The 115,343-nt window shown below is 61.6% G+C and carries 95 protein-coding genes and 2 pseudogenes (1 of these 97 running past the window's edge); 69 read left to right on the top strand and 28 right to left on the bottom strand.

From position 1 onward, the window contains the following. A protein-coding gene (gene ilvB, locus VMA09_01565; GenBank protein HUA32264.1) for an acetolactate synthase large subunit crosses the window boundary here: on the top strand, positions 1-186 show its final stretch. The gene continues 1,485 nt to the left of window position 1, outside the view; 186 of the gene's 1,671 nt are visible here — the last part of the coding sequence; its start codon lies off the left edge, out of view; its stop codon occupies positions 184-186. A gap of 109 nt (positions 187-295) precedes the next feature. Here the strand turns inward: ilvB and VMA09_01560 are convergent, their stop codons facing one another. Together VMA09_01560 and VMA09_01555 are read right to left on the bottom strand one after the other, a co-directional pair. Then, a complete protein-coding gene (locus VMA09_01560; protein ID HUA32263.1) occupies positions 296-1,462 on the bottom strand; it encodes an ABC transporter permease in 1,167 nt (388 codons plus the stop codon). 2 nt (positions 1,463-1,464) lie between these two features. Continuing rightward, positions 1,465-2,622 (bottom strand): ABC transporter permease, encoded by a 1,158-nt coding sequence (locus VMA09_01555; protein ID HUA32262.1) that lies wholly within the window; start codon positions 2,620-2,622, stop codon positions 1,465-1,467. Positions 2,623-2,834: 212 nt separating this feature from the next. Here VMA09_01555 and VMA09_01550 point away from each other — a divergent pair, with 212 nt between their 5' ends. From VMA09_01550 to VMA09_01530, 5 genes and pseudogenes are all read left to right on the top strand, one after another. Beyond that, entirely contained in the window at positions 2,835-3,677 is an 843-nt protein-coding gene (locus VMA09_01550) for an ion channel (GenBank protein HUA32261.1), read from the top strand. A 94-nt stretch (positions 3,678-3,771) separates the two neighbouring features. After that, a complete protein-coding gene (locus VMA09_01545) occupies positions 3,772-4,803 on the top strand; it encodes an acyl-CoA desaturase (protein HUA32260.1) in 1,032 nt (343 codons plus the stop codon). After that, positions 4,804-6,087, top strand: a complete 1,284-nt coding sequence (locus VMA09_01540; GenBank protein HUA32259.1) for a cyclopropane-fatty-acyl-phospholipid synthase family protein — start codon at positions 4,804-4,806, stop codon at positions 6,085-6,087. 54 nt (positions 6,088-6,141) lie between these two features. After that, complete coding sequence (locus tag VMA09_01535; protein HUA32258.1) at positions 6,142-7,038, top strand: patatin-like phospholipase family protein; 897 nt, start codon at positions 6,142-6,144, stop codon at positions 7,036-7,038. A gap of 478 nt (positions 7,039-7,516) precedes the next feature. Further along, positions 7,517-8,110, top strand: a pseudogene (locus VMA09_01530) (patatin-like phospholipase family protein). 286 nt (positions 8,111-8,396) lie between these two features. Here VMA09_01530 and tenA read toward each other — a convergent pair. The 3 genes from tenA to VMA09_01515 are packed head-to-tail and all read right to left on the bottom strand — an operon-like array spanning position 8,397 to position 11,950. After that, the gene (tenA, locus tag VMA09_01525) at positions 8,397-9,074 is read right to left on the bottom strand and encodes a thiaminase II (protein ID HUA32257.1); all 678 of its coding nucleotides are present in this window, start codon (positions 9,072-9,074) and stop codon (positions 8,397-8,399) included. Beyond that, complete coding sequence (gene thiD / locus VMA09_01520) at positions 9,071-9,880, bottom strand: bifunctional hydroxymethylpyrimidine kinase/phosphomethylpyrimidine kinase (protein HUA32256.1); 810 nt, start codon at positions 9,878-9,880, stop codon at positions 9,071-9,073. The genes tenA and thiD overlap by 4 nt, the downstream gene beginning before the upstream one ends. A gap of 51 nt (positions 9,881-9,931) precedes the next feature. Then, positions 9,932-11,950 (bottom strand): hypothetical protein, encoded by a 2,019-nt coding sequence (locus tag VMA09_01515; protein ID HUA32255.1) that lies wholly within the window; start codon positions 11,948-11,950, stop codon positions 9,932-9,934. A gap of 252 nt (positions 11,951-12,202) precedes the next feature. On the opposite strand from VMA09_01515, the gene VMA09_01510 reads away from it, so the two are divergent. The 4 genes from VMA09_01510 to VMA09_01495 all read left to right on the top strand — a co-directional run bounded on the left by VMA09_01510 (position 12,203) and on the right by VMA09_01495 (position 15,225). Then, positions 12,203-12,703 carry a transcriptional repressor gene (locus tag VMA09_01510; GenBank protein HUA32254.1) on the top strand — a complete coding sequence of 167 codons (501 nt, stop codon included), beginning with the start codon at positions 12,203-12,205 and terminating at the stop codon, positions 12,701-12,703. A 63-nt stretch (positions 12,704-12,766) separates the two neighbouring features. After that, positions 12,767-13,183 (top strand): rubrerythrin family protein, encoded by a 417-nt coding sequence (locus VMA09_01505; GenBank protein HUA32253.1) that lies wholly within the window; start codon positions 12,767-12,769, stop codon positions 13,181-13,183. A gap of 114 nt (positions 13,184-13,297) precedes the next feature. Continuing rightward, positions 13,298-14,647: an anaerobic glycerol-3-phosphate dehydrogenase subunit C gene (locus VMA09_01500; protein HUA32252.1), complete on the top strand. Its 1,350-nt coding sequence runs from the start codon at positions 13,298-13,300 to the stop codon at positions 14,645-14,647. Next, entirely contained in the window at positions 14,644-15,225 is a 582-nt protein-coding gene (locus tag VMA09_01495; GenBank protein HUA32251.1) for a DUF3501 family protein, read from the top strand. The genes VMA09_01500 and VMA09_01495 overlap by 4 nt, the downstream gene beginning before the upstream one ends. An 89-nt stretch (positions 15,226-15,314) precedes the next feature. Here the strand turns inward: VMA09_01495 and VMA09_01490 are convergent, their stop codons facing one another. After that, positions 15,315-16,886, bottom strand: coding sequence for a hypothetical protein (locus VMA09_01490; GenBank protein HUA32250.1), 1,572 nt, complete (start codon positions 16,884-16,886; stop codon positions 15,315-15,317). A 677-nt stretch (positions 16,887-17,563) separates the two neighbouring features. Between VMA09_01490 and VMA09_01485 the strand changes: the two genes are divergently transcribed. The 11 genes from VMA09_01485 (at position 17,564) to VMA09_01435 (ending at position 32,171) form a co-directional block, all read left to right on the top strand. After that, complete coding sequence (locus tag VMA09_01485; GenBank protein ID HUA32249.1) at positions 17,564-19,459, top strand: hypothetical protein; 1,896 nt, start codon at positions 17,564-17,566, stop codon at positions 19,457-19,459. A gap of 118 nt (positions 19,460-19,577) precedes the next feature. Further along, positions 19,578-20,093, top strand: a complete 516-nt coding sequence (locus VMA09_01480) for a transcription termination/antitermination NusG family protein (protein ID HUA32248.1) — start codon at positions 19,578-19,580, stop codon at positions 20,091-20,093. A 4-nt stretch (positions 20,094-20,097) separates the two neighbouring features. Then, on the top strand, positions 20,098-20,682 hold the full coding sequence (locus VMA09_01475; GenBank protein ID HUA32247.1) for a hypothetical protein: 585 nt from the start codon (positions 20,098-20,100) through the stop codon (positions 20,680-20,682). A gap of 435 nt (positions 20,683-21,117) precedes the next feature. Next, positions 21,118-24,243, top strand: coding sequence for an SLBB domain-containing protein (locus VMA09_01470; GenBank protein ID HUA32246.1), 3,126 nt, complete (start codon positions 21,118-21,120; stop codon positions 24,241-24,243). 12 nt (positions 24,244-24,255) lie between these two features. Further along, positions 24,256-24,942, top strand: coding sequence for a lytic transglycosylase domain-containing protein (locus tag VMA09_01465; protein ID HUA32245.1), 687 nt, complete (start codon positions 24,256-24,258; stop codon positions 24,940-24,942). Beyond that, positions 24,929-26,614 carry a capsule assembly Wzi family protein gene (locus VMA09_01460; protein ID HUA32244.1) on the top strand — a complete coding sequence of 562 codons (1,686 nt, stop codon included), beginning with the start codon at positions 24,929-24,931 and terminating at the stop codon, positions 26,612-26,614. The genes VMA09_01465 and VMA09_01460 overlap by 14 nt, the downstream gene beginning before the upstream one ends. Before the next feature lie 7 nt (positions 26,615-26,621). Next, positions 26,622-27,662 carry a hypothetical protein gene (locus VMA09_01455; protein ID HUA32243.1) on the top strand — a complete coding sequence of 347 codons (1,041 nt, stop codon included), beginning with the start codon at positions 26,622-26,624 and terminating at the stop codon, positions 27,660-27,662. 62 nt (positions 27,663-27,724) lie between these two features. Beyond that, positions 27,725-28,915, top strand: coding sequence for a glycosyltransferase family 9 protein (locus VMA09_01450; GenBank protein HUA32242.1), 1,191 nt, complete (start codon positions 27,725-27,727; stop codon positions 28,913-28,915). Further along, entirely contained in the window at positions 28,912-30,132 is a 1,221-nt protein-coding gene (locus VMA09_01445) for a glycosyltransferase family 4 protein (GenBank protein ID HUA32241.1), read from the top strand. Before VMA09_01450 ends, VMA09_01445 begins: the two co-directional genes overlap by 4 nt. A 13-nt stretch (positions 30,133-30,145) precedes the next feature. Next, positions 30,146-30,967: an FkbM family methyltransferase gene (locus tag VMA09_01440; protein HUA32240.1), complete on the top strand. Its 822-nt coding sequence runs from the start codon at positions 30,146-30,148 to the stop codon at positions 30,965-30,967. Continuing rightward, on the top strand, positions 30,939-32,171 hold the full coding sequence (locus VMA09_01435; protein HUA32239.1) for a glycosyltransferase family 4 protein: 1,233 nt from the start codon (positions 30,939-30,941) through the stop codon (positions 32,169-32,171). Before VMA09_01440 ends, VMA09_01435 begins: the two co-directional genes overlap by 29 nt. Before the next feature lie 12 nt (positions 32,172-32,183). On the opposite strand, the gene VMA09_01430 is transcribed toward VMA09_01435, so the two are convergent. Continuing rightward, positions 32,184-33,119 (bottom strand): hypothetical protein, encoded by a 936-nt coding sequence (locus VMA09_01430; protein HUA32238.1) that lies wholly within the window; start codon positions 33,117-33,119, stop codon positions 32,184-32,186. Between the two features lie 76 nt (positions 33,120-33,195). Between VMA09_01430 and VMA09_01425 the strand changes: the two genes are divergently transcribed. The 10 genes from VMA09_01425 (at position 33,196) to VMA09_01380 (ending at position 45,633) form a co-directional block, all read left to right on the top strand. After that, complete coding sequence (locus VMA09_01425; GenBank protein HUA32237.1) at positions 33,196-34,281, top strand: glycosyltransferase; 1,086 nt, start codon at positions 33,196-33,198, stop codon at positions 34,279-34,281. Continuing rightward, positions 34,278-35,798 carry a hypothetical protein gene (locus VMA09_01420; GenBank protein ID HUA32236.1) on the top strand — a complete coding sequence of 507 codons (1,521 nt, stop codon included), beginning with the start codon at positions 34,278-34,280 and terminating at the stop codon, positions 35,796-35,798. Before VMA09_01425 ends, VMA09_01420 begins: the two co-directional genes overlap by 4 nt. A gap of 10 nt (positions 35,799-35,808) precedes the next feature. Beyond that, positions 35,809-36,981: a glycosyltransferase gene (locus VMA09_01415; GenBank protein ID HUA32235.1), complete on the top strand. Its 1,173-nt coding sequence runs from the start codon at positions 35,809-35,811 to the stop codon at positions 36,979-36,981. A 5-nt stretch (positions 36,982-36,986) separates the two neighbouring features. Beyond that, a complete protein-coding gene (locus VMA09_01410; GenBank protein ID HUA32234.1) occupies positions 36,987-38,747 on the top strand; it encodes a carbamoyltransferase C-terminal domain-containing protein in 1,761 nt (586 codons plus the stop codon). Between the two features lie 123 nt (positions 38,748-38,870). Continuing rightward, entirely contained in the window at positions 38,871-40,007 is a 1,137-nt protein-coding gene (locus VMA09_01405; GenBank protein ID HUA32233.1) for a glycosyltransferase family 4 protein, read from the top strand. Between the two features lie 53 nt (positions 40,008-40,060). Next, complete coding sequence (locus VMA09_01400; protein HUA32232.1) at positions 40,061-41,881, top strand: hypothetical protein; 1,821 nt, start codon at positions 40,061-40,063, stop codon at positions 41,879-41,881. A 44-nt stretch (positions 41,882-41,925) separates the two neighbouring features. Then, positions 41,926-43,323: a hypothetical protein gene (locus VMA09_01395; GenBank protein HUA32231.1), complete on the top strand. Its 1,398-nt coding sequence runs from the start codon at positions 41,926-41,928 to the stop codon at positions 43,321-43,323. A 60-nt stretch (positions 43,324-43,383) separates the two neighbouring features. Next, a complete protein-coding gene (locus VMA09_01390; protein HUA32230.1) occupies positions 43,384-43,746 on the top strand; it encodes a hypothetical protein in 363 nt (120 codons plus the stop codon). A 120-nt stretch (positions 43,747-43,866) separates the two neighbouring features. Next, positions 43,867-44,883 carry a GDP-mannose 4,6-dehydratase gene (gene gmd / locus VMA09_01385; protein HUA32229.1) on the top strand — a complete coding sequence of 339 codons (1,017 nt, stop codon included), beginning with the start codon at positions 43,867-43,869 and terminating at the stop codon, positions 44,881-44,883. A gap of 201 nt (positions 44,884-45,084) precedes the next feature. Next, entirely contained in the window at positions 45,085-45,633 is a 549-nt protein-coding gene (locus VMA09_01380; GenBank protein ID HUA32228.1) for a secondary thiamine-phosphate synthase enzyme YjbQ, read from the top strand. 27 nt (positions 45,634-45,660) lie between these two features. Here VMA09_01380 and metH read toward each other — a convergent pair whose 3' ends face one another. Next, positions 45,661-49,182 (bottom strand): methionine synthase, encoded by a 3,522-nt coding sequence (gene metH / locus VMA09_01375; GenBank protein ID HUA32227.1) that lies wholly within the window; start codon positions 49,180-49,182, stop codon positions 45,661-45,663. Between the two features lie 120 nt (positions 49,183-49,302). Here metH and VMA09_01370 point away from each other — a divergent pair, with 120 nt between their 5' ends. The 3 genes from VMA09_01370 (at position 49,303) to VMA09_01360 (ending at position 51,944) form a co-directional block, all read left to right on the top strand. After that, a complete protein-coding gene (locus tag VMA09_01370) occupies positions 49,303-50,226 on the top strand; it encodes an NAD-dependent epimerase/dehydratase family protein (protein ID HUA32226.1) in 924 nt (307 codons plus the stop codon). Between the two features lie 130 nt (positions 50,227-50,356). Then, positions 50,357-51,151: a methyltransferase domain-containing protein gene (locus tag VMA09_01365; GenBank protein HUA32225.1), complete on the top strand. Its 795-nt coding sequence runs from the start codon at positions 50,357-50,359 to the stop codon at positions 51,149-51,151. A 43-nt stretch (positions 51,152-51,194) separates the two neighbouring features. Beyond that, positions 51,195-51,944 (top strand): DUF1499 domain-containing protein, encoded by a 750-nt coding sequence (locus VMA09_01360; protein ID HUA32224.1) that lies wholly within the window; start codon positions 51,195-51,197, stop codon positions 51,942-51,944. A 3-nt stretch (positions 51,945-51,947) separates the two neighbouring features. On the opposite strand, the gene VMA09_01355 is transcribed toward VMA09_01360, so the two are convergent. Then, positions 51,948-52,886 carry an LLM class flavin-dependent oxidoreductase gene (locus tag VMA09_01355; protein HUA32223.1) on the bottom strand — a complete coding sequence of 313 codons (939 nt, stop codon included), beginning with the start codon at positions 52,884-52,886 and terminating at the stop codon, positions 51,948-51,950. Between the two features lie 180 nt (positions 52,887-53,066). Here VMA09_01355 and VMA09_01350 point away from each other — a divergent pair, with 180 nt between their 5' ends. Further along, positions 53,067-53,483 carry a hypothetical protein gene (locus VMA09_01350; protein ID HUA32222.1) on the top strand — a complete coding sequence of 139 codons (417 nt, stop codon included), beginning with the start codon at positions 53,067-53,069 and terminating at the stop codon, positions 53,481-53,483. A gap of 58 nt (positions 53,484-53,541) precedes the next feature. Here VMA09_01350 and VMA09_01345 read toward each other — a convergent pair whose 3' ends face one another. Further along, on the bottom strand, positions 53,542-54,870 hold the full coding sequence (locus tag VMA09_01345; GenBank protein HUA32221.1) for a sigma-54 dependent transcriptional regulator: 1,329 nt from the start codon (positions 54,868-54,870) through the stop codon (positions 53,542-53,544). Then, positions 54,863-56,038: an ATP-binding protein gene (locus VMA09_01340; GenBank protein ID HUA32220.1), complete on the bottom strand. Its 1,176-nt coding sequence runs from the start codon at positions 56,036-56,038 to the stop codon at positions 54,863-54,865. Before VMA09_01340 ends, VMA09_01345 begins: the two co-directional genes overlap by 8 nt. 340 nt (positions 56,039-56,378) lie before the next feature. Here VMA09_01340 and VMA09_01335 point away from each other — a divergent pair, with 340 nt between their 5' ends. From VMA09_01335 to ilvA, 8 genes are all read left to right on the top strand, one after another. Then, entirely contained in the window at positions 56,379-58,325 is a 1,947-nt protein-coding gene (locus VMA09_01335) for an amino acid permease (GenBank protein ID HUA32219.1), read from the top strand. A gap of 127 nt (positions 58,326-58,452) precedes the next feature. Next, entirely contained in the window at positions 58,453-59,073 is a 621-nt protein-coding gene (hisH, locus tag VMA09_01330) for an imidazole glycerol phosphate synthase subunit HisH (GenBank protein ID HUA32218.1), read from the top strand. Between the two features lie 4 nt (positions 59,074-59,077). Continuing rightward, positions 59,078-59,878 (top strand): imidazole glycerol phosphate synthase subunit HisF, encoded by an 801-nt coding sequence (gene hisF / locus VMA09_01325; protein ID HUA32217.1) that lies wholly within the window; start codon positions 59,078-59,080, stop codon positions 59,876-59,878. Continuing rightward, the gene (gene ribH, locus VMA09_01320) at positions 59,875-60,288 is read left to right on the top strand and encodes a 6,7-dimethyl-8-ribityllumazine synthase (protein ID HUA32216.1); all 414 of its coding nucleotides are present in this window, start codon (positions 59,875-59,877) and stop codon (positions 60,286-60,288) included. Before hisF ends, ribH begins: the two co-directional genes overlap by 4 nt. 88 nt (positions 60,289-60,376) lie before the next feature. Beyond that, entirely contained in the window at positions 60,377-61,201 is an 825-nt protein-coding gene (locus VMA09_01315; protein HUA32215.1) for a tetratricopeptide repeat protein, read from the top strand. Positions 61,202-61,328: 127 nt separating this feature from the next. Then, positions 61,329-61,670 carry a hypothetical protein gene (locus VMA09_01310; GenBank protein HUA32214.1) on the top strand — a complete coding sequence of 114 codons (342 nt, stop codon included), beginning with the start codon at positions 61,329-61,331 and terminating at the stop codon, positions 61,668-61,670. Further along, positions 61,667-62,014, top strand: a complete 348-nt coding sequence (locus tag VMA09_01305) for a hypothetical protein (GenBank protein HUA32213.1) — start codon at positions 61,667-61,669, stop codon at positions 62,012-62,014. The genes VMA09_01310 and VMA09_01305 overlap by 4 nt, the downstream gene beginning before the upstream one ends. 176 nt (positions 62,015-62,190) lie before the next feature. Further along, entirely contained in the window at positions 62,191-63,402 is a 1,212-nt protein-coding gene (gene ilvA, locus VMA09_01300) for a threonine ammonia-lyase (protein HUA32212.1), read from the top strand. Between the two features lie 85 nt (positions 63,403-63,487). On the opposite strand, the gene VMA09_01295 is transcribed toward ilvA, so the two are convergent. After that, complete coding sequence (locus VMA09_01295) at positions 63,488-64,327, bottom strand: 4Fe-4S dicluster domain-containing protein (protein HUA32211.1); 840 nt, start codon at positions 64,325-64,327, stop codon at positions 63,488-63,490. Positions 64,328-64,529: 202 nt separating this feature from the next. Here VMA09_01295 and VMA09_01290 point away from each other — a divergent pair, with 202 nt between their 5' ends. From VMA09_01290 to VMA09_01270, 5 genes are read left to right on the top strand one after another with little or no spacing between them, the layout of a single operon-like run. Then, entirely contained in the window at positions 64,530-65,717 is a 1,188-nt protein-coding gene (locus VMA09_01290; protein HUA32210.1) for an acyl-CoA dehydrogenase family protein, read from the top strand. A 19-nt stretch (positions 65,718-65,736) separates the two neighbouring features. Further along, positions 65,737-66,831: an acyl-CoA dehydrogenase family protein gene (locus tag VMA09_01285; GenBank protein ID HUA32209.1), complete on the top strand. Its 1,095-nt coding sequence runs from the start codon at positions 65,737-65,739 to the stop codon at positions 66,829-66,831. 22 nt (positions 66,832-66,853) lie between these two features. After that, on the top strand, positions 66,854-67,900 hold the full coding sequence (locus VMA09_01280) for an LLM class flavin-dependent oxidoreductase (protein HUA32208.1): 1,047 nt from the start codon (positions 66,854-66,856) through the stop codon (positions 67,898-67,900). A gap of 25 nt (positions 67,901-67,925) precedes the next feature. Then, positions 67,926-68,372 (top strand): MaoC family dehydratase N-terminal domain-containing protein, encoded by a 447-nt coding sequence (locus VMA09_01275; GenBank protein ID HUA32207.1) that lies wholly within the window; start codon positions 67,926-67,928, stop codon positions 68,370-68,372. A 32-nt stretch (positions 68,373-68,404) separates the two neighbouring features. After that, positions 68,405-69,262: an SDR family oxidoreductase gene (locus tag VMA09_01270; protein ID HUA32206.1), complete on the top strand. Its 858-nt coding sequence runs from the start codon at positions 68,405-68,407 to the stop codon at positions 69,260-69,262. Positions 69,263-69,341: 79 nt separating this feature from the next. On the opposite strand, the gene VMA09_01265 is transcribed toward VMA09_01270, so the two are convergent. Continuing rightward, positions 69,342-71,102 carry a chloride channel protein gene (locus VMA09_01265; protein ID HUA32205.1) on the bottom strand — a complete coding sequence of 587 codons (1,761 nt, stop codon included), beginning with the start codon at positions 71,100-71,102 and terminating at the stop codon, positions 69,342-69,344. Between the two features lie 385 nt (positions 71,103-71,487). On the opposite strand from VMA09_01265, the gene VMA09_01260 reads away from it, so the two are divergent. Then, the gene (locus VMA09_01260; GenBank protein HUA32204.1) at positions 71,488-71,949 is read left to right on the top strand and encodes a response regulator; all 462 of its coding nucleotides are present in this window, start codon (positions 71,488-71,490) and stop codon (positions 71,947-71,949) included. A 100-nt stretch (positions 71,950-72,049) separates the two neighbouring features. After that, positions 72,050-73,291 carry an aminotransferase class III-fold pyridoxal phosphate-dependent enzyme gene (locus VMA09_01255; GenBank protein HUA32203.1) on the top strand — a complete coding sequence of 414 codons (1,242 nt, stop codon included), beginning with the start codon at positions 72,050-72,052 and terminating at the stop codon, positions 73,289-73,291. Positions 73,292-73,560: 269 nt separating this feature from the next. Here VMA09_01255 and VMA09_01250 read toward each other — a convergent pair whose 3' ends face one another. Beyond that, positions 73,561-74,970 (bottom strand): amidase, encoded by a 1,410-nt coding sequence (locus VMA09_01250; GenBank protein ID HUA32202.1) that lies wholly within the window; start codon positions 74,968-74,970, stop codon positions 73,561-73,563. Between the two features lie 158 nt (positions 74,971-75,128). Here VMA09_01250 and VMA09_01245 point away from each other — a divergent pair, with 158 nt between their 5' ends. Beyond that, a complete protein-coding gene (locus VMA09_01245) occupies positions 75,129-75,803 on the top strand; it encodes a TetR family transcriptional regulator (GenBank protein ID HUA32201.1) in 675 nt (224 codons plus the stop codon). A 45-nt stretch (positions 75,804-75,848) separates the two neighbouring features. Further along, entirely contained in the window at positions 75,849-77,042 is a 1,194-nt protein-coding gene (locus VMA09_01240) for an LLM class flavin-dependent oxidoreductase (GenBank protein HUA32200.1), read from the top strand. 69 nt (positions 77,043-77,111) lie between these two features. Here the strand turns inward: VMA09_01240 and VMA09_01235 are convergent, their stop codons facing one another. The 4 genes from VMA09_01235 to VMA09_01220 all read right to left on the bottom strand — a co-directional run bounded on the left by VMA09_01235 (position 77,112) and on the right by VMA09_01220 (position 80,567). After that, positions 77,112-77,483: a hypothetical protein gene (locus VMA09_01235; protein ID HUA32199.1), complete on the bottom strand. Its 372-nt coding sequence runs from the start codon at positions 77,481-77,483 to the stop codon at positions 77,112-77,114. A 31-nt stretch (positions 77,484-77,514) separates the two neighbouring features. After that, positions 77,515-78,339: an acetolactate decarboxylase gene (gene budA, locus VMA09_01230; GenBank protein HUA32198.1), complete on the bottom strand. Its 825-nt coding sequence runs from the start codon at positions 78,337-78,339 to the stop codon at positions 77,515-77,517. An 11-nt stretch (positions 78,340-78,350) separates the two neighbouring features. Next, positions 78,351-79,826: a hypothetical protein gene (locus VMA09_01225; protein ID HUA32197.1), complete on the bottom strand. Its 1,476-nt coding sequence runs from the start codon at positions 79,824-79,826 to the stop codon at positions 78,351-78,353. A 198-nt stretch (positions 79,827-80,024) separates the two neighbouring features. Further along, positions 80,025-80,567 (bottom strand): hypothetical protein, encoded by a 543-nt coding sequence (locus tag VMA09_01220; GenBank protein ID HUA32196.1) that lies wholly within the window; start codon positions 80,565-80,567, stop codon positions 80,025-80,027. A 188-nt stretch (positions 80,568-80,755) separates the two neighbouring features. Between VMA09_01220 and VMA09_01215 the strand changes: the two genes are divergently transcribed. The 3 genes and pseudogenes from VMA09_01215 to VMA09_01205 all read left to right on the top strand — a co-directional run bounded on the left by VMA09_01215 (position 80,756) and on the right by VMA09_01205 (position 81,847). Further along, positions 80,756-81,049: a hypothetical protein gene (locus VMA09_01215; protein ID HUA32195.1), complete on the top strand. Its 294-nt coding sequence runs from the start codon at positions 80,756-80,758 to the stop codon at positions 81,047-81,049. 12 nt (positions 81,050-81,061) lie between these two features. Next, a pseudogene (locus VMA09_01210) lies at positions 81,062-81,313 on the top strand (redoxin domain-containing protein). A 57-nt stretch (positions 81,314-81,370) separates the two neighbouring features. Next, a complete protein-coding gene (locus VMA09_01205; protein HUA32194.1) occupies positions 81,371-81,847 on the top strand; it encodes a protein-disulfide reductase DsbD domain-containing protein in 477 nt (158 codons plus the stop codon). A 62-nt stretch (positions 81,848-81,909) separates the two neighbouring features. On the opposite strand, the gene VMA09_01200 is transcribed toward VMA09_01205, so the two are convergent. From VMA09_01200 to VMA09_01190, 3 genes are all read right to left on the bottom strand, one after another. Next, positions 81,910-83,184, bottom strand: coding sequence for a hypothetical protein (locus VMA09_01200; GenBank protein ID HUA32193.1), 1,275 nt, complete (start codon positions 83,182-83,184; stop codon positions 81,910-81,912). Between the two features lie 190 nt (positions 83,185-83,374). Then, positions 83,375-84,571 carry an amidohydrolase family protein gene (locus VMA09_01195; protein ID HUA32192.1) on the bottom strand — a complete coding sequence of 399 codons (1,197 nt, stop codon included), beginning with the start codon at positions 84,569-84,571 and terminating at the stop codon, positions 83,375-83,377. A 36-nt stretch (positions 84,572-84,607) separates the two neighbouring features. Beyond that, positions 84,608-85,534: a cyclase family protein gene (locus tag VMA09_01190; GenBank protein ID HUA32191.1), complete on the bottom strand. Its 927-nt coding sequence runs from the start codon at positions 85,532-85,534 to the stop codon at positions 84,608-84,610. 94 nt (positions 85,535-85,628) lie between these two features. Here VMA09_01190 and VMA09_01185 point away from each other — a divergent pair, with 94 nt between their 5' ends. The 11 genes from VMA09_01185 (at position 85,629) to VMA09_01135 (ending at position 102,196) form a co-directional block, all read left to right on the top strand. Beyond that, positions 85,629-87,119, top strand: a complete 1,491-nt coding sequence (locus tag VMA09_01185) for a SagB/ThcOx family dehydrogenase (GenBank protein HUA32190.1) — start codon at positions 85,629-85,631, stop codon at positions 87,117-87,119. A 254-nt stretch (positions 87,120-87,373) separates the two neighbouring features. Continuing rightward, positions 87,374-89,032, top strand: a complete 1,659-nt coding sequence (locus VMA09_01180) for an APC family permease (protein ID HUA32189.1) — start codon at positions 87,374-87,376, stop codon at positions 89,030-89,032. Between the two features lie 75 nt (positions 89,033-89,107). After that, positions 89,108-89,980 (top strand): protein phosphatase 2C domain-containing protein, encoded by an 873-nt coding sequence (locus VMA09_01175; protein ID HUA32188.1) that lies wholly within the window; start codon positions 89,108-89,110, stop codon positions 89,978-89,980. Between the two features lie 80 nt (positions 89,981-90,060). Then, complete coding sequence (locus VMA09_01170; GenBank protein ID HUA32187.1) at positions 90,061-91,080, top strand: serine/threonine-protein kinase; 1,020 nt, start codon at positions 90,061-90,063, stop codon at positions 91,078-91,080. Then, positions 91,077-92,510: an ammonium transporter gene (gene amt, locus VMA09_01165; protein ID HUA32186.1), complete on the top strand. Its 1,434-nt coding sequence runs from the start codon at positions 91,077-91,079 to the stop codon at positions 92,508-92,510. The genes VMA09_01170 and amt overlap by 4 nt, the downstream gene beginning before the upstream one ends. 138 nt (positions 92,511-92,648) lie before the next feature. Then, a complete protein-coding gene (locus VMA09_01160) occupies positions 92,649-93,455 on the top strand; it encodes an enoyl-CoA hydratase-related protein (protein HUA32185.1) in 807 nt (268 codons plus the stop codon). Then, positions 93,452-94,666: a serine hydrolase gene (locus tag VMA09_01155; GenBank protein ID HUA32184.1), complete on the top strand. Its 1,215-nt coding sequence runs from the start codon at positions 93,452-93,454 to the stop codon at positions 94,664-94,666. Before VMA09_01160 ends, VMA09_01155 begins: the two co-directional genes overlap by 4 nt. A 276-nt stretch (positions 94,667-94,942) precedes the next feature. After that, on the top strand, positions 94,943-95,503 hold the full coding sequence (locus tag VMA09_01150) for an Lrp/AsnC family transcriptional regulator (protein HUA32183.1): 561 nt from the start codon (positions 94,943-94,945) through the stop codon (positions 95,501-95,503). Between the two features lie 2 nt (positions 95,504-95,505). Continuing rightward, on the top strand, positions 95,506-100,062 hold the full coding sequence (gene gltB / locus VMA09_01145) for a glutamate synthase large subunit (GenBank protein HUA32182.1): 4,557 nt from the start codon (positions 95,506-95,508) through the stop codon (positions 100,060-100,062). Positions 100,063-100,098: 36 nt separating this feature from the next. Continuing rightward, on the top strand, positions 100,099-101,544 hold the full coding sequence (locus VMA09_01140) for a glutamate synthase subunit beta (protein ID HUA32181.1): 1,446 nt from the start codon (positions 100,099-100,101) through the stop codon (positions 101,542-101,544). A 46-nt stretch (positions 101,545-101,590) separates the two neighbouring features. Then, positions 101,591-102,196: a glutathione S-transferase family protein gene (locus VMA09_01135; protein HUA32180.1), complete on the top strand. Its 606-nt coding sequence runs from the start codon at positions 101,591-101,593 to the stop codon at positions 102,194-102,196. Between the two features lie 3 nt (positions 102,197-102,199). On the opposite strand, the gene VMA09_01130 is transcribed toward VMA09_01135, so the two are convergent. The 4 genes from VMA09_01130 to VMA09_01115 form a co-directional block, all read right to left on the bottom strand. Continuing rightward, on the bottom strand, positions 102,200-102,814 hold the full coding sequence (locus VMA09_01130) for a DsbA family protein (protein HUA32179.1): 615 nt from the start codon (positions 102,812-102,814) through the stop codon (positions 102,200-102,202). Positions 102,815-102,966: 152 nt separating this feature from the next. Beyond that, complete coding sequence (locus VMA09_01125) at positions 102,967-104,271, bottom strand: heterodisulfide reductase-related iron-sulfur binding cluster (protein HUA32178.1); 1,305 nt, start codon at positions 104,269-104,271, stop codon at positions 102,967-102,969. Next, positions 104,271-105,536, bottom strand: a complete 1,266-nt coding sequence (locus VMA09_01120; GenBank protein HUA32177.1) for an FAD-binding oxidoreductase — start codon at positions 105,534-105,536, stop codon at positions 104,271-104,273. Before VMA09_01120 ends, VMA09_01125 begins: the two co-directional genes overlap by 1 nt. Positions 105,537-105,554: 18 nt before the next feature. After that, on the bottom strand, positions 105,555-107,021 hold the full coding sequence (locus VMA09_01115; GenBank protein HUA32176.1) for an FAD-linked oxidase C-terminal domain-containing protein: 1,467 nt from the start codon (positions 107,019-107,021) through the stop codon (positions 105,555-105,557). A 100-nt stretch (positions 107,022-107,121) separates the two neighbouring features. Here VMA09_01115 and VMA09_01110 point away from each other — a divergent pair, with 100 nt between their 5' ends. Continuing rightward, complete coding sequence (locus tag VMA09_01110) at positions 107,122-108,309, top strand: alanine--glyoxylate aminotransferase family protein (protein ID HUA32175.1); 1,188 nt, start codon at positions 107,122-107,124, stop codon at positions 108,307-108,309. A gap of 138 nt (positions 108,310-108,447) precedes the next feature. Here VMA09_01110 and gyrA read toward each other — a convergent pair whose 3' ends face one another. The 3 genes from gyrA to VMA09_01095 all read right to left on the bottom strand — a co-directional run bounded on the left by gyrA (position 108,448) and on the right by VMA09_01095 (position 114,640). Then, entirely contained in the window at positions 108,448-110,982 is a 2,535-nt protein-coding gene (gene gyrA, locus VMA09_01105) for a DNA gyrase subunit A (GenBank protein ID HUA32174.1), read from the bottom strand. 296 nt (positions 110,983-111,278) lie between these two features. Next, positions 111,279-113,696 (bottom strand): DNA topoisomerase (ATP-hydrolyzing) subunit B, encoded by a 2,418-nt coding sequence (gene gyrB, locus VMA09_01100; protein ID HUA32173.1) that lies wholly within the window; start codon positions 113,694-113,696, stop codon positions 111,279-111,281. A gap of 251 nt (positions 113,697-113,947) precedes the next feature. After that, positions 113,948-114,640, bottom strand: coding sequence for an iron-containing redox enzyme family protein (locus tag VMA09_01095; GenBank protein HUA32172.1), 693 nt, complete (start codon positions 114,638-114,640; stop codon positions 113,948-113,950). 143 nt (positions 114,641-114,783) lie between these two features. Between VMA09_01095 and VMA09_01090 the strand changes: the two genes are divergently transcribed. Further along, the gene (locus tag VMA09_01090) at positions 114,784-115,050 is read left to right on the top strand and encodes an AbrB/MazE/SpoVT family DNA-binding domain-containing protein (protein ID HUA32171.1); all 267 of its coding nucleotides are present in this window, start codon (positions 114,784-114,786) and stop codon (positions 115,048-115,050) included. Next, positions 115,031-115,343: type II toxin-antitoxin system VapC family toxin (locus VMA09_01085; GenBank protein ID HUA32170.1), on the top strand; the 313-nt coding region annotated here is incomplete at its 3' end. The genes VMA09_01090 and VMA09_01085, both read left to right, overlap by 20 nt.

Genomic DNA, 115,343 nt, shown 5'->3' with positions numbered 1-115,343 from the left:
CGCGGCTTCGGCGTCCCGGCCTGCGACCTCGGCGCGACTGAGTATCAACTGCAAACGCTGGAGAATGCGCTGACACAGCCCGGCCCGTGCCTGATCAACGTTCCGATCGCGGCAGAGGAAAACGTATATCCGATGGTCCCCCCGGGCGGTGCCAACCACGAAATGATCGACGAGGAACTCGCGTGATGATCGGACAACCTGAGGAAAGCGCTTCGCGCGCTGTTAGGCAGCGGAGGTGCCGGTACCAGTTAGTGCGCGATGCGCTTTCCTTTGTATCACTGGAAGGGATCGCTGATCAGACGACCTTCCTGAATGCGAGCGCGGGTGGGATGCGGGCGGCGTTGATTACTGGCAGCAGCGCGCTCGCGATGCCGACCAGTGTTGCGATCGCTACTGCGTAGATTGCGACGGGCCAGCTTACTGCTATGTAGCCGAGCGAGCCGGTCAGGGCGCCGAGGGTGAAGCCGTGGCCGAAGAAAACGATCGCGAGGCCTGCGCCGACTGATGCGCCGATGAGACCGATCAGCATCGCTTCGACCAGCAGCACCGCGGCTACGTCGAGGCGCGAGAAGCCCAGCGCGCGCATCACCGCGACCTCGCCGATTCGATCGCGCACCATCATCGCCATCGAGTTGGCGGCGATTAGCAACACCGTCACAAGGACGACGATGCAGAGGCCCGCGACTATCGTGCGCAAGTCGCCGATCGCGGTCACGTAATTCGCCACGGTGTCGGACTCCGTGGTTGTTTCGGTCTCGGCATCGGAGTTGCGGAAGCGCTCGTCGATGCCGTCAGCGACGAGCGCCATGTTCTCGGCGCGATCGACCCGCACCGAGATGAAGTTGGCGCGGTCGGCGATATCGGCGCCGTAGGTATTCTTGACCGCTTCGTCGAGGAGCCGCCGGTCGAAGAAGAAGGCACGCGACAGGTAGTCACTGGGCGGGAACTCGACGCGCGGGATGAAGGTCAGCGTGATTTTGCCGCTGATGTTCTTCAGCGTGATCGGTTCGCCGAGTTTCCATCCGTGCTCTTCCATCAGCACGCTGCCGACCGAAACGGAGCGGCGGTCGGCGAACATGCTCTTCAGCACGTCGGGCGGCGGATGATAGTCGCTGTCGGCCATGACCGTGAATAAATCGGCCGTGGTGCCGTAGGCCAAAATCATGTCTTTCGGATCGCGGTAGGTTGCGCCCCAGATAATTTCGGCGGCGCAGCCCAGCACGTGCGGCATCTTGCGAATTGGATCGCAGTAGCGCGCCGGCAACTTGTAGGCGTTGGGCGCCGTGACGATGAGTCTCAAGCCCTTCGACGCGCCTTCAGCAATGCGATCCATCGAAGCCGGTATTGCGGATAGCACCGTGTAGATCAGAATTGCGACCGCGAAGGTGAGCCCGGTCAGGATCGTGCGGCGCAGCTGACGCCGCATATGCCGGATGACGATGACGAATAGTTTGTACGCCATGGTCATGCCTCCCTGAGCGACTCGATGATGCGCACGCGCGAGGCGCGCCACGCCGGCATCAGGCCGCCGGCCACGCCGATGATCGTCGCGACGATGATCGCCGACGTAACTGCCGCCGCATCGAGCCGATAAGTGAAGAAGGTCGAGCCCACGCTCAGCAGGCGATTGTCGAGTCCCGTGGTCTGCGCCAGCGCGACTGCAAGCATGAGCCCGACGCATCCACCGATGAAGGCGATGAAAGCGCTCTCGAGCACGAAGCTCAGCAGGATCGCGAAGCGCGAGAAGCCGAGCACGCGCATCACGCCGATCTCGCGCTGGCGCCGCGCGACCGCCGAGTACATCGTGTTCATGCCGCCGAAGGTGGCGCCGAGCGCGAGCGCCAGGACCACGATCAGTCCGAGCGCCTGCAACTGATCGACGAGCCTGGCCTGCAAGGCGTAGTACTGCTTCTCGGTCATCGCCTGCAGGCTGAGGCGCCCGTCGTTCTTGAGCGTCGCGTTGAACGCGTCTTCCATCCCGGGTTTGAGGATGACGTGGACGGCGTTGGTATCCATCGTGCGCGCCTTCGCGTCGGTCTTGAGATCGTTGAAGTCAGTCCAAACTTCCGATTCGCGCGAGCTGTTCGCGTCGGAGAAGATGCCGACGATGGTCCAGTTGCGGCGGCCGAAATGGAACTTCGATCCGATCGTCATGTACGGCGCGCGCGCCGCGACCGCCTTGCCAATTACCCATTCGCCCTGACCGCGAATCGGCCAACGGCCGGCGACGAGCTTCATATTGCGATGGGTCTGGAAGGCGATCGGATCGACGCCGCGCAGCGTGACAAATTGCTTGACGCGCTTGTCGCGCCCGATGCTCACGCCGCCGACGATTTCAGGCGAGACGAGTCCGACACCCGATGCCGTCAGCACTTCAGGGCGCGCACGCAGGATCTCGACCTGCTCGTGCGTGACGTTGCTCATGTTCTCGTTGGTGACACCGCGGCTCATCACGATCCAGTTCTGAGGACCGCCGGTGTTGATCAGCGTCTGCTTGAGGCCGCCGATAAAGCCGAACAGCAGCACGAACATCATCGCGACGAGACCGACGCCGAGCACTGTCATGAGCGAGGTGGTGCGGCGCTCGAGGATGCTGCGGACATTGTAGCGAAGCGGAACCATGCGCGAACGCGCGGCAGAATCCGGCCTCCCTTCGACGCCAGCTTAGCTTGTTATCCAGTCAACTTAAAGTAGCTCATTGTTGGCAGCGTTTGACTGATACTGAGCCGGACGAATTCGCCGCGATGAGGGCTGCCGCATCGCGGCGGCTTCGTTATATTCACCATGGCATGCCCCGCGCGACAGGCAAATACGGACTTGGCGAAGTCGGTCCTGTGAGCACCAAAGCCCTGCTACCAAGGCGCTCTGACCTCTACTACTACCTGCAGACCGCGTCGTGGCCGATGCTCCTGCTGATCATCGCGGTGGTCTTTTTCGCCGTCAACGCGCTCTTTGCGCTGGGCTATTACTTCGACGGCGGCATCGAGAATGTTCACACCGGCTCCTACGCCGACATGTTCTTTTTCAGCGTCCAGACGATGGCGACGATCGGGTACGGCAAGATGGAGCCGTACACGCTCACGTCGAACATCCTGGTGTCGATCCAGGCTCTGGTCGGATTGCTTGCGCTCGCGATGATGACCGGCCTCGTATTCACGAAGTTCTCGCGGCCCACGGCCCGCGTACGATTCTCGCGCAATGCCGTCGTGTCGGTGCGCAACGGTGTGCAGTCGATGATGTTCCGCATGGCCAACTTGCGCGGCAATCGGATCGTCGAAGCGGAGATTCACGTCCTGCTCGCATGGGACGATAAGACGCTCGAGGGCGAGCGCGTGCGTGCGTTTCGCGATCTCGAGACCACCCGCAGGCGCAGCGCGTTCTTCGCGCTGACGTGGACCGCGGTCCATCCCATAGACGCGGCGAGTCCACTGCTTGGCGCCGAGATGGACGCGCTCGCGATGCGCAATGCCGAGATCGTCGTCTCGATAGTCGGCCTCGACGAGACGCTGTCGCAGACGGTCCACGCGCGGCATTCATACCGCGCCGAGGACATCGCATGGGGCGCGCGCTTCGCCGATGTGCTGACAATTTTTCCCGACGGTTCGCGCGAAATCGATTTCACGCATTTCGACGAAGTCGAGATGCTCGAGCAGCAGCAAGCTGCGGCTGCGGGTTAGGCGATTTTCGATCCCCCCTCAACTGTTCACTCAGGTCTCGAAATCTGGGACAGTTGACCGCCTGTAAGGGGAAGCGAAGGGCGGAGAGGACCGAATGCCTGAGAGTACGTTTAAGCGGGTGTTAGTCGCACTCGCGAGGTGGATAGACTCATACGCGGGGGGCGAACCGAAAGCGAATGCACCTCAGGAGACCGATTGGCTGCGGGTAGTACCGTTCGCCGCGGTGCACCTGATGTGCCTCGCCGTGATCTGGGTCGGCTGGAGTCCGATCGCGGTCGCGGTTGCGATTGCGATGTACTTCATCCGGATGTTCGCGATCACCGGATTCTACCATCGCTATTTTTCGCATCGCAGCTTCAAGACCTCGCGCGCAGCCCAGTTTATCTTCGCGGTGATGGGCAACTCGTCAGTGCAGCGTGGTCCATTGTGGTGGGCGTCGCATCATCGCTTGCACCATCAGCACTCCGACCAACCGGCGGACGTGCACTCGCCGATTCAGCACGGATTCATCTGGAGTCACATCGGCTGGATCACTTCGGACACCAACTTCCTGACGCGGACCCGCGTGGTGCGCGATCTCGCGAAGTATCCCGAGCTGGTGTTCATGGACCGCTTCGACATTATCGTGCCGACGGTGCTGGGCTTTGCGATGTATGGCTTTGGCGCGATGCTCGCGCATTACTTTCCGGGACTTCATACCAGCGGCGGGCAGATGCTGATATGGGGATTCTTCATCTCGACGGTGGTGCTGGCGCACGGCACTTTCACGATCAATTCTCTCGCGCACGTCTTTGGCCGGCGCCGCTATGTCACTGGCGATGACAGCCGAAACAGCTTTGCGCTCGCGATGATCACGATGGGTGAGGGATGGCACAACAACCATCACCATTACCCGGCATCGACGCGGCAGGGTTTCTACTGGTGGGAAGTCGACGTCACGTATTACATTCTAAAGGTGATGTCGTGGCTTGGAATTGTTTGGGACCTTCGCCCCGTCCCCCAGCATCTGCTGGATGAAGGCCGGATCGTACGGCCGGAGCGCGCGCTGACTACAGCGAAGATCACGACTGTGATTCGCGAGGCGATCCCGCAGCCTCCGGTCGCCGATGAGGGAGCCAGCGGATAGGTGGAGCGGCCTGGGTCGATCGTTGATGCGGGGATTGGAGCGTCGCGTCAGCGGCGGCCGGCCATTCTGGAAGGCCTCGCGCGGCGGGCGCTGCTAAGCAAGCTCGCGCTCACCAGGAATGATCGAGTTACGATCGAAGACGGCGGCGACCGAATCGCTTTCGGCGAGCCAGATGAGACCGCCGATCTGCGTGCAACAATCCACGTCATGGATCGCCGTTTCTACGCGGACGTCGCTTTCGGCGGCACGCTCGGCAGCGGCGAGTCTTATATCGCCGGCACCTGGACCTGCGATGACCTGACGGCGCTGATTCGAATCGCGCTGCGCAACGCGCACGTGATGAGCGGCGTTGACAACTGGTTTGCTCGATTCCTGGCCCCGGTCATGCGGCTCATCCACTATCTCAATCGCAACACTGCCGAAGGCAGCCGCCGCAATATCGCCGCGCACTACGACCTTGGCAACGAGTTCTTCGAGCTGGTGCTCGATCCCACGATGATGTACTCGTGCGCGATCTTCGAGCGCCCCGGCGCCACGCTCGAGGAAGCATCGACCGCGAAGATCGATCGTATCTGCCGCCAGCTCGACCTGCGCTCGCACGATCACGTGGTTGAGATCGGCACTGGATGGGGCGGCTTCGCGATTCATGCGGCGCGCAACTATGGATGCCGTGTCACCACCACGACGATCTCGCAGGCGCAACACGACTACGCCGTGCGCCGCATCAGGGACGCGGGCCTCGACGGCCGCATCACGGTCCTGCTCAAGGATTATCGTGAGCTCGACGGCCAATTCGACAAGGCCGTGTCGATCGAGATGATCGAGGCCGTCGGCCATCACTTCCTCGACGCCTATTTCAAAAAGTGCGGCGAGCTGCTCAAGCCCGACGGCATGATGCTCCTGCAGGCGATCGTGATTGCGGATCAGCGCTACCAGGGCGCGCTCCGCACAATCGATTTCATCAAGCGCTACATCTTCCCGGGCAGCTTCATCCCATCGGTCACGGCGATGATGGATTCGGTTACGCGCAGCAGCGATATGCGGCTCTTCCATCTCGAAGACCTCACACCCAATTATGCCGAGACGCTGCGGCAGTGGCGCTTGCGTACCCTGGCCAACGCCGATCGCGTGCGCGCGCTCGGCTATCCCGAGGAATTCCTGCGCATGTGGGAATACTACCTGTGCTACTGCGAAGGCGGCTTCCTCGAACGGAACATCGGCGACGTCCAGATGCTGCTGGTCAAGCCAAGCTGCCGCCGCGCCCCGATCGCCCCGCTTCTCTGAACTTCAAATTTCGCTGCGAACCTACTAGTAGAGAGCCCACCGGAGGTGAGTTCGATGGCGAAGCGAGCGTTAGTGCTTGGTGGCGGCGGCCCGGTCGGGATCGCGTGGGAAGCGGGATTGCTGGCGGGATTGGCCGAGGGCGGCGTCGATCTTTCGGATGCCGACTTTATCGTCGGCACATCGGCGGGATCGTTTGTCGGCGCGCAGATCGCGATGGGCAAGGCGCCTGGCGCGCTTGCCGCGCCGATCCTCGCCGAGAGCGCGCCTGCGCCCGAATCACGCCCGTCGTCGGACCGGCCTGCGGGACCTCCGCCTGATTTGACGATGCTCATCACCAAGATGGCTGAGGCCGCGTCGGGCAAGCGTCCCGCGCGCGAGGTGCGCGCCGAGATAGGCAAGTGGGCGCTCGAAGCGAAGACCATGAGCGAAGAGGCGTTCATCGCGGGCTTCGGCCGCTCATTCAACGAGCTGCCCGACGATACGTGGCCCGAGCGCAACTATGCGTGCACCGCCGTCGATGCGCTCACGGGCGAATTCGTCGTGTGGAACAAGGAAGCAGGCGCGGGTATCAAGCGTGCGGTCGCGTCGAGCTGCAGCGTGCCGGGAGTGTTTCCGCCGATTACGATCAAGGGCCGCAGATATATCGACGGCGGGATGCGCTCGGCGACCAATGCCGACCTCGCCAAGGGCTACGATGTGGCGATCGTCGTCGCCGTAACGGGCGCGGCAACTGACAAAATAAGCGAGCAGTTCCGCAAGCAGCTCGACAAGGAAATCGCCGTCGCGCGCGAGAGTGGAACGAAAGTCGAGCTGATCGTTCCCGATGCAGCAAGCCTTCAGGCGTTCGGCATCAACCTGATGGATCCGAGAAAGCGCCCCGGCGCAGCGAAGGCCGGCCTCGCGCAAGGCAACGCGCAGGCATCGTCGCTACGCGCGGCGTGGAAGGCATAACGCAGCCGCGAACCGGGCGAGGGGGATTCCGCACGCACGCTCGCGACTTTCCGGGCGGGAGAAGAAGAAAGGAAAGCGCTACACGCGCTTACCGGTACCGGTCCCTTCGGGGCGCCCGGAGATCCCTTCGAGATCCCTTCGACTTCGCTCAACGCAGGCTTTTCGACTCCGCAGACTCTGCTCAGAATGACGAACGGGATGGCGGCCAATGATCCAGGACATTTCTTCACAGACCCTTGCGATGACAGAAAAAGAGAACCACTCCGACCCGAAGTAAGTAGCGCTTCGGAAAGATTCACCAACTCTTGGGATGACACCGAAACCGCTCTCCTTTTGGGAGGAAAGGCGGCAAAATAGGCTCTCGATCTAACTGCTTCACGCTCAAGGCAACTGCGTTACGCGATCCTCTTTGCCTCTCGTCTGCGCTTTCTCTAATGTTACAGTTTCATTAAGGATTCGCGAAGGAGACGTTACGCGAATGGCGAAGCGCGCGCTTGTGCTTGGCAGCGGTGGCCCTATTGGGATCGCGTGGCAAGCGGGATTGCTGGCCGGTATGGCCGAAGCGGGGGTCGATCTTGCCGACGCTGACTTTATCGTCGGTACGTCGGCGGGCTCGTTCGTTGGCGCGCAAATCGCCATGGGTAAGGAGCCTCGCGCGCTCGCAGAATCGCTCGCGAGCGTGGCCTTGCCGGTATCGGGACCATCCGCCGATCCCGATTTTTCCATCTTCATCGACAAGATGGCTGAAGCCGTCTCGGGGAAGCGTCCGGCCCGCGACGTGCGCGCCGAGATCGGCAAGTGGGCGCTCCAGAGCCAGACAATCAGCGAGGAAATCTTCATGTCAGTCGTCGGCTATCTGTTCAACGGACTCGCCGACGATTCGTGGCCGGAGCGCAATTTCGCGTGCACCGCCGTCGATGCGCACAATGGCGAGTTTGTTGTTTGGAACAAGGACGCGGGCGCCGGTATCAAGCACGCAGTGGCCGCGAGCTGCAGCGTCCCCGGCATGTTTCCGCCAATCACGATAAACGGCCGCAGGTACATGGATGGCGGCACGCGTTCGGCGACGAATGCGGATCTGGCAAGGGGCTACGATCGGGCAGTTGTGATCGCGGTCAGCGGCGCCGCTGGCGATCCGATGCTGGCAGAGCATTTCCGCATCCGGCTCTACAAGGAAATCGCCGCGCTGCGCGAGAGCGGTACTATCGTCGAACTAATCGTGCCGGATCCATCGAGCATCGCCGCGTTCGGCGACAATCTGATGGATCCGAGCCTCAGCGCGGCGGCGGCGCAGGCCGGACTCGCACAGGGCAACGCACAGGCCGCGGCGTTGCGAACCTCATTCCTCGGTGCCCGATCTAAATCGGCCACCCAGCGCGTTGCCAGGACATCTCCCAGAACAGGTACTCGTAGCGGCTACTCGTCAGGAACAGTTGTTCGAGCGGACCGCGCTCGCGAGCGGGCAGGCCGCGCGTCAGATCGTTGAGCAGGCGCACGATCGTGTCGGCGCCTTCGACGAATTCGCGCGACGAGTACATCTTTACCCACTCGGCGTACATCGTGTCCGCGCCGGTCTTGCCCTCGCGTAGCAGACGCGTCGCGATTTCAGCGTAGCCGAGCTGACAGGGCAGCACCGCGGCAACAATATCGGTGATTGAGCCTTCGTATGCGGCCGTCAGCAGATGCCTGGTGTAGCCGTGCGTGATGGGGGCTGCGGTTGTTTGTTCGAGCTCGGCAGACACGATACCGAATTGCGCGCAGTAATCTCGATGCAACTGCATTTCGACGCTGACTGTCGAGTTCAGCAGGTTGCCGAAGAGCGCGATCGTCTCGAGATCGCGCGCCTTGGCCGCGGCTAGAGCGAAAACCCGGCAATACTCGATCAGAAAGACGTAGTCCTGGGCGAGATAGAAACGAAAGCGTTCCGGCGCGAGGGTGCCGTCGCCGATGCCTTGCACAAACGGATGCGCGTACTCCTTCTCCCAGATCGGCGCGGCGCTGGCGCGCAGCTCCGCCGCGAAGTTTCCGTTGCTCATCGCGAGGTCCTGTCGATGCCCGGCGGAGCGATCAGATGGTTGAGGGGGCGCGCGCCCTGACCGATCTGCGGCGAGGTTTCGATCGCGCGGCGCACGAACGCCTTCGCCGTCTCGACCGCGTAGTCGAGCGATCTGCCGCGCGCGAGCCCGGCTGCGATCGCCGCAGACAGCGTGCATCCTGCCCCGTGCACGCGCTCGACCTCAATCCGAGGGCCGAGCAACTCGCGCACGGTGCGCCCGTCGAAGAAGACATCGATCGCGGCGCCGACCAGCGCTCCGCCCTTGACCAGCGCGGCCCGCGCACCCATCTGCACGATCGCGCGCGCCGCATCAGCCATTTCATCGAGCGTGCGGACGCTGCGGCTCGTGAGCAATTCCGCCTCGCGCAGATTCGGCGTCACGATGACGGCGAGCGGAAGCATCGCGTCGCGCATCTTCGCGATCGCGTCCGGCTCGAGCAGCACGTCGCCGCTCGCCGCCGCCATCACGGGATCCACTACCAGGTTGGTTATCTTGTGCGCGCGGATGCGGTCGGCGACGACTTCGATAATCGCCGCGCGCGAGAGCATCCCGGTTTTGGCCGCGGCGATGTGAAAGTCGCTCGCGACCGCATCGAGCTGCGCGGCAACGAAATCGGGCGCAACGTTTGAGATCGCGGTTACGCCGCGCGTGTTCTGCGCGGTAAGCGCGGTCAGCACCGAGGTGCCGAACACACCGAACGCGGCGAAGGTCTTGAGGTCGGCCTGGATTCCGGCGCCGCCGCCGGAATCCGAGCCCGCGATCGTGAGCGCGACCGGCGTGATCATAAGTCACTCACGAAACGCCCGGAGTGACTGGACCGCCCGCTGCGGACGGCGCTAGTTCGGCAAGTCGGGCGTTATCGTCGCAATAGAATGCCTCATTGCCTGCAAGGAATGTAGCGTCGCCTCGAGTCCGATATTGAGTCTGAAGGCCGCCGACAGATTCATCAATGGCTGGATCTGCTGGGCCTGCCTGGCCACGACCACGTACTGGCTAGGCACTTTAATCTGCGCGCCGTTGATCAGATTGGTCACGTCGTTGAGTTCGCCCGTGCAGAGCTGCGCCTGCAAGGTCACGGGCTGTCCCTGCTGAACCAGGCTGATCGAATCCGACATCAGGCGCTCACAATCCGCGATCGCATAGACGCTGCTGAGCGAGCGCAGGAAGAAGCCCATGGTACCCAGCACATCCTTGGTGTCGGTCGGATCGGAGAAGTAAGTGCTGGCCATGTTCGACAGCGCCACGGCGCCGGTCTCTCCCTTGCGCGGTGCATTGAATGCCTTGATCAGATCGCCCGTCGGCGAGAAGTAGAACGAAAGCGCGCCCTCGAGCGTGGTGAACGCGCCGTTGTGGAAGAACGACTTCTTGCGCGCGGCTTCGATCAGCGGCTGGAGGTTCATGGCGCCGGCTTTCATGCCGGAGCCTTTGATGCATCCAGTGTTGCCGCCATTATTGATGCCGCTGTTGCAATCGCTCCCTGCCAGGGAAAGCGCGGTAGCTCCGTTGGCGACATGGTCACCCGGATCCTGCGGGAAGACGATCGGCGCGACGAGCGCGTTGAGTCCGTGCGCGGTCGCAGTCGCGCCATTCATGCAGGTCGTCGGCGAGCCACTTGCGTCGGTGCATCGCAGCATGTCAACGAGCTGCTTCGACACGAAGTTGCGGCCGGGGAATGGAGCCGAAGGATCATTTACGTTGGGGGCGTGGCTCAAGCCGGTCGCATCGTTGGCGCCGGCGTTGAAGTGACAGAGATTGCACTGCGAATTTCCGTCGAGAAAGATCGACTTGCCTTTTTCAGCGGTCGCGTCGTTGAAGGTGATTACCGGCTGCGACGGATCGATCTGTGTTCCGGCAGCGAAGCTGTTCGCTGCGTCGCCGTCGTTGGCGTCGGTCGGCACACCTGCTTTCAGAGCGAGCTCAAAGCGGCGGCCGAGATACTCCTGGAACGCCGCGAGCTCGTCCAGCTCAACTGAGGTCGGGCAGCGGAAATCGACGCCGGGCGCGCGATTGAGGCTTTTGGGGAAGTGAGTCTTGACGGCGGCCAGCGAGAACGCGCGCAGCGTCGCGGTCAGATCGGTGATGTTGTTGTTGGCGTTATCAACTGCGTCGCGGCAATCCTTGTTCTGAAGAGTGGTGCTGGCGCCGAAGACGTCGGGATCGGTTAACGCGCCATCGCCGGCCCATCCAAGCTCGATATTGCGCGTTCCGTCATCGACCCCCGGAGTCAAATTACCAATGAAGGGAGCAACTGCGGTGTTGAGAAATACGTCCGTGATCGCGAACGCAGTCGCGTTGTTGGGGAAACCTAGAAGCGGCGGATCACAAACTACAGCCACCAGGTCGGTGCCATTTTCGATCAACTCCGGCGGCGAATTGTCGGCGCAGAAATCGGGCAGCAGGTTTGCGGTGGTTAAAGCCAGCGCTCCAACCGACATCGAAGCCCGGAAGGGGCCGACCGGAGTGTTGGATGTGCCTACCTCGGCCGGGTCATTGCCGACTTTGTCGTTGATGTTGAACACACCTAGCTTCGAGACCATCGTGGGATTTTCGAGCCCGAGGGTGCTCGAAGCGAGCACGAGCGACTTCTGATGCGCACTCAATGCAGCAAAATCAGCAGCGCTGATCGAGAAGTCGGCGCTTGGGAGATGGCAGGTCGAGCACGTGCGGCCGTTGCCGTTGAAGGTCGTCGTGGTGAAGACCTGGAAGCCGAGATTGACGAGCTTCGCGGTAGCAGGATCGATTGCGCGCGCGACGCCGGGCATCAAGGTGGCAAATAAGCTAACAAATACGGCTAGTGTCGTAACTACATGTGCATGCCACGAATTCGGTTGTTTGAGAAGCTTGGCGAGATTCATTTCGGTTCCCCCGTCATCTGTGCCTGAGCTCGCAGCTTTTCCGAAGATATGACGGCCTTGTTTCGACCTGGTTAGTCGGAATCACTTTTAAGCTGTCTAAGCGGGCTACCCATAGCCTTTACCTGCTCCTCGCGTCAAGTGGTTCAGTGCCCAAATCGGAGGCTTTGTTCACAGTTCGCGATGCAAAATGCATCGTTGGTGCGAGCCGTTGACAGGAATGAGAATCAGATGATAATTACTATTATCTAAGAAATGGAACTAAACTGGGTTAATGAAGGGCGCCGCGCCGGATATGCTGCCGAACGGCTGGCCGAATTCGCCGAGCGATGCCGCCAGGGCGGACTGGCGGTCACCCCGCAGCGCCTTGCGATAATTCGCGCACTGTTGGCCTCTGCCGAGCATCCCCGCGCCGATTCGATCTACGCCGAGGTGCGCAAGGAGCATCCGTACATTTCGCTGGCGACCGTGCATCGCACGCTCGAGACTCTGTGCGAGATCGGCGAGGCGCGCAAAGTGACGATGCTGCACGACAGCGCGCGCTACGACGGCAACATCATGCCGCATCATCACGTGGTATGCATCAAATGCCGTCGCATCCGCGACATCGAAATTCCCGAGCTCGACGATTTGCTCAAGGGGCGCTCGGAGTTGGGCGAATTCAAGCTGCTCGGCTCGTCGCTCGAAATCCACGCGCTGTGCGAGGACTGCGCACCGCAAAAGACCAAACGCCGCGCCAAAAGCGCGAGCGGCTGAAACCGCAATACATTGTTCGGCGGCTCAACGGAGATTACCGCCGTTCAGGAGGGCAGGAGAAAAGTGAAATCACTCAAAGGATCAAAGACTCATCAGAATCTCAAGGACGCTTTCGCGGGTGAGAGCCAGGCCAACCGCCGCTACCTCTACTTCGCGAAGGTCGCCGACGTCGAGGGTCAGCCCGAGATCGCGGGCTTGTTCCGCGACACCGCCGAGGGCGAGACCGGCCATGCGCACGGCCATCTCGACTATCTCAAGTCGGTGGGCGATCCCGTGACCGATCAGCCGATTGGCGATTCGCATTCGAACCTGAAGAGCGCCGTGCACGGCGAGACCTACGAGTACACCGACATGTATCCGGGGATGGCCAAGACCGCGCGCGACGAGGGTTACCCCGAGATCGCCGACTGGTTCGAGACGCTGGCCAAGGCCGAGAAGTCGCACGCCGGACGTTTCGCCAAGGCTGCCGACACTCTATAAGCATCGCGAATTCTGAAAGCCCGGGGGTTGCGCGCGTTGGCACGCGATCCCCGGGGCTTCGATTCTCATCCGCCCGCATCTGGCGGTGCCGACCGCCGGTAAATCATCATCATAATGAGTCGTATCGAATCAAAACCGACTGACGGTCTTACCTACAATCTGAATGACCCGGAATACTGGAATCGTGCGGGCCTCGACAAGGAGCTCATGCGCGGCTTCGACATCTGCCAGGGATGCCGCCTGTGCTTCAACCTGTGCCCCTCGTTCCCGGCGCTGTTCGAGGCCGCCGATCGCAACGAGCAGGACGTGCGCGGGCTGACCGAGGCCGAGCGCGAGCGCGTCGTCGATCTTTGCTACGAGTGCAAGCTGTGCGAGGTGAAGTGTCCCTACACTCCGCGCGACGGCCACGAATTCCAGCTCGATTTTCCGGCGCTCCTGATGCGCGCCAAGGCCGTGCGCGCCAGAGAGCGCGGCGTCGGCATGCGCGAGAAGGCGCTCGGCAATCCCGATTTGCTGGGCAAGGTCGGCAGCATGACGCCCCGCGTTGCGAACTGGGGATGCCGGCAGAAGTTTCAGCGCGTGGTGATGGAGAAGCTGCTTGGAATCCATCGCGACAAGAAACTGCCCGATTTCGCGGCCGAGACCTTCGACAAGTGGCTCGCGCGCAATCCTCTTCCGCAGGCGCCCGCTGAGCCTTCGGCGAAGGTCGTGCTTTTTCCGACCTGCTTCGTGAACTACTACAACCCCGGACCCGGCAAGGCCGCGGTCAAGGTGCTCGCGAAAAACGGATGCGACATCAAATGCCCGAAGCAGAACTGCTGCGGGATGCCGGCGCTCGACGGCGGCGACGTGGAGTTCGCGCGCAAGCAGGCGCGCGCCAATATCGATTCGATGCTGCCGTTGGTGCGGCAGGGCTACAAGATCGCCGCGATCAATCCGACCTGCTCGATGACGATGCGCAAGATTTATCCGAACCTGCTGCCGGGCGACGACGTCAAGGAATACGCCGCGGCGATCATCGACACGCACGAGCTGCTCTACCAGGTGCGGCGAGACGGCAAGTTCAGCAAGGACTTTAAGAGCACGCCGGTTAGTATCGCGTACCACGTCCCATGTCATCTGAAGGCGCAGGGCATCGGCTTTCGCTCGCGCGACCTGATGCGCCAGATTCCGGGCGTCCAAATCGCGACGGTCGATGCGTGCACGGCGCACGACGGCACCTGGGCGATGAAGAAGGAGTTCTTCGAGCTCTCGATGAAGTGGGGCGAGAAGGCATTCTCCGGCATGCGCGACGCCGACGCGAAAATCATGGCGACCGATTGTCCGCTCGCCGCGGTGCAGATCGAGCAGGCGACGGGAGTGCGGCCGATTCATCCGGTCGAAGTGCTCGCGCGAGCCTATGACGAGAATGGCTTTCCCGATCGCGTGCCGCCGCCGGCGTCGCCCGAGGAGCGATCAGCATGAAACCGATTTCATTCGACGAGATTCTTTCAGCCGAAAATTATGATCGCGTGCGCGATCTGATTCGCCCGCTTGTCATCCAGGAAAAGAACCGGCGCCGTCTCATCGTCGGCTCGCATATCACGCTGCTTTTCGAAAATCGGCAAACGGCGTGGTACCAAATCGAAGAGATGGTGCGCACCGAGAAGCTCGCGGCGCGCGAGGCGATTCAGCACGAGATCGAGACCTACAACGAGCTGGTGCCGCAGGGCGGCGAGCTGGTCGCGACCATGCTCATCGAATACTCGGAAGTGCGCGAGCGCGACGCGGCGCTGCGGCGGCTGGTCGGCCTCGAAAGGCACATGTGGCTCGTGGTTGATGCCAAGCGTCTTGCGGTCAAGTTCGACGATCGCCAGATGTCAGACGAGCGCGTGAGCTCAGTGCAGTTCGTGCGCTTTCCATTGGACGGTACGAGCGCCGAGCAATTTCATACGCTGGCGCAGGCGGGTAAGGTCAGGATCGAAGTCGATCATCCAAACCTGGCCGCCGAGGCGCCGATCGCAGGCGCGCTCGCAGACGCGCTCAGCGAAGATCTGCGCTGACCAGGTTTTCGTAAGATTCCAGAAATGCGAAGGCCCTCGCGCCATACGGCGCGAGGGCCTTCTTGCTAGCCTGATCCGGCTTGTTTATTTCACGGGACCGCCTCGGCATTCGGAATCGTGAGGCCCCACGGTAAGATCATCTTGCTGAGGTTGGTGTTGCCGCCGATGACTACCGCAGGCGACGCGTTGCCTGACGCGGTAGGAGCGAACTGCTCGAATTGGCCGGTCAACGGGTTGGCCACAAAAATCGCGTCAAGGTAGCCCTTCGCCGAGACGAGGGCAGCAATACCTTCCGGCGAGCGCAGGCCAGTGAGGTCCTTAATATGCGGATTGGAACTCGAAGAGATGACAGTAGGCGTTTCCCCGGAGAATTTGCCGCCCTCAACAAGAACGGTGCAGCCGTTCGCGAAAGTGGCAGGAGTAGTGCCGAAAGGCTGCGCGCAGAAGGGCGCTGTGCTGATGTACGTCGGGATACTGGAGATCGAGCCTCTGCCGACTGGACCGCCCCTTGCGTCAGTCACCAGGAGTTGAGGTCCTGACCCCCCAGTCGCGCCGAACGCGATGTACTGCGGGTCAACGAATTCGCCCAGCCCAGTGAGGCCGCTACCGAGCGGTGCCATCGCTTCAACTATTGTGTCGGGAGTGCCATTAGCCACACCGAAGTCTTCGCTGATGAGTCCGCGTCCGAAAGCAATGCCATTGCCGATTGCTTCTTCCAACTCGGGTTCGTACACGGTGATCGTGCCCGTAGCCGAGTCCACCACGAAGACTGCATGCGTGTAGACCTTGCCATAGTAGCCGATGGGCGCGTTCACGCCGCCCAAGGCTCCACAACCATAATTCGACGTTGGATATCCGGGCACGCAGACCTGAACCGAGCCCTCACCCGGGGAGACCGCGATTCCGACCGGCGCAACGATCCCCGACGTAATGATGGTGCCCGGGTATCTAGCACTGGCCGACGTGTACACTGAAGAGCACGCCTTGATAACTCGAACCGGAATCGGGTACATGACATTCGGAGCCGTAAGCGTAGAACCGTTAGGCACGAACTCCTCGATCGTCCCCGGAACCGGGCAGATATCGATCGACTTGCTGTTACAGACGCCCGGGGCCGTAACGGCGCACGAGGGCGTGCCAAAATCCGCCACCCACAGATCGCCATCGGCGTCCCACGAGACTCCATCGGGGATGTCCGTGCTGGGAGATATTAAGCTTTGAACGGGCCCCTGATTACCGTTAGCAGCGGCAGAGTAAATGTAGGTTGCTCCGCCAACAGCCGCAGTTCCGCCCAGCGCAGTGGCTGAGTTCGAGACCGCAAAGAAGTTGTCGCCGGGGCTGTACTTGATATCCGTGGCGTTGAGCAGTCCGACCGCGCTGCCGTGGAGGTACTGCGTTGGGCCCGAATTTAGTTGGCTTCCGAGTTTGAAGACCTCGATCGATGATAGAGATGCTCCAGTCAGATTCGCTCCCCCGCCGGCGCTGACAATTGCGACCGGGCTGGCGGTTATCTTTGGAGCCGCTGGGGCTGCCAGAACGGACGAGCCCGTTGAAACAATCAGCGCCGTCGCCGCCAGTGTTCCAGCCACTCTGGCAAGAAGCGGCGGCCGGTTCGATACCGGGTGCGCAGACCCGTTTTCGTTTCCTCCGATGGTCACCATATTCAACCTTCCCTGATGCATTCTGTTACCCCCGCCTAATTCACGCGGCCGCTTCAACCTATTTGCATTTCCGCCCCGAGGATTTCGCCGTCATCGCGCGCGAGCCCGCTATCTGCTCGAATCGCCACGTGGTACCCCCGCTGACAGACATATCGGTGGCCTTACCTACACTGATCAGATTGGAAATTCAAGCGGGTAGTAACGGAGCCTTAACTTTGCGCAATCGCGCAACAAGCGCCCAAACCGTTTCACAGAAAATTCAACTTGTCTCAATCCCTTTAGGCTCACAGTGTTTAGGCGTTGGCTAAATGAAGCAAGTTTCTGAATCTCATGGAGAGCGCTGCACGGTTTCGACCGCCCCGCCTTCGCGCTGCTCGAAGTAGCATCTGCCTGTCCCTTCAGCGCTCAAATTCTTTTATCTCCACCCCACCGCATCCGGGATTTTGGTTCTAAACATCAGGCTTTTGAAAATCACCGGCGGCTTACGAGGCTATTGCGAGCAGATGACAGAGACGTGCCGCCTTCTTGACAACGTCTCGTTCAGAATGGTACGAAACGCCCGTTCGTAGGGTTTGACTGGCGGCGCGATTGTGTGTCCGCGCCATCAGTCTGTGAGGGGTTACTACATAACCGCGAGGGCTCCAACTGGCTCGGGGGTGCTTATGCTGAATGGGAAAATGGGACGAGGCGCTCAGTTGCGCCTGCTGTTGATCGGTGCCGCTGCTGCGGCCACCACACTCTGGTCAACGGTCGCGAAAGCAACAATCACGCAGGGTGATTTTTCGGTCTTCGGGTTTTTTGAAACCCGCGAGGGCGGGCAATGGGGTGAAGGCAGCGCCGTCAACAACGGTACGGCGAGCACCTTCGTAACCGGTCCCGGCGGCACCGTCTCGGTAATACCCGGTAAAGCGGCGACGGAGACCGGCGGCAGCTTCGACTTCAACCATTGGGATCTGAACGAAATGCGGCAACTCGCCGACATCCGTCCCGATTACCACATGGTCAAGAACTATAAGCTGCTTGGCCGCTTCGACACGTTGATTCTGAAGGACGCCGACTTCTTCGCTTTCTATCGGCCCTGGTACGACGCCGAAGGGACGCTGAAGAACAAGGGTATCGCAGAGCCCAATCGCGACTTCAGCAATTACACGCATTCGGAACTCCAGCAGGAATATTTCAAGGACGACCTGCGCGAGTACTACGCGCAGCTCAATTTCACCGACAACTTCTCGGCTCGTGTCGGCAAGCAGCAGATCATCTGGTCGGAAGCTGACGCGCTGTCAGGTACCGAAGTTACCAACATCGTTAATGCGACCTGGCACGGCTTCTACGGTGCGGAATCGCCCGAAGACCAGCGCACCAACGTGCAGATGATCAAGTTCAACTACATTCTGCCCGACTTCCTCAAGACGGCGAATAACGAACTTGAAGCGTTCATCATCCCGGGCGACCTCCAGGCGCAGAACGGTCCTGCCGTCAACGTGCAGACTGACTCCCGCAATCCCTGGGTTGTGCCATCGACGCTGACGCTGGGCGGCACGCTCTACAATCAGAACGGCCAGCCCTATCGCGCTCAGTATCTCGGCAACGCCAACCTCGGCTACGCCGGCTCGGGTGGCGGCGGCATGCTGTTGTTTCCCGGTTTCAACTTCGTCGACCTCGCAACCTCGACCGGCAATCCGTTCATGCACATGAGCAAGATGCCGAGCCGTTCGCTGGAGAACAGCGAGTTCGGCTTCCGCGCCTCTTCGCTGCTGCCGATCGGTGACGGTCTCCAGGCAAGCTTCATCTACCTGTACGAGTATCGCGACGAAAACCTGAACGTTAATTGCGCGCAGTGCACCGCGACACAGGCGGTCCAGGCAATGGGCTCGAACGCCGCGGGCATCAACCCGGCCACGGTTATCAAAATCGCTCCGGGCGAGTTCTATATTCCTGGCGCTTACCAGTTCGGCCAGCCGCTGCCCGGTGTGCCGAAGTCGGGTACTTTCGCGGTCCTCGACGAAACCGACTGGCGCCGCAACAATTTCTTCGGCTTGACCGGTACGTACTACGACAAGGCGCTGACCGACATCGTGTACCGCTATGACGTCCTGTGGGAACCGCGCTACGGCGACGTGGGAACCAGCACCAGTCCGGAGGGCTCGGTCACTTCGGAGCGCGCCCGCTTCATCATCGCTGGCGACCGTCCGACCTACATCCCCTGGATCTCGAAGCAGCACACGTTCCTGACCGCGCAGTACGTCAACACCTGGTTCCCGGATCGTCCGACCAACGCGAGTTCGTTTCCGACCGCAGGCAAGTTGCGCGAAGATGGGAACTTCTTTTTCCTGTCGGCCGTCAACTGGCTGATGAACGGTCAGCTCACGTCGGGCAACGTGTTCCAGTGGGATATCGACGACAACGTCGGCGCGGTTGGATCCAGCAACACATTCCGTTACTCGCGCAATATCCTGATGGGCGCGAATACGATCTGGTTCCTCGGCCGCAGCGGTCGTAACACGGATCCGTTCCTGTACAGCCGTTCGCAGCGCACGAACCTGCTCGAGTTCACGCTGACCTACGAAATCTAGTTCCCGGGTTTCTTAGCGAGAGCGGCTGGGGCGAATGCCTCAGCCGCTCTCTTTTTGTCTGGACCACTGGCGTGCCGCGCTTCATGCTCCTAGCATGGTCTCTGACATGGGAGCCGAAATGGATGCAGCCACAGCGAGCGACTGGTATCTCATCCGCACCAAGACCGGCAAGGAGCGCTGGGTCAAGGATCAAATCGCCCCGCTCGCGAACGAGGTCTTCCTGCCGCTTTTGAAGGCGCGCGCACCGCGCTGGGGCCGCATGGCAGAGTCGATAGGCCCGCTGTTCCCGTGCTACCTCTTCGCGCGCTTCAATCTCAAGGAGCGCTATTTCGATATCAAGTACATGGCGGGCGTGCGCGGTATCGTCTCGGCCGGGATGGATCCGCTCGCGGTGCCTGAAACGATCGTTACCGAGATCCGCCGCCGCGGCGTCGACGATATCATCGAGATTCCTGACAAGCCTTTAGGCGCGGGCGAGAAAGTGACGGTGGTTGATGGACCGTTCCGCGGCTTCGAAGCGATCTTCGAGCGCTACCTGTCGGGGACCGAGCGCGTCGCGATCTTGCTGAGCGCCGTCGAAGCAAGCGGCCTGCGGGTGGTTCTCTCCGCCGCCGCCGTCGCTAAGTCAGACTGATTCTTTGAACATCACGCGCAGCTCGATACTGGCGGGCACGCTTGCGCTGGCGATGGTGGTGAGCGCCGGATGTGCGCAAGCGCCCGAAGGATCGAACGCGCCCACTGCCGCGGCCGCCGCGGTGATCGGCCTGTTCATGGGCGACCCGCGCACGATGACTTCGTTTCTCGGCGTCAAGTTCGGCGACTCGCTCGAGCACGTGCAGCGCACGATGCCGAAGGGCGAAGTGAAGAGCGCCCCCTATGGCGCAGACGCATACAGCGTCGAGAACTACGAAGTGGATTCGATCCTATGGGAGCACGTGATCTTCGAGTTCACCGATCGAACCGGGATGCAGCTCGTGATGGCGCGCTTTTCCGCGCCGTCTGCCGACACCGTGTTCGACATGCTGGAGAAGGCGTTCGGTAAGCCCGCCAGGACGCATCAGGGGCCGGGCACATCGGCCTCGAGCCTCGATGCGATGTGGGAGCTGCCGCACGGCGAGCGCATCAGCTTTGACGGTCCAAATCGGCTGGTGGCGGTCGTTGGTCCCGCCGGAGGACCGCTGCGGCAGGACATCGAGCTGTCGCAGACAAACGGGCTGATCTAATCTGGCCAGCCGCCAAATCCATTCGCATCGATGTTCAATCGATCGCTACATCCGAAGAGATGTGCATCGATCGGCAAGAGCCGAATTTTGCCTTGACGCTTGGAGATTTAGCGTGTTAAAGAGAATCATTGAATTTTTGAACGGTACTAGACCAAACAGACCCAACGATAACCTCCACGGGTTTTTCTGTGCGACGACGGCGTGCTATTTATCTGCGTCGGCGTCCTGCTTGAGGCGTCATCTTCGCCTGTCATAGATGGGATGGCGGACGCATATTCGACGCGTACGCTGCGAACAGAGGCATCTGAAAATTCTCACCATCAACATCGACTCCATTGCCCTTTCATTTGATTGATAATGGGCTATGATTGCACCCCGTATTATCAGGCTAGCGGGGAGGAAGGCCGCGCCGAACAGCGCTTGCTTTCTGTAATAATGGGCGAGCTGAGATATCCGAAAGCCCTTCTGATCGCGCTCGCGATCCTCGCGATCGTCATTTTTGGCGGCCGCGCGCGCGCGCAAATGGGCGCATCGGGGATGAGCTCAGGAGGCTACGACGGCTCCGGCGGGGCGAATCCTTCGATGCGTGATCCGCTCTCCAATCCCTTCAACGTCAATCCCACCGACGACGACTCCGACAACCCCAACGGCGCGCCAAACAATCCAAACGGCCGCGGTGCGGCGGCGCTGTGTGCCGATCCAAACGATCCCAATGCTGCGAGCTCCGGTCTGCCGCCATGCGCGCAGCCGGGGACGGCGGGCGAGAACGGCGCGACAGGCATGAACGGATCGGATGACGGCTCATCTTCGGGCGATGAAAACGGCGCCGGCGGCATGGGCAGCAGCTCGCTTCGCGGCATGAGTGGCTACAACAACGGCGGCTTGGGTGGCGCCGGAAGTTCTCTTGGCGGCGGGATGAGCGGTGCAATGGGCAGCGGCCTCGGCCAGCAGTTCGATCGTCAACGCCTGACCACGATGATGCAGCAGCTCGGCATCTCGGCCGACGAGATCGGCAACCTCAAATCGCAAATGGCCTCAGGCGGACTCTCGCCGGATGACATGCAGGAGCTCTGTCTCCATCTCGCCTCGCGTCAAATCGGCCCCAACGATGTCGCCGGGATCGGCCGTGCGCTCGGGCTTTCGTTCACCGACTCTCAGCTCGATCAATTGAAAAGCTGCACGCAGCTCTCCTCGCCCAATGGCGATACCAATACCAACCCGCCGGGCCGGGAGATGGGCATGCAGGTTGGCGCGGGCGGGGCGGGCGGATTCAGCGCACCGCAACAGGTGTCGTCGATCGAGCAAACGTTCAGGGGGCTCGATACCGCGCAAACGCCGGCCGCGCCTTCGACGCGCAACCTTCAGCAATTCGGCTATTCGATTTTTTCACAGCGAGTTTCGACCTTCGCGCCGGTCGCAAACGTGCCCGTGGGCAACGACTACGTCATCGGTCCCGGCGATCAGCTCCGGATGCTGATGTGGGGGCGAATCAACAACACGCTGTCGCTCAACGTCTCGCGCGATGGCTCGGTGATGATTCCTGAGATCGGCCCGCTGCAGGTGGCCGGTCTGACCTTCGAGCAGGCCAAGCATCTCATCGAAGGGCACGCCTCGCAGATAACCGGGGTGCAGGTCGAAGTCACGATGGGCAAGCTCAGGACGATCCAGGTGTTCGTCGTGGGCGAAGTCCAGCAGCCCGGGGCCTACACGGTAAGCTCGCTCTCGCACGTCTCCAACGCGCTGGCGGCCTCGGGCGGAATCACCAAGATCGGCAGCCTCAGGCGCATCGAGCTCCGGCGCGGCAACCAGGTCGCGAAGTCGATCGATCTCTACAATCTGTTACTCAACGGCGACGCGCGCGGTGACGAACAGCTGCAGCCGAGCGACGTAATCTTCGTGCCGGTGATCGGCCCCGTCGCGGGCGTCGCCGGCGACGTGAAGCGGCCCGCGATCTACGAGCTGGCCAGCAACGCCGAGAGCCTCTCCAACGTGTTGCGCCTTGCCGGTGGAATCAGCGCGTTCGGATATTCGCAGCGGGTCCAGGTCGAGCGCGTGGAGAACCACGACAAGCGGATCGCGCTCGATGTCGATCTCGACCAGATGCGCTCGCAGCGCGTTACGGTCCGCGACGGCGACCTGATCAAGGTTTATCCAGTGCTGCCTGAGCAGCACGACGTGGTCGTCGTGCGCGGCAGCGTGAACCGGCCCGGCAAATTCGAGTGGCATCAGGGGATGCGGGTCTCGGATTTGATCGCACAGGCCGAGGGCGTCGCGCCGCATACCTTTTTCAAGTACGCGCTGATCCGCCGCCAGGAGGGCCGTGAGCGCGCGATTCACATGGTGCCGGTCGATCTCGGCGAAGCGCTCGGCGATCATATCGATGGTTCCGACGACGTGGTCCTCAAGCAGCAGGACGAGCTCACGGTATTCAGCGAATCACAGATGAAGTACCTGCCGACCGTGCAGGTCTTCGGTGAGGTGCGCAATCCCGGCTACTACGTCCTGAGCCAGGGCATGCGCGTAAGCGATCTCGTCTACCTCGCGGGCGGGCTCAAGGACGACGCGTATCAGAAGCAGGGTGAGCTCGCGCGCACCGAGGTGATCAACGGATCGCACACGACCCACACCACGATGGACGTGAACCTGCGCGGGGCGCTCGACGGCCTGGTGGAGAGCAATCCACAACTGGTTGCCAATGATCAACTGTTTGTGCAGCGAGCCTCGGATTGGCATCTGCCGTGGGTTGTTCAGGTCCGCGGCCAGGTGGCGCGTCCGGGACCCTATACAATTCATGACGGCGAGCGAATCGCGTCGGTGATCGAGCGCGCCGGCGGTCTGCTTCCCGATGCTTACCTGCCGGCCACCGTGCTGATTCGCCAATCGATCCGCCGCGAACAGCAGCAGCGCCTCGACGAGGCGCGCCATCGCCTGCAGGCCCAGGTCGCGCATCTGCAGATGAATCCGCAACTGCTCCAGGCCTCCACCCAGCAGCCGAATCCGCAAAGCGCCGCGATGCAGGCGCAGACCCTTAACATGGTCGAGCGCGTGCTCGCCGAGACTGAAAGTCAGCAGGCCTCGGGCCGCCTCGTGATCCACATGCGGCCGCTCGACCAGCTCGCTAACTCGCCTGACAATATCGCGCTGGTCGATCAGGATTCGATCGCGATTCCGCGTCGGCCCGCGGCGATCAACGTGCTCGGCCAGGTCTACAATCCGGCCGCAATCGTTTTCCGGCCCGGACTTACGACGCGCGATTACCTCGACCAGGCGGGCGGTCCCAACCAGGACGCCGACAAGGACCACATCATGGTGGTCAAGGCCGACGGCTCGGTGCTGACCGACGACGGAATCAAGCAGAGCAAGCGCTCCTCGATGTTCCCGCTGCTGCCGGTCGTGTCGGGCGGCCTGATGTCGGCGTCGCTCGAGCCTGGCGATACGATCTACGTGCCGGAGAAACTGATCTTCGAAAACAAGATGCAGGAAACCGCGACGATCGCTCAGATCGTCGCCAATGCCGCCACCGGACTCGCGGTGGTAGGCATTCTGGCTTCGAGCCTATGAGGATTTAGCGGCGTGAAGGCCCAGCGAATCAGCGTGGTCGCCACGATTTGGCTTATGCTCTGCGTAAGCGTGGCGGCGGCGCAGGCTGGAGCTCCACGCAACGCCGACGTCGATACCGAGCGGCTGTTCCGCGCCGCCGGCGTTCTCTACGGCCTTGATCCTGATCTTCTGGCCGCGATTGCCCGGGTCGAATCGGCCAACAATCCCGGCGCCGTCTCGCCCAAAGGCGCCGAAGGCTTGATGCAACTGATGCCGGCGACGGCCGAGCGCTTCGGTGTGATGGATTCCTTCGATCCGGTGAGTAATACTGCCGGCGCCGCGCGCTTTATCAACTACCTGCGCCAATGGCGCCTCGAGCACGGGGCGGATGCGCCGCTGACTCTCACCGAGGTGCTCGCGGCCTACAATGCCGGCGTGGGTGCGGTGCAGAAGTACGGCGGGATCCCGCCCTATCCGGAAACCCAGGATTACGTACGCAAGGTCTTGATCGCCTACCTGTTTGGCGATACCCACAGTGAGCTGCGAGAGAAACTGGGAGTAGTGCCGGCGCCGGAGCAGAAACAGCCGGCGAAGAACGCCGCTTCCCATAACTCTGACGCTCTGACCAAGCTGGCGGAGATCAAGCGGCTGCGGGAGGCCGCGCTCGAACGCCAGCAGATCGCCGGACCTGCAGCAGGAGAATCGCATGACGCCAACTAGACATCGGCGCTCCGCGTTGCTGCTCACAGCGTCGTTGCTATTGGCGTCCCTGCTGGCCCTTGGCGCACCGCGCGCCGCGTATGCCTCGACCTATGCCGCCTATCTCCCGCTCGACGATTCGATTTACGACGAGCTCGACACGCTCAACAATATCGGCTTGCTCGAAAGCTACGTCTCCGAAATAAAGCCCATCTCCCGGGTCGAAGCCGCGCGCCTGGTACTCGAAGCGCAGTCGATCGAATCCGAAAGCCAGACCCCCAACGAGCTCGCCGAATCGATTATCAGCGCCCTGCGTGCGCAACTGCCTGAGGAGATCGCCTGGGTTGAGAAGGATCGAGAGGACGATCTGCCTTCGATGATCCATCCGGTCGAGCGCGTCACGGCCTCCTACATCAATTCGCAAGGCCAGCGCCGCGAGATCGAAGGGGTCAGCGGCGGCGGTCTGAACTTCCGCGAAGGCACACCGCTGTTGCCCTACGACAATAACCTTCCGACTTCGTCAGGCAGTAACGAAGCTCTGCTCTGGGACGGATGGGGCGGCTTCGGCGGATTCCTCACTGGCTATGGCGAGGGGTCGCTCGCCGGGCCGATTGGCAGAGAGCCGTCATACGCGAGCCGCGCGCAGTTGCTGATAGGCGCCGCGGTCGTGAGTCTCGGCAATACCGCGATCTCGTTCGGGCGCGAACAAATGTCAGACGGCGTCGGGACGATCGGTGGACTCTCGCAGAGCACTAATGCCGCGCCGTTTCCGGCGCTCCGAGTGCGCAATATACATCCGGGGCATCTGCCGTTTTTCTTCCGCTACCTCGGGCTCGTGCACTACGACGTCTTCATCGGCCAGCTCGATACGGAGCGGACCTTCTCGAGTCCCTGGATCGCCGGCCAGGCGGTGGGATTCCGCACTCTGCCGTGGCTCGATTGGGGCATCACCCACGACATCATGTTCGGCGGCAGCGGCAACAACAATTACAACGCGATGGGCTTCCTCGGTCGCGCCACCGGCTTCGATACCGGTAATCCTCAGGGCGCAAACACCAATTCGCGCTTCGGCATGTATGCCAAGTTCTACGTTCCACAGCTGCGCTACACGCAGTTCTACGGTGAGATTCTTGGCGAAGACTATTTCCAGCCGTTTGGCAACAAGCTTCCGCTCAAGACGCCCTTCAAGGGTCCATCGTACGACGCCGGTATTTATTGTCCCCAGGTGACCAAGGATGCGCGCACCACGTTCGGCATCGAGTGGATCTTGACCGATCGTGAGTATTCGACGCACAACGATTCGCTCTATTGGACCTACGACCAGGCGTTGATGGGTAATGCGCTGGGCCCGGGCGCGTGGAACTTCAACGTCGATGCGGGGCGCTGGGTCACGACCGCGGCCAAGCTCGATCTGAGCCTCTTCTACACCTATCGAGTGCCGCCCACCTTCACCCAGGTGTCGCAGATTGCCGGCTTCGCCAACAAGAACGAGACCAGCTGGGGCTTCGCCTTCGACTTCCTGCATCTGCCGATCGAGATGACGCGTTTTGCCGATACCCTCGGCGAGGTGCGGGCCCGCACCGGCCTGGAATACGTGAGCGACATCAACTACTCGACTCACGACTCGCTGCGCGCTCTGGTCCAGTTGTCTTTTGGCCTGACGCCTTCATGGCCGAGCTTCACGTGGCATTAATCCGCTGATGGATTCGAACGGCAACAGCCGTCACACATCGTATCTCGCCCACGAAGCGCCCGAAGCCGCGGGTCAGCTCAGTGACACGCAGTTTGCTGCGCTTCACCTGCTGTACTACGTGCAGCTGCTGTGGTCGCGATGGCTCTTGATCGTGGCCGCGACCGTCGCCGCCGGCCTCGGTTACGGACTCGTCACTAAATTCGTGCTGGTCAAGTTTTATCGCGCGCAGGCCGTGATCGCACCGATCTCGTCGTCGGGCGGGCTTGGTTCGATGTCGGGTGCGGGCGACATGATGGACAGTATGGGCGGCGGGTTGATGTCGCTCTTCAATCTCGCAAGCGGCGGCGACAGCGCCAGCGTCGCCGAGCGCTACCTGTCGATCATGAACAGCTACGCCTTCACGACTGAGCTCATCAAGCGCTACCATCTCGAGCGCAAGATTGTCGATTCCAACAGCAAGAACGCACCGACCGTCACGCGCTGGCAAATGCATCGCGCGCTGCTGAGCCGCTTCTCTGCCGAGTACAACTATCGCAGCGGCAACCTCGAGCTTTACTTCCAGGATCCCAATCCCGACGACGCTCAGCGAATTCTCGGCTACTACCTCGACAACCTGCGCGACAAGCTCCGCAACGAGGAAGTGCAAAGCGCATCGGCCGCGGCGATTTCGCTTCAGGATGAAATCCGCAAGACCTCCGACGCCCTTCTGCAGACGCAACTCTACGAGTTGATGGCGCGGCAGGTGCAGCGCGAGAAAGTCGCTCAAGTGCAGGCCGACTTCGCCTTCAAGGTGATAGAGCCTCCGGTCGTGCCCGACAACTATTATGCGCCGAGTGCCCGCAAAAACGCGGTCGTCGCGTCAGCGCTCACCTTCACGCTCCTGTGCGGATGGTTTATCGCATCGGATTTCGTCAAGCGCGCGCGCACGCGCCTCGCGGATATCCAGCAAGCCGAGCCCGTCCCGCAGCCGCAGCCATCCGAGCCGCAGAGCGGCGAGGTTGCCGAGAGTTCTGCGCGCTCTGTGCGCACGCTGAGACCGCGGACCTGAGCGCCGCCTGGACGGCGCACTGCGATCTGAATCACTGCGTCGTCTTCTTCGCATCCCCAGCATTGTTCGGATCACGTCAGAAGGCGCAAATCGCCAATGCGCTCGCCGGAAGCGCCAACTCCTTCCTGCGTGCGATGCGCAAGTGCGTCTGGCCCGCGCTGCTTCCCGAGGCGCCCGAACGCGTCTGTATCTACCGCATCGGCAATATCGGTGACACGGCGTGTGCTATACCCGCACTCGATGTCATCCGGCGGGCGTTCCCGCGCGCTCGTCTCACGATGGTCACGTCGCCGGGCTCGCCCGGGATGCCGGGCGCTCGCGAGCTGCTGGCAAATGCGGGGCTAGTTGATGAAATCATAGTCTATTACCCGAGCGAGCTTGCGGATCTTCACGGCAAACTCAGATTCATGGGCGAGATGCGCGCGCGGCGCTTCGATCTCTGGATCGAACTGCCCGTAGTCGCGGCCAACTTCCCCACCTTGCTCCGCAATATGATCGCGGCGCGCGCCGCCGGAGCCGCCTTCGGATGCGGCTGGCGCTACGCGGGGTTGCGTCTTTTCAAGCAGGCTCAATCCGCGGAACTCGAGTTTCCCGGCGAAGTCGATCGCCTGCTGGCCCTGCTGCGCGAGCAAGGATTCGCCGCGGGCGCGCCTCGGTTCCCGCTGGCGCTATCGAGCGTCGAAGGCGACGCCATCACCAGGATTCTCAACGACGCAGCGAGCGCATCGCGGCCGCTCGCGGCGCTCGCACCGGGGGCAAAGGCCTCGCCGAACAAATGGCCCGCTGAGCGTTTTGCCGAAGTCGGCCGTGCGCTAACCGCGCGCGGTCTCGGCGTCGCAATCCTGGGCGGTCAACCGGACTCTTCGCTTTGCGAGGATATCGCGGACGCGATCGGCACTGCTGCTTTCAACCTCGCGGGCCGCACCTCGGTCCGCGAGTCATGCGAGTTGCTCAGCCGAGCGGCGCTTCTCGTTTGCAACGACTCGGGCGTGCAGCACCTGGCTGCCGCTGTCGGTACGCCGTGTGTGGCGCTTTTTTCGTGCCGCGATTTTCGCGGCAAATGGTGGCCGCATGGCGCGCAGCACGTTGTGCTCCGCAAGCAGGTCGATTGCCACACCTGTCTGCTCGACACCTGCCCGCGCGACAATCTGTGCATCAACCTGATCGAAGTGCGCGAGGTCGTCGAAGCCGTCGATCAAATCCTCGCCCGCTCATTCACCCGCCAAGCTGCGTCCATCGGGCGCTCCAGATGATCGATCGCCGCTACAAGATCGCGGTCCTCTCCACGCATCCGATTCAGTACCAGGTCCCGCTCTTTCGCCGGCTCGCCGCCGATCCCGCGATCGATTTGCAGGTGTTCTTCTTCAGCGACCATTCGGTGAGCGGCGCCAACGATGCCGGGTTCGGGGTTCGCGTCAAATGGGATGTCCCGCTGCTCGACGGCTACCGCTACGAGTTCCTGCCCAGTGTCGGCGCGCGCGATGTCCTCACTTTCTGGCGGCCCTTCAGCTACGGCCTCGCGCGGCGCCTGCGCGAAGGCGCTTACGATGCACTCTGGGTGCACGGTTATGGTCATCGCGGGCTGCTCGCCGCGATCGCGGCCGCGCGAATGAGTGGGATGCGCCTGCTGCTGCGCGGCGATTCGCAACTGGGCGACGATCCACGTAATCCGACGAAGCTATGGCTCAAGCGCGCGATGATTCCGCGCCTCTTCCAGCAGTTCGACGGCTTCCTCGCGATCGGCACGCTCAACCGCGAATACTACCTGCGTTACGGTGTCGCGCCCGAGCGAATCTTCATGATGCCCTATGCCGTGGACAACGCCTTTTTTCGCGAGCGTGCCGAGCACGCCCATCGCGTGCGCGAGGAGTTCCGCGCCGCGCTCGGCCTCGCGCCGGAACGACCCGTAGTCCTCTACGCGTCGAAGCTCCAGGCGCATAAACGTCCGATGGACTTGCTCGCGGCTCACGCGCGTCTCCTGCGCGGCCAGGGCGACGGTCCGCATCCATATCTGCTCTTCGTCGGCGACGGTGAAGAGCGCGCCGCGCTCGAGACTCGCGCTGCAGAGCTGCCGGGCGAGTCGGTGCGCTTGCTCGGCTTCCGCAATCAGACCGAACTGCCCGCGCTGTTCGATCTTGCCGACCTCTTCGTGCTGCCTTCGGAGCGCGAGCCCTGGGGGCTCGTCCTCAACGAGGCGATGAACGCCGCCTGCCCGCTGGTTGTGAGCGATCACGTCGGCGCCGCGCCCGATCTGGTCGCCAACGGCGTCAACGGGTTCGTTTACCCCTGCGGCGATATCGCCGCGCTGGCCGATCGAATCTCAAAGGTGATCGAAAATCGCGAGCGCGCGGAGCAGATGGGCCGCGCCTCGCTCGAGCGCGTCGCGCAATTCGATTTCGAGGCCGACGCCGATGGCCTCTTCGCTGCGATGGACACGTTGACCAACAACGCGCGCCGCGCCGCGGCGTAGGCCGCGCGACTTCATGAACCGCCTGGAAAAAATCGCGATCTCGGTCCGTCATACGCCGGGCCTCGACAATGCGGAATGGTTGTGGCGCCGCGTCCGGCCCGCTTACGATCGAATGCTTCGGAGGTTGGGGTCGCACAAGGGCCTTGAGCGCACGATCAACGGCGTCGATCGAATTCGCCTGAGCCCTCTCTCACGCGGGTTCGTCGACGAGAACTACGAACCGCAGGTTTGGAATCGCGTGATGCGCGAAGTGCGGCCGGGCGACCGAATCGCGGAAGTTGGCGCCCATATTGGTCTCTACTCGCTGGCCTTCGCGCGCCGCGCCGCTGCCGGCGGTCACGTCGTGGCGTTCGAACCAGAGCCCGACAATGCGCAGACGCTCGAAGCGAACATCGCGGTGAACGGCTGGCAGGATCGGATCACCGTCGTCCGCGCCGCCGTCGGAGATCGCTGCGCCAGCGTGCGGTTTGCCGCCAACTTTGGATGCGAAAGCCATGTGCTTCGCGGCGATGAAGCATCGCAATCCGCGCTCGAGGTTCCGATGGTTACGCTCGACAGCTATTTCCCCGACGCAAAAATCGACCTGCTGAAGATCGATGTCGAGGGCTTCGAAGAACTCGTTCTGCGCGGTGGATTGTCGCTGCTGGCGGATAAACGTCGCCGCCCGCGGCTGATTCTCATCGAAGTGCATCCATTCGCATGGGAAGCCGTGGGCACCAGCAGTGATTCCCTCCTCGGACGCCTGCGCGAATGCGGTTACGGCGTCGAAACCGTAGCTGGAATCGCTGTCACGCGGATCGTTGACTATGGCCACGTCGTTGCCATCCCAGGCTGAAGGAATCGCAAGCTCCGTCGCTGCTGTCCGATCGGCGAAGCCCGCGCTGCTGATGGCGGTTTACGCAAACGCCGACGTCTACGTCCCGACGGTCGCGGCGGCGCATATACTCGCGCACCAGTTCAGCCTCACGATCGTGTCGCGTAATTCAGACGAATCGTATCTGGATTGGCCTGCGGGTATTGAGGTTGAGCGAATCGGACCGCCGGTGCCGATGCGCCAGCTCGAAACTGCGAGTCCCCTCAGCAAGGCGCGAGAGTTCCTGCGCTACCTGGGAGAGCTGCGCCGCGCGTCATCGCGCCTCGCGCCCGCGATTTTTTACGCCTACGATCCGATCGCGCTGGCCGCGGTCATGATGATCCGCAGCAAAGGCCCGGTGATTTTCCAGTGTCATGATGCGCCTGCGCTTGAGAAACTTCCCTTGCGTTCGCTTCAAACCTGGCTCATCAAATACGCACTCAGGCGCACCAGTGATGCGGCGGTAGTCGTGTTTCCTGAGAAGAACCGGGCGGCCTACTGGCTGCACGCGGCTGGCGACAGGCGCGCGGCGATCATCGTGCCCAACGGCGCGCCGCGCGATTTCTTCCAGCCCGACAGCGACTGGTGCGATCTCGCCGCGCAACGCTGGACGGCCCGCCGCGTTTTCTACCTGTCGTCGATGGGATCGGAAAACGGTCAACTCGAAGCTATCGATGCCTGCGCGACCGCCGGAGTCCCTCTCGACCTGGCGGGCCGCTCGTCGCCGGAGTTTCGCGCGAGCCTGGAAAAGCGCGTAGCCACCAACGATCCGGCCGAGCGGATTCGAATCCACGGCAGAGTCGATGATGCTACACGGATGCGGCTCTTGCGCGACGCCGCGGTCGGTCTGCTTCTTTACAAGCCGGTTTCCAAGAACTGGGAATTCTCCGGCTCCGCTTCGACGAAGTTATTTGAGTACGGCGCAGCCGGACTGCCCGTTATCGTGCCCGATCGACGGAGTTATCGGGAATTCCTGGATGGCGAAGAATGGATTGCGTTCGTTGATATCGATGATCCTCGTTCGATTGCCGCCGGAATTAATTCGATTCTTGCCGATCGCGACCGCTATGTGACGATGAGCCGCGCGGCGCGCGCCGCTCACGAGAATCGGCTCAACTATGAGTTACTCTTCGAGCCCGTGCGCGCCCGCATAGCGGAGCTTACAAACCTCAACGGCCGCGCGTGAGCGGCGGATGCGTCACCAATACGAGCCGTTTTCCTGTAGCAGATACTTCGGCGGCCGCTCCTCGGCTGATGGCCGAGTCCACGAATCGTTGCGCACCGCATTGATGAAGCCATTTGATTCCCAGCGCGCGCCCAGGATCCCAAACATCAACTGCGTCGCGCCGCCAAGATGAATCGCAAAAGCGCCCAGCGACCTGGCGTGCATCGCGAGCGGAATCGACCACGCACCCGCGCCGATGAGCGCAACATCGAACGGCACGAGCGCCATTTGTTGTTTCAGCGCGTCCAGCGCTTCGAACCAGTCCGGGTACTCGGGTCGATCGATAAGCCCCGCGAGCTGTGGGCATCGCACGACGCGCAGATCGAACTCCGGCAGCACATCGGGCTTGGCGGCCCACACTTCGCGTCGACGCCGGTACTGGGACTGAATCGATTTCTCGAACGGACTGACCACGACCACCCGTTTGCCGGCCAGCCGCGCACTCCACGGACGCTGATGATAGTAGGGTTCCAGCGCCGTCAATTCGCACATCAGCGCCCGAGGTGCAAAGCGGCGGCGCAGGGCCGCTTCGCCGAAGTTGTACCACACGGCGAGCAAGTCGATGCCGCCAAGAGTGTTGAGATACTCGCGGCAGAAGCGCGAGAGCGTCGGCGCATCGGGCGGATAGATCCCCGACGAGACGTGCGCCCACCACGCGTAGTGACCGAAATTGTCACACTGGCCGTTATGATCGCGGCGCCGCAGGTAGACGCGCGCGAGCTTCATTTCCGTGGCGCCGATTTTGCCCGCCACGCCTGGCCGATCAATCATCGCCGCAATTCGATCGTTACCCGCCTGCGCGCCGAGAATATCCGCGCCGAGGTACTTGGCACGCTCGATCAGGAAGCGGTGCCGCGCGATAGGACGAACTGCGGCCTTGAGTCGATCGAGCAGCGTGGTCTGCGCCATTGCCGAGCACCAGGAAGCGCCAACTTTAACATCGCGGCGCGCGATAACAGAATGCGCGCACGCCGCGCCGCCTGAGATGCGAATTCTCTACACCGAGACCACCGAATACCTGCCCTCGAGCGCGCACTTTCTCGAAGCGCTGAGCGCCCGCGCCGCGACGGGAAGCATCGAGCTCGGGTTCCTCGACGAAGCCAGGTACCTGCCGGCCAACGCAACGATCGCCGGCCGGATTGCGCGCCGTATCGTGGGCCGCCCACTGCGCGGCTATGGCGAGATCAATCGTGCTCTGCTCGAAATGGCCGAGCGGTTGCGTCCCGAAATCGCGTTGATCGCAAAGGGCGCATTCTTCACGCCCGCGACTCTGCGCGCACTCAAGGCCGCCGGTGCGACGCTCGTCAACTATGCTGCCGACGATCCCTTCAACCCTGCGAGCGGTTCACGCGACCTGACCGAATCGATACCGCTCTTCGATCTCTACCTCTGCGCCCGGCGCGCCATGATTGCCGACGTTGAACGCGCCGGGTGTCCGCACACGGCCTACATCATGTTTGGCTATAAACCGGAGGTTCATTTTCCCGAGCCTCTCGCCAATGCCGAGGAGCGGGCGCGATTCGAATCTGACGTGGTGTTTATCGGCGGATGCGACCCGGATCGCGCGCCTTACTTCGAGCGCTTGGTCCGCGAGCTTCCCCAGCTTCGGATTCACTTACACGGCGGATACTTCGATCGCTATCCTGCGCTGAAGCCGCGTTGGCGCGGCCTCGTTTCTGGCGCCGATTATCGCAAGGCCATCAGCGGGGCGAAAATCGTGCTCAACCTCGTGCGCCGGGCCAATCGCGACGATCACGTGATGCGCACGTTCGAGGTGCCGGCCTGCGGCGGTTTCATGCTCGCCGAGCGCACCGCGACTCATGAGCAACTGTTCGAGGAGAACCGCGAGGCGGTGTTTTTCGACACCGCCGACGACATGGTCGCCAGGATCCGCGAATGGCTGGGCAGGGACGAACAGCGCCGGCAGATCGCCGCCGCCGGTCACGACAAGGTCGTGCAGGGGCATCACTCGTACGCCGACCGCCTCGACCAGATTCTCGCTCAGGCTCTTCGCCTGCGCGCGGACAAGCACCATCTCGAGGCGGGCGCATCGCCGGATCAGCCATCGTGAGCGCAGCTCCAAAAATCGCAAATCAATCGGAAAGTCTGCTGGCGATCGACTGGTACGGCCTCGCGTGCGGCGAGGGCGCGCGCCGCTTCACCCTCGGTGCGGGGGCAAAGCTCGTTGTCATTGCCGCGGCGTTGATCACCGCGTTGAATTTCTACGCGCCTGCGTCTCCGACCTTCATGGAGCGATTGCTGGCCTCGGCGATTATTCTGGCCTGCTTCGCGCCGACCTTGCTGTGGATGAATCGGACCGATCGCGCGATCCCGTTTCTGCCATTCGTCATGGTGTTTTTCGCGTTCACTTATGCCGTTCCGGTTTTCCTGCTGCGCAGGTTCTCGACCGAAGTATTCAGAGATCCCGAAACGCCCCATGACGTAACGTTAGCGCTTGCTTACTCGTTGCTCGGATTGATGTGCCTGTATGCCGGATACTACGGAATCGTCGGCCGCGCCGTCTCCGATATCCTGCCGCGCATAAACCTTCGCTGGCGCGATCCACGCGCGGTCAAGTTCGTGAGCCTGGCGCTGACATTGCTGGGGCTGGTGACTTCAGCGTCTCACGCCGAGAATCATGTACCCGAGCAGTTGGCTCTGATCCTGAGCTACGTCGGCGATTTCTCCCTGATCGGAATCTGCGCACTGGTCGCGCTGCAACTGACCGGAAACCTCGACCGTGTCACGTCAATCCTGATTTGGGGCGTGTTCGTTCCGACGCGGTTTTTCGCGGGCCTCGGCGGCGCCGCGCTGGCGTCCGCGATGGGCATCGGAATCATGATTCTCGTCATCTACGCGACCGTTCGGCGCAGGATTCCATGGACGATCTTCGCCCTGGGTATCGCGGTGGTCTTTGTGCTTCGCCCGATCGAGATTCCCTACCGCATCATGACCGGCAAGGGCGGCCCTCTCGCAGATGCGTCATTAGTCGAAAAAATCGGGGGTCTCGGTGACTTGCTCTATCGTGCGACGGTCGGAGGCATCGTTCCGGCGCCGGTGTTCATCGAGGCCTGCTCGAACCGCCTCGCGCAGTTCACGATTTTCGCTTCCGTCATCCATAACACTCCCGGTCGCGTTCCCTATTGGGAGGGCGAATCGTACGCTCCCCTGCTCACCAAGCTGATTCCCCGGCTCATCATGCCCGACAAGCCCGAGGAGATTAGCGGGCAGACCTTTGGACATCGCTACGGCCTGATCTCGAACTCGAATACCAACACGTCGGTGAATCTCCCCCAGTTGGTCGAGTGCTATGCGAATTTCGGCGTTCCCGGAGTGATCGTTGGAATGTTTCTGATCGGGCTTTTGTACCGGATGATCATTGCGATCTACGTGCATCCGCGAATGGGCCTGGGCGCGATGATCGGCGCGGTTTACGTCACGTCGCGAATTTTCGATATCGGGTCGGCCGCCTCGATGGTATTGGGCGGAATCCCATTCGACATGCTCGCAATGGCGATCTTCCACCTTGCGGTCGAAGTTCTCGAGATCGACGCGCGCGCGTTTATGCCCAGCGAGCGATCTGCGTAGCCGCGTGCCGATGAACGCCCGGCTCAAGATATTGCAGGTCACACCCTGGTTTCATCCCTCGACCAGGTACGGCGGAATTGTGGAGACTGCCTATCAACTCAGCCGCCATGCCGCCGCGGCGGGCGCCGCGGTGCGGGTGCTTACGACCGACGCTGATGGGCCGCAATCGCTCTCACGCGACGAGATGATCTCGATCGCTCGCGCCGGCAACTTCGAAGTAACCTGTTGTCATCGTGTCGCCAGGCAATCGGTCTCACCCGGGATGCTGCGCAGGTTGGCAAGCGAAGCCAGGTGGGCCGACGTGATCCATCTGCACGCCGCGTATTCGTTTCCGACCCTTCCAACGATGCTGGCCGCGCGACTCGCAGGGCGTCCCCTGGTGTGGATGCCGCACGGCGCGCTGCAACGATGGAGCGGCACCAGGCGGCGCAGCTTCAAGGCGATCTGGGAGAGCGCCTGCAAAGCCGCCGCTCCCGCGAACCTTGTGATCCACGTAACTTCGGCGGACGAGGCCCGGCAATCTCAGTCGCGTTTCCCGGGCGCCACCGCGGCAATCATTCCGAACGGTGTCGAGATTCCTGCCTCGATCCCTGCCCGGGCGCGCGCTGCGCAGTTGCGTCTCGGCTATATGGGGCGGCTCAACGAGATCAAGGCTATCGACAATCTCATCGCGGCCTGCGGCCTGATCCGCGATCGTGCGCGCGTTCCTTTCGAACTGCGGATCGCGGGGACCGGCGAGCCCGCATACGAGGAATTCCTGCGGCAGAAAATTAATGCGCTTGGCATCGCGAATCAGGTTACTCTCGCCGGTGAGATACGCGGCGCTGCCAAGTCTGATTTCTTTGCGCGCTCCGATGTGATTGTGCTGCCGTCGCATACCGAGAACTTTGGGATCGTCGTCGCCGAGGCGCTCGCCCACGGCCTTCCGGTCATCGCCAGCCGCGGCACGCCGTGGCAGGAGCTCGCGACTCGCGCGTGCGGCCTTTGGGTTGCCAACGATCCGCAATCGCTCGCCGGCGCAATCGAGCGCATCGCGTCGATGCCGCTGGAGGAGATGGGCGAGAACGGCAGGCGCTGGATGAGCGAGCGATATTCCTGGCAGCGTGTGACCGACGACTTGTTCGATCTTTATAACAGGATGATTACTCGAAGCCCGGGCGTTACACTGGCAGTCGCGGACTGAGCGCCATGCTGATCATCGGCATAAACGCCTACCACGGCGACGCCAGCGCGGCCGCGATCGTTGACGGCCAACTCGTCGCTGCCGTGGAAGAGGAGCGGTTCAGCCGGATCAAGCACTCCGCCGGCTTTCCCGCCGCGGCGTTGCGCTCCGTGCTGGCCGCGTCGGGAGCTACGCCGCGCGATATCGACATGATCGCGGTGGCGCGCGATCCGTGGGCGCGCATCCTCGCCAAGGCGTGGCGTGCGCTCAGGATGCCGGCCCTGGCGCGCGAGCGTCTGAGCGTTCGCGGCCGCTTCTCCTCGATCGGCGCCGAGGTGGCGCGGGTGCTCGAACTCGACTCCGAGCCCACTGTCGCTCGTGTCGAACATCACATGGGTCATCTCGCCAGCGCCTTCCTGGTCTCGCCGTTCGATGAAGCCGCGGTTTACTCGATCGACGGGCTCGGCGATTTCGCGAGCGCGATGTGGGGCGTCGGGCGCGGCAGCACGATCACGCCGATGGGCGCGATCACCTTTCCGCATTCGCTCGGGCTCTTCTACACCGCGCTCACCCAGTATCTCGGCTTTCCCAAGTACGGCGACGAGTACAAGGTGATGGGACTTGCATCGTACGGCGAGCCCGAGCTGCTCGACGAATTTCGCCGCGTGGTGATCGCCGATTCTGATACCATGGATTTCCGGCTCGCACCCGAGTATTTCACGCATCCACAGGGCGAAGCGGCTATGACCTGGGACGAGGGCGAGCCGAGAGTGGGGCGGCTCTTCTCGGATTATCTCGTCGAGTGGCTCGGGGCGCCGCGCGATCCTGCCGCGCCGGTTGAAAAGAAGCACATGGCGATCGCGTCGTCGATTCAGCGCCGGCTCGAAGAGGTCGTGCTTGATCGTCTGCGCACGCTTCGGCGCGCCACCGGGATGCGCAAGCTTTGTCTCGCCGGCGGCGTCGCCTTTAACTGCGTCGTCAATGGCAAAATCCTCGAGCAAACCGGCTTCGACGATATCTATATTCAGTCGGCGGCCGGCGATGCGGGCCTCGCGATCGGCGCCGCGATGTATCAAGCGCACAAGAACGGCGCGCGGCGCGACTTCGTGATGAATGATTCTTACTGGGGCCCCGAATTTAACGACGCGCAGATCGCCGTGCTGCTCGAGGCGCGCGCCAGCGAAATCTCGCGCGAGCGCTGCGAAGTTCGCCACGTTGATAACGAACAGGAGCTGTGCCGCACCACGGCCGCGGCGATCGCCGATGGCAAAGTGATCGGCTGGTTCCAGGGAAGGATGGAATGGGGTCCGCGCGCGCTTGGTAACCGCAGCATCCTCGCCGACCCGCGGCGCGCGGAGATGCGCGACATTCTCAATGCCAAGATCAAGCGCCGCGAGATGTTCCGGCCGTTCGCGCCCTCGATTGTCGAGGAGGCAACCGCCGAGTACTTTACTCAGTCCTATCCATCGCCCTTTATGCTGATGGCCTACGACGTCCGTGCCGAGAAACGATCCATCATACCGGCGACGACGCATGTCGACGGCACCGGGCGTCTGCAGACCGTGAACCGTGAGCAGAACCCGCTCTATCATGCGCTGATCGGCGAGTTCGGCCGCCAAACCGGCGTTCCGATTCTCCTTAACACTTCGTTTAATGAGAATGAACCGGTAGTGTGCAAGCCGGAGGAGGCGCTGGATTGCTTTCTGCGGACCAGGATGGATCTGCTGGTGATGGGTAATTACACGGTGCGGCGCGCCGGGACTGAGGAGCATCGGCCGCACGCCTGAGACGGCATCGCCGTGATTGTGAATCGCTAAGGAGCCGCGCTCCGGGGAATTTTTACGCGACTACTATTTCTGAATCGCTCGTTCTGGCCTGATATCGAGGCGACCGGTCAATTCCTGACCGAGTTGTGCGAGGACCTGTCTCTGGCCCACGAGATCACGTTTATCGCCGGGCCGTCGTATCACGTCGGCGAGCGCGCGCGCCGCTTATGGACGCGGGAAAGGATGGGCCGCGTCACCATCATCAGAACCTGGGGCACGCGCCTGCCCAAGCAGCGCCTGCCGCTCAGGCTCACCAACCTCGCGACCTATTTTGCGCTCGCGACGATTGCCGCGATGCGACTCGAGCGCCCTGACATCATTGTCGCGGAAACCGATCCGCCGCTGCTGGGAGCGCTGGGCGCGATCCTCAAGCGGCGCTGGCAATGCCGGCTCGTGTACAACGTTCGCGATCTCTACCCGGACATCGCGCACGCCATCGGCGGAGTAAAGAATCCGCTCCTGCTGAGTCTGCTCGAACGCGGCAATCGCCTGGCTTTCGATCGCGCCGACCGCGTCGTCGTCATCGGCCATGATATGCGCGCGCGAGTGCTCGCCAAGGGCGTGCCCGAAGATCGCACGGTCGTGGTCCCGGACTGGGTCGACTGCGAGCGAATCCGTCCCCTGGCGAGCAATCCCTTCCGCGCCCAGTTCGGCGACAAGTTCGTCGTGATGTATTCGGGCAATCTCGGGCTCTCGCAGCAACTCGACACGGTGCTCCAAGCGGCCGAGATTCTCCGCGACGATCAGCGAATCGTGTTCGCCCTGATCGGCGAGGGTGCGAACAAGAAAGCGCTGATGCAGCATGCCGCGGCGCGCGCCTTGGTCAACATCATGTTTATGCCGTATCAACCGAAGGACAAGCTCGCCGAATCGCTCGGCGCCGCCGACCTCCACCTGATCCCGCTCGCGCCCGGCACCGCCGGATGTCTCGTGCCCAGCAAGATCTACGCGATCCTCGCCGCCGGCCGGCCCTTCGTTGCGATGATGGATGAAACGGCCGAGGTCGCTCGAATCGCCCGCGAAGAAGCCGTGGGCTTCGTGATTCGCCCTGGCGACGCGCGCGCTCTGGCGAGCGCAATCGGTGACGCGATCGATCGGCCCGAAATCCTGCGCCAGATGGGCGCGCGCGCCCGACGTGTCGCCGTGGATCGCTTCGATCGCCACAAGGTTACTCGCGAGTTCGATGCGATGTTGACGCGCGTCGCCGTGGGCCCCGCCTAGCAGAAGCGCGGGCGCCCAACCCGCGCCTGTTCCCACCCATGAGTCTCCTTGTCATGCCTCTCCTCGGAGTGCCGCTGGTGGCGTTGCTGCTCAGCGTGGCGCTGGTCGCTCCGGCGCGTGCGATCGGTCTGCACTACAGCATCACCGCGCGCCGCAGCATGGCGGCGCCCGACGAGCGGGTCGCAGTTTTCGGTGGCGTGGCGATCGTCGGCGCGATCCTGCTCTCGCTCGGCGTGTTCGGCGCACTGCCGCGATGGCTCGGGCTGAGTGTCGCGGCGCTCTGGATGATTGGCGTCGTCGATGACGCGCACGAGCTGAGGCCCTATCAGAAGCTGCTCGGTCAGATTGTAGTGGCAGCAGGAGTCGCGCTCGCGCTGCCGCGATTTCATTTCACCCCGTGGTTCGCAGCCGACCTTGCGCTCGAGATTTTCTGGCTCGTCGGAACCAGCAACGCCTTCAACCTGATCGACGGTATCGACGGCCTGTCGAGCGGCACGGGGATCGTCGCGGCACTCGCGATGGCGGCGACCGGGCTGCTGCACCACAACATCGCCCTCACACTCGAGGGTCTGGCGGTCGCGGGCGGGCTCGCCGGGTTTCTGTGGTTTAATTTCCCGCCGGCGTCAATTTTCATGGGCGATTCGGGGGCGCTCGCGGTCGGGATGTTGCTTGGCGCGATGGCGCTGCAAGGGGGCGCGCTCGCGACCAACTCGCGGGTCACCAAGTACGCTTTTCCGATCCTTGTGATGCTGATGCCGCTGCTCGACACGCTCATCGTCAGCGTCAGCCGTTTCGCGACGCAAAATCCAATTTCACGGCGCGGCGTCGATCATTCGCATCATCGGCTGATCGCGCTGGGCCTCTCGGATCGCGCGACTGACGCCGTGTGCTGGAGCGTGGCCCTGTTCGGCGCGGTGATGGCACTCGTCGCGGTGCTGCTGCCGCATGTGTACCTGGTGACGATGCTGCCGCTGATCGCGGTTGCAGTGGCGATGCTCGCGGTCTTCATGATCGATCTTACCTTCGAGATCCTGCCACCGGTGATGGTGCATAGCCGAGTGCGGGGTGCGGCGCGCTTCCTGCTGAGCTTCAGCTACAAGCGCCGAATCGCCGAGGCGTTCCTCGATTCGACGCTGATCGCGGCGGCGTTCTTCTTCGGCTCGATGCTGCGCTACAACTTTCACATCCTGGATTGGCAGGCGCGCGAGCTTATGCGGAGCATGCCGGCGGTGTGGCTCGCGACTTACGGCGCGTTCGCGCTCGCCGGTATCTACCGCGGAATCTGGCGCTACACGGGCCTGTCGGACGGAATGCGTTTCGCGAACGGTGCGATTCTCGCCGCGATCTTCCTGCTCATCCTGTCGAAGGTGATGCCGGTGATGATCTCGGGATCGATTCTGGTGCTGTTCGCGGTCCTGCTTTTCAACTTGCTCGTGATAACGCGCTCGTCTTTCCAGTTGATCCGCAACGGTCTGCTGCGGCTGGCGGCCGGCGAGCGCGTGCTTGTCGTTGGCACGGGCCGCGCCGGCGGAACGGCGCTCGGATACCTGGGATCGGATCGCCCGCGCGGTTTCCGGGTCGTCGGGTTCCTCGATGAAGACCTGCCGACACACAGGGATCGCGTGCCGGGACACATGGTGCTGGGCAAGATTGCGGATCTGCCCGAGGTTTATCAGACCTCGCCGTTCGATCGGATTTTGCTCGCCAGCGATTCGATCTCGGCGGATGGTCTCGCGGCGATTCGTGATTTCGCGACGCCGCGTGGCATCGCGCTGCATCGCTTCTCGATTCGCATGGACGATGTTGCCTGTGATGCGACAGCAGCGCCCGCACTCTCAATCGCAAATCCGGGCGCCAGCTCGGCGCGAACCTGACTTCGATGGCGAGCGCGACCGCGACATACCGAAACCTCGGGTCATTGAGCAAAGCCCAAGGGCGAACTGCGAGCGTCAGCTTGCGGCTCGTCGCGGCGCTCGTCACGGTGAACGCGCTCTGGATCGTATGGGCCAACCGCTTCCTGCCATTGTCGGACTATCCCGACTACGTCTACGAAGGCTGGATCCTCTCGCAGAAAATGCGGGGCGTGCAGTTCAAGCACTACTTGATCAAGCACTACGCCTTCACCCACGCCGCGGTGCCGCTACTGTGCAGTCTGCTCAACTTCGTAGTGAGCCCGGAGACCTCGGCGAAGATCGTGCTGAGCCTCGCGATCGTCATGTTCGTCGCGGGCAGCGCATACATGTTGGGAGCTTGCGGCGCGACCGAGCATAGCCAGTTTTTCTACATACCGCTGTTGTATGTATTCAATTCGTGGTTCTTCTGGGGCGAGATTGATTTTTATATCGGCTTCGTCGGATTCCTTTTTTTCGCGGGCTATGTCCTGAGACGGCGCGACCATCCGGAAACCGTTGCGCCGGCGATCATTCTTATCGCTTTGTGCCTAATCTTCGTTGCTCACTTGATGGCTTATCTAGCCTGTCTCGCAGTTGTCGCGGGAATTTTGTGGGCGCAACCGAAAGGAGCATCATCGCGGGCAATTCTATGGCCATCGCTCGCTTCAGTGTCGCTGCTGGTCTGGTATGTGGCAGGAAGAATCGCGGGGCATCAACTCGGCGGTCAGCAGATTTACGATCCGTGGACGCTGCGAGCGTTGGCCGCGAACTTTATAGATGCCTTCGCGCTGTTTCACATCTTTCTGCCATGGGTCAACGCGCATTCGAGTTGGATGCACGCCGCCGGCGCGATCAACTTAATCGCGGCGCTCGGCATCCTGGGAATGCTTTGCGCCTGCCCGTCGACGTTATTTCAGAAAGGCAGCGACAATGACGCCGCTCCGCTTTGGGCGATATTGCTATGCATCGTTGCATACGGAGCGGGTGGCAGATCGATTTTTGGGGTCTTTGGTGCGGAACGGTTCGGGTATCCCGCCGCGTGGCTGGCGATGAGCTGGGCGGCGGCGCGATGGAAACCGGCGGGCGCGCGAGCACTCGGCATTGCGATGTCGTTGTTGCTCGCGATTCAGATTTGCGCTTTGAATGTTCAGGTTCGCTCGGCCTCGAGCGGTCTGACCACCGTGTACGACAAGCTCAAGGCGGCCGGCTCTCATAGCGAATTTTGTTCGATTTATGAGACTTACTACAAACAAACCTGGGCCGAGCCGAAGCGGCCGGGATTCGAACGCTTTCTACCGAATCATCAAAATACTGTCAGACTGCCCTACTATCTCGATATCGAGCGTGGCGCGAGCGCCCCGATTTTCGACGCGGGCATCTTCAATTACCGAGGACCCGGCAATCCCAGCGAACTCTGCCAATAGCAATTTTCCGCAGCCGCTGGGTCTAACCCTGCAAATGTTCTAGAATCGCCATCAGACAAAATGAATCGTCCAAGACAACCTGTAAACATCGTTCCCAAAGGATGGGGGCGCGAAGTCTGGATCGCCAACAACGAGCGCTACTGCGGCAAGATCCTCGAAATCAACAAGGGCAAGAAATTGTCGCTGCATTTCCACAAGCTCAAGACCGAGTCGTTCTTCCTGCGGCGCGGCCGGATCATTATGCGGATCAAGGAATCGGCGGATAGCACGGTTATCGAGGAGTTCGAGATGGTCGCGGGCGACTGCATGGATATTCCGCCGGGGCTCGTGCATCAGATGGAAGCGCTCGAGGACGTCGAGCTCTACGAATTTTCAACGCAACACTTCGACAGCGACTCGCATCGCCTGGTGAAGGGCGACTGACCGACTCATCCGCATTCTTTAACGAGGCGTGGCGCAGGCCGCGCCTTTTTTATTTATCGCGCCGGTCAGGTCCAGTTTCGGTAGCCGGACGCCGATGGTAATATTTGCAAAATCGATCGCATGGCCAAAGTTGCATTAATTACTGGTGTCACGGGTCAGGACGGCTCCTATCTTGCCGAATTCCTGCTGAAAAAGGACTACGAAGTTCACGGCATCGTGCGCCGTTCGTCGAGCTTCGCCACCGGACGCATCGATCATCTGCATCGCGGCTTTGGTGCGAATGGCGGCGGCCTGCAGCTTCACTACGGTGATCTTGGCGACGGTACCGGTCTGCGGCGAATCGTCGAGCAGGTTAATCCCGACGAGGTTTACAATCTCGCCGCGCAATCACACGTGCGGATTTCGTTCGATCAGCCCGAGTACACGGCCGACGTGGTCGGGCTCGGCGCGCTGCGGCTGCTCGAGGCGGTGCGCGATTTCAATCAGCGTCGTGGCCGCGCTGCGCGGCTCTATCAGGCCGGATCATCCGAAATGTTCGGCAAGGTGCAGGAAGTTCCACAGCGCGAGACGACGCTTTTCCATCCGCGCAGTCCCTATGCGTGCGCGAAAGTCTACGCTCACTGGCAGACCACCAATTATCGCGAATCGTACGGCCTGTTCGCCTGCAACGGTATCCTGTTCAATCACGAATCGCCGCGCCGCGGTGAAAATTTCGTGACCCGCAAAATCACGCGCAGCGCCGGACGCATCAAGCTCGGGCTCCAGGACAAGCTCGCGCTCGGCAATCTCGAGGCGCGCCGCGACTGGGGCTTCGCCGGCGACTATGTCGAAGCGATGTGGCTGATGCTGCAGCAGGATCAGCCGGACGATTACGTAATTGCGACCGGCGAAACCCATTCGGTCCAGGAATTTCTCGAGTGCGCGTTCGATCGGCTCAAGCTCGATTGGAAGAAGATGGTCGAGATTGACCCGCGGCATTTCCGGCCCGCGGAAGTCGATATTCTGATGGGCGACTATGCGAAGGCGCGTCGCCAGCTCGAATGGAAACCGCGGGTCAAGTTCAAAGAGCTGGTCGAATTGATGGTCGATGCCGATCTTGAGCTCGCGCAACGCGAGCTCAAGGAGCGGAGCAAATAAGCCGCCTTGCCGAGCACGCTACTGCACGCAAAACATCATTAAGTATCCGCAAATGTTAGCTCTGACCGACTAACCAGCCGCCGGTTAGTCGGTCAGATCGTCAGGCGTGAATTGCGCGCATTGCACCGCTTGCCTACGATCACGGTGTCCTGCTCGCAAGGAGTACCAATGCTCGAGCCCAGCTCACACGCAACACTGGTAATGCGATCGAGCGAATCGCAAGCCCGCCATTTCATCACGCTTGCCGATGCTGTCATCGAAGTTAAGACCAGCGAACCAATCGAATTCATCGATCTGACTGATCACATCAATACTCACTTGGCTGAAAATCAGATCGAAAGCGGTCAGGTCACGGTTTTCTCGCGTCATACTACTGCCGCGATCAAGATCAACGAAGCGGAAGAGCTCCTGCTGCTCGATTTCAAGCGGATGCTACGCGAGCTGTGCCCGCCGCATGCGGAGTACGATCACAATGATATGAGCCGGCGCAAGCCACCGATCGCGCCGGATGAGAGGCCGAACGCGCATTCGCACCTGATGCACCTGCTGCTTTCGACCAGCGAAACGATCCCGGTAATCGATGGCCGCCTGGCGCTTGGTACGTGGCAGCGAGTCTTTCTGGTAGAACTGGATGGTCCACGGCCGCGCGAAGTTATGATTCGCTGCGCGGGTTTACATCCGCACGAACGAGCGGAGACCGTTGAGCTTCGCGCGCACAATGGCAGCGCGCGGCGCGCTCGCGCGAAGTAGCTAATCGACTGAGAGTTTTGCGGAAACTCAACCCGCGGCGCGCTTTTTCTGGATATCGTCGAATTCGCGTTCGAGGCGTTCGATATCGTTCTGCGATAGCGCGAAGTATTTTGTCTCAGGATGGTGAAATACTATTGCGCTGACGCAGCTTTCCGGCTCCATCATGTAGCCTTCGGTCAGCCCGGCGCCAATCCCGTTGTTCTCAACCTCGAGCGCGCGGAACAACTGCTCCTGATCTTCCATCCGCGGGCAAGCAGGATAGCCAAATGAGTAACGCTTGCCATGATACCGCGCCTGGTAGAGATCTTTCATCGTGAGCCCCGGCGGATCGCCGATACCCCACATCAGCCGCATCTTGAGATGCAATAATTCCGCGAATGCTTCGGCGCCCTCGTTGGCCAGCACTTGCAGGATATGCGAGCGCAGGTAATCGCCATCGTTCTTCCATTGATCGGCGAGCGCACGGACTCCTGTGCCGATGGTCGTGATGAACATCCCCAGATAGTCAGTTCGTGAGCCGCGCTCCGCTACATAGTCGGCAAGACAGAGGTAGGGCGCCTCGCTCTGCCGGCCAAATGTAAAGGACTGGAGCACAGTATGGCCGTCAGGAGAGAAAATCGAAATAGTGCGATCGCCGTCCGACTGCGCCGGGAAGAACTTGTAAATCGCGTTGGCCGTGATGTCCGGCCGTGCCAGCATTATTTGTTCGACTTCCTCGACGCGCTCGTGGAGCTCGCGCGCTTTGGGATTTCCCGACTCGAATTCCTCGACAAAATTCTGGAAGCCGAGATGCTTGGCGTAGAGGCTCTTCGGATTGATGTATCTGAAAATCTCGCCGAGATCGTAGTCGCGGGTGACGTGGAGCTTCAGGTCGGGCGGTATCGGGATTTCAACATCGCGCCGCACTGACGACTTCCGATTCTCCGCGGGAGCGCTCTCGACCGCCCTGGGAGCCGTCTCGAGCATCTTGCGCGACTGTTCGTCGAGCTTGCGGCCGAGCGTTTCGCGCCGCTCATAGTCCATGAGCTGATTGGCGAGGTCGAGGCCCACCATCGCGTCGTTGGCGTAGGCGACGATTCCGCCGTACTCGGGCGCGATCTTCATCCGCGTGAAGCGGTTCGAGAGGGCCGCGCCGCCCACCAGGATCGGGCATGCGATCTCCGCGGTCCTGAGATCCTGAACTGTGAGCACCATCATCTGCGCGGACTTGACGAGCAGCCCCGAGAGCCCGATCGCGTCGGGACGATGCTCGCGATAGGCCTTGATCAGTTCCTCGGGCGGAACCTTGATGCCGAGATTGATGACGCGATAGCCGTTGTTGCCGAGGATAATCTCGACGAGGTTCTTGCCGATGTCGTGAACGTCGCCCTTGACCGTCGCGAGCACGATCCGGCCCTTGGTCGCGCTCTCGGCCTTTTCCATGTGCGGCTCGAGATGCGCGACGGCGGCTTTCATCGCCTCGGCTGACTGTAGCACTTCGGCGACGATCATCTGGTTGGCGTTGAAGAGCCGGCCGACCTCGTCCATGCCCTTCATCAACGGGCCGTTGATGATTTCGAGCGGTTTGCGATCTTTGAGCGCCTCGTCGAGGTCGTCGGTGAGGCCGTCCTTGGAGCCTTCGAGGATGTAGCGCGCGAGGCGCTCATCGAGCGGCAGGTCCTTGCGGTTATCGGTGGATAGCGCAGCCTTCTTGCCGCGGAAGTGCGCCGCGAACGCCGCGATCGGATCGGCGCCGCGCCACCAGATGAGATCCTCGGCGAGCTTGCGCTCCTCTTCGGGAATCGACGGGTAGCGCTGGAGCTTCTCGGAGTTGACGATCGCGAGATCGAGGCCGGCCTGCACGCAGTGATAGAGCATGACGGAGTTCAGCACTTCGCGGCCCGCCTCGGGCAGTCCGAAAGAAACGTTGGAGACGCCGAGAATCGTTTTGCAGCTCGGCAGCGCCTCTTTGATGAGCCGGATGCCTTCGATGGTCTCGATGCCGCTGCCGATGTAATTCGCATCACCAGTGCCGACCGGGAACACCAGCGGATCGAAGATGATGTCCTCGGGCTCGACGCCGTATTTTTCCGTGAGCAGCTGGTGCGAGCGCTGGGCGATCGCGAGTTTGCGCTCGCGCGTGACGGCTTGCGCCTGCTGCTTGTCCTCGTCGATACATCCGACAACGAGCGCCGAGCCATAGCGCCGCGCGAGCGGCACCACTTTCTGGAATCGCTCCTCGCCGTCTTCGAGGTTGATCGAATTGATCAGCGACTTGCCGGGCGTGCGCTTCAGTGACTCTTCGATAACGCGATGATCGGTGCTGTCGATCATCAGCGGAACTTTGACTTTTTTGACTTCGATCTCGAGGAACGTCGTCACGTCCGCGAGCTCATCGCGGTCGGGATCCTGAAGGCAAACGTCCAGAATATGCGCGCCGCGCCGCACCTGCGCGCGGCCCACCTCTGACGCTTCCTCGAACTTGCCGTCCGCGATGAGGCGCTTGAACTTGCGGCTGCCGAGCACGTTGGTCCGCTCGCCGACAACGATTGGCCGCGTATCCTGATCTATGACGAGCGTCTCGATTCCCGAGACGACCGAGCGCCGCAGCGTCGAGCGCGTGCGCGGCTTGATGTTCGCGACCGCATCGACCAGCAGCTTGATATGCTCGGGCACCGTGCCGCAGCATCCGCCGACCAGGTTGATCCATCCATTCTCGGCAAAGCGCGCGACCTTCGCAGCGAGCATCGCGGGCGTCTCGTTGTAGCGTCCCTCTTCGTCGGGCAGGCCGGCATTGGGAACGCATGCCACGTAGAAGCGCGAGATTCCGGCGAGCGTCCGCAGGTGGTCGGTCATGAAGTCGGGACCGGTCGCGCAGTTGAGGCCCATCCAGAGCAGATCGCGGTGCGCGAGCGAGGTATAGAACGCCTCGATATCCTGGCCGGCGAGCAGCGTGCCCATCGTTTCGATCGTGCCCGAGACCGAGACCGCCGGCGCGACACCCAGCTTTTCGATCGCGCGCTCGATACCGACGAGACCGGCCTTGCAGTTGAGCGTGTCCTGCACGGTCTCCAGCAACAGGATGTCAACGCCGCCTTCGATCAGGCCTTCGGCCTGCTCCTGGTATGAGGCCGCCATGTCGTCGAAGGTCGCGCCGCCGGTGACGGAGATGCTCTTGGTCGTTGGACCCATTGAGCCCGCGACGAAGCGCGGTTTGGCTGAGGTGCTGAACTTGTCGGCCTCTTCGCGCGCGAGCACTGCGGCGAGGCGGTTGAGCTCACGCGTATCGCGCTCCAGGCCATACTCGGCGAGTACGATTCGCGTCGAGCCGAAGCTCGCGGTTTCGATAATGTCGGCGCCGACTTCGAGGAAGCCGTCGTGCATCTCGCGAATCAGGTCGGGCCGCGTGCGGACGACATTTTCGTTGCAGCCCTCGAGGCTCGCGCCGCCGTAATCCTCGGCCGATAGATGATGTCCCAGGACGAAGGTGCCGAACGCGCCATCGAGGACGAGAATCCGCTCGGCGAGCAATTCGCCCAGCAACTTGATCCTTTGCGCGTTGGTGGTCATTCTAGAAAACCTGTCTCCCTTCCGGGTGAACGTTAAGCCTACCCCTGCGATGAAAACCGCGCAATTTTCGCTTTTCTGCCGCGACGAAGCCACGCTGTGCTCAAAAGATAATTGGAACCTGTGACCGCCACGAAGAGTTTCGCCGGGCGCCAGGTGATCGTCACCGGCGGCGCGGGATTTATCGGCTCGCATCTCGTCGATGCGCTGGTTGCCGCGCAGGCTCGGGTTCGTGTGATCGACAACTTCGCGACGGCCGATCGTCGGCATATCAATCCGCGGGCGGAACTCGTTGAGGCCGATATCCGCGATGGATCATCGATCGCGCGAGTGTTGCAGGGAATCGATGCGATCTTTCACGTGGCCGCATTGCCGCGTATTCCGCTCTCGATCGCCAAGCCGCTCGAGACCCACATGACGAATGTCGTCGGCACGCTGAACGTGCTGATCGCGGCGCGCGATGCGAAGGTGCGGCGCGTGGTCTTCTCGGGATCGTCGTCCGTATATGGAGTGCAGTCGACGATGCCGCTGGTTGAGACGATGACGCCGCATCCGCAGAGCCCATATGCGTTGCAGAAGCTCGCGGGTGAGGAGTACGCGCGCCTCTTTCATCGGCTCTATGGCCTTGAGACGGTCGCGCTGCGTTACTTTGCCGTTTATGGGGCGCGGATGGCGGAGGAGGGTGCCTACAAGCTCGCGATCGCGGCGTTCCTGCGCGCGCGGCGCGAGGGGCGGCCGCTCGAGATTGACGGCGACGGCGAGCAGACGCGGGATTTCACCCACGTCAGCGACATCGTGCGCGCGAATCTGCTGGCTGCCGATTGCGAAATCGCCGACGGGCGTCCGATCAACATCGGGCGTGGCGAGAACGTGAGCATCAATCGCATCGCGGCGATGTTCGGCGGACCGACGGTGCATCGCGAGGCGCGCGCCGGCGACATGCGCGACACGCTCGCGGACAATCGCGAAGCTGCCCGCATCCTGGGCTGGCATCCGCAAGTGTCGGTAGCAGACGGCATCGCGGCTCTACTGAAATCACAATTCTGATCGTTGAGTGAATGTTCGCAGCACAAACTTCCCTTCCCGCATCGGGAAGGGGAACCAATCCGCGGCTCAGACTCCCATCCAACATTGAGCTTTTCTTAGAGCCCAAGATGAGCTAACGGTCAGCGTCGCGATGGCTGATTATTACAAGCAACACTGGATCGATATCGATTCTGATCGGCACGCCGCATACGACCAGATTCTCGCGTTTCATCCCGCCATCGAGCCCATCATTCGACCGCTGGAGCTTAAGCCGGGGCTCTCGGTCCTCGATGTCGGCTCGGGCCCGGGGCATACGACGCAGGAGTTGGCGCGGCGCGTGGGCCCGAGCGGCAAGGTGACCGGCGTCGATATCAACGCCGAGTTCGTCGCGCGGGCTGGTGCGCGCGCGAAGGAAGCGCAGCTCAACGTCGAGTACGTGAACAGCCCGTTCCCGCCGCTCAAGTTTCGCGACGGCGCCTTCGACCGGGTGTTCTGCAAAAACGTCCTTGAGTATGTCGATTCCGCCGCCGATACTGTCGCGGAAATGGCACGCGTCGCGGCGAGCGGAGGAATCGTGGTCGCGGCCGACAGCGATTGGGACATGCTCGCGCTCGAGATCGGCGCATCGGCGCGCGAGCGCACCGAGCGGATTCTGGCGGCGTCGAAATCGATTGCGATTCACGAGCCGCGCATCGGCCGCCAGCTTCATGGGCTCTTTCGCGGGGCGGGCTTAACCGACGTCAAGGTCGAGATCATGGCGGGTGCGGATACTGCGGGACGATCGCTGCCGATGCTGAAGGCGAGCTTCGCGCGCTACGCTCGCGATTCGGGCAAGATCGCCCAAGACGAGATCGCGGCATGGTTCAGCGATATCGATCGCGCGGTCGCCGACGGCAAATTCTTTTTCGTGCTGCCGCAATTCGTGGCGCGAGGGATCAAGCGATGAAAGTGGCAGACGTGCGGCGCGCCACATCTCGGGGGAGGATCGAATGACAGTTGCGTGGCTCGCCTTTTTCGACGCATTGCTCGCCATAGTGCTGGTGACGGTAGGTATGTTGGGGGCGCATCTCTACTACCTCGCGCCGTTCGTCGGGTTTCAGCTTTTCGTGTTCGGATTTCTGATTGCATTGGTGACGATCATACTCGGCATCATCGGGATGCTGATGACGCGGGCGCCGGAGCGCCGCGGTCCGCACAATCGCGCCCGTTTCGGATTGATCATCGGAGCCGTGATCGCGCTGCCGATCTTTCTGACCCTGGCACGGGGCGGCAAGTACATCGTCAACGACATCACGACTGATACGGACAACCCGCCCGAGTTTTCCAAGAACGCGGGGCTCGTTTTCAACCAGGGCTTCGACCTTAAGTACAACAAGAACAAGTATGCGGCGGGCCAGGAGCGCATCTACGGCGTGATTGCTCCTCTCAAGGAGAAGGATCCTCCCGCGGCGATGTTCGCAAAGCTCAAAGATCTCGCGGCGGCCAATCCTAACTGGATAATCACCGAGACCGATCCCAACACGATGACGATTGAAGGCGTCGCGACGTCGAGACTTTTTCACTTCCCCGACAACTTCATCATCCAGGTGCGGCCGTCGAGCGATGGCGGCAGCCTGATCGAGATGCGCTCGAAGTCGCGCTACGGAGTCGGCGACTTCGGCGTGAACTACAGGCGCATCCACAATTTCTTCGATCGCGTCGCGCTCGCACGCGACAGCGGCGAAGAGGCTGTCCCCTGACGCCTACTGCTTGAGCGCGCGGATCGTGCGCAGCACGGCGCTGTTGCGATCCTCGTTTACCGGGTTGGTGAACACGATCGCCGTCGCGATGCCGGGCTCGCATAGCTCCTGAAGACGCTCTCGCACGCGCGCTTCCGATCCGACCAGCAGCGTCGCATCGATCAGTTCGTTGCTGACGGCTTTGATTGCCGCATCGGCGTCGCGGCCGGCGCTGCGGATACCCTCGATTTCGCGCTCGAAGCCGGCCTTCGCCATCATGTTGCCGTAGAAGCGCAGCGCGCCGTATCGTGATAGCAGCTTGCGCGCGGGACGCCGCGCGGCCTCGATATCATCGGAAATGAATGCGGTCGCAAAGAGCGTCGGCGTGACTTCGCTGGGATCGCGTCCGGCGATTTTCGCGCCTTCGGCCAGCTCGCCGAGCGCCTGCTTGACGCGCGTGGGCGGGAAGAAGTTGAAGATGACGCCGTCGCCGATCTCGCCCGCGAGCTTGACCATCGGCCGCGATACTCCCGCGAGATAAATCGGCAGCTTCTTCGTGACTGGCGGCCCCGTGCGCTTGCCTTCGAGCGCTTTGCGCATCGACTCGACGATCGCGCGCATCTTCTTGAGGGGATCGCCCATGTCGATGCCGAGGATGGTGTTCATCTCACGATGACCCGCGCCGAGGCCGATAACGAAACGGCCGCCGGTAAATTCCTGGACGGCTGCGCATTCGTTGGCGAGCAGCGCCGGATGCCGCAGGTAGATGTTCGTAATCGCCGTGCCGAGCATCAGGGTCTTCGTATGCATCCCGAGCGCGAGCGAGCAAGCGAGAGAATCGTTGCCCGCTTCGGTCATAAAGAGACCATAAAGGCCCGCATCCTCGGACCGTTTGGCCCAATCGATAAGCGTGCTGGGAGGAGAGTCGGGGAGCGTCGAGGCGGCGATCGCGATATTGGCCATGGCTGGTACTTCCTTTCAGGGTCGCAGCGAAAGTCGCATCAAGTTGTGGAGAAGGTCAAGCCAAAAACATCACGCCGATGCTGGATTTCCGCGCCTACCCACAGTAGAGATATGCCGACGCGTATCGTCGAGCCGGGTGGGCCAGAGCCGGGCTCGCGCAACTGGGGAGGAGCATAGCTTATGAAGAAAATGGCAATTGCGTTGGTGTCGTCGGGTCTCTTGATGGCGGCCGTGAGTCTCGGCTTCGCGAAGGACCTTGGCTCGAGCGGTCTCGAGGAGGCCTTTATCGACGCGGTCGGAACCTGCGGCCCGTCCAGCAACATCGCGGGCATGCTCGGCAAGTCGTCGGACCCACAGGTCAAGATCGCGCTGCGCGACGCGCTTATCGTCGAGGCGGCTGACGATGCTGCCGGCGTGCCGGGCGCCAATGCCGCGCACTCCGAGTGCATGAAGAAGGAACTCAGCACCCGCGGCTACAGTGCATCGCAGGAAGCGGCGTTGCCGTACTGCGTGAAGCACGACTGGCCCGATCCTTTCACGAGCCTGGGACAGTGCGTGCAGAGCCACGGCCGTCTCGAAGGTGCAATAAGCAAATAATCGCGACGAATTCTCGTGAAACGGCCGGCGCGTTCTTCATGAGCGCGCCGGTTTCGTTTTAATCGAGGCCGTACTTGCGGCGCTTGCGCCACAGCGTGGCGACATTGATGCCGAGCATGTCGGCGGCCTCTTCCAGCGTCATCGCCTGTTCGAGGACGACCTCGATATGGCGGCGCTCGAGTTCTTCGAGCGTCAGGTTGTGATCGACCTTGCGCGGCTCGGCGAGGATTTTGTCCGGTAGATCGCTCAGCGTGATGGTCTCGCCGCGACTCAGGATAACCGCGCGCTCGACCGCATTGCGCAGCTCGCGGATATTGCCCGGCCATGCATACGCGGCGAGCGCGTCGCGCGCGTCGGGCTCGAACTCCTGTATCGGCTTGTTATGCGCCGCCGCGGCCTGCTTTGCGTAATGCTCGGCCAACTTCAGGATTTCGCCGGGACGCTCGCGCAGCGCGGGCGCGTGCAGCTCGATCACATTGAGGCGATAGTAGAGGTCCTCGCGGAAGCGTTTCTCTGCCACCAGCTGTTCGAGGTTCTGATTGGTCGCGGCCACGATTCGCGCATCGACGTGAATTGTCGCCGCGCCGCCGACGCGTTCGAAAGTCTTCTCCTGCAAAAAGCGCAGCATCTTCGACTGCACGACTGGCGTCAGATCGCCGATCTCATCGAGCAAGACCGTGCCGCCTTCCGCCGCTTCCAGGCGGCCGGGCTTGTCCTTGATAGCGCCGGTGAAAGCGCCGCGCACATGGCCGAAGAGCTCGCTCTCCAGCAGATGCTCGCTGAGCGTGGTGCACGCCACCTGTACGAAGGGTCCATTCTTGCGCGGGCTCAGGCGATGGATGTAAGCGGCGAGCATACTCTTGCCGGTGCCGCTTTCGCCGGTGATCAGAACTGTGGCGTTGCTGGTCGCGACTTGAGCCGCGGTCTCCGCGATCTTGCGGGTCTGCGGACTCAGCGTCAGGAACGGCTCAGGTTCGGTGAGGATTTCGATCTTTTCGCGCAGCTTCTGATTCTCGGCGCGCAGCCCCTGCAGCTCGAGTGCGCGCGCCACGATGCGCCGGATCTGCTCGGCGGTAAAGGGCTTGGTGACGTAGTCGTAGGCCCCTAGGCGCATCGCCTCGACTGCGTCAGGAATCGAGCCGTACGCCGTCATCATCACGACCGGCAGGGAAGGCGACGCGCGCTTGATCGTTTCGAGCAGCTTGAAGCCGTTCATGCCGGCCATCCGCACATCCGTCAGCACCGCCTCGGCGTGCGAATCGGGCAGCACCTCGAGCGCGCGCTCGGCGCTCTCCGCCACGATTACATGATGATTCGCCGACTCCAGCGTGGCCGCGAGCGCGTGGCGGATGTTTCGATCATCGTCCACTACCAGGATGTTAGCCAAGCGCGTCCTCCCGCATCGGGATGTCCACCGTGAACATCGCGCCGTGCCCCGCTTCGCTGCGCGCGAAAATCCGGCCGTTGTGAGCCTCGATGATCTCCTTGGCGATATGCAAGCCCAGGCCCGCCGAACCGACATGCGCCGAATCTTCACCGAACTGGGTGTAGGGCTCGAAGATACGCGGCATCACGGCCGGGTCGATTCCAGGACCAGTATCAGAAACGGTGACGCGCGCAACTTTGCCTTCGCTGCTCATCTCGACAGTGATCTGCCCACCCGCGGGGGTGTAACGCAACGCATTGCCGACCAGGTTGGTTATCACCCACGGCAGCTTGATCGGATCGCCCAGGATCGGAATCGCGCGTTCCTCGCCCAGCACGCGGATTCCGACTCGCTTCTCCTCGGCCTGGAGAGCGAACGCGTGACAGACCTCGCGCACCACGCGGTTGAGCATGATCTGGCGGCGCTCGACACCGATTCGCGCGTTGTGCGTGCGTGACGCATCGAGCAGCGTGTCGGCAATGACCTTGAGCCGCTCGATATCGTCGTGGATGATCTCGAGGATCTCGTGCTGGCGCGGCGTTTCGCGTTCCGGGTTGGAAGATTCGGCGAGCAGTTCCGATCCGATCGCGAGCGAGGTCAGCGGTGTCTTCAATTCGTGCGACAGCGTCGCGATAAGATTCGTGCGCTGACGCTCCTGGTCGCGGACGTAAGTCACATCCTGCAGCACCAGAATCGTCCCGAGCGCAGCTTTGCGCGGTCCGATCCATGGCAGCTCGCGGCTCACATAAAAATGATCGCGGCCGCGCACGAAGACGCGGAATTCAGCCGGAGCACCAAGGTCTGGATCGGCGGGATTCGCGCGCGCCGTGAGCAGCCGCTCGACGTGACGATTGCTCGCGGCGAGTGCGCGCAGATCGCCGCCGATCACAGCGCCCGTTTCGACCTCCAGGATCGCGCATGCGACTTCGTTGATATGAACGATCGAGCCCGACAAATCGAGCACGATCAGACCGTCCTCGACGCTTTCAAGAATCGCGTCGGTCTTGGATCGTTCGAAGTTGAGCTCCTGCAGACGGTACTGGTAGCGCTCGCGCAGGAAGGTCAGCAGCGCCAGTTCGGCGATGAGACCGATCGCGACGCCGATCACTAATACGAGGGTGAAATGCAAGGGCTTAGAAGCTACCGCAAAGTGGCCAATCCGACCACAGCGCGCGCCCTTTTCCGCCGCAAAAGCGTCCCGTCGCATTCGGCATGATTGCAGATTGCAAGCTTAAAGCCGTGATGTGCCGTGCCGTTTGCAACTGTCGAGGGAAATCCTCCCTGCAAATCCAGCATCTATCCGCGCGGTCTGCACATTGCATTGAATAACCCTCGTCTGGGAGCGGCCGAGCCGCCCCGAGCTTGGGAGGATTGACATTTTGGCGGCTTCGCTTCGTCCTGGTAGCGCCGAGCACCATGCGCCGGCGACTTTCGGTAGACCTACTAAGACAATTGTTGTTACGACCGGGATGCTCGCCTTCATTTCGTTCTGGCGCGCATCGGCGGTCGTGCTCTGCGACCTGGCGTCCACGGCCTACTACATCGGCGGTATCGTCGAGCAGGCATGCGGCAAGTCGGCGCCCTACTTCATCCTGGCCGTGATGCTCTTCTCGTATGCGGTGCGTGCCGTTTACGTCGAGTCGTGCTCGATGTTCACCCGCGGCGGCGTCTATCGCGTCGTGAAAGAGGCCATGGGCAGCACGCTCGCGAAGATCTCCGTCTCGGCCCTGATGTTCGACTACATCCTGACAGGTCCGATTAGCGGCGTGTCAGCAGGACAATATCTCGTCGGTCTCATCAACGAGCTGCTCAAGCTCGCGCACGTCGGTTTCGTGATGCCCTCCGATTTCACCGCCGCGATCTTCGCAATCGGCGCGACGGTTTACTTCTGGTGGCAGAACATCCTCGGCATCGAGGAATCGAGCCACAAGGCGATGCGCATCATGCAGATCACGACCGTGATGGCCGTGATGATGATCGTATGGTGCGGCCTGACGCTCGCGATGCGCGGCGCGCATCTGCCGCCGCTCACCGAAACGCTGCCCGACAGCTCGCTTGGCTGGCTCAAGAACATCCCGGCGGCGCGCACGATCGGCGCGTTTGGAATTCTGATCGCGTTCGGCCATTCGATCCTCGCGATGTCGGGTGAAGAATCGCTCGCGCAAATCAATCGCGAGATCGAGGCGCCCAAGCTCAAGAACCTGCTGCGCACCGGGCTTGTCATCTTCATCTACAGCCTGCTGCTCACCTCGCTCGTGTCGTTCTTCGCCGTGATGATCATTCCCGACAGCGTTCGCATGTCGAACTACGGCGACGATCTGATTGGCGGTCTCGCGATGTTCGTGGTTGGTCCGCTGTGGGCACGAATCGCGCTGCGCACCTTCGTGGTGTTCGTCGGCTTCCTGATTCTCGCCGGTGCGGTTAACACCGCGATCGTCGGCTCGACCGGAGTGCTCACCCGCGTTGCCGAGGACGGCGTGCTGCTCGACTGGTTCCGTCATCCGCATAAGCGCTACGGCACCAACTATCGCATCGTTAACATGGTCGCGATTCTGCAAATCGCCACGATCATCCTCTCGCGCGGCGACATGTTCGTGCTCGGCGAGGCCTACGCGTTCGGCGTCGTCTGGAGTTTCGTCTTCAAGACGCTCTCGGTGCTGATCCTTCGCTACAAGGACAAGTATCATCGACTGTGGCGGATGCCGCTCAACCTGAAGTTCTTCCGCCCCGGCGGCCAGGACTTCCCGCTGGGACTCGCACTCACGTTCGCGGTCCTGTTCGCGACGGCGCTGGTCAACCTCTTCACCAAGCAAGTGGCGACGATCTCGGGGATCGGATTCACCGCGGCGCTGTTCGTGGTCTTCGTCGCATCGGAGAAGATCAACGGCCAGGCGGCGCACGAGTATGGCGAGGAACCCGAAAAATTTAATCTCGAGCTCGTCGAGGAAGAGCAGATCGACCCGCTGAAGCTGGGCCTATCCGCATCGGTAAAGAAGCTGGTCGCGATTCGCGATCCCAACAACCTCGCGCATCTGCATCGATACCTGTCAGAGCCCGACAATGCCGAGCTGATTGCGATCACGGTGCGCGCCGAAAGAGGCCTCGCCTCAAGCGACGGTGCGCAAATTTTCTCGGAAGCCGAGAGCAAGCTGTTCAGCAAGGTCGTGAAGGTCTGCGAGGATCACGGCCGCGCCGTCACTCCGCTGGTCGCGGTCTCGAACGACCAGGTCTATGCGATCGCGCGGATGGCGTATCTGCTCGGCGTCAGCGAAGTCGTGATGGGCGTGTCGGAGCGCTTCAATCCCGACGTGCAGCTCGAAAACTTCGCGATGCATTGGGGGTCGCTCTCGGACACCGAACGCAGCATCAACGTCCGCGTCCTGTCCGACACCAAGGACATCCGCGCCGAAGTCTAAGACACAGACATCAAATAACCACGAAGGTACGAAGGAATACCCTTTGTGCCTTTGTGGTGAATGACTTTCTGCCCGCCCTTCTGTGGCGATTGTGCACCCGGTATGATTTCAAGTCCGGGATTTGCCGATGATCGCAATCGTTGATTACAAGGCTGGCAACCTGACCAGCGTCAAGCGCGCGCTCGAGTATCTCGGCCACGAGTCTGAGATCACCGATCGCGCCGAGCGAATCGTCGCCGCCGAGCGCGTGATACTTCCGGGCGTCGGCGCTGCCGGCGCGACGATGGACAATCTCAACGCGCTCGGACTTGCTGACGTTATCCGCAACGACATCGTTGCCAAGGGCCGGCCCTTCCTCGGCATCTGTATCGGAATCCAGGTGCTGCTGAGTCATAGCGAAGAGGATGATGCGCGGTGCCTCGGGATCGTGCCTGGCCGGGTGACGCGTTATCCGCGCTCGATCGACGGGCGTCCGCTCAAGGTGCCGCAAATCGGATGGAACCGGGTGCGCCAGACCAAGCCGCATCCGGTGTTTGCGGGCGTTCCCGACGATACTCACTTCTATTTCGTCAATTCGTATTATCCGATTCCCGACGATTCCGGCGTCGCGATCGGTGCATGCGAGTATGGTGTGCCTTTCACGGCGGCGATCGCGCGCGACAACGTGATCGCAACGCAGTTCCATCTCGAAAAGAGCGGGACCGCCGGGCTCAAGTTGCTCGACAATTTTTGCCGGCTGAACTTCTAAGCCGATGCTCGCGAAACGAATCATTCCCTGCCTCGACGTCCGCGACGGCAAGGTCACCAAGGGGATCCAGTTTCTCGCGAACGTCGATGTCGGCGATCCGGTCGCGATGGCGCGCTACTACTACGAAGAAGGCGCCGACGAGATCGTTTTCTACGACATCACGGCGTCGAACGAGCGCCGCGGGATCATGCTCGACGTCGTTCGCAATGTCGCGCGCGAGATCTTCATCCCGTTCAGCGTCGGCGGCGGATTGCGCACGCTCGAGGACATGCGCGCCGTCCTGCTGGCGGGCGCGGAGAAGGTTTCGATCGATTCGGGCGCGGTGCGCAATCCGAAGCTCATCAGCGAAGGCGCGCGTGCTTTCGGCAGTCAGTGCGTCGTGCTCTCGATGCAGGTGAAGAAGACGGGAATTCGTCCCGGCATCGCGTCAGGCTACGAAGTGATTATCGACGGCGGCCGCACCGCCACCGGCCGCGACGCGCTCGAATGGTCGCTCGAAGGCGAGCGGCTGGGCGCCGGCGAGCTGTGCATCAACTCGATCGATCGCGACGGCACCAAGGCCGGCTACGATCTCGAAATCACGCGGCGCATCAGCGAGTCGGTCTCGATTCCCGTGATTGCGTCAGGCGGCGCGGGCGAACCGGCGCATCTGCGCGACGCGTTCACGGCGGGGCTGGCCGATGCGGCGATCGTCGCGTCGATCGTCCACTACGGCGAGCATCCGATTCCCGGCCTCAAGTCATATTTGAAGAACAATGGGATTGAGATTCGCGACGCAGTCAATATAGATCTCGGTCTCAGATGAAGATCGCAATCGTCGTCGCCGACTTTAATTCCGAAGTTACTTATCCGATGGAAGCCTGCGCCCGCGAGCATGCGCAAAGCCTCGGCGTCGAGGTCAGCCGCACCATTCACGTGCCCGGCGTCTATGACATGGCGCCGGTCGTGAAAGCATTGCTCAAGCGCGCTGACATCGCGGGTGTCGTGATGATCGGCGCGGTAATCAAGGGCGAGACGAATCACGACGAACTCATCTCGCACGCGATCGCGAAGACCGCGCTCGATCTCTCGGTCGAATTCGAAAAGCCCGTCGGGCTTGCGATCACCGGACCCGGGATGACCGACGAGCAGGCCGAAGCGCGCATCCCCAACGCGCGCAATGGCGTCGAAGCTGTCGTCAAGGTCGCGCGCGCACTCGAAGAAATTCGCCGCTAACTTCTCATCATCAACAATTGTTGAGAAACCGATCAATGCGCGTTGAGAGCATGACAGTGAGTCCCTATACTCGCGTTGGTTGAAGCTGATGACGGCAGGGGCGGGCGGTAGGACCGAAACATTTTCCACGCGCGCAGCCGCGAGAATCCTCGCGGTGTCGCCCGAGCGAATTCGTTACTGGGTAAAACGCAATCTCGTACAACCAGCCGCGCCGCGCGGCCGTAACTACCGCTTCGCCTTCAACGATCTGCTCCTGATGCGCCTGGCCAAGGAGCTGCTCCAGGAACGTCATTATCTCGAAACCATCCAGCGCACCTTCGACCGCGTGCGCGCGCTCGTCGATCCGGGCCGCCCGCTGCATTCGCTCAAGCTCGTCAACGACGAAGGGCGGATCGTCGTGAGCGACGGCGGCGTGATGATCGAGGCTGACAGCGGACAACTGATTCTGGATTTTCGCCGCGTGCGTCAGACCGGCAAGGTCGAAGAACGATTCGGCGCCGCGCGCGTGCGCGAGCGTTTCGAGGAAGCGCGCCGCGTCGCCGAGGAAGATCCGCTGAAGGCGCTCAGTATCTACAGCGAGCTCGTTGGTCGCGAGCCCGGCAACTTCGAGGCGCACATGCGCCTTGCCACGCTGCTCGAACGCGAGAACGATCTCGGCGGCGCCCTGCGGCATCTGCTCGGCGCGGCCGCCATCATGCCCTCCAACGCCGACATTCATCTGAAGCTCGGCGTGCTCTATCGCAAGCGCGAAGAGAATCAGCACGCCCTGCTGAGCTTCCTGCGCTGCCTCGAATGCGATCCGTGCAACGTCGAGGCCCATCGCAACGCCGCCGAGCTCTACGACCTGAGCGGCCGCAAGCGCGAAGCGCAAAAGCATCTCGGCGCGATCCATCGTCTGATCAAGGGCGACTGAGAAAGCAGAATTAACCGCAAAGGCACGAAGTCACCAAGGAACGAATCTTACTTTGTGTCTTTGTGCCTTGGTGGTGAACTCTTTGAATTTGAATCCATTGAACGCGAGACGATAAGCTCGTCTCGCTATGTCTTCACGCGAAAGCCTTAAACAAATCGATGTGCTGCGCCATGAACTCAAGGCGCTGCGCTACATCCTCGACAATTTTCATTCAGGCAAGCTCGACAAGTCGGCGGTGCCGCCGCGCCACGACTTCATCTCAGAGCAGGGCCGTGAGCTCTACGATGCGATCGTAGCCGCGCCGTCGCGCGCCGCGGCCGAGACTGCGATCGGCGAGCTGGAACTCGAAGACGTTGATATCGAATCGTTCCTGCGGCTGTCGGGCGATCACTACTACACCTATCCTGCGCTCGTCCGTGAACGCGCCGCCGCGATTCGCAGCGGCAAGCTCAAGGTCGAAAACGCTTGAGCGCTCTGGGCAAAGAGCTTCACTTCCTGCTCGACGAGGACGGCGCGCTGGTCGCGTTCCAGGAAAAGACTGCATCCTGGATGAGCGTGCTGGCGTTCTCGAGCGAGGATAAGGCGCGTGAGTTTCTTGCGAGCAGCGGCTCGAAGGCGTCTGAGATCGTATCGCTCGCGTCGAACGATGCGGCATCGATCGCGCAACTGATTCGCAGCGTGAAGCAGCGCGCGATCCGCAACCTGCTGCTCGATCTCGACTACCAGAGCGGCAAATGCTGGCGTATCGAATTCGACGGCGACCGCCTCGGCGAGGCCTCGGAGCATCAGTTCGCCGCGAACCACCATCACTGAATTGCGGAGCCAGATCATCCCTCTCTCTGATCAGACCAGGGAGAGGTAGGCGCCGCATCGCGGCGCCGGGTGAGGGTCGCCTGGATCTTTTTACGTTGCGGGCAGCAGAATACCCTCAGCCTAGCCCTCTGCTGGTCGGGGAGAGGCGATAAAAGGAAGAGTGGGGATTGTCGGCGATGATCACCATCGATGACATCGAGCGAGCGCGGGCGAGACTGGCGGGCGTCGTCAAGCCGACGCCGCTGATGCCCAACGCGACGCTCGCTGCGATGCTCTCGGCTGATATTCGGCTCAAAGCGGAGAATCTGCAGAAGACCGGATCGTTCAAGATTCGCGGCGCTTACAACTTTATCTCGGCGCTTACGCCCGCAGACAAGGCGCGTGGTGTGATCGCGGCCTCGGCTGGAAATCATGGACAGGCGCTCGCCTACGCCGCGTCGCTGGCCGGTATCAAGGCGACGATCGTGATGCCGGCGACGGCCTCGATCTCCAAGGTCGATGCGACCCGCAGCTATGGGCAGAAGGTCGTGCTCGAAGGAATCGACTACCAGGCCGCGCGCACTGCGGCGCGGCGGATCTGCGAAGAGAGCGGCGCGATCTTCGTCGATGCTTACGACGATCCGCTCGTGATCGCGGGCCAGGGCACGATCGGCCTCGAGATCGCCGACGAGTTCAAGCCCGAGGTCATGCTCGTCCCGGTCGGCGGCGGCGGATTGATCGCGGGCATCGCGGCGGCTCTGGAAGCCAGAGTCCCGGACGCGGAAGTGATCGGCGTCGAAGCCGCAGGCTCGCCGCAACTGAGCGCGAGCCTCGCCGTTCGTGCGCCGGCCTCGGTCGAACAGCCCGTGGACACGATCGCCGACGGCCTCGCGACGGGTAAAATCGGCGCGAATCCCTTCGAGGTCATCAAGCGCCGCGTCAAGCGCGCAATCACGGTTGATGATTTCGAAATCGGTGAAGCCGTGCTCCTGATGCTCGAGCGGATGAAGCTCCTTACCGAAGGCGCGGGGGCGGCTGCGCTGGCAGGCGCAATCAAAATCAAAGATGAGCTGCGTGGGCGGCGGGTCGCGGTCGTAATCAGCGGCGGCAATATCGATATCAACTTGCTCGATCGAATCATCGGCCACGGCCTGGTGAAAGTTGGACGCTTATTTCGATTCTCGGTCGATCTGCACGATCGTCCCGGCGAGTTGGGCAAGCTGCTCGCCGCGATCAGCGAGACGGGTGCGAACGTTCGCGCGATCGATCACGATCGCACCCGGCGCGACGTTGCGATTGGCGGCGCGCGCGTGATCCTGGAGCTCGAGACGCGCGGCCCCGAGCATATCGAGTCCATCCGTGAGTATCTCGCGCTGAGTGGTTATGCTGTGAAAGTATCCGAGCAGTAAAGAAGCAGAACTTACCACGAAGAACACGAAGGCACTAAGAAATAAACTTTGTGTCTTAGTGCCTTCGTGGTGTGACGGGGTTTCTTTACGTGAACATTGCAGACAGGCCGCGCGGCTTGACCATCTTGCCCGCGGGCTTCATCGACTGCGCGAGTTCTTCCAGCCGGATCTTGAATTCTTCCATTTCGGATTCGTGACGCGCTTCGAGCGTGGCGCGTTCGCGCGCATGACGCTTGATCATCGCCTCGCGCTCGGCGCGACGGCGGCCGTAGAAGCTTTCGAATGCCTCTTTGACCGCGCGATGCATCGTCGACTTCGGCACGTACGATCCCGAGCAGGTCGGGCAGTGGAATACGACGCCGGCCTCGAAATGCCGGAACGGAATTACGAATCCCTCGTTGCAATCCTTGCAGATGACCGGGACTTCCCAGGCGTTGGGATTGAACTCCTCGCTGAATGCGAGCGCGGGTGCGGTAGCGGGAACGGCAGCGGGTGCTGCGGCTGCCGGTCTGGGTGCGGGAGCGGCAGCAGCTGGCGCCGGAGCTGCTGCGGCAGCGGCACCATCCGCGGCAGGAGCGGGCGCAGCAGCGCCGTCTTTGCGAAAGCGTGACGGCGCGTCGTCGGGAAACGCCTGCTCAGGATGAAGCTCGCGCGCGCGGGCGAGCAATACTGACTCGGCTTCGGGAATGTTCGGATCGGGCACGCAGCAATCTACCGGGCATACTGCCGCGCACGCTTCGTGATCGTAAAAGCCGACGCACTCGGTGCACTTCGACGGCACGATGTAGAAAATTTCCTGCGCGATCGCGACGCTCGTTGCGCCGTTGAGCTCCCAGGGAACTCCGCCCGCGTAAATCGCGGTGTTGGGGCACTCGGGCTCGCATGCTCCGCAGTTGATGCATTCGCTCGTGATAATCGTCGCCATATCCGCTCAGCTCCGACAGGTGCCGGATTAGATGTATTACCGGGACCAATGTTTAGAGTTAGCAAGCCTTAATCGGACCGGCAATCGCGCGATGCGATGCGTGCCGCGCCCCGGCTCCGCGGAATTCGCTTTTATGCGCATCGAGGTTATGACTATGCTGGCGCCGAAGCCGCAGTACCTCCTTTAGACTGCAGGAGTTCTCATGGATCTGAATTTCACTTCTGAAGACGAAGCGTTTCGGCTCAAGGTCCGCACCTTCCTCGAAGAAAATATTGCCAAGGCCGGAATCGGCGATACGCGCGAGGGCCGCGAGGACAAGGCCTGGCTCGACCGCGCCAAGGCATGGCAGCGCAAGCTGTACGAGGCCGGCTACATCGCACTCGCGTGGCCGAAGGAATACGGCGGGCAGGCGATGGATCCGGTCCAGCAATCGATCGTCAACGACGAGATGGTCCGCGTCCGCGCGCCATTTCTTATTGGCGGCTCTGGCCTGGGGATGCTCGGGCCGACGCTGATCTCATGGGGCACAGAGGAGCAGAAGCAGCGCTATCTGCCAAAGATTCTCACCGCGGAAGAAATCTGGTGCCAGGGATATTCCGAGCCCGGCTCGGGTTCCGATCTCGCTTCGCTCAAGACCAAGGCCGAGATCGTTGGCGACGAGTTTATCGTCAACGGGCAGAAGGTCTGGACCTCGGGCGCGCAGCACGCCGACATGATGTTCTGTCTCGTGCGCACCGATCCCGAAGCGCCCAAGCATCGCGGGATTTCCTACATCCTTATCGACATGAAGACGCCCGGCGTCACCGTGCGGCCCCTGGTGCAGATGACGGGCGATCGCGGTTTCAACGAAGTTTTCTTCGACAACGTTCACGTGCCGCGCAAGAACCTCGTCGCCAAGCTCAACGAGGGATGGATCGTCGCCAACGCTACGCTCTTTCATGAGCGCAATATGCTGGGCTCTGCCAGCGGCAGCGAGCAACGCTTCAACCGATTGCTGGCGCTGGCAAAAACGATTCAGCGCGGCGGCAAGCCGCTCACCAAGGATCCGGTCTTCCGCCAGCGGCTGGCCGATCTGGAAATCAAAGTCGCGGCGATGCGATTCAACTCGCTGCGCCAGCTTACCGATCAGATTCGCGGCAAGAATCCCGGCATCGAGGCGATGGTCAACAAGCTCGTCGGCACCGAGCTGAATCACGACCTCGCGACCGCGGCGATGGAAGCGATGGGCGATTACTCACTCGTCGCGCGCGAGGACGAGACTGCCATCGACAATGGCTACTGGCCGTATGAATGGATGTTCTCGCTCGGCCTCGTGATCGGCGGTGGCACGTCGCATATTCAGAAAAATATCATTGCGGAACGCGGGCTCAAGATGCCCAAGTCGCGCTGAAGCAGTACCAGGACCAGTCATGGATTTCGGACTCAGCGAAGAACAACAGCAACTTAAAGAGAGCGCGCGCACGCTCCTCACCAAGGAATGCCCGACCACGTTCGTGCGCAAGGTGATGGCGAGCGACGACGGCTATCCGCGCGAGCTCTACGATGAAATCGCGCAGCTCGGATGGAACGGGCTCATCGTGCCGGAGAAGTTCGGCGGTGCGGGCCTCGGCATGCTCGACATGATGATGCTGCTCGAAGAAGGCGGTTACGCGGCGATGCCCGGGCCGTTCTTGTTTTCGTCGGTGCTCGCCGCAAGCGCGCTGGCGCTCGGCGGTTCCGACGAACTCAACAAGAAGTGGTTAACCGCGATCGCCGAGGGCAAGGCAGTCGGCACGGTCGCGTTTGCCGAATCGAGCACCAGCGTCGACCCGCTCGATATCGCCGCGCGAATCAGCACAGGCGGCAGTGTCAGTGGCGTGAAGCATCTGGTGCCTTATGCGAATGCCGCCGATTTCATTGTCGTCGCGGCGAAAAATGATTCAGGTGCGATCGAGCTCGCGGTCGTCGAGAAGAACGCCAAAGGCGTTTCGATCAAATCGATCAAGCATCTCGATCTGACGCGGCGCGTCGCCACGGTCGAATTGAAGGACGCGCCGGCGACTATTCTTGGCGGCGCGGACTTGTATTCGAAAGTGATTCAGATCGGCGCGCTTGCGATCGCGGCCGATTCGCTGGGCGGCATGGAGCGCTCGCTCGAGATGGCGGTTGAGTATTCAAAAGTGCGCGAGCAGTTCGGCAAGCCGATCGGATCCTTCCAGGCGCTCAAACATGCCGCGGCGGAAATCGTGAGTGAGCTCGAGCCTGCCCGCGCGCTGCTCTGGTACGCGGCCTACGCCTACGACGCTGGCCTGCCCGATGCGGCGAAGATGATCGCGATGGCCAAGGCGCGGCTGTGCGATATCTACATGCGCGGCAGCGATCGCGCGGTGCTGATGCACGGCGGGATCGGTTTTACCTGGGAGCACGATATGCATTTGTGGTTCAAGCGCGCGCGCTTCAACGAATCCTACTTCGGCTCGCCCGCGTATCATCGCGAGATTGTCGCCGAGCTCGGCGGCTATTAGTTAGATGCCGTCGCGAGTGCCCATGAAGTTCGATCTGTTCTACCAACTGCCCGAGGCGGATACGCAGACTACTGCACGCCGTTATCGCGAGCTTGTTGACGAAGCGGTTGCCGCCGACATGCTCGGTTTCGACACGATCTGGCTCGCCGAGGTTCACTTCGCGCGGCATTTCTCGGTGATGCCGGCGCCGATGATGTTGCTTGCGGCGATCGCGGAGCGCACTACCCGCCTTCGGCTCGGGCAAGCGGTGAGCCTCGTGCCGCTGCATCATCCGATGCGCCTTGCCGAGGAGTTGGCGATGCTCGACGTGTTGTCGGGCGGGCGCGTCGAGTTTGGCGCGGGACGCGGCGCGTTCAACATGAACTATCGCGGCTATGGCGTCGATATGGACACGAGCCGCGAGCTGTTCGACGAGGGCCTCGAGTTCGTCAAGGCGGCGTGGACGCAGAAGCGCGTGAAGTTCTCTGGCAAGCATTTCACCGCCGACGGTATCGAGGTCATTCCCAAGCCGGTTCAGCAGCCGCATCCGCCGATTCGCCTCGCCGCCAACAGCCCCGACACGTTCGTCTATGCGGGCGAGCGCGGCTACCGGATTTTCGCGGGCGGGCCGGTGAATCCGTTTCCCGTCCTCGGCGATCGCCTGAAGATTTATGATGACGCGCTCAAGAAAGCCGGGCGCGAGCGCCCCGACGATTGGCTCGCGGGACTGTTGCTGGTGTTCGCGGGGCGCGATCGCGCGTCGGTGCGCGCCGTGATCGAGCCCAGCCTGCGCAACTACTTTCATTCGGTGACCGAGGTAATCGAGCCGCAATCGGACCTGCCTGTACATCGCGAGGAATTCGAAAAGCTGCGCGAGCGGCTCCGCGCGATGGATTACGACACTGCGGAATCGATAATGGCGGCCTACGGCGAGCCGGAATATATCGGCGACAAGATCGCCGAGCTGCGCGAGCGCTTTGGCTTCGATCGCCTCGTATGCTGGTTCGAAACGGGCGGAATCGCGGGGCATCAAAACGTGCTCGATTCGATGAAGCTGTTCGCCGAGCGGGTAATGCCGCGTTTTCAATAGTAACTACGCCGGGAAGAACTGAGTAATGGCTGACGACGACATCCTGGGCCGGACCTTCGAGGTGCCCGAGCCCTATATCGTGACGGCGGAGAAGATCGCGAACTTCTGCAAAGCGGTGGGCGAGACCAATCCGCTGTTTGTCAATGAGGCCGTGGCGAAAGCCGGGCCTTACGGATCGATTATCGCGCCGCCGGCGTTTGTTGCCTCGATGCGCCAGGGCGAGAATATCTTCGACAAGCTGCGCGCCGCGGGGCGCGGCGGCCTGATGGGCGGTATCGACATCGAGATCGGCGAACCGATTCGCGCCGGCGACGAAATCCGCGTCTCGTCGAAGGTCAAGGAGATCTACGAGAAGACCGGGCGCACCGGCACGATGACGTTTACGGTCGTGCGCTCTACGCTCAAGAACCAAAAGGGCGAAGTCGTCGCGCATATCGACTATCGCATGATGAATCGCGGACCTCGCAAATAGCAATTTCGTAGAAATCTAGTGGAGAAAATAAAATGGGTAGACTGAGTAATAAAGTTGCGGTGATCACCGGCGCGGCGAGCGGAATCGGGCGCGCAACCGCGATCAGGTTCGCGGGCGAGGGCGCCTCGATCGTGATTGCGGACCTCAATCGCGAAGGCGGCGACGCTGCCGTCCGCGACTGCAAGGAAAATGGCGGCAACGCCGTATTCCAGCTCACCGACGTTGCCAAAGAGGAGAATATCAAGAGCGCAATCGATCGCGCAGTCAAGGAATTTGGCCGTCTCGACGTGATCTACAACAACGCCGGCCTCGGCGGCGCGGTCGGTGCGCTCGAGAAGACGACGGCCGATAACTGGGACAAGAGCTTCGCGATTCTGCTGCGCGCGGTTTTCCTCGGTATCAAGCATGCCGTTCCTGAGATGCGCAAGGTGGGCGGCGGCTCGATCATCTCGACGGCTTCGATCGCGGGACTGCGCGGCGCGCCTGGACTCCATGCGTACTGCGCCGCGAAGGCCGGAGTGATCAGCCTGACGCGTTCGGCCGCGATCGAGCTCGCCAAGGAGAAGATTCGCGTCAATTGTATCTGCCCGGGACTGATCGCGACTCCGCTCACCTACAACCGATTGCCGGGCGGTGAGCAGACTGCGACGCAGCTATTCTCCGCCTTTCAGCCGTGGCCGCGCACCGGACGCCCGGAGGATATCGCCGCGATGGCACTGTTCCTCGCCAGCGACGACTCGGAATTCGTCACCGGTCAGGCGATGGTGGTAGACGGCGCCGCGACCTCGGGCATGAGCGCCGGCAATCTCCCGCAGCCGCAATCGGGCGCGCAATCGATGCTCGGCGACGAATGGTCGGGGCCGTCTTTCGAGATGAAGAAACCGCAGTAAGTCAGTTACTTCCGGATAGCAAACGGCGCACGCGAAGTAATTCACGTGCGCCGCACTATTTCTGAAGACCGGGTAGTATCTAGTCGCGCCCCCCAAGCTGGCTGCCGCTTGGAACGCCTCGATTTTCGAGGCTGCGCAGGATGTCGGTCTTCGTCACGATGCCGGCGAGCGTGCCGTCATCGTCAACCACGAGCAGCATCTGCGCCGAGCCCTCGCGCACCAGCAGGCGCAGCGCTTCATTGAGATCGCAATCGCGCATTACGCGCGTTGGATGCAAGTCGGCGACCTCGCGGACGTGGGTCTCGCTCCATTTCTCGGTCGCGATCCGGCTGACGTCGGCCATCGAGACCACCCCGCACGCACGCGCGCCGTCGTAAACTGGAAAGATCGAATGACGATGATGTGCTGCCACGCTTGCGACAAAGTCGGTCAGAGTTGCATCGGCCTGAGCCGACACGACGCGGGTCTGCATCACATCGGTGACTCGTGCCGTGCCGAGATCGGCAAGTTTCACAGCTTCGTGCAGATGCTGATCGCCCGATACTGAGGCCTCGCCTGAAACCGCATACGCGACAGCGGCGCCGATAAGGCTCGGGATGATGAATGAGTGAACGCCGGTGACTTCCGCGACGAACACGACTGCGGTGAGAGGCGTTTTGTAACCCGCCGCGATCATCGCGGCCATCCCGACTGCCGCGTAGAGATCGTACGTCGAGGTGTGGACGACGCCCTGCGCGAAAGCACTGCCGAGCGAGCCGCCGACCAGTACGAGCGGAACGAACACCGCGCTCACTCCGCCAGAGCCCAGCGAGAAGATCGACGCGGCCATCTTGAAAACGACGAATGTCAACAGCACGACGATCGGCAGCGGATGGCTCAGGACATAGCGCACGGCCTCGTAGTTGGGGCCGATCGGAATGATGTTGCCGGGAAAGATCGAGATGAATGCGAGGCCGCATAGCGCCGTGCCGAGGCCGCCGATGGTCAGCTTCAATGTGTGCGGGATGCGTGCGTGAACGAATGCGACGCGCACGCGGCGGAACGTAATGTCGAAGATGAGCGCGACCACGCCGATGCCGACGCCAAGGACCGCGGACCATAGCACGTCCATCGTTGCGAACTGCGCCGTGCCGACGAAACCGAAGAGCGGCGCCGTGCCGACGATCGAGGCGAGCGTACCGTAAGCGACCACCGAGGCGATGAGCGCCGGCAGCAGCGCCTCGTGCGCGAGGTCGTCCTTGTACGGCATCTCCATCGCGAAGACGATACCCGTGAGCGGCGCGCGGAAAACGGCTGCCATACCGGCGCCCGCGCCTGCGATCAGCATGATTCGCCGATCGCGCGATTCGAGGCCGAAGCGCCGCAGCTTCGTCCATAGCCACGATCCGATCGCACCGCCGCCGTAGATACTCGGGCCTTCGAGTGCTGCGCTGCCGCCTGAGCCGACGGTGGTGACGGCGGCGAGCAGCTTCCACCAGAACGAGCCCATTGCGATGTCGCCCTGGTGATCGTGATAGGAGCGGATGATCTCTTCGCTCGAATGCTCATTGGGGTCGGGCGTCAGGAACTGCATGATGAGCCCGGTCAGTGTGAACCCGCCGACGAGTCCGACGACAATCGCCCAATGATGCGCAAGATAGTAAGGCAGAACCGCCGCCCAAATCGTATCGAGAGTGAGCAGCGCGATACCCGTGATCAGCAGGCCCGTAACCACGCCGATAATCGGCGCAATCAGAAGCCACTTCTGGATATCGCGCGAATAAGTAGCCGCCAGGTCCTCATGCACGAGGGCCGTGTATTTTCGTAGCAGTGGATGGTTGAAGAGGCGTGATTCGTTCACGTTCGCAAGGATTCCCACCCGGGACGCCTGCCTTTCTATCTACTCCTTCAGCAGATGTGCTAATAAACCGTTCTTTGTCGCTTTCTGACACATATCAGACGTTCGAGTGATACTGGAGGCAACATCGCTGGTACGGTCGCCCCTGAATCGCAGCGATAACAGCAAACTCAGTCACTGATACAGCAGGTTCTGACATTAAACAAACAATTTGCGAGAATTCTCTCGCCTGAACATCCGGTATGTTATAAGGCTCGACGCAATCTCGCGTAAACTCTGCCAGCATGCAGTGTATGTCGGGAGGGCGCCGCAGCAGGCTAAGTGGCACGGCTATTGAATATATCAAGGATTTGGAGCCGCGCGATAATTTGAGGATGGGAGGATCACCATGAGCGACGATACATCGGGGAAAATGCTGAACTCTGATGTGCGCATCTTTTTGGTCGAGGACAATCCCGACCACGTCTTTATTGCGCTCACCGTGATCAGGCAGGTACTCGGCGAAGCTATCGATATCATTCATGCTGAGGATGCCCGCGAAGCCATGGATACGCTGGCGCGGTTCACCGAGTTTGATCGTCCCGACCTGATTCTCGTCGATTTGCGTCTGCCCGATAACGGCGGCTTTGCCGTGCTGCAGGCCGTGAAGAGCAATCCTGAACTCGAGACTGTACCAGTCTTCGTGATCACAAGCTCGCTCTATGATCGCGATATCGCCAAGAGCTATGAGCTTGGCGCGTCTGCCGTGCTCTGCAAGCCGCTGTCGCGCGCGCGCTTGCGCGACGAGCTGGTGCGTATTGGTGCCTTGCCGCCCTCGGCCCGCAGCGAAGACACGCCTTTCGGCAACTAGCCAACGCGTCGCGCGACGCGCACTTGACCGTCGCTCATCCAAGTAGGATTCTCGCGATCTATCGTTGACCGTTGACGAATTCTCATCTCCAGGAGCGAGCGTGAAGCCCTACACATTCGAAAAGAGCGAGGCGCTCTTCGAGCGCGCCAAGAAAGTCGTCCCCGGCGGTATCTACGGCCATCAATCGCCGCTGCTGCTGACCAAGGGCGCGTATCCATCGTTTTTTGCGCGCGGCGAAGGCTCGCACGTATGGGACGTCGATGGCAACGAGTACATCGACTACCTCTGCTCGTACGGCCCCATCATCGTCGGCCATCGCCATCCCAAGGTCGAGGAAGCCGCGAAGAAGCAGATGGATCTTGGAAACTGCTTCAACGCTCCAACACCGATGTGGGTCGAGCTCGCCGAGCATCTCGTATCGATCACACCCTTCGCCGATTGGAGCGTGTTTGCGAAGAACGGCTCCGACGTCTGCACCTATGCGACCGTCGTTGCGCGGCATGCGACCGGGCGCCCGAAAATCGCGATGTGCCAGGGCGCGTACCACGGCGCTCACGCATGGTGTACGCCAGTTGCGAGCGGCGTCACCACAGAGGATCGCGCGAATATCGTTTACTTCCGCTTTAATGATCTCGAAAGCCTCAATCGCGCCGTTGCGGAGAATCATGGTCAGCTCGCGGGCGTGATCATCTCCCCGTTTCGCCACGACGCCGGTCACGACTCAGAACTGCCGGTCGAAGGCTTCCTCGCCGGGGTGCGTAAAATCTGCGACGCCAAGGGCATTGTGATGATCCTCGACGATGTGCGCGCCGGCTTTCGCCTCCACATGGGCGGCTCGGGTGAGCTCTTTGGCGTGCGTCCCGATCTCTCGACCTACTGCAAGGCTATCGCCAACGGCTATCCGCTCGCGGCCTGCCTCGGGCGCGACAGCCTGCGCAAGGCGGCGCAGGAAGTGTTCTTCACGGGATCATATTTCACCAGCGCCGTGCCGATGGCGGCGAGCCTCGCAACTCTGCGCGAGCTCCAGGCGAGCGGCGGTATCGAGCGGATGCGCACCCTCGGCGAAAAGCTGCGCGCCGGGATGCTCTCGCAGGCACGCAGCCACGGAATCGAAGTGACCTATTCAGGCCCGCCCGCGCTGCCCTACATGACGTTCAAGGCCGACGGCGATCGCTTCGATCGCAACAAGCTCTTCTGCGGCGAATGCTCCCACAACGGAATCTATTTCGCCCCCCGCCACAACTGGTTCCTCTCGGCAGCGCATACCGATCAAGACATCGACCGCACGCTGGAAGTGACCGACAAAGCCTTCACCGTTGTAAAGAAACAGTTTGGCGACTGATCGCGATCACAATAGGAAAGCGCTACGCGCGCTAACTGATACCGGCAGCTTCGGTGCCACCAAAGAGTCCTCGACTCCGGTCGGGAGGATAGCCTGTTTCGTTTTTGACTGAAGGAAATAATAGTGGGGCGCGCGTCCTTGCCCGCCGTTGATTGCGCGGAATTGCTTTTCGGCGCCACCTTTTATCAGCATCGAAGGCACACAACGCGTCATCTCAATGGCGGGCAGAGACGCTTACCCCGGTAAATTTCAGAGTTTTGCTTTGCCTTTCAAATCGCGGGCCACTTGTCGTTCCAGGGACGCGCCTGCTCGTATGCATACGACGCCTGCAGTACGAGATCTTCGCGGTAACGCTCGGCTACGATCTGTAAACCGCATGGCAAGCCCGAGTCGGTGAAGCCCGCGCGCACCGATGCTGCCGGATGGCCGCTCAGGTTGAACGGATACGTGAACACGACCGCGTCGAGGCCGTCTTTCAGCGGTACTCCGTTGATCTCGCTCGGCATCGGACCCTTTGCGGGAAATGCTTCCGTCGGCAGAACAGGCGTGAGCAGCAGATCGAAGCGCTCGAACACGCTGCGGCACCATTCGTTAAACTCAAACCGCCGCCGATATGCCGCGCCGTAATGCTTCCATGTGATGCGCTCAGCGGCTTCGGTGCCCGCGATCCACGCGCGGCCGAAATCGTCGTGATGCTTCGCCATCATCTCGTGCAGCGCCGCATAGCTCTGCGTGCCGCCGAGGCGCATCCAGGCCCCGCCGGTCTCAGGAACGGGATCGTCAATTGTCGCCACGTCGTGACCCGCGTCTTTGAAGACCGCGACCGCTTTTTCGATCTCGCGCATCACGTCGCGCTGCACGATCTTTCCGAAGTCAGGATGAAACGCGATGTGCAGCTTTTTCGGCAGGCGCTCGAGAATCGCCTGGTATGAGATTCCCGGATGCGGCACGGAGTCGGGATCGATGGGATGATAACCGACGACCTGGTCGAGAAAGAGCGCCGAGTCGCGGACCGTCCGCGTGAGCCCGCCGACGACGGCCGTGTCGTTCCAGTTGAGCATGCCGAGGAGCGGCTCGCCGGGGATTCGGCCCTTGGTGGTTTTGAGGCCGTAGCATCCGGTGTAACAGGCCGGGATACGAATCGAGCCGCCGCCGTCGGAGCCCGTCGCCAATGGTAGGATTCCGCCGGCGATCGCCGCCGAGCTTCCGCCCGATGATCCGCCGGGCGTGCGTTCGAGATTCCATGGGTTGCGCGTCGGGCCGAAGAGCAGGTTCTTCGTGAAGGCGGTGTAGCCGAACTCGGGTGCGTTGGTTTTTCCGATCACGATCGCGCCGGCTGCCTTGAGCCGCGCGACCTCAACTGAATCGTGCTCGGGAAAATGATTGCGAAACGGCTTGGAGCCGAACGTGGTCGGCAATCCCGCCGCGTCCTCGAGATCCTTCACGCCGAGCGGCAATCCCGCGAGCGGTCCGACTTCCTCCTTGCGCGCGATCTTCTCATCCATCGCGCGCGCCTCGGCCATCGCCTCGTCGAGCCTGAGCGCGCACATCGCGTTGACTTTTGGATTAACCGTTTCGATGCGCCCGATCGTCGCAGTCATCAACTCGCTGGGCTTGAGCTCCCGTCTGCGGATCATCGCGGCAAGCTCGTACGCTGGCTTCCAATGCAGTTCGGACATCGCAACACCTCCGGCCTGATGGCGGATACTTACTACGGCAGGGCCAACCGGTGAAAGTTCAAAACAATGCTGGGTGGCTTGCGCGCCGCGGGCTGAGCCCAGGATATTTGACTCCCTAACGAGTGTTAGATACCGTTTTGTCGAGCGGAGACTTGAAGATGGTGCGTAAGGAAGGCGCGGCGCGGGCAGGCGCGAAGGTTGTCGATCTGAGGAAGCCTGCCGACACGCGCGACCGCGTGTTGCAGGTCGCGCAGACGCTCTTCGCCGAGCGCGGCTATCGCGGCACCAGCCTGCGCGATATCGCCAAGCGCATCGGGATCAAGGCGCCCTCGCTGCTGCATCATTTTCCCTCCAAGCAGCAGCTCTACGTCGCCGTGCTCGATCGCATGTTTGAGAGTATCGAGGATTCCGCCAACGCGATCGCGTGGGCGCGCGAGGATCGCCAGGCGCAGATGCGTCAGGCGATCACCGATGCGATCGATTTCATGGTCGCGCGGCCCGACTTCGTGCGTCTGCTCTGGATGGAAATGGCGGACGAGAGTGGAGTCGGCCGCCAGGTGCTGAAACGCCGCCTGCCGCCGCTGTTTTCAACGGCGGTCAATTTCATTTTTCGAGGCCAGCGTGAAGGTCAGTTCCGATCCGAGGTCGAGCCGAATCACTTCATGTGGAGCCTGCAATCCATCACGATTGGATTTTTCAACACGGCGGCAATGCTCAAGCGGTTGTGGGGCGTCAACCTGCTTGAGCCGGAAACAATCGAGCGTCGTAAACACGAAGTCATCGACATGGTCTCGCGCACACTGTTCGTGGACCGGCCGTCGATCGCGGAGTAGTCGCGCACTGACCAGAATCGCTCATCGCTATTCAAAGGAGTTAGCATGAAGTTCGGCACTTTCTATGAGCATCAGCTTCCACGGCCCTGGGTTGAAGGCGGCGAGCAGAAACTCTTTCAGGATGCGCTCGACCAGGTCGAGCTCGCGGATCGGCTCGGCATCGACCACATGTGGGAAGTCGAGCATCACTTCCTCGAAGAGTATGCGCATTCGTCGGCGCCCGAGATTTTCCTCGCCGCGTGCAGCCAGCGCACGAAGCAGATTCGCCTCGGCCACGGTATCGTGCTGCTGCCGGCCGGCTACAATCATCCGGCGCGAGTTGCGGAACGCATTGCGACTCTCGACCTCGTTAGCAACGGTCGCGTCGAGTTCGGCACCGGAGAATCGTCGGCCGAGCTCGAGCTCGGTGGCTTTCGCATCCCGCGCGCCGACAAGCGCGATATGTGGCTGGAATCGCTTGGCGCCATCGCCAGGATGTTCGTCGAAGATCCGTTTCTCGGCCACAAGGGCAAGTACTTCGAGATGCCAGTGCGGAACGTAGTGCCGAAGCCCGTACAGAAGCCGCATCCGCCGCTGTGGGTCGCGTGCTCGCGGCGTGAGACGATCCATCTCGCGGCTAAGCTCGGAATCGGCGCGCTGACCTTTGCGTTCGTCTCGCCCGAGGAGGCGCGGCAGTGGGTCAACGATTACTACACGACACTCGAGAACGAGTGCGAGCCGATCGGCTACGCGATCAATCCGAATATCGCGATCGTGACTGGCTTCATGGCCGATGAAAATGCCGAAAAGGCGCGCCTTGCCGGCGAGGAGGGATTGAGATTCTTCTCCTACGCGCTCGCGCATCATTATGTGTTCGGCAAGCACGAGCCCGGCAAAACCGACATCTGGAAGAACTACAAGGCGAGCCCGATGAGCGTGCCGGGGATGGACGGATCCAACTCGTGCGTCGGCACACCCGATCACATTCGCAATCGGCTGCGCGAATACGAAGAAGCAGGCGTCGACCAGGTCGTCTTCATCTCGCAGGCGGGCAACAACAAGCACGAAGACATCTGCGCGTCGCTCGATTTGTTCGCGAACAAGGTGATGCCGGAGTTCAAGGAGCGCGAAGAAAAACGCGCCGCGCAGAAAGCCGCAAAGCTGGCCCCCATCCTCGAAAAAGCAATGAAGCGCAAACCCGCACCGTCGATCCCAAAGAGCGAAGGTCCGACAATCGTTCAGGCCGGCATGCTTCCGTAGTTCGAAACTCGATCTTTGCAGAGAAAGGCCGCTTCTCACGAGGAGCGGCCTTTTTCTTTTAGCGCATCGTTATTCGGAGCGGCGTGGAATGATTTCCGCGTGATCGATTCGCCCTAACGACATCGCGGCTACGGCCATCAGAAGCGTCACTACCAGCGCGGCTGTCATACTTGCCGCGGCGCCGATGTGCGCGATCGTTTGGCCCATGATCCAGGGAACCGAGACTCCGCCGCGCGCGGCGCCTGCCGCCACGATCGAGGTCATCCTGCCGGTCTCGTCTGGAAAACGCGCGGCGCCGATCGCGATCATGTTCGGAAATATCGGGCCGAAACCGAATCCGATTAGGAAAACCCCGCACGCCGCGGCGAGGGTGAGGAGTCCTGTGCCGAACAGCACCATCGATGCGATCAGGTTGGACAATCGCGCAAAACGAATCGTCAAACGATGCTCTTGATTCAATTCGCAAATAACTTTACGCGCGTTCGGCCTTGTTCAGCGCCCGCGTCGGATCCTTCGTGAGGTCGGCCTTGAGGAATTCGGCGCTCTCGGGAATCGCCATGCGGAAATCGTCGAGATGCTCGATCTGGGCCTTGAAGTCGCTGCCCTTGATATCGAGGAGGTGGCCGCCGCCGGAACGATCGTCGCTCAGAAAATGGAGATGCCATCCTGCGATGTTGACGGTCTTGGCGTATGCTGGCGTCCAGAATCCGACGAGTGTGCCGATGGCGTCCGCGAAGTGGAACTCCGCCTGACTCGCGGCCGCATCGACGAGGCCCGCTCCCGCCTTCTTGCAAACCGCGCGCGTGTGGACGTGGCTCGCGCGCCCGTCGATACGGACGGCGAAAAACAGATTGTCGGACTGGCGCAACGCATCGAGCTGCTTCAGCAGATCGTCGATCGAACTCACGCTTTGCAACTCGACCGTTCGCTCGGGATGAAAATCCGTCACGACCGCAAATGGCGCGAGATCGGAATCAGCGGCCTCTCGTATCGCGCCGACTCCGGGAACGCTCCAGAAGCGGCCGTCGAGCACAACCATCTCGCCGTCGAGGTCGGCGAAGGTCCCGAGGCCAAGATCGCCGTGGCGCTTGAGCTCGCCCACGGTGACCACGCCTTGCGAGATACCCTCGACGAGCGCGCCCGAAGTCGAGACCTGGAACAGCGTGGCGTGCGGGACTTCGAGATGATCGGCGAGCGCGCGCATCACGATGTGTTCGAACGGCTCGCCCGTCGCCCGCGCGCGCTCCTCGAGCGCATCCATCAGCGTCTGTGAGATTTCACATTTCAGACTCGGCATCAGGGCTGCGTTTAATCGACCACCGCGATATTTACCGGTGGACGCAACTCGGCGCAGACGGCGAGTGCGGGATGAATGTCGTTCTTCAGAAAATTTTCGAGTAGCTTCTCGTCGGCGGATGCTCCGCGCTTTAGCGCAGGAAATGTCACCTGGCGCAGCGCATACTCGAAGCGTGGCGCCCATTTGCGCGTGCCGAGGCGCGCCGTCGTCGAGCAGTTGTCGACCATGAACGAGATGCCGCGATAGTGCATGTAGGGATTGAGCGAATCGACCGCCTCGATGATCGATTCGTTGGCGATCTCTGAATATGGGTGCCCCTTTTCCTTCAGCACATCGACCTGCGCCATCATTGCGGCGACGTAGATTCCCGCGGTGATGGGATCGAGCGGGATCTGGTAGTGGCTGCGATTTGCGCGCACGCCGACTCCAACCTGCCACATCTCGCCGCCATCGATTTTGCTCATCGGGAAGCGCTTGAGGCGCTGACTCGCAGTCACTACGCTGCGAATCTCGTTGCCCGACGACACTTCATCGTAGATCTCATAGAGAATGTCGAACGACGGCTGATAGGCCGACGAATATGCGCGCTTGAAGACCTCTTGATCGGCGGCGCTCAGCGATTCGTAGACTGCGAGGATGCCGCGCTCGGAAATCGTCGATGAGATCGGGCCGGTGATCGATTCCGCCGAATTGACGAACGCCTGCTCCTTTGAGAGGCCCTCGCCGCGGAACCATTGGTAGAGCCCTTCGACGATTCCGTGCACGGCGCCGAGCAGGATCCCGCGTTCGCCGAAAATGTCCGAGCGGTATTCGGACTCGAGCGTCGTCTGGAACGTGCAGGGCGAGCCGATCGCCGTCGCCCATCCGAGCGCGTAGTCGGTCGCGCGCCCGTTGACATCCTGTTCGATGGCGAAGCTCGCGTTGATTCCGGCGCCGTCGATCTCGCGCCCCTGCTCATAGAGCCGGCGCACCGAAGGGCCCATGCCCTTGGGGCATACGGCGATGACGTTGATGTTCTTGGGGAACGAATCGCCGACGTTCTTGAGGTGGCCGAGCAGGAATCCATGTGACAGGCCGAGCGTTGCGCCGGGACGGATCGTCTTGAAGATTTTCGGATATTCCTCGGCCTGCGCGCCGTCGGCGATCAAAAGAAGGACGAGATCGGATTCCGCGATGACCTGGTACATCTCGCCGAGCGTGCCGTCGGCGCGGCTGAATCCGACCGCCTCGGCCGCCGCGATTGACGGTGAGTTAGCGCGGAGACCCACTTTGACGCGGATCCCGGTTCCCGCCAGCGAGTCGCGCAGATTGCGCGCCTGCGCGGGTCCCTGCGACGACCAACCGATAACGCCGATCTGCTTGATGCCATCGAACGCTTGCGGGAGCAGTCCGAACAGCCGCCGCTTGCCGCGCACGATGAATTCATCGCGGCTCGCGAGAACGATCTTTTCTTTGGTGAAAGTACTGGTCGTGAATTGCAGGTTCATGGTATTCGCGCGCCCCGTCGCTCGGCCATTATGATTGAACTCCCATGGATATCGCAGCGAATGAACGCAGACAAACATCCCTTCCCGGTGCGGGAAGCTCACGCACAGGCAGACGACCTAACCCCTAGCCGCTTGCCGCATCGGGAAGGGGAACCAGAAGCCTCCGTCCGCTGGTACGCAGTTGAAACTGCTTTGGGTCTAATCGGAGGCGGTTGGATTTGGTGCGCTGTTTACTACACGGATCCACTTGGTCGGATAGCCGCGGCATTCGCCGGGATGCACGAGCTGCTCTTTGAGCGTGTTGGTATCGACGACCATGATCGTTGCATCGATCCAGCGCACGTTTGTATAACCGGAATCAGCGCATGCCTGCTTGCCGACTACGAGCGTCGCGACGTTGCGATCTGGCTTGCCGCGAAACACTACAGAGCCGGCTGGAATATTTGGCGTGTGATCCACCAGCGTCGCGATGTAGTTGGTGCCCCGAATGAGCTGATCGTTCGAGACCACGACTTGGAGCGGCCGGCCCGGATACACCGCCGACCAGGTGCCGAGCAGGGTCTTATTGGGATTCGGTGGCGGCGTCGGCGCGACCGGAACGTAAACAACTTGCGGCGGGTTAGGCTTATCCGGCGCCCATGGCCCAGTAGTGCATCCCGTGAGGCTGCCGAGAAAAATCAACGCACCCAGTTCGAGCGCAAGCATTGCCCGGCGAGGCGCGGCTTCATGGCGAAGGCTCATCTGTTTCCTCCCTCCGAGCCTGTCGCGATAGCCAACTCTGTCGCGCAACCGCGAGTCATCGGAGCCAGCAGAGCATATTTGGCGCTCTAGCTACGATCAATTCGCAAGATCAAACCGATCATTGTGCGTGGATTCGACTTCTGATGCGGCGTAGGTTGCGATTACGTTTTAGGTTGAGGAGCGAATCGATGGGCGCATCAGAGGAAAAGACGAGAGCTGCCACGTCGCAGCTCGATCCTGCACGCAAAGCGGCGGTATTCACCGACGTGCTGCGCCAGTTCGGCAGCGGCCAGAAAGTCGATCCCGCGGATTGGGCGGATTTCGTCAGGGCGCAGAATGAGGGCCTCGTGACCGGTCCCGAGGCGGGCCAGCGAGTTCCCGATTTTGAGCTGGCGGATCAGAACGGCAGGAGCTGGAAGCTCAATGATCTGATGGGTGCGAACGGGTTGCTGCTCGTTTTCACGCGCAGCGCCGATTGGTGACCCTACTGCCGCAGCCAGCTCGTTGAGCTGGAGCAATCGCGCGCGGCGCTTGAGGCGGAAGGTATCCACGTCGCGGCGATCAGTTACGATTCGCAGGCCGTGCTGAGACGTTTCGGCGACGCGCAGAAGATCGGCTTCCCCATGCTCTCGGACAACGGCAGCGCCGTTATCCGCAAGTTCGGCATCCTTAACACCAACGTTCCCGAAGGCCATCCGTTCTACGGCATCCCGTTTCCCGGCGACTATCTGCTCGGCGCCGATGGAACCGTCCGTGAAAAGCTCTTCCTGCCTGATTACCAGACGCGCGCGAGTGCTGCCGAAGTGCTGCTGCGCGATTTCGGCAAGACCAACGGCGGACACTCCGTCACGATCCGCGCCGAAGATGTCGAAGCGAAGCTGACGTTGTCGTCGGGCCGCGTCGTTCCAGCCCAGCAGATCGCGGTCGCGATCGAGTTCACGATCGCGCCGGGCTGGCACATCTACGGCCAGCCGCTGCAGCAATCGTACGTCGCGACCGAGGTAGCATTCGATACGAGCCTCGTCGCGACTCAGGCTTATGATTTTCCGCCGGCGACGCCGGTTAACTTCGAATCACTGGGAGAGCGCCTGCCGGTTTACTCCGGCAGTTTCAAAGCGACCGGCCGAATCATCACGAAGCTCGGCATCAAGCCCGGAGAGTACAAGTTAGCCGGCACGCTCAAGTTCCAGGAATGTAGCGATCAGATCTGCAAGCTGCCGCAGAAGATCGCATTCGAGATTCCAATCCAGATCGAAGCAATGGCCGCCGCGGCAAAGTAGCACACCGCGGCGGCAGGGTGAGGTTATTTAAGATGCACCGATCGCGCGAAGCGCGATGATCGTCAGGGTTCCACGAGGTAGCGAGCTACAGCAAACCTGACACCCGAGTCCAAAGCGAAGGCGTTGCCTCCGGCGACAATTTTCCCATCGGACTGGAGAGCGACTCCATTCGCGGCGTCGTACCGCAAAATATCAAACGGCCCTTCCACGAATTGAGTGCTTACAATCCCACTCTGCCCGAATGTGAGGTCGAGGCTTCCGGAAGGCAGTACCCGCGCGATTTTGAACGCCGTGCCTGCTCGGTCTGGGCCTGCGCTATACCCCGCCACAACGATATCGCCAACCGTATCTCCCGCGGACTCGATTGCGATCGCGTTCGGATGCGCGTCCAATCCGCCCACACCGAAACTGAGCTTGCCGGTGCCATTGAAACTGGGATCGAGAGCGCCATCGGTCTTGTTCAAACGTGCCACGTAAAAGGCATTCGAGATCGAATACTGGCGAGAGCCGGCGGCGACGATCTGGCCGTCTCCGTCGATAGCAACGGCACGTGCATACTCGCATTCGTGGGCCGCGAACTGGACGACACTCGCTCCGCCAGTTCCAAAGCTGGCGTCCGCCGTGCCGTCGGCGAGAAACCGCGCGACTACAAATTCGCCGCAAGCGGCGGTCCCGGTCATTCCCCCGATTACGATTCCATCGTCGCTCTGGATCGCGATGGCGGAGGCACGTGCGATGGAATTGCCGAGAGTGGTTTTCACTACGCCATTGGTTCCGAAAGTCGTGTCGAGGCTGCCATCGGTGTCAAAGCGCATCAAAATGAGTTCATTGTTTTCCGCCGTCCCGTTGGTTGAGTCGGTGCCGGCGACGACGTACTTGCCGCTTGATTGCGTCGCGATCGACGTTCCGTATCCAAATGGATGGCCCGATACTCTGTGCAATACCAACCCGCCAACTCCGAAGCTTGAGTCCAAGCTGCCATTTGGCTTGTATTTCGCGAGTGAAAACTCGGTTGGCGTCGCTCCGGCAGCGACGATCGCGGCGTCCGAGGGCAGGATAACAGCGGAGAATCCGCGCCCGGCGGCCGGGTTGGTTACCTCACCATCTTTGCCAAAACTGGTGTCACGGGAGCCATCGGGATTAAGCCGGAGCAGAAGTTCGCCCTCCTGATTGGCATCCAATCCGGTGAGCACTGTGTCTCCATCGTTCTGAATCGCTACGTTTTCCGCGCGGCCGGAAGGCCCAACGACCTTTCCGGCAGCACCAAAGGTGGGATCCAGATTACCCGGAGCGCAGTGAGCGGTGCTCGGAAAAGCAGTGCTTGCCAGGAAAGCCACCGCTAAGGTTACAGGCCACGAGATATAATTCAGACTTCCGCTCCGTCTGACCATGAAACCCCCAATCGTGAATGAAAGATTTATCGGTTCGGCTAAAAGCGGCGAGACGAAGCTAAAGGATGCTTTAGTTATTGTCAACCTCTCCCGTGACGTAACGGGAGAGGGTTCAGAGAGAGGTGATGACTTTTAGTTAAATCTTGTAAACCTGGGCGACGTTTTCGCCGAGGATTGCGCGCTTGCCGGAATCTTTCATCGGCGCGATGAGGCCTTGCAGTTCTTCGAGGTAGTTGCCCGGGTGGTCGGGATGCGGGTAGTCGCTGGCCCAGAAGAACTTGTTCTCACCGACGATGTCCATCATGGCCGCGATCGTGCGCTCGTCGGGATCCGCCGAGATGTAGCATTGGCGCTTGAAGTAGTAGGACGGCTTTTCCTTGAGGCGCACCGTCGCGCCGAGCGTCGTGCCGTTGAAGATCGCGTCGGCGCGATCGAGGAAGTAGCCGATCCATCCGGCCTGCGCTTCGAGCACGACCGTGCGCAGCTTCGGGAAGCGATCGAATACTCCGAGCTGGAAGAACGTGGCGAAGGCGTGCTGCACGCCCTGCGCCGCGAACAGATCGAAGTACCACGCGGCCCACTGGAAATTGTCGTAGCGGTGATGGATGCCGTAGTCCGCCGGCTCGAAGGTCGGATGAATCGCGAACGGCACGTCGAGCTCCTGCGCGACGGCGAAGACGCGATCGTGAGCCGCATCGCCATGCGGCACGCGCGTGATGGTGAACGGGCAGACGAACGCGCCTTTGCATCCGTCTTTCACTGCGCGCTCGAGCTCGCGCGCCGCTTCGGCCGGATCGCCGAGCGAGATGTGCGCGATGGGAACGAGGCGGCCGCCGGAGTCGCGGCAGAAATCGGCGATCCATCGATTGTAGGCGCGGCAGTACGCGGCTGAGAGTTCCGCGTCGAACAACTCCGCTTCCCACAGGAGCCCGATCGTCGGATACAGGATCGCCTTCGCCATCTGCTCCTGGTCGAGCAGCTTGAGGCGCTCCTTCATGTCCATCGTGCCGAAGGCCGCGCCCTTGAGGTACGTATCCTCCGGCTTGGGAGTCATGCGGCGCACGTCTTCGGGTTTGACCTCGCCCTTCATCAAGCTTTCGCGCATCTTGCGCGCGTCATCGACCTTGCGGCCCATCCCGCCGAGCGAGCCGAGCAGGCCGGCCGTCGTCATCTTGGCGCGCTTCTGATCGATCTCGAGATATTCGAAACCGTCGTCGCCAACGCGGATCCGCATCGCACGTTCGCGATACTTGGGATCGATGTACTTGTCCCAGAGATCGGGCGGCTCAAGGATATGACCGTCGCAATCGATAACTGTCGCTTCCGTTTTCATTGCATCAGCTCCAAGGAGTTTCGATTTGATTGTCGATCAGAAAATCGCCAGCGGATTCACCGGCGACGCCGTGCCGCGCTCGAGGATCAGCGGCGCGAGGATGAACTGGAACTCGTAGCGCTTGAGGCGATGGGCCGCTGCGCTGACGGCGTCGAGGTCGGCGTTGTCGATCAGATGCATCCCCATCGTGACGAGCGTGCCGACGTGGATTGGCAGCGGAATATCGTCGTAGCCGCTGGAGATAACGTCGCTCACGCCGTCGCATCCGAGCATCGCGATCTTGCGCTCGTGCAGCCAGGGCAGGCAGGTCGCGTCGAGGCCCGCCATCCCGCCGCGCATCGGCTCCCACGCGCCCTTGGCCTTGCGCCGCGCCGAGCGCCCGGTGCGAAGCATCAGCACGTCACCTTCCTGGACGCGCGCACCGTGCGCCTTTTCCGCGGCGTCCAGATCTTCGGGAAAGATACGTGCGCCCGGCTCCATCCAATCGACGTTCTGCAGCCGCGGGATGTCGATCAGCACGCCGCGCGTGACGATGCCCTCGCGCGCGACCGTGATCGCGCACTTACGTGCGCCGTGCGAGCCGACCTCGCTCGCGTCGAAGCCGTTGTACATCTTCTTTTGCCAGAACACGTGGCAGAGCGCGTCGATATGCGTGTTGGCCATGCCATGCGGCGCGATCGCGAAGTAGTCGCCCGAGTAGGGCAGCGCCTGGTGATGAGCGTCATTGCCGGATTGCACCATCAGATGCGTCACGGGAGTGGGATTATCGGCGGCGGGCATCGTCGCGAGCGGCAGCGCCATCGAAACGCTCTCACCCGTTTGCACGAGCCTGGCGGCTGCGGCGCTCTTGGCGGGCGTGATGAAATTGAGCGCGCCGCGCTCGTCATCCTTGCCCCAACGACCCCAGTTGCTGAGCTTCTCGAACAACCCCCTGACTTCCGAAGACGAGAGCCGCGCCGCCATGTTAGATTCTCCGTAGTTGGATTTGAGTCCCTAATAGCACAGGCGGCGCCGATCGGAATAACTGAACGACCGGTATGGCGCGGGCGTGAGGAACGTGGCAAACGACTACATCGACGCGGCTCGGCTCTATCACGAGATCACCAAGCATTCGTACACCAGCGTGCGCACGGCGATGCATCGGCTCGACTGGGAAAATCGGCCGATGCCTTACAAGGTGTATCCGCATGCGGCGTCGGTCGCGCTGCCGCGCGATATTGCCCTCGCCTCGATACCGACGCTCGAGGCGATCGCCACTGAGACGCGGCAGGATCTGAACACGCCGATCGGAGTCGAGAACCTGACGCGAATCTTCTTTTCGTCCGACGGGCTTACGAAGCATCGACGCGTCGATGGCATGGATTATCACTTCCGCGCGGCGCCATCGGCGGGAGCGCTCTATCCAATCGAGATTTACCTGGCCGTCGCGGACGTCGAGGGTATCGAGGCCGGGCTCTATCATTTCTCGCCGGCGGACCTGAAGTTGCGCGGACTCAGGCGCGGCGACTGGCGCGAGCTTATCGCGCGAGCGGCCGCGAGTCGGCCATCGCTCCGCGAGGCGCGCGCGATCGTGATGCTCACCGCGATCTTCTGGCGCAGCACCTGGAAGTATCGCGCGCGCGGATATCGCTACTGCTTCTGGGACGCCGGCACGATGCTCTCGAACATGCTCACCGCGACCGCGGCGGATTCGATACCGGCTGAAGTCGTAACTGCATTCGCGGATCCTCCGCTCGAAGAGCTGCTTGGAATCGACGGCGATCGCGAGGCGATGGTCGCGCTGATTCCTCTCGGCGCCGATGCGAAGCCGGTGCAGCCCTCGCCCGAGCTCTCGCCGTTTCCCTTCGAATCGGTGCCGCTATCGTCCGAGCAGGTTGACTACGAGGATCTGCGCAAGATTCAGCGCGAGGCGCGGCTCATCACTGTCGATGAGGTCGCATCGATCGCCGACGCGCCAATCACCGATGCGCCTGGATCTGCCGGCGAGTCCCTCCGCTTTGAGCCCGCCTCCGATTCACTCGCACTCGGTGAGACGATTCTGCGCCGCGGCTCCACGCGCATCTTCGCCCAGGAACCGATCGAGGCGAGCGAGCTGCAATCGATCATGATCGCATCGAACGCTCATCTGCGAGCCGATGTCCCGAGCCTCGTCGAAACCTATCTGATCGTGAACGCCGTCGACGGGATGGCGTCCGGCTCCTACTACTTCGATCGCGTCTCGGGCGGATTCCAGCTGCTGCGACAGGACAACTTTCGCCGAGAGGCCGGGTATTTGTGCCTCGAGCAGCCACTCGGCATGGATTGCTCCGCGCTCATCGTTTACATGGCCGACCTCGAGCGCGCGCTGAAAGCTCTGGGCAATCGCGGCTATCGCGATGCACATCTCGAGGCGGGCGTGATGGGCGGGCGCGCCTACCTTGCCGCCTATTCTCTGGGCCGCGGCGCCACCGGGCTCACATTCTACGACGACGACACGACCCGCTTCTTCGAGCCCCATGCGGCAGGCAAGAGCCCCATCCTGATGGTCGCGGTAGGTGCTGCCGCTTAGGTCAGCCCCTTATAGGCTTGGGTCAAGCGTTCATAGACATCAGAGACTAGGTTTCATCACCGAAAAGGGTGAGCGCTGATGACTTGTTGACGGGCGACTGCCCGTCAATTGAGCAGTGCGCAATGTAATCGCAACGCAAATCATTGCATTTCGCATGGCACCCTCCTTGCGTTTCGCACTCGGCTGCAATCCGTGTGGAGACGGATGGCGCTGGCTCAGCGGCACAACGCCGCGGCGCTCGACAAGGAGGAGAAATGGCAGAAGCAACCGAAAAAAAGATGGTGCCCACGCTAGGCTTGACCGGGGTCACGGTCAACGCCATGGCGCTGATCGCACCGGGCGCCTTCCTGTGGATTACATTCGTCCAGCAGGCAGGCTACGCATATCCGTCAGGCCTCGCGATGTGGTCAGGCATTTTCGTCGCCTTGCTGCTCGCATATGCGACGGCGATCTCGTATTCCGAACTGGCCAAGCTTTACCCCGGCGCTGGCAGTTCATACTTGTTCGCGGAGCAGGCGTTTCTCGGCAAAACGCATGCGTACAAGTTCGCGCGTGTAGCTAAATTCGTCGTCGGCTGGGCGTCACATCTTTATTACTGGATGTATCCCGGCGTCATGGTCGCGACGATGGGCATCATGATCGGCTACATCATCGGCACCTTCGCGCCGAACACGATCAATGCGTCGATTCCGGGTCCGGTGTTCATGGCGCTGATCGCGGTCATCTTCTCGTTCGCGGTAGCGTGGATCGCCTTCCAGGGCGTCAACGGCTCGACCATGGTCAACATCGCCATCAACGGCATCCAGATCGTTGCGCTGCTGTTTTTCACCGCGCTTGCCGTTGCATATCGCATGGGCCATCCCGCGGGATCGACGGGCCTCGCGCTCGACGGTACCTCATCGAAGCTCGCGTACTCGCTGGTGGGCGACCATCCGGCGCATCCGAACGCGCTCTCGGTCTTCATGCCGCATAACTTCAGCTGGGTCATGCTGCAGGCGACTGTCGCAATCCTGCTGCTGGTCGGATTTGAGTCCGTCACCGCGCTTGGCGAAGAAGCGAAGAACCCGACCAAGGACATCCCGCGCGGTGTTCTGCTGTCGCTCACGATCCAGGGTCTGTTCTGCTACCTGATCGAATACTTCGGCGCCAACTACTTCCTGAACAGCGCTTACAGCCTTGCCGATGCGAAAGGCTCGGCGGCGCCTCTCGGCGATATGATGACGATCGTCGGCAACGCGATGCTCGGCGGTCATGGCCAGGCGTTCATGTTGATCGAAGCGCTGACTGTGTTCCTGGCGCTGATTGGCACCACGCTGAGCTGCATTAACACTGGAGCGCGCGTGACCTACGCGATGGGCCGCGACGAGGAAATTCCCGAGCACTTCGGCCTGCTGCATGGCGAGAACCTGACTCCGCATCGCGCGATCTGGACGCTCGCGACGATCTCGGCGGTGCTTGGTGCGTACGCTGCGCTGTTCTACTTCGCTGGCGGTTCGGCGCCCGACGACAAGACGATCGCGACGCTGCCGCACAACATCTGGTACGCGATCGGAATGAGCTCGAATGCCTCGTTGTCCGCGCTGCCCAACGGATTGTTGCTGGTAACGCTGACCTCGAACTTCGGCACCTTCCTACTATATGGATTAACTAATATCGTCTGCATCGTGGCTTTCCGCGAGCATCACTCGTTCCATGGCTTCAAGCACGCAGTGGTGCCGATCTTCGGCGCGATCGCCAACTTCGCCTGCCTGGCCTTCTACGTCATCGGTCCACTGGAGGGTCTTGGCAGCGTGAAGGAGCCTCTGCTCGCGGTTGCGATCTCCCTAATCTGGGCCATCTACGGCGGCATTTACTTCATGCGCAACTCGAAGAAGAAGGGCAAGGAGACGATTCTCGTCACGAAACCGGCTTGAAGATTTACACCTAACCCGAACCTCCGGGGGTGAACCGCACGGGACCGCGGTTCGCCCCCGAACCATTTGCGTTAAATGAACGGAGCCGAGTCCCACGAGGATACGAACATCCTGCTAGAGACGCAGTCCGCGATGTTGCCTGACGATGCCACGGAGCGAAAGTTCGATCTCGCGATGCTCAGCGATGTCGGCACCAAGCGCTCCGGCAACGAGGATTCGTTCGGCCACTTCGTCGAGAACGATGACAGTGTGTTGTTCGTCGTCTGCGACGGAGTAGGCGGCTATGAGGGCGGCGAAGTCGCCAGCGCGCTCGCAGTTGAGACGACGATCCAGGCCTATCGCGATAGCAATCCCGCCTGGGGACCCGCCAAGCGGCTCCATCGCGCGGTCCAGCAAGCCAACATCGAGATTCACAATAAGGCGCTGACAGTCCCCGAGCTGCGCGCGATGGCGACGACGCTCACCGCGGCGGTCGTCGAAAAGGGCATCCTGTCGGCGGCTCACGTCGGCGATTGCCGCCTCTATCTCGCGCGTCATCACAAGATCACGCAGATCACGAAGGATCACACTGCCGTTGGCGAGCGCGTCAGGATGGGCCTGCTGTCAGCCGAGGCCGCGCGGACGCACCCTGAACGCTCGCTTATCCTGCGGAGTCTTGGGCGCGATCTGATCGTGTCGGTCGATCGGATCTCGATGCCGCTGATCAAGGGCGACCGGCTGATTCTTTGCAGCGACGGCCTGCACGGCGTGCTCGAAAGTCATGAGCTCGAATATGCGACGCGCGAGGTCGATCCCGAAACCGCATGCCGGCGCATGATCGAGGAAGCCAACTCGCGCGGCACTCCCGATAATCTGACCTGCGCGATTTTCAGAATGAACGCCGATACCGGCCATGTCCCCACCGACGGCGGATTCTTCGAGCGCTTGCGCGGCTGGTTCGGCCGCTAATCGTCGCCACTCACGATTGATGCTCGTCCACCGCGATGTTAACGTCCGCTGACCGCTCGCTCCGCGAGCCGGCCTAAACGATGCGCGAGGTCAGTGTTGGAGAAAGCGTCGATCAGTACAACCTGACCGAGGTGATCGCACGCAGCGGGATGGCCTCGATCTTCAAAGGGGTCGACAGGCTCGACGGCGACCGAATCGTCGCAATCAAAGTTCCTTACATGCAGTTCGAAAGCGACGTGGTTTTCTACGGCCGCTTTCAGCGCGAGGAGGAAGTTGGCCGCCGCCTCGATCATCCCAACATCATCAAGGTCCTGACCCCGCGTCATAAAAGCCGGATGTACATCGCGATGGAGTTCGTCGAAGGAACTTCACTGCGAGCGATGATCCGCGACGGCCAGGGTCTGCCGACCGAGCAGGCGCTCGATATCGCAAAGCAAATCGCGGGCGCGGTCGTGTATATGCATGGCCAGGGCGTAGTGCATCGCGATCTCAAGCCCGAGAACATCCTGATCACGGCCGCGGGCCAGGTCAAAATCATGGACTTCGGGATTGCGCTCGATGAGTCGGCGCGGCGCCTCACCTGGTCGGGCCTGTCCTCGACCATCGGCACACCGGATTATATGGCGCCCGAACAGGTCAGCGGGCGGCGCGGCGACGTGCGCACCGATATCTACGCGCTCGGCGTGATGCTGTTCGAAATGCTGACCGGCAACCTGCCGTACTCGGCCCCCAACGTCTACGGCGTCATGAAGGCCAAGACCGCTGAGGATCCGCAGCCGCCCTCGGCCTTCCAGCCCGATATCGATCCGCATCTCGAAGAAATCATCCTGCACGCGATCGAACGCAACCCGCGTAACCGTTATGAAACCGCGTCGCAGCTCTTGGAGGATCTCAAGAATCCCGCCGAAGTCGTAGTGCACAATCGTGCCGAGAAGCTGCATCCCCGCAGCCTTGCGTTGCAACGCGCGCGGCGCGCCATCGCATTCGGTGCATTCTTCATCTCGCTGATCGGAATTTTCATATTTCTGATCTGGCTGGCCAATCGCTATCCGGCCACGCCCGGACCCAAAGATAAAACCTATCGGGGACAGCTCAGATGATTAAAACCGCGCGCCTAATCCGGATCAGCGTCGCGGGCACGATCGCGATCGTGCTGCTCGCGCGCAGTGCGCATGCGCAATCGCTCGCCTCGAATCCCGGCATCGACTTCTCGCTCAACCTCGCCTGGGTGTTGATCGGCGGCTTTCTCGTGATGTTCATGCAGCTCGGTTTCGCGATGCTCGAGACCGGCTTCACGCGCGCCAAGAATGCAGTCAATACGATGGCGATGAACCTGATCGTCTATCCGATCGGCGTCATCGGATTCTGGTTCTGCGGCTATGCGTTCATGATGGGCGGGGTGCATATCTGGCCGTCACTGATGGCGTCGCCGGGGATGCATCATGAGCTGCACCTCACGATCGCCGGGCACGAATGGGGTCTTATCGGCTTTGCCAAATTCGCGCTGATCGACGTGAGTCACGATCCCGCGAGCCTCGCGATGTTCCTGTTCGCGGTCGTCTTCATGGATACCGCGGCGACGATTCCCACCGGCGCGATGGCCGAGCGATGGAAGTTCTCGGCATTCACGATCTACGGCTTCTTCATGTCGATGTTCCTCTACCCGCTCTATGGCAACTGGGTGTGGGGAGGAGGATGGCTCTCCCAGCTCGGCACCAATCTCGGGCTCGGTCACGGCCAGGTCGATTTCGCGGGCTCCGCGGTGGTGCACATGACCGGCGGCGTGACCGCACTCGCGGGCGCAATCATACTGGGCCCGCGCATCGGCAAATTCCGCCGTGACGGCGCGATCGGCGCGCTGCCCGGACACAATCTGCCAATGGCGATAAGCGGGACGTTAATCCTGGCTTTCGGATGGTTCGGCTTCAACGCCGGCTCGACGCTCGCCGCGACCGATCAGCGCATCGGACTGATCGCCGCCAATACGATGCTCGCGTCGTCGGCGGGTGCACTGTCGGCGCTCTTCTACCTGTGGCATCGCTTCCACAAACCCGACATCGCGATGGCTTGTAATGGCCTGCTGGGCGGTCTCGTCGCGATCACCGCGCCATGCGCGTTCGTATCTCCGGTAGCGGCGCTCCTGATCGGCGTAGTCGGCGGGATGCTGGTAGTGTGGACGGTGATCGAGCTCGAAAGACGCTTCCGCGTTGACGATCCGATCGGCGCGATCGCGGTTCACGGCGTATGCGGCGCATGGGGCGCGCTCGCCCTCGGCATCTTCGCCGACGGCACCTACGGCGACGGCTGGAATGGCGTAGCCGGTCCGATCCGCGGCCTCCTCTACGGCGACGTCGGCCAGTTCACCGCTCAGTTGATCGGAATCACCGTCAACGCGCTGGTCGTTTTCGGCATCGCCTATGCCTTCTTCACCCTGGTAGAGCGCACGATCGGCAACCGCGTGCTGGTCGAGGTGGAATTCAACGGCCTCGACGCACTCGAAATGGGCAGCGACGCCTACCCGCACGTGTGAGCAGGCCGACACTCTCTGTCAGGGCTTCTGGTCATCTAAAGGTTTTCATGCAGATACCGCCTCTAGCCGAGGCCCCTGCTTTTGCGCGAACATCGCGGCGAATGCCAACCCTTGCGCGCATCATTGGGAGGTCGTCTCATGCCCTTCGCCAACATCATCGTTGAGAAGCAGGATCGCATCGGCACGCTCACGCTCAACCGGCCTGAGAAGCTCAACGCGATGACGCCGGCGCTTATCGCCGAGTTTGGCGAGGCGCTCACGCAAATCGAAAAGGACGCCGACATCAAGGTGCTCGTCATCCGCGGCGCCGGTCGCGCGTTTTGCACCGGCTACGATCTGACTGCCGGACTCAACGACGGCAGCGCCGAGCGCTACACCGTCGATCACGATCAGCAGGCGCTGCAGCGTTACGTCGAGCATTGGCTCCGCCTGCGCGACCTGCCCAAACCCGTTATCGCGATGGTGCATGGATACTGCCTCGCGGGCGGCAGCCAGCTCGCGATCTCATGCGACATGATCTTTGTGGCGGAGAATGCGCGTATCGGATTTCCGTCGATCCCGGCGGGCGCGGGATATGTCAGCGCGTTCTGGAACTGGATGGTCGGGCCGCATCGCACGAAGTACCTGGCCTTCCTGCCGGGCAGCAAGATCACCGGCATCGAGGCCGAGCGCATGGGCTTCGCCACGCGCGCGTTTCCCGACGACAAGCTCGAAGAGGAAACTTACAGCTACGCGCGCCGCGTCGCGAAAGTGCCGGCGCAGAAGCTCCGGCTCGAAAAGCTCGGCATCAATCGCGCGATGGATCTGCGCGGCTTCCGCGCCTCGGTGCTCGCGGGCGCCGAGTACGATGCGATCTTTCACTTCGGTCCGGGCAACGACGAAATCCGCAAGGTGCAGAAAGAGCGCGGCCTCAAGGGCGCGATCCAGTGGTACGAGGAGAAGTGAGAACGCGAGCGCTCTTCGCTCTGCTTTTCGGTTTCTTCACGATCATCTCCGCAGGTTCGATTTGTCAGGCGGGAGCGATGCCGCGGGATCGCCGCGACGTTCTCGATCCGCAATACACTTCCGAATCGTTCCGCCACATGGCGGAGCTTTTTCCGACGCATACGATCTCGCGCGGCGGGCCAATCTCCGATTTGCCGTCCGATCCGCGGCCGCTCGCAGTATCAATCGAAGGCGACAACGGAAAGTTGAGCCTCGATGACGTGTTGTCAAAGACGCGCACGAGCGGGTTTCTCGTGATCAAAAACGGCAAGGTCGTGATGGAGCGCTACTTCAATGGCGCCGACGCGAAGACGCACTTCACGTCATGGTCGGTGGCGAAGTCGTTCACCTCGACGCTCGCCGGGCTCGCGCTAGCCGAAGGCAAAATCAAAGACGTGCACACTCCCGCGAGCGACTACATTCCGCAGCTTAAAGGCTCCGGCTACGAGGGCGTCAGCATCAAGAACATTCTCGAGATGTCGTCCGGGATCGATTTCGTCGAAGATGCGACGCCGACGCATCGCAGCGACGTGATGTACATGTGGCAGCACATCCTCGTCGACGAGGACGGGCGGCTGAACGACTATGCCGCCTCGCTCAAGCGCGCGGAGCCGCCCGGCGAGCGCTTCGTTTATCGCAGCGTCGATGCGCAGGTGCTCGGCTGGCTCGTGAAGAACGTTACGGGCAAGTCGCCGTCGGATTACCTGAGCGAACGCATCTGGCAGCCGCTCGGAATGGAGAGCGATGCGACGTGGATCACCGACCGCCCAGGGACGGACGGTATGGAAGCGACGTATTGCTGCATCAACGCCACGCTGCGCGACTTCGGGCGCTTCGGCCTGATGCTCGCGCATCGCGGGATGTGGAACGGCAAACAAATTGTTCCCGCGGCGTGGATCGATCAGGCCACGACGCCGCAGGATCACCAGGTTCAGTTCGGCCAGCTCATTGCCGGCTATCCATTCGGTTACGGCTATCAATGGTGGTTGCCGCAGGATCCTCCCGGCTCGTTTGCCGGCGAAGGCGTTTACTTTCAATTTCTGTACGTCGTCCCCCAGGAAGACCTCGTGATAGTCAAGATGAGCGCGGCCGAAAAATACTGGGATGCCGAGCAGGAAACGGAGACGTGGGACGCGTATCGCGCGATCGCGCAGGCGCTGCATAAGAACTGAACAGCACCGCCCGGTCATCACCTTCGGCCGCATCAATTCGATTTCCCACAACTTTGGAAAGCCTGTAAAAAGGGTACCCGGCTTACCTCGCACAGCGACCAGCGGGCCTGATCGCACGATGAAAAGATACCTCGCGAGTGCTCTGGGCCTTAAGCTTTAAGGAATGGGTGATGGCGATTTACACGAAACACTGTTTTATTTGATATTTTCCTTTGAAACCCTTGACTCAACTCCTGTCCGCATTTATGTTCTGCGTCACCGATCGAGGATTACCTTATGAAATTCGGTGGCGAATCGCCTGAACTCGACGCTATCGACTTGCAGATCCTGAGCATCTTGCAGGTCAACGGTCGCATTCCGCTCGTTAAACTCGGCGAGCAAGTCGGGCTCTCCGCGCCTTCGGTCAACGAGCGCGTCAAGAAGCTCGAGGACAGCGGCGTTATCACCGGCTATCACGCCTCCGTCGATGCGCGCCGCCTCGGCAAGGATGTCGGCGCATTCATCGGCGTCTCGATCGCTCACCCCAAAACGATTGCGCTCTTCGAGGAAGCCGTGGCGCTGCTCGAAGACGTGCTCGAATGCCATCACGTCACCGGTCAACACACCGTCATCCTCAAAGTGAAGACCACCGACACTGCCTCGCTTGAGCAGCTCATCAGCACGATCCGCTCAATCGAGGGAGTGGCGCGGACCGAAACGATGGTGGTGCTTTCGACGCATATCGAGCGCGGCACGATCGCCGTTCATCAGAATGGCGACGGACACGAGCCGGCCAACGGCCGTCATCGCCGGCACGCCGTCATCAAGACCGCGCTCTCCGACGCCAAGCGAGGGTGAAGATGCACGACTTCAAGAGCATGCCAAAAGCCCAGGGACTCTACGATCCGGCTCACGAGCACGACGCGTGCGGCGTCGGCTTCGTGGTCAATATCAAGGGCGTGCGCTCGCACGACATCGTTCAGAAAGCCCTGACCGTCCTCGACAACCTGACACATCGCGGCGCCTGCGGATGCGATCCGCGAACGGGCGACGGCGCCGGTATCCTGATCCAGGTTCCGCACGCGTTCCTCGCCAAGGAAACGAAGAAGCTCGGCCTCGAGCTGCCTGCGCCGGGCGACTACGCCGTCGGTCAGGTTTTTCTACCGATAGACGAGAAGAAGCGCCGCGAATGCGAGCAGACCTTCGAGCAAATCGTGCGCGAAGAAGGCCAGACCATCCTCGGCTGGCGCGACGTTCCGATCGTCGAGGGCGAATGCGGCGATATCGCGCGCCGCGGCATGCCCGCGATCCGCCAGGTCTTCATCGCGAAGAGCGCCGACATCAAGGATGCCGAGGCCTTCGAGCGCAAGCTCTACGTCATCCGCAAGCGCGCGCATAACGCGGCCGACAACCTCGGGCTCTTCGATCCGGAGCTCTTTTATTTCTGCAGCCTCTCCGCGATCACGCTGGTGTACAAGGGCCAGCTCATCTCGACTCAGATTCCGTCCTTCTTTCCCGACCTTCGCGATCCCGCGATGGAAACCGCGATCGCGATGGTGCATCAGCGCTTCTCGACCAACACCTTCCCGAGCTGGGACCGCGCCCATCCGTTCCGTTTCATCGCGCACAATGGCGAGATCAACACGCTGCGCGGCAACGAAAACTGGATGCACGCGCGGCAGATGATGTTCGAGTCGCCGCTCTTCGGCAACGACATCAAGAAGCTGCTGCCGATAATCGAGCCGACCCAAACCGACTCCGGCAAGTTCGACAACTCGCTGGAGCTCCTGGTGCGCACCGGGCGCTCGCTGCCGCACGCCGTAATGATGATGATCCCCGAGGCGTGGCAGAACGATCCGCAGATGCCCGCGGGCAAGCGCGCGTTCTACGAATTTCACTCCTCGATGATGGAGCCGTGGGATGGCCCCGCGTCGATTGCATTCACCGACGGCATCCGTATCGGCGCGGTGCTCGATCGCAACGGCCTGCGCCCTTCGCGCTACACGGTCACCAAGGACGGGCTGGTTGTGATGGCGTCGGAGACCGGTGTCCTCGAAATCCCGCCGGAGAATGTGCTGCAGAAAGGGCGGCTTCAGCCCGGGCGGATGTTCCTGATTGATACTTCTCTCGGCCGCATCGTGCAGGACGAGGAAATCAAGCAGACGATGGCCTCGCGCCAGCCGTATCGCCAGTGGCTCGACGATACTCTCGTCAAGCTTGCGGACTTACCGGCCGCACCGTCAGCGCCTCCTGTCGATGGATTCGAAGCCGGCGATTTGCTCAAGCAGCAGCAGTCGTTCGGCTACACGCTCGAGGACTTGAAGATCATTCTCGCGCCGATGGCGGTGAACGGGCAGGAGCCCGTCGGCTCGATGGGCACCGACACTCCGCTCGCGGTGCTGTCGAACAAATCGCAGCCGCTGTTCAACTATTTCAAGCAGCTCTTCGCGCAGGTGACGAATCCGCCGATCGATCCGATTCGCGAGGAAGTCGTCACTTCCGCGCAGACTACGATCGGTTCCGAGCAGAACCTCTTCGAGGAATCGCCCGAGCACTGCCGGCAGTTGATGCTGAAGCAGCCCGTCCTCACCAACGAGGAGCTCGAGCGCATCAAGCGGCTCTCGCGCCCGGGCCTCAAAACCATCACGCTGTCAACTTTGTATCGCGTCGCGGGCGGCGAGGCGGCCCTGCGCGATGCGCTCGACGAACTCTGCCGGAAGGCTTCGCAAGCAATCGTCGACGGCTACACGATCGTCGTGCTCTCAGACCGCGGCGTCAACGCCGAGTACGCTGCGATCCCATGCCTGCTCGCGACCGGCGCCGTGCATCATCATTTCATTCGCGAGGGCACCCGCACGCGCGTCGGCCTCGTCGTCGAATCGGGCGAGCCGCGCGAGTCGATGCATTTTTGCCTGCTCATGGGATACGGCGCGGGCGCGATCAACCCGTATCTCGCCTACGCGACGATGATGGGCATGATTCGCGACGGCCGCCTCAAGGACCTCGACGAAACAACCGTCGTCGATCATTTCATCAAGGCCGTCACCAAGAGCCTCATCAAAGTCGCCTCTAAGATGGGCGTCTCCACCGTGCAGAGCTACCGCGGCGCGCAAATCTTCGAGGCCATCGGGCTCAGCCAGGAAGTAATCGATAAGTATTTCACCTGGACCGCCTCGCGCGTCGGCGGCGTCGGCCTCGACGCGATCCATCGCGAGACCGCCGAGCGGCATCATCATGCGTTCCACGTTTCGCCGAGCCTCGATGGCGAGCTCGACGTCGGCGGCCAGTACCAGTGGCGCCGTCGCGGCGAGCATCACATGTACAACCCGAACACGATTGCGAAGCTTCAGCATTCGGTGCGTTCGGGCAACTACCGCGTGTTCAAGGAATACACGCGCGTCGTTGACGACTACAGCCGCCAGCTTTCAACGCTGCGCGGCCTGCTCAAGTTCAAACCCGATCGCCAGCCGATTCCGCTCGAGCAGGTCGAACCCGCAAGCGAAATCGTGAAGCGCTTCAAGACCGGCGCGATGTCGTTCGGATCGATCAGCAAGGAAGCGCACGAGAACCTCGCGATCGCGATGAACCGCATCGGCGGTAAGAGCAACACCGGCGAAGGCGGCGAGGATCCAGCGCGCTTCGTGCGCGATCCCAATGGCGACTGGCGGCGCAGCGCGATCAAGCAAGTCGCCTCGGCGCGCTTCGGCGTCACGAGTCACTACCTCGTCAACGCTGACGAGCTGCAAATCAAGATGGCGCAGGGCGCCAAGCCCGGCGAAGGCGGGCAGCTTCCGGGTCACAAGGTCGACGACTTTATAGCGAAGATTCGCTACTCGACGCCCGGCGTCGGTCTCATTTCGCCGCCGCCGCATCACGACATTTACTCGATCGAAGACCTCGCGCAGTTGATTCACGATTTGAAGAACTCGAACAACCGCGCGCGGATCAGCGTGAAGCTCGTCGCAGAAGTCGGCGTCGGCACGGTCGCAGCCGGAGTCGCAAAGGCGAAGGCGGACGTCGTTCTGATCAGCGGCTACGACGGCGGCACCGGCGCCTCTCCGCTCCAGTCGATCAAGCACGCGGGTATCCCGTGGGAGCTCGGCCTTGCCGAAACGCAGCAGACGCTCGTGCTCAACGGCCTGCGCGGCAGGATTCATGTCGAAACCGACGGCCAGTTGAAGACCGGGCGCGACGTTGCGATCGCGGCTCTGCTCGGCGCCGAAGAGTTCGGCTTCGCCAGCGCGGCGCTGGTGGCTTCCGGATGCATCATGATGCGTGTTTGTCATCTCAACACCTGCCCGGTCGGAATCGCGACGCAGGATCCGGAGTTGCGCAAGAAGTTCGAAGGCAAGCCCGAGCACGTCGTCAACTTCATGATGTTCATCGCCGACGAGCTGCGCGAATACATGGCGCAGTTGGGCTTCCGCACCCTGGCCGAGATGGTCGGCCACGTCGAATGCCTCGACGCCGACGACGCGATCAGCCACTGGAAGGCGCGTAACGTCGATCTCGCGAAAATCCTGCACAAGCCCGACGTCGGACCCGACGAACCGCTGCACTGCGTCGAGATGCAGGACCACGGCCTCGAAAAAGCGCTTGACAATCAGATTATCGAGCTTGCCGCGGAGGCGCTCGAGCATCGCAAGCCAGTCGAGATCAGTCTGCCGATCAAGAATGTGAATCGCACCGTCGGCACGATGCTGTCGGCGGAGGTCTCGCGCCGCTTCCATGCCGAGGGACTGCCGCCCTACACGGTCCAGATTCACCTGACGGGCTCGGCGGGACAGAGCTTCGGCGCGTGGCTTGCCCCCGGTGTTGCGCTCTTCCTTGAAGGCGACGCCAACGACTACTGCGGCAAGGGGCTCTCCGGCGGATTCATCGCCGTGCGGCCGCCGCGGCAGGCCACGTTCAAGGCCGAGGAGAACATCGTCATCGGCAACACGGCGCTCTATGGCGCGACCAGCGGCGAAGCGTTCTTCCGCGGCGTTGCAGGCGAGCGCTTCGCGGTGCGCAACAGCGGCGCGCATGCGGTCGTCGAAGGCGTCGGCGATCACGGCTGCGAGTACATGACTCGCGGTTTAGTCGTGGTGCTCGGCCAGACCGGGCGCAACTTCGCGGCGGGCATGAGCGGCGGCCTCGCCTATGTGCTCGATGAGGACGGATCGTTCGCATCGAAGTGCAACATGGGCATGGTCGAGCTTGGCCCCGTCAAAGAAGGCGACGAGCTGAAGCAGCTTCACGCGTTGATCGTGCGCCACGGACAATACACCGACAGTGCCGTCGCCGAGCGCATTCTCAAAGAATGGGATTCGTACGCGGCGAAGTTCGTCAAAGTGCTGCCGACCGAGTACCGCATGGTGCTCGAACGTCTGCACCTCAACATGAACAACGACCTCGCGCGGCTCGCGGCGGTCTAGCAGGTGGCATTTATTGATTGGGGAGTGAGCGGTTAGATGGGAAAGATAACGGGCTTCATGGAGATCAGGCGTGAGACGCCGTCGCGGCGTCCGGTCGAGGAGCGCCTGAAAGACTGGCGCGAGTTCGATCTCAAGATGCCCGAGGACAATCTCAAGGCCCAGGGCGCACGCTGCATGGATTGCGGCATCCCCTTCTGCCACAAGGGCTGCCCGCTCGGAAATATAATTCCCGACTGGAACGACCTGGTGTATCGCGGCCGCTGGCGCGACGCGATCGAGCGGCTGCACTCGACCAACAACTTCCCCGACTTCACCGGGCGCGTGTGCCCCGCGCCATGCGAAGAGGCCTGCGTTCTCAACATCAACAACGATCCCGTCACGATTAAGCTGATCGAAAAGAACATCATCGATCACGCATTTGCCGAGGGATGGATCACGCCGCAGCGCGCCGATCGCAAAACCGGTAAGAGCGTCGCCGTCGTGGGCTCGGGCCCGGCGGGTCTCGCGTGCGCGCAGCAGTTAGCGCGCGCTGGACATTCAGTCACGCTCTACGAGCGCGCCGATCGCCCGGGCGGCCTGCTCACCTACGGCATCCCCGATTTCAAGCTCGAGAAATGGCTCGTCAATCGACGCGTCGAGCAGATGCAGGCCGAAGGCGTCGAGTTCGTCACGAGCTGCAACGTCGGGTTCGATATCACCGGCGATCAGATGCGCGGGAGGCACGACGCGATCGTGCTGACGATGGGCGCGACCAAGCCGCGCGACCTGCCGATCCCGGGGCGCGAGCTCAAGGGCGTCCACTACGCGATGGAATTTCTGCCGCAGCAGAACAAGCGCAACTTCGGCGACTCGCTAGACGCCTCGAAAGACATTCTCGCGACCGGCAAGCGCGTCGTGATTCTCGGCGGCGGCGACACGGGCTCGGACTGCCTTGGCACCTCGAACCGCCAGGGCGCAATCGGCGTGCATCAGTTCGAGCTGCTGCCGATGCCGCCCGACTCGCGCACCGCGGAGATGCCGTGGCCGGACTGGCCGATGATCCTGCGCACCTCGAGCTCGCACGAAGAAGGCGTCAAGCGCGACTGGAGCATCAACACCAAGCGCTTCGAGGGCGAGAACGGAGAACTTAAGAAGCTCATCGGCGCGCGGCTCAACTGGAAGCGCGACGGCGCTCGGATGGTGATGGAAGAAATTCCCAACTCCGAGTTCGAGATCGAATGCGAGTTGGTGCTGCTCGCGCTCGGATTCCTGGGGCCCGAACCTGACGGGATCATCTCGCAGTTGGGACTCAAGCTCGATCCACGCAGCAACGTACTCTGCGATAACTACGCGTCCAGCGTGCCGGGAGTGTTCGCCGCCGGCGATACGCGGCGCGGACAGTCGCTCGTGGTGTGGGCGATCTGGGAAGGACGCGAGGCGGCGCGCGCCGTTGACGCATACCTGATGGGCGAGACGTTCCTGCCCGCAAGTCCCGAACTCTAGTCCCAGTCGCGCGTGCCGTGCGCGCCCGAGAGGTGGTGGAAGAGCCATGCTCACACTCTATGACTATCTGATCTCCGGCAACGGCTACAAAGTTCGCCTGCTGCTGACGCAGCTTGGCGTTCCGTTCAAGCGCGTCGAGCTCGATATCACCAAAGGCGAGACGCGCACCTCCGGATTCACGAGCAAGTTTCCGAACGGCCGCATTCCGGCGGTGGAGTTCGACGATGGGCGCCTGCTGTTCGAGTCGAATGCGATCTGCTGGTACTTCGCCGAAGGCACGCACTTCATGCCCGAGGACAGGTTCGCTCGCGCGCGGATGCTGCAGTGGATGTTCTTCGAGCAGTACAGCCATGAACCGTACATCGCCGTTGCACGCTTCTTCGCGATGCATCCGGAGCATCACGATCCGCGCCGCGCCGACCTCGCGCGCATCATGAAGCTCGGTTACGACGCGCTGGCCGTAATGGAATCGCACCTGAAAACGCGCGAATGGTTCGTAGACGATCGCTACTCGCTGGCCGACATCGCGCTCTACGCCTACACGCACGCCGCGCACGAGGGTGGCTTCGACTTGGCGCCGTATCCGGCAGTGCATGCGTGGCTCGATCGCGTGCGCGCTCAGCCGAAACACGTTCCGATCACGCAGGCATAGCCGCTAACGCCGGAGACCCATCGCATCGAGTTTCTTGATCACCCATTCGATGCGATCTTCGCCCCAGAACTGCTCGCCTTCGACGACGAAAGTCGGCACGCCGAAAACCTCGTCGCGATCGGCCTCGACGAAACATGCATCCAGGTCGGCTCGCGCGCCTGCATCGGCATAGCGAAGAAAATCATCGCCATCGAGACCGACTTCGTTGATAATCGCCGCGATAGCGGCGCGATCCTCGACGTTCAGCTCGTGCTTCCAGAAACGCTCGAACACACGATCCGAGTAAGGCCTAAATGCGTCGTGCTGGTCGGTATAGAGGGCGCCATAGAAAGCTTGACGCGCGCTAAAAATCTTCTTCGGCGGAAAGATCGTCAGCCCGCGCTCTTTCGCGATCCGCCGCGCGTCGAGATAGAGATACCGCACCTTGCGCCGATCAGCCTCGGCATTGTCGAGCGGTCCATACACCTTGCGAATATTGATCCCGTACGGAATAAACCGCACCCGCACCCGATGCGTTCGCTCCACCTCATACGCCGGCCCCATCGCGAGGTAAGTGAAGGGACTCGTATACGCGAAGTAGAGTTTTACTTCGGTCAGATGTATCGAATCGGATGCCAAATCTATGTTTTCTGCGCCCGCGCTCTGAGTTCTTCTTATCCTAGGAGAGGGCCGGGGAGAGGTGCAACGCTCGAAGCCCAACGGCGGTTACTCTCCGCTGATCATCAGACGACCTCACCCGGCGCGGCGTTGCCGCGCCGACCTCTCCCTGGTCAGGGCGAGGGATTTTCGGATGAGTGAATCGCGGTTGGTTTCGTAGCGAGCGCGAGGAAATCGGCCAGGTGCATGACCTTGATCTTCGAGCGGCGGCGGCGGAGTTCGGCGGCGATTTGGAATTCGCAGCCGGGGTTGGCGAGCACGACGAACTCGGCGCCGGTGGCTTCGATGTTCGCGGCTTTGCGCTGCGCCAGTTCGCGCGCCATCGCGGGCTCGGTCAGGTTGTAGGTGCCCGCGGAGCCGCAGCACAGATCCGACTGTTCCATCTCGATGAGAGTGACGCCGGGAATTGCTTTGATCAGATCGCGCGGCGACTGGCGCACGCCCATCCCATGCGCGAGATGACATGCGTCATGGTAGGTCACGGTGTGATTGAACTCACGCTCCGATTTGAAGTTCCGCGCGAGAAGCAGGGTGCTTAAATCGGTGACCTTCGATGCGATCGCGCGCGCCGCGTCGCCCAGCTCAGGATCGTCTTTCAGAATTTCACCGTACTCGGCGATCGCCGCGGAGCACCCTGAAGCCGCCGATATGATCGCATCAGGGGCGAGATTCTGCAGCGCGTGAACGTTGGCGCGCACGAACTCCAGCGCTCGCACGTCATTTCCCGAATGCAGATCGAGTGCGCCGCAACATTCAGTCACCGGCATCGCCAGAACGCGATAGCCGGCCGCCGCCAGCAGCCGTTCGCTGTTGATGTTCTCGGAGTTGGCGAGCACCTGCGCGACGCATCCGCGATGGAGGACCACTGTTGGCGCGTCGGTTTTCGGCGCCGTCGAAGGCCGCGGCATCAACGGCCGATCGCCGGAGCCGAGACGCGGCAACAGTTCCATCCACTCGCGAATGCTCGAAGGCATCAGCGCCTGCAAGGCGCCGCGCAGGCGCGCGGCTTCGAGAACTCGCAGCGGCGCGAGGAGAGCGCGCAGGCGCGCAGGATAGGGAAAGATCGAGCCGACGCTTTGACGCTTCATCCGCTCGAAAAAGCCGCGCTGGTGATTTTTCTCGACGAACGCACGCGCACCTTCGATCAACCTGCCGTAGTGAACTCCCGACGGGCACGCCGTTTCGCATCCGCGGCATCCGAGGCACAAATCGAGATGGCGCGCCGCGTCGGCGTCCAGCTCGACGCGTCCCTCGGCGAGCGCCTTCATCAAGTAGATGCGCCCGCGCGGCGAATCCATTTCGCGCCGCGTCGCCACGTACGTCGGACACGCTTCGGCGCATAACCCGCAGTGAACACAATCGAAGAGCAGTTCGTATTCAGTGACCTGGCGAACTGGCTGGCTCGGACTCTCGCTCATCAGATACCGCCGACAAAGGAGCTGGGATTGAAGATTCCGCTGGGATCGAACGCCTGCTTGAGCCGCCGCATCAGCTTCAACGCGCCGTCATTCGGCTGATCGAAATAATCAAACGACGAGCGAACCGGCTCGGCCGCCGCGATGATACGGACGTGTCCGCGCGCCCGCGCCGCGCGCTCGCGCCATTCGCCAACGATTTTCTGCGCCGAGTCCGGCGACTGCTGGGCCGCGACGTAAACCTCGGCGATGCCGTTGCCGGGGTGCGCGCAGTATTGGCCGTTGATGGAGTCGAGCGCGGCAGGCAGCGCCGCTGGCAATACTGAAAAACGCGCGCTCAATGGGCGCGCCGTGAAATCGAGGTCGCGCAGCGTCTCGTAATTCCACTCCGCGGCGGCTGCATCCAGAATCGCGCCGCGATCGCCGGCCAGCTCGAGGATCTTCTCGGCCTGGTAGCCGATTTCACTCGGACTCCCCGAGAACCCGGCGATGATGAGAAACTTTCCCGAATGTCCGAATTGATCGGCGAGCGCCGGGCTTAGAACCTCAAGATGTGCCAGTGACAATTTGTCATGCAAAGCTGCCGCGCCGGCAAATGCGTCCTCGGCGCGGTTATGCGGGATCAGCGCGACTGCGTACTGTTCCGGGATCGGGCGAATCTTGAAAACCGTTTCCGTGATAATTCCCAGCGTGCCGAACGAGCCGCCAATCACTTTCATCAAATCGTAGCCGGCCACGTTTTTTACCACCCGCCCGCCGCCATGCACAGTGCGCCCGGCCTGTCCGACGAAGCCAACTCCGATCAGCAAATCGCGCGGCGTGCCCTCTGAGAGCCGCAGCGGACCCGAGTGCGCGCCCGCGACCAGCGCGCCGACGGTGGTCTCGACAGGAGAGAACGGATCGACGGGAAGCCGCTGGTGCGATTTCGCGAGCTCCGCATTGAGCGCGGCGATCGTCATTCCAGCTTCGACGGCGACGGTGAGATCGTCGGGCTCGTGCGCGACGATGCGGTTAAGGCGCGCAAGCGAAATGCCGAAGGTAACGGGCTCGTGCCGCATCTGCGACAACGTTCGCGCGGCGCCGACTGGCGCGAGCGTGAGACGATCAGTCTCGCACATTCGAACAAGTTCGCTGATTTCCTCAACCGACGCGGGCTCGACCATGACGCCGACGCAGGCGTGCTCGCGATCGAGCGGCTTGCGCACGCGATCGGCGCCAATCAAACGCGCAACTTTTTCCGATGCAGTCTCGGGGGGAACTTCGCTCACAACCAGTCTCGCAAAGCCTCAGATCGGAACCTGCCGATGCGGCATCGCGACTTCGACGCATGCGCCCGGCTGCGGAATAATCTTACCTGGATTCGCGCGCTCGTGCGGATCGAAGACCCGCCGCAGCGCCATCATCGCGGTCAGATCGTCAGGCGCGAACATCAGCGGCATCTCGCCCATCTTCTCCGCGCCGATTCCATGCTCGCCGGTCAGACTGCCGCCCATCTCGACGCAGGCCTTAAGAATATCGCGGCCGGCCGCGAGCGCGCGCTCGACCTGTCCCGGCTCGCGCTCGTCGTAAAGAATTATCGGATGCAGATTGCCATCGCCCGCGTGGAAGACGTTGCCGATCGCGAGGTTGTGCCTCACACTCGCTTCGTTGATGACGCGCAGAATGTCCGGCAATCGCGTGCGCGGCACGACGCCGTCCTGTGTGCAGTAGTTCGGCGCGAGGCGGCCAACAGCGCCAAACGCGCGCTTGCGCGCCTTCCACAGCAGTGCGCGTTCAGCTTCGTCGCGCGCGAGCTTCATGTCGCTGGCGCCGGCTTCGCGCGCGATCGTCGCGACGCGGTCGGCAAAATCGGTGAGACCGATTTCGAGTCCATCGAGTTCGACGATCAGCACTGCGCCCGCGTCGGGCGAAAATCCGACATGGAACGCGTCGTCGACGGCGCGCAAGATCATCCTGTCCATCATTTCGATCGCGCCCGGAACGATTCCGGAGGCGATAATCGCGGACACGGCGCGCGTCGCGCTTTCGACGTCGGGAAACGTCGCGAGCATCGTGCGATGATTCTCCGGCTCGCGCATCAGCTTGAGCGTCGCGCGGGTCACGATTCCGCAGGTGCCCTCGGCGCCGACAACGGCGCCGACGAGATCGTAACCGCATCGCTCTTCGTATCCCCCGCCGAGCCGCACGACCTCGCCATCGGGCAGGACCAATTCGAGCCCGAGGACGTGATTTGTCGTCACGCCATATTTCAGCGTATGCGGTCCGCCGGAGTTCTCCGCGACGTTGCCGCCGATCGTGCACGCCATCTGCGACGATGGATCGGGCGCATAGAAAAATTTTTTTGGCTTGACGGCGTTGGTCACGTGCAGATTCACGACGCCGCTCTCGACTTCGACGCGCCGATTCGCATAGTCGATTTCGATGATGCGATTCATCCGCGACGTGCAGACCATCACGGGCGCGCCGAGCGGGAGGCATCCTCCGGAGAGCCCGGTGCCGGCGCCGCGCGGCACGAAGGCGATCCCGCGCCCGTCGAGCGCGCGCAGCACGCCGCTCACCTGTTCGGTCGAGCGCGGCAGCACGAGAATGTCGGGCGACGATTTCTCCACCGTCCAGCCGTCGCACTCGTAAACCTTGAGCTCCGTGGCACGCGAGACGATACCATCGGCACCGACGATCGCGGCGAGCTCATCGATCAAGGATTGGTCAATGGAAATCGGCAAGTGCGATACCTGTTCGCCGTCCGCGCGCATCAAGGTTTTCCTGCCGGGCGGCTCGGGCCATAATAGCAGGGTTCGATTTCAGCCTGATACGCACGCGAGGCTGCTCGCGGCGTGCAGAAGGAGCACTTCGTTGGCAGAGACATTCCCCGAGCTCAAGCCCGCCGCGCGCATCCTGCTCGGTCCGGGTCCGTCGAACGTCAGCCCGCGCGTAATGAAGGCGATGCAGTCGCCGGTCGTTGGCCATCTCGATCCCGAATTCGTCAAAGTGATGGAAGACATCAAGCGGATGCTGCGGATGGTGTTTCGCACCAACAACGAGATTACGTTTCCGGTCTCGGGGACTGGGTCTGCCGGAATGGACGCGATCCTCGCCAACCTGATCGAAGATGGCGACGAGGTGATTGTCGGCGTCAACGGCGTGTTCGGCACGCGGCTCGCCGATTCGGCGGAACGGCTCGGCGCCAGGGTGATCAAGGTCGAGGCCGAGTGGGGGAGGATCGTCGAGCCGGGTCAGATCGAGGCGGCGATCAAGAATGCGAAGAAACCGAAGCTTGTTGTTGTCGTTCACGCGGAGACCTCGACGGGGGTGCATCAGCCGATCGAAGAGATCTCGGCGATGGCGCATCGCGCGGGAGCGCTGATGATTATCGATACGGTTACCTCGCTGGCATGCGTGCCGGTGGAAATCGACAAATGGCAGATCGACGCGAGTTACAGCTGCACGCAGAAGGGGCTCAGCGCGCCGCCGGGACTTGCGCCAGTCACTTTCAGCGCGCGGGCGATCGAGGCAATCAAGAATCGCAAGTCGAAGAGCCGATCGTGGTACCTCGATGTTGGCATGATCGCGAACTACTGGGGCTCCGACCGCGTGTACCATCACACGGCGCCGATCACTATGAACTACGCGCTCTATGAGGCGCTGCGCGTCGTGCTCGAAGAAGGCCTCGAGGCGCGATGGACGCGGCATCGCATCAACGCTGCCGCGCTGCACGCGGGCCTCGGCGGCATGGGCCTCAGGCTCGCGGCGCAGGAAAGGCATCGATTGCCGCAACTCACGACGGTCGGAGTGCCCGAGGGAATCGACGAGGCGAAGGTACGCGCGGAGCTGCTGCGGCAATTCAATATCGAGATCGCGGCGGGACTCGGTCCGCTGAAGGGTAAAGTGTGGCGCATCGGACTGCTCGGCGAAGGCGCGCAGCGCAGCAACGTTTTCCTGGTGCTAGCGGCGCTCGAGCAGATCCTGAGCGCGATGGGCTACGAAGTATCGCGCGGCAAAGCGCTCGCCGCAGCGGAGGCGGCATACATCGCGGCTGGGTGAGTAATTCGAGGCGATCGCCAGAGAAAAAGGAAAGCGCTTCGCGCAATGTGTGTCATCGAAGGCGCGCGACGCGCGGTCTTAATGGCGGGCAGGGACGCCCACCCTACTGATTCTCAAAGCGCCGCCAGCTGTTAGTCGCTACTCGTCGCTTTCGCCAGTGCCGTTCGTCTCTTCGCCGTTGGTTTCGTCTTCTTCCTTCTCCGCCAGGGGTGCTACGGCGCGGACTCTTTCGGTGGTGTCGACGCGCACCAGGTGCACACCCTGGGCGTTGCGGCCCGTGATGCGCACGTCCTTTACCTTGAGCCGGATGATCTTGCCGCCGTCGGTTATCAGCATCACCTGGTCGTCGAGGCCGACCTGGCGCACGCTGATCACCTTGCCGGTCTTATCGGTGACATTCATCGTGATGACGCCTTTGCCGCCGCGATGCGTCAGGCGATAGTCCTCGGCGGGAGTGCGTTTGCCGTAGCCGAGTTCAGAGACCGTGAGAAGAGTTTCATCGTCGCGCACCGTGGACATCGAAACGATTTCGTCCTCGACTAGCGTGACGGTCTTACCCTCTTTGATGGTCGTCGATTCGAGCTCCATGCCGACGACGCCGGCGGTCGCGCGGCCCATCGAGCGCACTTCTTCTTCCTTGAAGCGAATCGCCTGGCCAACGCGCGTTGACAACACAATTTGTTGATTGCCGTCAGTGATTCGAACGTCAACAAGCGAGTCGCCGTCTTCGAGATTGATCGCGATGATGCCATTGCTGCGGATATTGTCGTACTCGTCCATCGCGGTCTTCTTCACGCGGCCGCGCCGGGTCGCGAAGAAGACGAACTTGCCCGCGGTCTCCTTCGGCATCGGCATGAATGCCGACAGCGTTTCCTCGTTCGCGAGGCTCAAGAGGTTCGCGATCGAGCGGCCCTTGGCGGCGCGTCCGCCTTCGGGCAATTCGTACGCCTTCAGCTCATAAACTTTGCCGGCGCTGGTGAAAAACAATAAGCGGTCGTGAGTCGATACTCGTTCGAGCCGCTCGACGAAATCCTCTTCTGCCGTGGTCGCGCCGATCTTGCCGCGTCCGCCGCGGCGCTGTGTGCGATAAAGCGAGAGGGGAGTGCGCTTGATGTACCCGCCGTGTGTGACGGTGACGAGCACGTCCTCTTCGACGATCAAGTCCTCGACTGAGAATTCGCCTTCGGCCTCGATGATCTGCGTGCGGCGTGCGTCGCCGAATTCCTTCCTGATGTCCTTGATCTCGTCGGAGATGAGTTTCAGCAGTTCCTTCTCATCGGCGAGGATCTTCTTGAGGTTCGCGATCAGCTCGACGATTTCCTTGTGCTCGTTTTCGATCTTCTCGCGCTCGAGGCCGGTCAGCCGGCGGAGCGTCATATCGAGGATCGCCTGCGCCTGGATTTGCGACAGATTGAACTGCCTCATCAGTCCAGTGCGCGCGGTCTCCGCGTCCTTCGAAGCGCGAATCAGCTTGATGACTGCGTCGAGATTGCGCAGCGCGATGAGCAAGCCTTCCAAAACGTGCTTGCGCGCCTCGGCTTCGCGCAGCTCGAAACGGGTGCGCCGGGTGATGACGACCTTGCGATGCTCGAGGAAGGCCTGGAGCATCTGCAGCAGGTTCATCTCCTTTGGCCGGCCCTCGTGGATGCCGAGCATGATGATGCCGTAGCCGGTCTGCATCTGGCTCAATTTGTGGAGCTGATTGAGCACGACGCGCGGTTCGGCATCGCGCTTGAGTTCGATCACGATGCGCATCCCGTCGCGGTCGGACTCGTCGCGCAGATCGCTGATACCCTCAATGCGCTTGTCGTTAACGAGCTCGGCAATGCGCTCGATCATGCGCGCCTTGTTCACCTGGTAGGGAATCTCGCGCACGATAATCGATGCGCGTCCGCTGCGCTTGTCGGTCTCGATCACCGACAGCGCGCGCATGGTGAGCGAGCCGCGCCCCGTAATGTACGCATCGCGAATCGCTTTGCGCCCGAGCAGTTGTCCGCCGGTCGGAAAATCAGGACCGGGAACAATATCCAGAATCTGCTCGAGAGTAGTACTGGGCTTATCGATGAGAGTGAGTAATGCGTCGCAAATCTCAGTCAGGTTATGCGGCGGGATATTGGTCGCCATCCCGACCGCGATACCGTCGGAACCGTTGATGAGTAGATTCGGAATCTGGGCCGGCAGAACCTCGGGCTCCTGCTGCGTGCCGTCGAAGTTGGGGCCGAAATCGACAGTGTCCTTGTCGATGTCCGCGAGCAGCCGTTCAGCCAGCCGCGTGAGGCGGCATTCGGTGTAGCGGTACGCGGCGGGAGGGTCACCGTCGATCGAGCCGAAGTTGCCCTGGCCGTCGATTAGCGGATAGCGCAGGCTGAACGGCTGCGCCATGCGCACCAGAGAATCGTAAACGGCCGCATCGCCGTGCGGATGGTAACTCTTGAGGACCTCGCCAACCACGCCGGCGCACTTGGAATGCTTGCGATTTGCGAGCAGGCCCTCGCGGAACATCGCGTAGAGGATCCGGCGATGAACGGGCTTGAGGCCGTCCTGGATAAGCGGAAGCGCGCGGCCGATATTCACCGACATTGCGTAGTCCAGGTAGGACTGCCGCATGTCGTCTTCGATATTCAGCAGCGCAGGCTCGTTGCGATGAGGTTCGTTACCGTTGGTTTCAGGCATATGAGTATTTCAGTCGATTAGTCAGTTGGTCTTTGTTCTCCTCTTCCTTCTGAAACCCTCTTCTTATCCTAGGAGAGGGCAAGGGAGAGGTTACGTCTGCGCTTCCGCAGAATGATAACTCCAGCACCCGATTTTTCGAATACTAAATTGTTGAACAATCGAAAGACGCGACGTCCCGCTTGCTATTATTCTGCATATAGCTGCTCGCTTTGGAGTCTGCATTCGCGGTTTGCCAGCGCTTCACCTCTCCCTCTCCTGGGATAAGGAGAGGGGACAGAAACTAGGACTGAGAGGGATCAGATATCCAGATTCTTTACGTTGAGTGCGTTCTCTTCGATGAACTGGCGGCGGGGTTCTACCTGGTCGCCCATCAGCTTGCCGAAGACTTCTTCGGCTTCTTCGATGGAGGAGATCTGCACCTTGAGCATCGCGCGCTTCTCGGGATCCATCGTCGTGTCCCAGAGCTGCCCGGGATTCATTTCGCCGAGGCCTTTGTAGCGCTGGATTTCGACGCCCTTCTGCCCGGCGCTGAGAACCGCGCCTGCCATCTTATCGAGCGTTTCGTAGGTCGTCACTTCGTCGGACAGTTTGACCTTGAACGGTTCGTTGAAGGCGTCGATTTCGGGCATCAGGCGGCGGATCTCGCGCAGCTCGCCGGTGTGGAAGAGCGTCAGATCGACGACCGTGGGCGGCGTCGTGCCGTTGCCGGTATGCGTGAACATCGCGCGGAAATGCGTCTCGCCGCCGTCATGCTCGACGCGATAGACGAGGTTGTCGTCCTTGACGTTTTTCCTGATCGCCTCGGCCATCTCCTTAGCGCCTTTTTCGGACGCGAAGCTGTCATCGTCGATCGTCTTGTCGGCGGAGAGCCGGGCGAGGGCGGTGACGATCTTGCGCTCCTTGGAGCGGCGCTCGAGCGCCTCGAACATCTTCTCGTAGTAAAGCACCTTGCGCACGAGCGTTTTTAGCGCAGCGCCTTTGACTTCTTTTGCATCTTTGCCCTTGCCCGATTCGAATGCGACCGCCTCGGCGCCGAGGTCGGTGAGATAATCCTCAAGCGCCGCTTCGTCCTTCAGGTAGCGCTCGTTCTTGCCCTTCTTTGCGCGGAAGAGAGGCGGCTGCGCGACGTATAAATAACCCTTCTCGATAATCTCGATAAACTGGCGGAAAAAGAACGTCAGCAGCAGCGTGCGGATATGCGAGCCGTCGACGTCGGCGTCGGTCATGATGACGATAGTGTGATAGCGGAGTTTTTCGATGTCCTTGTCGTTGCTGACGCCCATCCCGAGCGCGGTGATCAGTGTGCGAATCTCGCCCGAGGAGAGCATCTTGTCGATACGCGCGCGCTCGACGTTGAGAATTTTGCCGCGCAGCGGAAGGATCGCCTGCGTCTTGCGATCGCGGCCCTCTTTGGCGGTGCCGCCTGCCGACGCGCCCTCGACGAGGTAGAGCTCGCTACGCGCGGGGTCGCGCTCCTGGCAGTCGGCGAGCTTGCCCGGCAGCGATCCGGAATCGAGCGCGCCTTTGCGCCGCACCAGATCCTTCGCTTTGCGGGCGGCCTCGCGCGCAGTTGCAGCCTCGATCGCGCGGACGACGATCTTCTTGGCTACCGAAGGCGTTTCTTCGAAGTATGAGCCGAGCTTTTCATTGACGAGCGAGGACACGAGGCCGTCGACTTCGGTGTTGCCGAGCTTGGTCTTGGTCTGACCTTCGAACTGTGGCTCGCCGATCTTTACGCTGACGATTCCGTAGAGGCCCTCGCGCGTGTCGTCGCCTTCGAGGCGCATCTCCTTGTTCTTGAAGAGATTGTTTTTCGTCGCGTAGGTGTTGAGCGTGCGCGTCAGCGCCGACTTGAGGCCCGACAGATGCGTGCCGCCCTCGACGGTGTGGATATTGTTGGCGTAGGTGAAAATCACCTCGTGCACGGCGTCGGTCCATTGCAGCGCGACTTCGATATCGACGCCTTCCTTAACGCCCTTGAAGAAGATGACGTCGTGGAGCGATTCGTTGCCCTGGGTCAGCGATTCGACAAACTGCGCGATACCGCCTTCGTAGTGGAATTCCTCGGTCTTGTTGGTGCGGTCGTCGGTCAGCACGATCCTGAGTCCGGCATTGAGGTACGCCATCTCTCGCAGGTAGCGCGCGACGAGCTCGTATTTGAACTTGACCTCTTTGAAGATCAGCGAATCGGGCGAGAAAGTGGTCTTGGTGCCGTGCTCCTTGGTAGCGCCGCGCTCTTCGACCTTGCTCTTGGGAGCGCCGCGCTCGTAGCGTTGAAAATAAATCTTGCCGCCCTTGTAGACTTCGACCTCGAACTCTTCGCTGAGCGCGTTGACGACTGAGGCGCCCACGCCATGGAGTCCGCCCGAGACTTTGTACGCGTTTTTCTCGAACTTGCCGCCCGCGTGCAGCACCGTATGTACGACTTCAAGCGCCGAGCGCTTTTCAGTCGGATGCATATCGACTGGGATACCGCGGCCGTCGTCCTCGATCCGGATGCGATCGTCGCTCAGGATTACAACGGTAATCAGCTTACAGAAGCCCGCGAGCGCTTCGTCAACCGAGTTGTCGACGATTTCGTTTATGAGGTGATGCAGTCCGCGTTCGCCCGTGTCGCCGATATACATACCCGGGCGTTTGCGAACCGCTTCGAGCCCCTCAAGGACCTTGATGGACTCGGCGCCGTAGCCGTCAGACGATTGTTTGTTTGCCATAAAAAGAGGGCGGAAAAGAGCCTCCCCTCAGCATCCCCGCAACTAATAAATATTAGCCTGAACCGGGCTCAGAGTAAAGCTCGACGGAGCCGAAGTTCGCCAAGAATCAAACATTATTTCAAATGCTTAAAGTAATGCCATAAATATAAGAAATTTCGGACGTTATCGTAGGAATGGCAAAACGTCGGCGGAGTCGTCGTGACGACCAATTCCAACGGAGTGTTTAGAACGATGTTAATGAATTTCTGACGCTAGCTCGCAGCGCGCTCGATTCCGTCGAAAAACTGCCACCAGAGGTCCAGCGATCGCTCGACTGCGGCCCAGACTCCCGCTCGTTCTCCCTCGCTCAGGAGCGCCCGGCTCAGGATGTGATCGCCAACGTCGCTGTGATCGCGATCGGCGATCTCATGCACATCAAAAAAAGCGACTTGCTCGCGCGACAGCCCGTAGTTCTTCTCGAGCGCGCGCGCGAACGGACCGAAGTTGCCCGGGACCTGGCCCTCGGCGGCGAGGTTGATCGCGCCGACGCCTTCGTTGAACGAGCGATCCTTCGTTGACAGCTCGAACCAGTCGATAAGCGCCGCCGTCGAAGGCAGTGCCTTGCCATGTACCATGTCTTCGCGATCGAGACCGAGGCCGAGCCCGAGGCGGATGAAAAGCTCAGGATGCGGCGCACTGCCCGAGATGAGCCCCGTCTCCTCTTCGTAGAGGCTCTCGGCCAACTTCACGCGCTCGCCCGCGTCGTAGCATCGCGAATGCAGTGCGCTCACGGCGCGGGGGAATTCCCGCACCTGGAGAAAGAACTGCGTCGCGAACACGCACATCCCTTCCTGCGAGACTTTGCCGTCGGCAATCTTCATCCAGAACGGATGCCGTCCAAACGACCGCCGCGCCTTAACCTTGGCGAATATCTCGCTGACAAAAGCCTCGCTCGGATGTGCCATGGTAGGGAACCTCGCCGTGGAGATTAGCGCGCTCCCGCGAACCTACAAAACGCGGCCAATAATGTGAAGCCTTACTCGATTTGCTTTTGGCTCGGCCTTGGTAGGCGGTTAGTCTAATCTTACTGAGTCTTACAGAGGCGCATATGGAGCGAACGAAACTATCGTCGAAAGGTCAGGTGATTCTCCCCAAAGCGATCCGCGATGCGCGGCGCTGGCGGTCGGGCACCGAGTTTATTGTCGAAGATAGCGGCGAAGGGGTGCTCCTGCGCCCCGCGAAGACATTCAAGCCGAGTACTCTCGACGAAGTTGTCGGATGCCTGCGCTACGAGGGAAAGGCCAAGACGCTGAAGGAAATGGACGCGGCCATCTCCGCTGAGGTGAAGGCGCGTCGTGCTCGCGGTCGATGCTAATCTTGTCCTCCGGTTGTTGACCGAAGACGATCCGATCCTGACAGTTCGCGCCCGCGAACTTTTCGAACGAGAGCGCATCTTCGTGCCGAAGACTGTGATCCTTGAAGCCGGGTGGGTGCTTGGTCGTTCGTACAACTTTAGTGTAATGCAAATCCTTCACGCTTTCGAGCGAATGTTGTCGCTGCCGAACGTAACCTGTGAGGACGCCGAAGCGGTGACGGATGCGATCCAATGGGCGCGACGCGGTATCGCTTTTGCCGACGCGTTGCACCTGGCGTCGTCGCGCGGCGCTG

This window comes from Candidatus Binataceae bacterium, from assembly GCA_035508495.1.
In the GTDB taxonomy this organism is placed as follows: Bacteria; Desulfobacterota; Binatia; order Binatales; family Binataceae; genus JASHPB01.
The sequence above is the reverse complement of the archived record's forward strand: the minus strand, read 5'-3'. Positions and strand labels throughout refer to the sequence as shown.

Excerpts from the sequence above, each read along its gene's own strand:
- hisF (HUA32217.1), top strand. The coding sequence starts at position 59,078 with ATGCTCGCGAAACGAATCATTCCCTGCCTCGACGTCCGCGACGGCAAG.
- hisH (HUA32218.1), top strand. The coding sequence starts at position 58,453 with ATGATCGCAATCGTTGATTACAAGGCTGGCAACCTGACCAGCGTCAAG.
- VMA09_01335 (HUA32219.1), top strand. The coding sequence starts at position 56,379 with ATGCTCGCCTTCATTTCGTTCTGGCGCGCATCGGCGGTCGTGCTCTGC.
- VMA09_01160 (HUA32185.1), top strand. The coding sequence starts at position 92,649 with ATGCCCTTCGCCAACATCATCGTTGAGAAGCAGGATCGCATCGGCACG.
- ribH (HUA32216.1), top strand. The coding sequence starts at position 59,875 with ATGAAGATCGCAATCGTCGTCGCCGACTTTAATTCCGAAGTTACTTAT.
- VMA09_01500 (HUA32252.1), top strand. The coding sequence starts at position 13,298 with ATGAGTCGTATCGAATCAAAACCGACTGACGGTCTTACCTACAATCTG.
- VMA09_01365 (HUA32225.1), top strand. The coding sequence starts at position 50,357 with ATGGCTGATTATTACAAGCAACACTGGATCGATATCGATTCTGATCGG.
- VMA09_01355 (HUA32223.1), bottom strand. The coding sequence starts at position 52,886 with ATGGCCAATATCGCGATCGCCGCCTCGACGCTCCCCGACTCTCCTCCC.
- VMA09_01295 (HUA32211.1), bottom strand. The coding sequence starts at position 64,327 with ATGGCGACGATTATCACGAGCGAATGCATCAACTGCGGAGCATGCGAG.
- VMA09_01390 (HUA32230.1), top strand. The coding sequence starts at position 43,384 with ATGAATCGTCCAAGACAACCTGTAAACATCGTTCCCAAAGGATGGGGG.
- VMA09_01275 (HUA32207.1), top strand. The coding sequence starts at position 67,926 with ATGGCTGACGACGACATCCTGGGCCGGACCTTCGAGGTGCCCGAGCCC.
- VMA09_01515 (HUA32255.1), bottom strand. The coding sequence starts at position 11,950 with ATGAATCTCGCCAAGCTTCTCAAACAACCGAATTCGTGGCATGCACAT.
- budA (HUA32198.1), bottom strand. The coding sequence starts at position 78,339 with ATGCCGAGTCTGAAATGTGAAATCTCACAGACGCTGATGGATGCGCTC.
- VMA09_01250 (HUA32202.1), bottom strand. The coding sequence starts at position 74,970 with ATGTCCGAACTGCATTGGAAGCCAGCGTACGAGCTTGCCGCGATGATC.
- VMA09_01135 (HUA32180.1), top strand. The coding sequence starts at position 101,591 with ATGCTCACACTCTATGACTATCTGATCTCCGGCAACGGCTACAAAGTT.
- VMA09_01260 (HUA32204.1), top strand. The coding sequence starts at position 71,488 with ATGAGCGACGATACATCGGGGAAAATGCTGAACTCTGATGTGCGCATC.
- VMA09_01455 (HUA32243.1), top strand. The coding sequence starts at position 26,622 with ATGGATTCGAACGGCAACAGCCGTCACACATCGTATCTCGCCCACGAA.
- VMA09_01480 (HUA32248.1), top strand. The coding sequence starts at position 19,578 with ATGGATGCAGCCACAGCGAGCGACTGGTATCTCATCCGCACCAAGACC.
- VMA09_01180 (HUA32189.1), top strand. The coding sequence starts at position 87,374 with ATGGCAGAAGCAACCGAAAAAAAGATGGTGCCCACGCTAGGCTTGACC.
- VMA09_01315 (HUA32215.1), top strand. The coding sequence starts at position 60,377 with ATGACGGCAGGGGCGGGCGGTAGGACCGAAACATTTTCCACGCGCGCA.
- VMA09_01175 (HUA32188.1), top strand. The coding sequence starts at position 89,108 with ATGAACGGAGCCGAGTCCCACGAGGATACGAACATCCTGCTAGAGACG.
- VMA09_01225 (HUA32197.1), bottom strand. The coding sequence starts at position 79,826 with ATGAACCTGCAATTCACGACCAGTACTTTCACCAAAGAAAAGATCGTT.
- VMA09_01555 (HUA32262.1), bottom strand. The coding sequence starts at position 2,622 with ATGGTTCCGCTTCGCTACAATGTCCGCAGCATCCTCGAGCGCCGCACC.
- tenA (HUA32257.1), bottom strand. The coding sequence starts at position 9,074 with ATGAGCAACGGAAACTTCGCGGCGGAGCTGCGCGCCAGCGCCGCGCCG.
- VMA09_01115 (HUA32176.1), bottom strand. The coding sequence starts at position 107,021 with ATGCGCGCGGACGGCGAACAGGTATCGCACTTGCCGATTTCCATTGAC.
- VMA09_01125 (HUA32178.1), bottom strand. The coding sequence starts at position 104,271 with ATGAGCGAGAGTCCGAGCCAGCCAGTTCGCCAGGTCACTGAATACGAA.
- metH (HUA32227.1), bottom strand. The coding sequence starts at position 49,182 with ATGACCACCAACGCGCAAAGGATCAAGTTGCTGGGCGAATTGCTCGCC.
- VMA09_01140 (HUA32181.1), top strand. The coding sequence starts at position 100,099 with ATGGGAAAGATAACGGGCTTCATGGAGATCAGGCGTGAGACGCCGTCG.
- VMA09_01535 (HUA32258.1), top strand. The coding sequence starts at position 6,142 with ATGGCGAAGCGAGCGTTAGTGCTTGGTGGCGGCGGCCCGGTCGGGATC.
- VMA09_01430 (HUA32238.1), bottom strand. The coding sequence starts at position 33,119 with ATGGCGCAGACCACGCTGCTCGATCGACTCAAGGCCGCAGTTCGTCCT.
- VMA09_01270 (HUA32206.1), top strand. The coding sequence starts at position 68,405 with ATGGGTAGACTGAGTAATAAAGTTGCGGTGATCACCGGCGCGGCGAGC.
- gyrA (HUA32174.1), bottom strand. The coding sequence starts at position 110,982 with ATGCCTGAAACCAACGGTAACGAACCTCATCGCAACGAGCCTGCGCTG.
- VMA09_01495 (HUA32251.1), top strand. The coding sequence starts at position 14,644 with ATGAAACCGATTTCATTCGACGAGATTCTTTCAGCCGAAAATTATGAT.
- VMA09_01170 (HUA32187.1), top strand. The coding sequence starts at position 90,061 with ATGCGCGAGGTCAGTGTTGGAGAAAGCGTCGATCAGTACAACCTGACC.
- gmd (HUA32229.1), top strand. The coding sequence starts at position 43,867 with ATGGCCAAAGTTGCATTAATTACTGGTGTCACGGGTCAGGACGGCTCC.
- gyrB (HUA32173.1), bottom strand. The coding sequence starts at position 113,696 with ATGGCAAACAAACAATCGTCTGACGGCTACGGCGCCGAGTCCATCAAG.
- VMA09_01415 (HUA32235.1), top strand. The coding sequence starts at position 35,809 with ATGAACGCCCGGCTCAAGATATTGCAGGTCACACCCTGGTTTCATCCC.
- VMA09_01285 (HUA32209.1), top strand. The coding sequence starts at position 65,737 with ATGGATTTCGGACTCAGCGAAGAACAACAGCAACTTAAAGAGAGCGCG.
- VMA09_01460 (HUA32244.1), top strand. The coding sequence starts at position 24,929 with ATGACGCCAACTAGACATCGGCGCTCCGCGTTGCTGCTCACAGCGTCG.
- VMA09_01090 (HUA32171.1), top strand. The coding sequence starts at position 114,784 with ATGGAGCGAACGAAACTATCGTCGAAAGGTCAGGTGATTCTCCCCAAA.
- VMA09_01195 (HUA32192.1), bottom strand. The coding sequence starts at position 84,571 with ATGAAAACGGAAGCGACAGTTATCGATTGCGACGGTCATATCCTTGAG.
- ilvA (HUA32212.1), top strand. The coding sequence starts at position 62,191 with ATGATCACCATCGATGACATCGAGCGAGCGCGGGCGAGACTGGCGGGC.
- VMA09_01190 (HUA32191.1), bottom strand. The coding sequence starts at position 85,534 with ATGGCGGCGCGGCTCTCGTCTTCGGAAGTCAGGGGGTTGTTCGAGAAG.
- amt (HUA32186.1), top strand. The coding sequence starts at position 91,077 with ATGATTAAAACCGCGCGCCTAATCCGGATCAGCGTCGCGGGCACGATC.
- VMA09_01360 (HUA32224.1), top strand. The coding sequence starts at position 51,195 with ATGACAGTTGCGTGGCTCGCCTTTTTCGACGCATTGCTCGCCATAGTG.
- VMA09_01445 (HUA32241.1), top strand. The coding sequence starts at position 28,912 with ATGATCGATCGCCGCTACAAGATCGCGGTCCTCTCCACGCATCCGATT.
- VMA09_01470 (HUA32246.1), top strand. The coding sequence starts at position 21,118 with ATGGGCGAGCTGAGATATCCGAAAGCCCTTCTGATCGCGCTCGCGATC.
- VMA09_01485 (HUA32249.1), top strand. The coding sequence starts at position 17,564 with ATGGGACGAGGCGCTCAGTTGCGCCTGCTGTTGATCGGTGCCGCTGCT.
- VMA09_01510 (HUA32254.1), top strand. The coding sequence starts at position 12,203 with ATGGAACTAAACTGGGTTAATGAAGGGCGCCGCGCCGGATATGCTGCC.
- gltB (HUA32182.1), top strand. The coding sequence starts at position 95,506 with ATGCACGACTTCAAGAGCATGCCAAAAGCCCAGGGACTCTACGATCCG.
- VMA09_01435 (HUA32239.1), top strand. The coding sequence starts at position 30,939 with ATGGCCACGTCGTTGCCATCCCAGGCTGAAGGAATCGCAAGCTCCGTC.
- thiD (HUA32256.1), bottom strand. The coding sequence starts at position 9,880 with ATGATCACGCCGGTCGCGCTCACGATCGCGGGCTCGGATTCCGGCGGC.
- VMA09_01290 (HUA32210.1), top strand. The coding sequence starts at position 64,530 with ATGGATCTGAATTTCACTTCTGAAGACGAAGCGTTTCGGCTCAAGGTC.
- VMA09_01400 (HUA32232.1), top strand. The coding sequence starts at position 40,061 with ATGCCTCTCCTCGGAGTGCCGCTGGTGGCGTTGCTGCTCAGCGTGGCG.
- VMA09_01095 (HUA32172.1), bottom strand. The coding sequence starts at position 114,640 with ATGGCACATCCGAGCGAGGCTTTTGTCAGCGAGATATTCGCCAAGGTT.
- VMA09_01310 (HUA32214.1), top strand. The coding sequence starts at position 61,329 with ATGTCTTCACGCGAAAGCCTTAAACAAATCGATGTGCTGCGCCATGAA.
- VMA09_01545 (HUA32260.1), top strand. The coding sequence starts at position 3,772 with ATGCCTGAGAGTACGTTTAAGCGGGTGTTAGTCGCACTCGCGAGGTGG.
- VMA09_01410 (HUA32234.1), top strand. The coding sequence starts at position 36,987 with ATGCTGATCATCGGCATAAACGCCTACCACGGCGACGCCAGCGCGGCC.
- VMA09_01280 (HUA32208.1), top strand. The coding sequence starts at position 66,854 with ATGAAGTTCGATCTGTTCTACCAACTGCCCGAGGCGGATACGCAGACT.
- VMA09_01560 (HUA32263.1), bottom strand. The coding sequence starts at position 1,462 with ATGGCGTACAAACTATTCGTCATCGTCATCCGGCATATGCGGCGTCAG.
- VMA09_01215 (HUA32195.1), top strand. The coding sequence starts at position 80,756 with ATGGGCGCATCAGAGGAAAAGACGAGAGCTGCCACGTCGCAGCTCGAT.
- VMA09_01220 (HUA32196.1), bottom strand. The coding sequence starts at position 80,567 with ATGAGCCTTCGCCATGAAGCCGCGCCTCGCCGGGCAATGCTTGCGCTC.
- VMA09_01150 (HUA32183.1), top strand. The coding sequence starts at position 94,943 with ATGAAATTCGGTGGCGAATCGCCTGAACTCGACGCTATCGACTTGCAG.
- VMA09_01245 (HUA32201.1), top strand. The coding sequence starts at position 75,129 with ATGGTGCGTAAGGAAGGCGCGGCGCGGGCAGGCGCGAAGGTTGTCGAT.
- VMA09_01350 (HUA32222.1), top strand. The coding sequence starts at position 53,067 with ATGAAGAAAATGGCAATTGCGTTGGTGTCGTCGGGTCTCTTGATGGCG.
- VMA09_01425 (HUA32237.1), top strand. The coding sequence starts at position 33,196 with ATGCGAATTCTCTACACCGAGACCACCGAATACCTGCCCTCGAGCGCG.
- VMA09_01240 (HUA32200.1), top strand. The coding sequence starts at position 75,849 with ATGAAGTTCGGCACTTTCTATGAGCATCAGCTTCCACGGCCCTGGGTT.
- VMA09_01380 (HUA32228.1), top strand. The coding sequence starts at position 45,085 with ATGCGATCGAGCGAATCGCAAGCCCGCCATTTCATCACGCTTGCCGAT.
- VMA09_01490 (HUA32250.1), bottom strand. The coding sequence starts at position 16,886 with ATGGTGACCATCGGAGGAAACGAAAACGGGTCTGCGCACCCGGTATCG.
- VMA09_01440 (HUA32240.1), top strand. The coding sequence starts at position 30,146 with ATGAACCGCCTGGAAAAAATCGCGATCTCGGTCCGTCATACGCCGGGC.